This window comes from Desulfovibrio desulfuricans DSM 642, from assembly GCF_000420465.1.
Taxonomy (GTDB): domain Bacteria; phylum Desulfobacterota; class Desulfovibrionia; order Desulfovibrionales; family Desulfovibrionaceae; genus Desulfovibrio; species Desulfovibrio desulfuricans.
This window is the reverse complement of the sequence record NZ_ATUZ01000020.1, coordinates 1-112,489: the sequence shown is the minus strand read 5'-3', so window position 1 is coordinate 112,489 and position 112,489 is coordinate 1. Positions and strand designations below refer to the sequence as shown.

Annotated in this window: 77 protein-coding genes, 3 tRNA genes and 2 pseudogenes; 54 read left to right on the top strand and 28 right to left on the bottom strand. The window is 56.5% G+C overall.

Annotation, left to right across the window (positions count from 1 at the left end):
* Positions 1–21: 21 nt before the first annotated feature.
* The 5 genes and pseudogenes from G449_RS0115235 to G449_RS0115215 all read right to left on the bottom strand — a co-directional run.
* Positions 22–279 (bottom strand): annotated as a pseudogene (locus G449_RS0115235) (transposase); the annotation flags it as partial.
* Between the two features lie 24 nt (positions 280–303).
* The gene (locus G449_RS18675; protein ID WP_281166559.1) at positions 304–444 is read right to left on the bottom strand and encodes a hypothetical protein; all 141 of its coding nucleotides are present in this window, start codon (positions 442–444) and stop codon (positions 304–306) included.
* Between the two features lie 140 nt (positions 445–584).
* The gene (locus tag G449_RS0115225; RefSeq protein ID WP_022660179.1) at positions 585–4,160 is read right to left on the bottom strand and encodes a PEP/pyruvate-binding domain-containing protein; all 3,576 of its coding nucleotides are present in this window, start codon (positions 4,158–4,160) and stop codon (positions 585–587) included.
* A 97-nt stretch (positions 4,161–4,257) separates the two neighbouring features.
* Positions 4,258–7,959, bottom strand: coding sequence for a pyruvate carboxylase (locus G449_RS0115220; RefSeq protein ID WP_022660178.1), 3,702 nt, complete (start codon positions 7,957–7,959; stop codon positions 4,258–4,260).
* 132 nt (positions 7,960–8,091) lie between these two features.
* The gene (locus tag G449_RS0115215) at positions 8,092–8,910 is read right to left on the bottom strand and encodes a biotin--[acetyl-CoA-carboxylase] ligase (RefSeq protein ID WP_022660177.1); all 819 of its coding nucleotides are present in this window, start codon (positions 8,908–8,910) and stop codon (positions 8,092–8,094) included.
* Between G449_RS0115215 and G449_RS0115210 the strand changes: the two genes are divergently transcribed.
* A complete protein-coding gene (locus G449_RS0115210) occupies positions 8,909–10,024 on the top strand; it encodes a tRNA nucleotidyltransferase/poly(A) polymerase-related protein (RefSeq protein ID WP_022660176.1) in 1,116 nt (371 codons plus the stop codon). The genes G449_RS0115215 and G449_RS0115210 overlap by 2 nt on opposite strands.
* A 35-nt stretch (positions 10,025–10,059) precedes the next feature.
* On the opposite strand, the gene ybeY is transcribed toward G449_RS0115210, so the two are convergent.
* From ybeY to G449_RS0115195, 3 genes are read right to left on the bottom strand one after another with little or no spacing between them, the layout of a single operon-like run.
* A complete protein-coding gene (gene ybeY / locus G449_RS0115205; protein ID WP_051135477.1) occupies positions 10,060–10,521 on the bottom strand; it encodes an rRNA maturation RNase YbeY in 462 nt (153 codons plus the stop codon).
* Between the two features lie 5 nt (positions 10,522–10,526).
* Positions 10,527–12,908 carry an HD family phosphohydrolase gene (locus tag G449_RS17505; RefSeq protein ID WP_022660175.1) on the bottom strand — a complete coding sequence of 794 codons (2,382 nt, stop codon included), beginning with the start codon at positions 12,906–12,908 and terminating at the stop codon, positions 10,527–10,529.
* Between the two features lie 19 nt (positions 12,909–12,927).
* Complete coding sequence (locus G449_RS0115195; RefSeq protein WP_022660174.1) at positions 12,928–13,926, bottom strand: PhoH family protein; 999 nt, start codon at positions 13,924–13,926, stop codon at positions 12,928–12,930.
* A 182-nt stretch (positions 13,927–14,108) separates the two neighbouring features.
* Here G449_RS0115195 and G449_RS0115190 point away from each other — a divergent pair, with 182 nt between their 5' ends.
* The gene (locus tag G449_RS0115190; RefSeq protein WP_022660173.1) at positions 14,109–15,062 is read left to right on the top strand and encodes a hypothetical protein; all 954 of its coding nucleotides are present in this window, start codon (positions 14,109–14,111) and stop codon (positions 15,060–15,062) included.
* Positions 15,063–15,154: 92 nt separating this feature from the next.
* Here G449_RS0115190 and G449_RS0115185 read toward each other — a convergent pair whose 3' ends face one another.
* The 4 genes from G449_RS0115185 to G449_RS0115170 all read right to left on the bottom strand — a co-directional run bounded on the left by G449_RS0115185 (position 15,155) and on the right by G449_RS0115170 (position 20,273).
* Complete coding sequence (locus G449_RS0115185; protein WP_022660172.1) at positions 15,155–15,937, bottom strand: S26 family signal peptidase; 783 nt, start codon at positions 15,935–15,937, stop codon at positions 15,155–15,157.
* Between the two features lie 163 nt (positions 15,938–16,100).
* Positions 16,101–17,534: an Asp-tRNA(Asn)/Glu-tRNA(Gln) amidotransferase subunit GatB gene (gene gatB, locus G449_RS0115180; protein WP_022660171.1), complete on the bottom strand. Its 1,434-nt coding sequence runs from the start codon at positions 17,532–17,534 to the stop codon at positions 16,101–16,103.
* A gap of 124 nt (positions 17,535–17,658) precedes the next feature.
* Positions 17,659–19,401: an ARMT1-like domain-containing protein gene (locus G449_RS0115175; protein WP_027181068.1), complete on the bottom strand. Its 1,743-nt coding sequence runs from the start codon at positions 19,399–19,401 to the stop codon at positions 17,659–17,661.
* On the bottom strand, positions 19,398–20,273 hold the full coding sequence (locus tag G449_RS0115170) for an NAD(+)/NADH kinase (RefSeq protein WP_022660169.1): 876 nt from the start codon (positions 20,271–20,273) through the stop codon (positions 19,398–19,400). Before G449_RS0115170 ends, G449_RS0115175 begins: the two co-directional genes overlap by 4 nt.
* A 117-nt stretch (positions 20,274–20,390) precedes the next feature.
* On the opposite strand from G449_RS0115170, the gene G449_RS0115165 reads away from it, so the two are divergent.
* The 19 genes from G449_RS0115165 (at position 20,391) to G449_RS0115075 (ending at position 46,789) form a co-directional block, all read left to right on the top strand.
* Complete coding sequence (locus G449_RS0115165; RefSeq protein WP_022660168.1) at positions 20,391–21,020, top strand: SIS domain-containing protein; 630 nt, start codon at positions 20,391–20,393, stop codon at positions 21,018–21,020.
* 2 nt (positions 21,021–21,022) lie between these two features.
* Positions 21,023–21,256, top strand: coding sequence for an FmdB family zinc ribbon protein (locus tag G449_RS0115160; RefSeq protein ID WP_022660167.1), 234 nt, complete (start codon positions 21,023–21,025; stop codon positions 21,254–21,256).
* A gap of 9 nt (positions 21,257–21,265) precedes the next feature.
* Positions 21,266–22,195, top strand: a complete 930-nt coding sequence (hemC, locus tag G449_RS0115155) for a hydroxymethylbilane synthase (RefSeq protein WP_022660166.1) — start codon at positions 21,266–21,268, stop codon at positions 22,193–22,195.
* Positions 22,196–22,204: 9 nt separating this feature from the next.
* Positions 22,205–24,637: a Lon protease family protein gene (locus G449_RS0115150; RefSeq protein ID WP_022660165.1), complete on the top strand. Its 2,433-nt coding sequence runs from the start codon at positions 22,205–22,207 to the stop codon at positions 24,635–24,637.
* Between the two features lie 267 nt (positions 24,638–24,904).
* Positions 24,905–25,480: a TetR/AcrR family transcriptional regulator gene (locus G449_RS0115145; RefSeq protein WP_022660164.1), complete on the top strand. Its 576-nt coding sequence runs from the start codon at positions 24,905–24,907 to the stop codon at positions 25,478–25,480.
* Positions 25,481–25,710: 230 nt separating this feature from the next.
* On the top strand, positions 25,711–26,670 hold the full coding sequence (locus G449_RS0115140) for a hypothetical protein (RefSeq protein WP_245559887.1): 960 nt from the start codon (positions 25,711–25,713) through the stop codon (positions 26,668–26,670).
* An 80-nt stretch (positions 26,671–26,750) separates the two neighbouring features.
* A complete protein-coding gene (locus G449_RS17500) occupies positions 26,751–27,884 on the top strand; it encodes a S1C family serine protease (protein ID WP_022660162.1) in 1,134 nt (377 codons plus the stop codon).
* On the top strand, positions 27,881–29,242 hold the full coding sequence (locus G449_RS0115130) for an SrfA family protein (protein ID WP_022660161.1): 1,362 nt from the start codon (positions 27,881–27,883) through the stop codon (positions 29,240–29,242). Before G449_RS17500 ends, G449_RS0115130 begins: the two co-directional genes overlap by 4 nt.
* A 2-nt stretch (positions 29,243–29,244) precedes the next feature.
* A complete protein-coding gene (locus G449_RS0115125; protein ID WP_027181067.1) occupies positions 29,245–32,379 on the top strand; it encodes a virulence factor SrfB in 3,135 nt (1,044 codons plus the stop codon).
* Between the two features lie 24 nt (positions 32,380–32,403).
* Positions 32,404–35,013, top strand: a complete 2,610-nt coding sequence (locus tag G449_RS0115120) for a virulence factor SrfC family protein (protein ID WP_245170734.1) — start codon at positions 32,404–32,406, stop codon at positions 35,011–35,013.
* 3 nt (positions 35,014–35,016) lie between these two features.
* Positions 35,017–36,114 (top strand): SEL1-like repeat protein, encoded by a 1,098-nt coding sequence (locus tag G449_RS0115115; protein ID WP_022660158.1) that lies wholly within the window; start codon positions 35,017–35,019, stop codon positions 36,112–36,114.
* Between the two features lie 55 nt (positions 36,115–36,169).
* The gene (locus tag G449_RS0115110) at positions 36,170–38,149 is read left to right on the top strand and encodes a vWA domain-containing protein (RefSeq protein ID WP_022660157.1); all 1,980 of its coding nucleotides are present in this window, start codon (positions 36,170–36,172) and stop codon (positions 38,147–38,149) included.
* A 196-nt stretch (positions 38,150–38,345) separates the two neighbouring features.
* The gene (locus tag G449_RS0115105) at positions 38,346–39,161 is read left to right on the top strand and encodes an ABC transporter ATP-binding protein (RefSeq protein WP_027181065.1); all 816 of its coding nucleotides are present in this window, start codon (positions 38,346–38,348) and stop codon (positions 39,159–39,161) included.
* A 2-nt stretch (positions 39,162–39,163) separates the two neighbouring features.
* Positions 39,164–40,423 carry an FtsX-like permease family protein gene (locus G449_RS0115100; RefSeq protein ID WP_022660155.1) on the top strand — a complete coding sequence of 420 codons (1,260 nt, stop codon included), beginning with the start codon at positions 39,164–39,166 and terminating at the stop codon, positions 40,421–40,423.
* Positions 40,413–42,128 (top strand): SUMF1/EgtB/PvdO family nonheme iron enzyme, encoded by a 1,716-nt coding sequence (locus tag G449_RS0115095; RefSeq protein WP_022660154.1) that lies wholly within the window; start codon positions 40,413–40,415, stop codon positions 42,126–42,128. The genes G449_RS0115100 and G449_RS0115095 overlap by 11 nt, the downstream gene beginning before the upstream one ends.
* 17 nt (positions 42,129–42,145) lie before the next feature.
* Positions 42,146–43,051 carry an NAD(P)-dependent oxidoreductase gene (locus G449_RS0115090; protein WP_022660153.1) on the top strand — a complete coding sequence of 302 codons (906 nt, stop codon included), beginning with the start codon at positions 42,146–42,148 and terminating at the stop codon, positions 43,049–43,051.
* Between the two features lie 116 nt (positions 43,052–43,167).
* The gene (locus G449_RS0115085; RefSeq protein ID WP_022660152.1) at positions 43,168–45,195 is read left to right on the top strand and encodes an alpha-amylase family glycosyl hydrolase; all 2,028 of its coding nucleotides are present in this window, start codon (positions 43,168–43,170) and stop codon (positions 45,193–45,195) included.
* Positions 45,196–45,249: 54 nt separating this feature from the next.
* Positions 45,250–45,326: transfer RNA gene (locus tag G449_RS0115080), tRNA-Pro, on the top strand.
* A 206-nt stretch (positions 45,327–45,532) separates the two neighbouring features.
* Positions 45,533–46,789 carry a hypothetical protein gene (locus G449_RS0115075; protein ID WP_022660151.1) on the top strand — a complete coding sequence of 419 codons (1,257 nt, stop codon included), beginning with the start codon at positions 45,533–45,535 and terminating at the stop codon, positions 46,787–46,789.
* A 449-nt stretch (positions 46,790–47,238) separates the two neighbouring features.
* Here G449_RS0115075 and G449_RS0115070 read toward each other — a convergent pair whose 3' ends face one another.
* On the bottom strand, positions 47,239–47,919 hold the full coding sequence (locus G449_RS0115070) for an outer membrane protein (protein ID WP_022660150.1): 681 nt from the start codon (positions 47,917–47,919) through the stop codon (positions 47,239–47,241).
* 240 nt (positions 47,920–48,159) lie between these two features.
* A tRNA-Pro gene (locus tag G449_RS0115065) sits at positions 48,160–48,236 on the bottom strand.
* A 309-nt stretch (positions 48,237–48,545) separates the two neighbouring features.
* Between G449_RS0115065 and G449_RS18520 the strand changes: the two genes are divergently transcribed.
* A complete protein-coding gene (locus G449_RS18520; RefSeq protein WP_159060490.1) occupies positions 48,546–49,709 on the top strand; it encodes a DUF488 family protein in 1,164 nt (387 codons plus the stop codon).
* Positions 49,710–49,996: 287 nt separating this feature from the next.
* Here the strand turns inward: G449_RS18520 and G449_RS0115050 are convergent, their stop codons facing one another.
* Positions 49,997–51,598, bottom strand: coding sequence for a sensor domain-containing diguanylate cyclase (locus G449_RS0115050; protein WP_022660146.1), 1,602 nt, complete (start codon positions 51,596–51,598; stop codon positions 49,997–49,999).
* 754 nt (positions 51,599–52,352) lie between these two features.
* Here G449_RS0115050 and G449_RS0115045 point away from each other — a divergent pair.
* The 12 genes and pseudogenes from G449_RS0115045 (at position 52,353) to G449_RS17950 (ending at position 67,846) form a co-directional block, all read left to right on the top strand.
* Positions 52,353–52,964 carry a hypothetical protein gene (locus G449_RS0115045; RefSeq protein ID WP_159060489.1) on the top strand — a complete coding sequence of 204 codons (612 nt, stop codon included), beginning with the start codon at positions 52,353–52,355 and terminating at the stop codon, positions 52,962–52,964.
* A gap of 599 nt (positions 52,965–53,563) precedes the next feature.
* Positions 53,564–54,181: pseudogene (locus G449_RS18805) on the top strand (methyl-accepting chemotaxis protein); the annotation flags it as partial.
* Between the two features lie 364 nt (positions 54,182–54,545).
* On the top strand, positions 54,546–56,303 hold the full coding sequence (locus G449_RS0115035; RefSeq protein WP_022660143.1) for a methyl-accepting chemotaxis protein: 1,758 nt from the start codon (positions 54,546–54,548) through the stop codon (positions 56,301–56,303).
* A gap of 407 nt (positions 56,304–56,710) precedes the next feature.
* Positions 56,711–57,436 carry an MIP/aquaporin family protein gene (locus G449_RS0115030; protein WP_022660142.1) on the top strand — a complete coding sequence of 242 codons (726 nt, stop codon included), beginning with the start codon at positions 56,711–56,713 and terminating at the stop codon, positions 57,434–57,436.
* Between the two features lie 94 nt (positions 57,437–57,530).
* Positions 57,531–59,027 carry a glycerol kinase GlpK gene (gene glpK, locus G449_RS0115025; protein ID WP_027181062.1) on the top strand — a complete coding sequence of 499 codons (1,497 nt, stop codon included), beginning with the start codon at positions 57,531–57,533 and terminating at the stop codon, positions 59,025–59,027.
* Between the two features lie 330 nt (positions 59,028–59,357).
* Positions 59,358–60,032, top strand: a complete 675-nt coding sequence (locus G449_RS17490; RefSeq protein WP_022660140.1) for an HD-GYP domain-containing protein — start codon at positions 59,358–59,360, stop codon at positions 60,030–60,032.
* A gap of 400 nt (positions 60,033–60,432) precedes the next feature.
* Positions 60,433–62,052 (top strand): peptide chain release factor 3, encoded by a 1,620-nt coding sequence (locus tag G449_RS0115015; protein WP_022660139.1) that lies wholly within the window; start codon positions 60,433–60,435, stop codon positions 62,050–62,052.
* Between the two features lie 298 nt (positions 62,053–62,350).
* Positions 62,351–63,484, top strand: a complete 1,134-nt coding sequence (locus tag G449_RS0115010) for an SGNH/GDSL hydrolase family protein (protein ID WP_022660138.1) — start codon at positions 62,351–62,353, stop codon at positions 63,482–63,484.
* Positions 63,484–63,894 carry an SxtJ family membrane protein gene (locus G449_RS0115005; protein ID WP_022660137.1) on the top strand — a complete coding sequence of 137 codons (411 nt, stop codon included), beginning with the start codon at positions 63,484–63,486 and terminating at the stop codon, positions 63,892–63,894. The genes G449_RS0115010 and G449_RS0115005 overlap by 1 nt, the downstream gene beginning before the upstream one ends.
* Before the next feature lie 24 nt (positions 63,895–63,918).
* A complete protein-coding gene (locus G449_RS18560; protein ID WP_022660136.1) occupies positions 63,919–64,068 on the top strand; it encodes a DUF5989 family protein in 150 nt (49 codons plus the stop codon).
* 48 nt (positions 64,069–64,116) lie between these two features.
* A complete protein-coding gene (locus tag G449_RS0114995; protein WP_027181060.1) occupies positions 64,117–65,976 on the top strand; it encodes a carbamoyltransferase family protein in 1,860 nt (619 codons plus the stop codon).
* Positions 65,977–66,622: 646 nt separating this feature from the next.
* Positions 66,623–67,846 (top strand): diguanylate cyclase, encoded by a 1,224-nt coding sequence (locus G449_RS17950; protein ID WP_159060488.1) that lies wholly within the window; start codon positions 66,623–66,625, stop codon positions 67,844–67,846.
* Between the two features lie 37 nt (positions 67,847–67,883).
* On the opposite strand, the gene brnQ is transcribed toward G449_RS17950, so the two are convergent.
* Positions 67,884–69,185 carry a branched-chain amino acid transport system II carrier protein gene (brnQ, locus tag G449_RS0114985; protein WP_022660133.1) on the bottom strand — a complete coding sequence of 434 codons (1,302 nt, stop codon included), beginning with the start codon at positions 69,183–69,185 and terminating at the stop codon, positions 67,884–67,886.
* A gap of 282 nt (positions 69,186–69,467) precedes the next feature.
* Entirely contained in the window at positions 69,468–69,896 is a 429-nt protein-coding gene (locus G449_RS0114980) for a TOBE domain-containing protein (RefSeq protein ID WP_022660132.1), read from the bottom strand.
* Between the two features lie 452 nt (positions 69,897–70,348).
* Here G449_RS0114980 and G449_RS0114975 point away from each other — a divergent pair, with 452 nt between their 5' ends.
* Together G449_RS0114975 and gdhA are read left to right on the top strand one after the other, a co-directional pair.
* Entirely contained in the window at positions 70,349–71,734 is a 1,386-nt protein-coding gene (locus G449_RS0114975) for a dihydrolipoyl dehydrogenase family protein (protein WP_022660131.1), read from the top strand.
* 216 nt (positions 71,735–71,950) lie between these two features.
* A complete protein-coding gene (gene gdhA / locus G449_RS0114970; RefSeq protein ID WP_022660130.1) occupies positions 71,951–73,300 on the top strand; it encodes an NADP-specific glutamate dehydrogenase in 1,350 nt (449 codons plus the stop codon).
* Positions 73,301–73,462: 162 nt separating this feature from the next.
* Here gdhA and G449_RS0114965 read toward each other — a convergent pair whose 3' ends face one another.
* Positions 73,463–74,026 carry a GNAT family N-acetyltransferase gene (locus G449_RS0114965; RefSeq protein WP_051135475.1) on the bottom strand — a complete coding sequence of 188 codons (564 nt, stop codon included), beginning with the start codon at positions 74,024–74,026 and terminating at the stop codon, positions 73,463–73,465.
* Positions 74,027–74,060: 34 nt separating this feature from the next.
* Positions 74,061–74,570, bottom strand: a complete 510-nt coding sequence (locus tag G449_RS0114960; RefSeq protein WP_027181058.1) for a nitroreductase family protein — start codon at positions 74,568–74,570, stop codon at positions 74,061–74,063.
* A gap of 339 nt (positions 74,571–74,909) precedes the next feature.
* Here G449_RS0114960 and G449_RS0114955 point away from each other — a divergent pair, with 339 nt between their 5' ends.
* On the top strand, positions 74,910–75,464 hold the full coding sequence (locus G449_RS0114955) for a ferredoxin domain-containing protein (protein ID WP_022660127.1): 555 nt from the start codon (positions 74,910–74,912) through the stop codon (positions 75,462–75,464).
* 51 nt (positions 75,465–75,515) lie between these two features.
* On the opposite strand, the gene G449_RS17480 is transcribed toward G449_RS0114955, so the two are convergent.
* From G449_RS17480 to G449_RS0114935, 4 genes are all read right to left on the bottom strand, one after another.
* Positions 75,516–75,926 carry a winged helix-turn-helix transcriptional regulator gene (locus G449_RS17480; protein ID WP_081640599.1) on the bottom strand — a complete coding sequence of 137 codons (411 nt, stop codon included), beginning with the start codon at positions 75,924–75,926 and terminating at the stop codon, positions 75,516–75,518.
* 184 nt (positions 75,927–76,110) lie between these two features.
* Positions 76,111–78,408 (bottom strand): FAD-dependent oxidoreductase, encoded by a 2,298-nt coding sequence (locus tag G449_RS0114945; RefSeq protein ID WP_022660125.1) that lies wholly within the window; start codon positions 78,406–78,408, stop codon positions 76,111–76,113.
* A gap of 20 nt (positions 78,409–78,428) precedes the next feature.
* The gene (locus G449_RS0114940; RefSeq protein WP_022660124.1) at positions 78,429–80,060 is read right to left on the bottom strand and encodes a glutamate synthase-related protein; all 1,632 of its coding nucleotides are present in this window, start codon (positions 80,058–80,060) and stop codon (positions 78,429–78,431) included.
* The gene (locus G449_RS0114935) at positions 80,048–81,154 is read right to left on the bottom strand and encodes a class II glutamine amidotransferase domain-containing protein (RefSeq protein WP_022660123.1); all 1,107 of its coding nucleotides are present in this window, start codon (positions 81,152–81,154) and stop codon (positions 80,048–80,050) included. Before G449_RS0114935 ends, G449_RS0114940 begins: the two co-directional genes overlap by 13 nt.
* Positions 81,155–81,752: 598 nt before the next feature.
* Here G449_RS0114935 and G449_RS0114925 point away from each other — a divergent pair.
* The 3 genes from G449_RS0114925 to G449_RS0114915 all read left to right on the top strand — a co-directional run bounded on the left by G449_RS0114925 (position 81,753) and on the right by G449_RS0114915 (position 87,058).
* Complete coding sequence (locus G449_RS0114925; protein WP_245559885.1) at positions 81,753–83,507, top strand: methyl-accepting chemotaxis protein; 1,755 nt, start codon at positions 81,753–81,755, stop codon at positions 83,505–83,507.
* A gap of 269 nt (positions 83,508–83,776) precedes the next feature.
* The gene (locus G449_RS0114920) at positions 83,777–85,342 is read left to right on the top strand and encodes a carboxylesterase/lipase family protein (protein ID WP_022660120.1); all 1,566 of its coding nucleotides are present in this window, start codon (positions 83,777–83,779) and stop codon (positions 85,340–85,342) included.
* Positions 85,343–85,444: 102 nt separating this feature from the next.
* Positions 85,445–87,058, top strand: a complete 1,614-nt coding sequence (locus tag G449_RS0114915; RefSeq protein WP_022660119.1) for an aldehyde dehydrogenase family protein — start codon at positions 85,445–85,447, stop codon at positions 87,056–87,058.
* A gap of 95 nt (positions 87,059–87,153) precedes the next feature.
* On the opposite strand, the gene G449_RS0114910 is transcribed toward G449_RS0114915, so the two are convergent.
* Positions 87,154–87,972 carry a phosphodiesterase gene (locus tag G449_RS0114910; protein WP_022660118.1) on the bottom strand — a complete coding sequence of 273 codons (819 nt, stop codon included), beginning with the start codon at positions 87,970–87,972 and terminating at the stop codon, positions 87,154–87,156.
* Between the two features lie 254 nt (positions 87,973–88,226).
* On the opposite strand from G449_RS0114910, the gene G449_RS0114905 reads away from it, so the two are divergent.
* From G449_RS0114905 to G449_RS0114880, 6 genes are all read left to right on the top strand, one after another.
* Positions 88,227–89,279, top strand: a complete 1,053-nt coding sequence (locus G449_RS0114905; protein WP_022660117.1) for an ABC transporter ATP-binding protein — start codon at positions 88,227–88,229, stop codon at positions 89,277–89,279.
* A gap of 154 nt (positions 89,280–89,433) precedes the next feature.
* Positions 89,434–90,717 carry an ABC transporter substrate-binding protein gene (locus G449_RS0114900; RefSeq protein WP_022660116.1) on the top strand — a complete coding sequence of 428 codons (1,284 nt, stop codon included), beginning with the start codon at positions 89,434–89,436 and terminating at the stop codon, positions 90,715–90,717.
* Between the two features lie 77 nt (positions 90,718–90,794).
* Positions 90,795–91,679: a carbohydrate ABC transporter permease gene (locus tag G449_RS0114895; RefSeq protein WP_022660115.1), complete on the top strand. Its 885-nt coding sequence runs from the start codon at positions 90,795–90,797 to the stop codon at positions 91,677–91,679.
* A complete protein-coding gene (locus G449_RS0114890) occupies positions 91,676–92,512 on the top strand; it encodes a carbohydrate ABC transporter permease (RefSeq protein ID WP_022660114.1) in 837 nt (278 codons plus the stop codon). The genes G449_RS0114895 and G449_RS0114890 overlap by 4 nt, the downstream gene beginning before the upstream one ends.
* 341 nt (positions 92,513–92,853) lie before the next feature.
* Positions 92,854–93,162 carry a cytochrome c family protein gene (locus G449_RS0114885; RefSeq protein WP_022660113.1) on the top strand — a complete coding sequence of 103 codons (309 nt, stop codon included), beginning with the start codon at positions 92,854–92,856 and terminating at the stop codon, positions 93,160–93,162.
* 138 nt (positions 93,163–93,300) lie between these two features.
* Positions 93,301–93,376, top strand: a tRNA-Val gene (locus tag G449_RS0114880).
* Between the two features lie 180 nt (positions 93,377–93,556).
* Here the strand turns inward: G449_RS0114880 and G449_RS0114875 are convergent.
* The 4 genes from G449_RS0114875 to G449_RS0114860 form a co-directional block, all read right to left on the bottom strand.
* Positions 93,557–97,120, bottom strand: coding sequence for an alpha/beta fold hydrolase (locus G449_RS0114875; protein ID WP_022660112.1), 3,564 nt, complete (start codon positions 97,118–97,120; stop codon positions 93,557–93,559).
* Positions 97,121–97,446: 326 nt separating this feature from the next.
* Complete coding sequence (locus G449_RS0114870; protein WP_281166558.1) at positions 97,447–100,662, bottom strand: S8 family serine peptidase; 3,216 nt, start codon at positions 100,660–100,662, stop codon at positions 97,447–97,449.
* 388 nt (positions 100,663–101,050) lie between these two features.
* Positions 101,051–102,121, bottom strand: coding sequence for a 2,3-butanediol dehydrogenase (locus tag G449_RS0114865; protein WP_022660110.1), 1,071 nt, complete (start codon positions 102,119–102,121; stop codon positions 101,051–101,053).
* Positions 102,122–102,481: 360 nt separating this feature from the next.
* On the bottom strand, positions 102,482–104,563 hold the full coding sequence (locus tag G449_RS0114860) for a sigma-54-dependent Fis family transcriptional regulator (protein WP_022660109.1): 2,082 nt from the start codon (positions 104,561–104,563) through the stop codon (positions 102,482–102,484).
* Between the two features lie 394 nt (positions 104,564–104,957).
* Here G449_RS0114860 and G449_RS0114855 point away from each other — a divergent pair, with 394 nt between their 5' ends.
* The 8 genes from G449_RS0114855 to G449_RS17475 all read left to right on the top strand — a co-directional run bounded on the left by G449_RS0114855 (position 104,958) and on the right by G449_RS17475 (position 112,433).
* Positions 104,958–106,196 (top strand): dihydrolipoamide acetyltransferase family protein, encoded by a 1,239-nt coding sequence (locus tag G449_RS0114855; RefSeq protein ID WP_022660108.1) that lies wholly within the window; start codon positions 104,958–104,960, stop codon positions 106,194–106,196.
* Between the two features lie 16 nt (positions 106,197–106,212).
* Positions 106,213–106,575 carry a Lin0512 family protein gene (locus G449_RS0114850; RefSeq protein WP_022660107.1) on the top strand — a complete coding sequence of 121 codons (363 nt, stop codon included), beginning with the start codon at positions 106,213–106,215 and terminating at the stop codon, positions 106,573–106,575.
* A gap of 35 nt (positions 106,576–106,610) precedes the next feature.
* Positions 106,611–107,573, top strand: coding sequence for a thiamine pyrophosphate-dependent dehydrogenase E1 component subunit alpha (locus G449_RS0114845; protein WP_022660106.1), 963 nt, complete (start codon positions 106,611–106,613; stop codon positions 107,571–107,573).
* 55 nt (positions 107,574–107,628) lie between these two features.
* On the top strand, positions 107,629–108,600 hold the full coding sequence (locus tag G449_RS0114840; RefSeq protein WP_022660105.1) for an alpha-ketoacid dehydrogenase subunit beta: 972 nt from the start codon (positions 107,629–107,631) through the stop codon (positions 108,598–108,600).
* A 110-nt stretch (positions 108,601–108,710) separates the two neighbouring features.
* Positions 108,711–109,724, top strand: a complete 1,014-nt coding sequence (locus tag G449_RS0114835) for an ATP-NAD kinase family protein (RefSeq protein ID WP_022660104.1) — start codon at positions 108,711–108,713, stop codon at positions 109,722–109,724.
* Positions 109,725–109,771: 47 nt separating this feature from the next.
* Positions 109,772–110,086, top strand: coding sequence for a DUF6506 family protein (locus G449_RS0114830; RefSeq protein WP_022660103.1), 315 nt, complete (start codon positions 109,772–109,774; stop codon positions 110,084–110,086).
* 99 nt (positions 110,087–110,185) lie between these two features.
* Entirely contained in the window at positions 110,186–110,965 is a 780-nt protein-coding gene (locus tag G449_RS0114825) for an acetoin reductase (RefSeq protein WP_022660102.1), read from the top strand.
* Positions 110,966–111,035: 70 nt separating this feature from the next.
* Positions 111,036–112,433 (top strand): dihydrolipoamide acetyltransferase family protein, encoded by a 1,398-nt coding sequence (locus G449_RS17475; protein WP_022660101.1) that lies wholly within the window; start codon positions 111,036–111,038, stop codon positions 112,431–112,433.
* Positions 112,434–112,489: the final 56 nt, after the last annotated feature.

Here is a 112,489-nt window from a genome sequence, read left to right as displayed (position 1 = left end):
TGGCTGCGGGCTTCAAAAGTTTTTTGAGATCACGTCCTTTAGGACGACAATATCAAGTGCCTGCTCGCCTACAAGTCTTTTCAGCCGTGCGTTTTCTTCCTCTAACTGGCGTAATCGCTTTGCGTCAGAGATGTTCATTCCACCGAACTTGCTGCGCCACTTGTAAAAGGTCGCATCCGAGATGCCATGCTGACGGCATAGATCGACAACGCGAACTCCAGCCTCGGCTTGCCGCAAAATTCCAATAATCTGTTCTTCGGTGAATCTGCTACGTTTCATTCTTGTGCTCCTATGTCAGGAACACTAACTTTTCAATGGCATACTTTTCGGGGGGAGGGTCAAACCCTCAATACTCTTGCCGCGCCGCATGCTGCCAAGAAGCATATGCAGTTCCACATGTTCGCCCAGCAAATGTTTGCGGCACATGCCTTCAGGGGGCAACATCCACATACGCATATGATTCTCCTGCAAGCAGAAAAAGGTTTTTGAAGCCAGAGATTGCGTCACCCATTCCGCTGTATGCGAAAAGGCCCGAATCCTGAGATCCGGGCCTTGGTGTATCAGTCGGCAGTGACCGGCTTGCGCTAGTCGTTGACCGTGCGGGAGTATTCCAGAGCCTTGGCCTGCTCCTCGAAGTTCTGGAAGCCGGAGTGATGCAGGGCATCCTCAACCGTTTCGTTCCAGTTCCAGGTGGCGTAGATCACGGGCTTGTGGAAAGTGGAACGGAAGCTCTGCAATTCAGCGCGGTAAAATGCTTCCTTGGGGGTGTCGAGGTGCTCGCGGAACTGTTCGTGCCGACGCTGCAACTCGCCCTCGTACCATTCCTGAATATCCTGCGGTTCCTTGTACTTCTTGAGGATATGACCGTAACCGGTCTTTTCCATCAGATCGGCAAGGCGCTTGTGGTGTTGGGCGGCAAGCCACTTGCCGAGGTCGGCGGCAGAATGGTTTTCCCCTTCCACAGAGGCGATGTCGAACACGGTCTGGTAGTAGGTATCCGGCACCACAGAGGCGGAGGTTATGCCCGCAATGGCGACCAGACCGCGCAGGATGATGCTGTTGGACACGCCCTGACCGCAGAAGCCCACCTTCTTGGCGTACTTCTGTCCAGTGAATATGCTGACAAGGATAGCCCAGACAACAGCAGGATCTTCCTCGTCATAGATGTGGGACAGGCGCGAGTTGTCGCGGTCTGTCGCCAGCACCATCTGGGTCATGTCGTTGGAGCCGATGGAGAAGCCGTCAAACTCGGAGATGAACTGCTTGGCCAGAATGGCGTTGGAAGGCAGCTCGGACATGAGAATGATCTTCAGGCCGTCCTGACCGCTCTTGAGCTTGTGAACCTGCTCAAGGTAGCTGCGCATGGAGCGGGCTTCTTCCAGAGTGCGCACAAAGGGCAGCATCATGCGCAGGTTGGAGCCGCCGTATACGCCGCGGGCCAGCTTGAAGGCTTCAATTTCCCAATCATGGATATTACGGGAAACGCCGCGATAGCCAAGCATGGGGTTGTCTTCGGTATGTTCAAAGAGGCTGCCGCCCAGCAGATTGCGGTATTCGTTGCTCTTGAAGTCGGTTGTGCGGTACGTGATGGGCTTGCCGTAGAAGGCCATGGCAAAGAGGGCCAGGTTTTGGGCCAGGGTCTGAACGTAATGCTCCTTGCCGGTACGGAAGCCGCGGGACTTGATGATGCCGCGAATTTTGTCCGTCAGGTTGCGCAGGTCGTCCATTTCCTTTTTCAGGCCGGAGCGCAGGCTCACTTCTTCACGCAGATGGTTGATGTTGTCCATCAACTTGGTGACTGCGGGCAGATCCTTGATGCGGCGCACATGTTCTTCAACAGTGGCTTCGATTTCGGCAACACGCTTGGCGGATTCGGGGTCAGCCGGATTCAGCAGGGCCAGAGCGTCATCGTAACCCATGATGATGCGAACATGGTCGGCCAGATCATTGGAGGTCTTGAGCACTTCAATACGGCGTGAGGCCATTTCGAGGTGCTGGTCAACCTTGTGATCCAGTTCGCGCATTTTGCGGTGCTGCATCAGCACTTCTTCCGCATTCAGGCTCTTGCTCGCTTCGGCAAAGGCTTCAACTTCTGCGGCAAGGCCGGTCACTTCGCCCACGTATTCACGCAGGTTGAAGTTGAACACGATCAGACCGGCAGCCATCTGCTCGCGCAGCACCTTGGAAAGGCGGTTTTCAAGCTCTTTCAGCTTGCTGTGCACCACATTTTCCAGTTCGCCGTTGTCAAAGGCTTCCAGTGCCTGCGGATGGATGCTGATGTTGCCAAGCATGAATTCCGCGCGCAGCAGGCCCACTTCAAACTGGGGGAAGTTACGCAGACGGGAGAGGAACAGCGCCTGACCCACATCGGCCAGCACAAGGCCGACCTTGGTCTTGGTAAGGGGCAGCTTGGAGAGATCCATTTCGCCGCCTACAAGGTGCAGGGGCAAAAGGCCGCGATAGACCTTGCCGCGTGTGCCGTCAACAGTCACTTCCGCGCCGTCGAGCGCACGCAGGATGTCGAGGCGCTGAATGCCAATAATGGCGGCAATGCCAAGCTCGCGCGAAGTAATGGCCGCGTGGCTCGTGTCGCCGCCCACATCGGCCATAATGGCCGATGCCACACGCATGCCCGGCACCATGTCCGGGTCGGTGCGTTCGGCGGCAAGCACATCGCCCTTGGCGATCTTGTTCAGTTCAAGGGCGGAGCGCAAAAAGCGCACCGTACCCTGACCCGCACCGCGTGAAGCGCCATTGCCTTCCACCAGCACTTCGGCTTCGGCGGCGGCTTTGGCGTCCACCTCGCGGCGGCGCATGAAGATGGTATGGGGGTGCAGCTCAAGGTCATCGTTCCAGCGGGTTTCGGGCCGCGCCTGGACGAACCAGAGCTTGTCGTTGGCGTCAATGCAGAATTCCGTATCCATGATGATGCCGCCGTAAGCCTTGCTGACGGAGCGCACACCCTGGGCTACGCGTTCGGCCTGGCTGAGCGAAAGCGCCCAGCGCAGAGCCTCAAGCTCGGAAACTTCCACTTCACGGGTGCCGCCACGTTCGTCATAGACGATTTTCATGTCCTTGCAGCCCATCTGGCGGATCACAACTTCGCCGCCGTCATCGCGCTGGAAGACATAAAGCTTGTCAGGCGTCACCTTGCCGCCCACCACGGCCTCACCGAGGCCATAGCTGGCATCAATGCTGACCAGTTCGCGGCGGTCTGTGCCGCGGCAGCCCGTGGCGGTATCAGCCGAAAAGGCCGTACCGGAAATCACGGGGTTGATCATCTGCATCATGCAGACAGAAAGCGAGGTGTGCTCAATGGCCCACTCAAGCTTGGCGTTTTCAGCAATGCTCTCGTCGCCGGTTTCTTCGGCCTTGGCCAGCGCGTCAAGGATGGCCTCGCGGCGGTAGGTCATGGAGCGCAGATTGTAGGCAGAAGAACAGTCCCAATGGTAGGCTTCCACTACTTTGTCTTCACCCACCATGTTCAGGTAGGTATCCTGGAGACCGGCAAAGGCCTTCTTGCGCGAGTCTTCGCCCGCAGCGGAAGAACGCACGGCCACGGGGGTCATGTCGTCTTCATTTTCGCGGCAGATGTCGCGGTATGCGCCGCGCACGGCTTCCGCAACATCGTTCGGCACTTCAACAGACAAAATGGCCGCCTGCACCATGACCGAGCGCTTGCGCAACTGGTCGATGCCCTCGGGAGAGGTGGCGAAACCTTCGACTATATTATTGATAAAGGTGCGCAGCTTGGTATTGGTCTGCTCGCCTTCCGCCAGCGCGGCCTGATGAATCTGCTTGCCGAGCTGGCGCACGAACTTCTGCAAGAAGTCCGGATCCTGGTTGATTTCGGGGTCGTTCCAGTCAATGCGCCCGTATTCACGGTCCACCACGCTGCGTACCACACGCCCATTGACCTTTGTTTCATCAAGCAGATGATGAAAGGCAATGGATGAGATGGCGCGAAAATGGGGCGCCTGAATGCCCTGAATCTGACTGATCAGGGCAGTGTTGTAGTTCTTACCACCAACAAGCAACTCCGCTTCGGGACCAATCTGCACAATTTCGGCACCATCAAGCACCAGTTTTTTCTGAACTGCCTCGGGCGCTGCGCCCTTGGGTTTGTTCTGCGCAGGTTTGGCGGCGGGAATCTTAGCCATGTCTTCCTCCGGTTTGGGAAACAGAAGCTTTACAACCTTGGAAATTGTATATCGCCACTAAGGAACTGTCCACAAATTCCAGTAGTGAGCGTAGTAATTAACTTACGCGCACACCGCAATAGGGGCAGAATGCGATGTTATCCATAGGAATGGGCTGACCGCAGGCCTCGTTGCCGCATATGCGCGGCACAGGCCCCAGCTCCACAATAAGCTCACCTTCTCTGACCGAAACCATCTGCTTGTTTTCTTTGAAATCGGCGGTTTTAAGCACACGTTTCACCATGCCGTCAATGGGGGCCAGAACGGCCTTTTCCTGCTTCATGATGGAGACGTTAAAGAGCTCTTCGCCCGCCTTGACCACATCACCGGGATGCACATACATGACCCACAGATCGCCGTTGCTGGGCGCGCCCACATGATACTTGTTGGCAGTGTCGGCCATAATCGTGCTCTTTGCGCCGTTGCCCGAAGGCTGCCGAACCTGAACCTCGCAGCTCATGAATTCGGAGTCGAGCACATAACGGCAGATGGAGATGCCCGCATCGTTGGGGTTGGAGATGCTGAGCAGCAAAAGATGATGGGGCTTGCCGCTGCTGTCGTTGAAGTACAGATCCTGGCCGACTTTCAGACCCTCGAACCATATGTGCAAAGGCAGGTTGTTGGGATCGCCGAACTTGGACTTGAACTGGATGGTCTTGAGCGCGTCTGCCGGATGGTTAAGGTACAGCACAAACTCTTCATCGTTGGGCTTGCGCTTCAGAATTTCGGCGCAGGCCTTTTCTTCGGCTGCAAGGTTCACTTCTGCCAGCGATTCAAGGGGCGAAGCCTCTGTGCGGGCCGCCATGGCGCTCTTCCAGTCAGAGCCGAAAGCGCTCTGATAGACCCAGTCAGCCGGGAAGCCGAGCGGCAGTTTGCCGAATTTGCCCTGGAGCAGGTTGCGGAAGGCGTCGTTGCAGTCCTGATAGATGTTCAGGCGCGCGCGGCGCATTTCGTCCGTAAGCTCTTTCTCAGGGGTGCGGGTGATCTGACCCAGCACTTCCAGCAGGTAGCGCACTTCGTCTTCGCCACCCCGCTTCCATGCGCCTGTAACGGCCAGAAACGCCGTGTTCCAGGTGATCTGCGAGCCGGGGGTAACATCGTGATAGCGCACGATCTGGCGGGTGCCTTCAAGGAACTTGAGCATGTAAGGCAGCAGGTGAATGTACCCCTGCTTCATGGCGCCTTCCTGCGAGGAGGAAGTGGCGCCGCCGGGCATGCCGTGGCGCGTTACGTCATAGTCGATGCCCTGGAAGTACGGCGCGCAGTAGCGGTCGTAGTAGGGCATGATCTGCTTGCAGACAAAGTTGGCGTCGCGGATGGCGTTTTTATCAAGGTTGCACTTGAGGCCCAGTTCGTCTTCAATATAGGCCATGGTGGCAAGCACATCGCCCTGACCATAAGAACGCACCGAAGAGCCGAGACCCACGTCGATGATGTGCGCACCGGCCTTGGCCGCGGCACCGCAGGAGGGCACGAAAAGGCCGTCGGTATAGTGCCTGTGGTAGTGCAGCACAAGTTCGGGCCATGCTTTGCGCAGGGCTTTGACCAGCTCGTCCATGAAGCGCGGCGGGCAAACGCCGGCCATGTCCTTGAGGCCCAGAATGATGTGGCGCGAGGCTTCCTTGGGGCTTGCACCCATGATGTCGCCCACCATGCGGAGCATGGCTTCGGTAACGCCCAGGTAGTGCTTGACGTCAAAACCCTTGGCCCATGACATGGAAATGGCGGGCTGGAAGATAATGTCCTTGCGGTCCATGACCACTTCGGCAATGGGGCGCATGTTTTCCACATGGTTCAAAAAGTCGAAGCAACGTACGACCTGATAGTGGTCGCAAATCATTTCGCCCGTTTTGAGCATGAGGTTGCGCGGCTGCGGCGTATACCCAAGCACGTTGGTGGAACGCACCAGCAGCTGCTTGAGGGTTTTGGGCGCAAAGCGGTTCCATTCCTTGGCTTCGGTGAAGGGGTAGGTCATGTTAGCCAGCATGGCCACATGGAAGTGCGCCCCGCCGCCGTTTTCGAGCGAGAAAAAGCCCGCATTGTCAAGGTAGGGGCCCATGAGCCTGTCTTCGGCAAGGCGCAAGCGGTTGCCGGAGTTGGACTGCGTGAGGTCGCGGGTTGTGGTGTCGGTAAAGTGCACCAGCCCGGAATCACGGATATAGTCCAGCGTGGCCATGCGGTCGCCCTGCGGATAGGGCGAAGGCTGACGGCGCGCAGCCGTGCTTATGGGCGGCAGCACAGGCTCAAAGGGTCCAAGACAGGGCGTTGAGCTTGAACGGTATTCGCCAAGCTGCACGTAGGGGTTGAAGCCCTTGGCCGAAATCTCGGCCACCAGCTTGGCAAGACGCTCGCCTTCGGGCGCAAGGTCGGTGTAAACCATGAGCTCGGGATGCGTGGCGATGAAGTTGGTATTGATGCCGCCCTGCTTGAACAGGGGGTGCTTGATGACCTGACGGAAGAAAGGAATGGTGGTCTTGATGCCGCCGATCACATATTCGCTCAGGGCGCGTTCCGTGATGCCAAGCACCTTTTCCCAGTCAGTGGCGTAAGATATGAGCAGCGCGCCCGCAGAGTCGTAGTTGGCGGGGAACTCGTAGCCTGCGCTGATATTGGAATCAAGGCGCACGCCGGGGCCGCCGGGCGACACATAGCGCGAAATGAGGCCGGAATTGGGGGCGAAGTTGTCCTGCGGGTTTTCGCAGTTGATGCGCACCTGCATGGCCCAGTACGAAGGACGCTGGCTTTCTTCGCGGTAGCGCAGTTCCGCGCCAAAGGCCACGGCGATCTGCTCTTCCACAAGGTCAATGCCGTAGCGGCATTCGGTGATGCCGTGTTCAACCTGCAAACGGGTGTTAACTTCAATAAGGTACGGCGTACCGTCAGGCGTAACGAGGAATTCGACCGTGGCAAGGGAATGGTAGCCCACGGCGCGCACAAGGCGGCGGGAATAATCCTTGAGCCTGTCGCGCAGGTTCTTGGTCATGCCCGGCCAGGGCGAAGGCGTGATTTCAATGAGTTTCTGGTGGTTGCGCTGCACGGTGCAATCGCGTTCGTCAAAGGCGAACACGTTGCCGTACATGTCGGCAATGACCTGAATCTCAATGTGGCGCACATCGGCAAGGAACTTTTCCACAAACAGGCGCGGATTGCCAAACGAAGCCTGAGCCATGGTGGAAGCCTTGAAAAAGGCGTCTTCCAGATCAGCCTCGTTATGAATGGCAAAAATACCGCGACCGCCGCCGCCCCCTTCTGCCTTGAGCATGATGGGCAGCCCGATCTCGTTGATAAGCTGGCGGGCGGTAGGAATATCCACGGCTCCTTCAGAGCCGGGCACAACAGGAATGCCCAATTTGCGAGCCACTTCTCGAGCCTGAACCTTGTTGCCCAAGAGGTTCATGGCCTCGGCTGTCGCGCCGATAAAGGTGATGCCCGCCTCTTTGCAGCGCTGCGGAAAGCGCGTGTCCTCGGAAGCAAACCCCCAGCCGGGGTGAATGCCGACTACGCCACGTTGTTTGGCTTTGTCGATAATGCGGTCAATATCCAGATACGCGCGGGGGTCTGTCCCGAGCAGCATCAGTTCCTGCGCCGTTGAGGCCGCAGGGGCCGTTTTGTCCACATCAGTCGCAGTCATTGCCGCTACCGCGTCAAAACGTTCGCGGATGGAACGACAAATGCGACGGGCCGGAATACCGCGGTTAGCTACCAGTATTACCTTGCCCTTCAAAAAATCCTGAACTTCCGAGAATGTCTTGTTGGCCATGCCTTTCAGCCCTTTTCTACCGGCGCATTTCTGCCCACGCACCGGCGTTAGACGGCGAAAACACGCTTAGTGCTTCGCATTGGGCGGCGATGCCCCCAGGCCCAACCATGCCGGAATGACCATAATCCCGCGTCATTCCCGCGCAGGGCTCAGCCGGAGACTACCGCAAATGAATTCCTCAAGCCGTCCGTTGATGTTAAGACACAGGCCGCCTGACGTTCCTAGGCCCGCCAGCCAGCCGCGTACGATGCGGTCACCGTCACGCAGCTCCACGTTCTCGCCGCGCCAGAGCAAAAGAGACTCCGCACGGGCTCTCCACCCCTCGGGAAAAGAGTGGCAGTTAATATAAGCTGAAAACATGCGCTTTACAAGGGTTTGCCACAAGGCTTCGGCCATTGGAGGTGCAAAAGTGGCGGATTTATACTGGGCGGCAAGGCTGGTTGCCTCCAGAGCGGCGTCCGCTCGCATCTGTTCCGCCGGTGGCGACCAGTGCACATTTATGCCAATGCCAGCCAGCAGCACCCCGCCCCGCTCCTCCAGCAGTATGCCTGCCAGTTTTCTGGGTTCGTCTTCTGACGTACACAGCACAAGATCATTGGGCCATTTCAGGCGCACCTGCCAACCGTCCATTGCCAGCGCTTCGGCCAGCAGGGCACCTACTGCCGGGGCCGCCGCCGTGCCGTCAAAAGGGGGCGCAAGCGGCAGACGCAGGGCCGCATACACGTTGCCCGCAGGCGAATGCCACTGACGCCGCAACTGCCCGCGCCCCGCTGTCTGGCTGACAACCTGAACACAGTCCCACGGATCAAGCCAGCCCCGCGCCGCAAGGTTTGCAGCGGTATCAAGGCAAGAGCCGACCTTGCCAAAGCGCCAGATACGCGGAATAAAATTTTTGTCAGCGCCAGTGGGGGAGCTTCCCTCAAACGGTTGGCTGTGACATACTGGGGGCATGGAACTCTACCTCGTCGGCGGCGCAATGCGCGACCTTTTGCTTGGGCGTATGCCCACGGAGCTGGATTTTTCCTTTTCAGGAAGCATGGGCGACTTTTTGGCCGCTCATCCAGATGCGGTCTGCGTGGGTAAAAGCGTCAATGTCTGCCTGTGGCACGGGCGCGAATGCATGCCCCTCCGGGGTGGCACCCTGGAATCTGACCTTGCAGCGCGGGATCTCACTATCAATGCCCTTGCGCTCGACAGCGCGGGGCGGCTGTACATGCATCCCAAGGCGGTTGACGACCTGCGCGATAAAATGATGCGTCCGGCTTCATCCACTGCCTTTGCGGATGACCCCACCAGAATTTTTCGTCTGGCGCGCTTTGCCTCCCGCTGGCCCGACTGGCGCATAGCCCGCGAGGCTTTTGATCAGATGCGCGCCACGCCCAGGGCTTTGCTGGCGGCCATTCCGGCGGAGCGTGTGGCCAAGGAAATGCTCAAGGCGCTGGCCTTGCCGCGCCCGGCGCGATTTTTTCGCGTTCTGGCACAGGGGGATTGTTTATCGCCCTGGTTTGAAGAACACGAACGCGCACGCTATATTCCGGCAGGCCCCGTGAAGTGGCATGCCAACAGCGTGTTGGGCCACAGCCTGCGACTGATGGACGAACTCGCGGGCGATGCCATGGCCGTGTGGATGGCATTATGCCATGACCTCGGAAAAATTGGCACAGACCCTGCACTGCTGCCCCATCATTATGGGCACGAAGCTCGCGGCGTGCCACTTGCACTGAACCTTGCCAAAAGGCTGCGGCTGCCGGCAGTCTATGCCAGGGCTGGGGCGCTCGCTGCGGAAGAACACATGAAGGCGGGCATGTTTGCCACCCTGCGCACCGGCACGAGCCGTGACCTGCTGTGGCGGGTCAACCAGCTCGGGCTTTCGCGTCCTTTCTGGAAGCTGGCGGATGCCGACAGCAACTCACCTGTGAGCAGCATGGCCTACCCCGGCCTGAAGGCCATAAACGCCGTGCGTCTGCCCGAAGAATGGCACAACCGGGGCGCAGAGTCAGCCCGCAAGCTGCGTGAAATGCAATGCATGGCCCTGGCGGCGCTGAGCAGAAAGCGGGCCGCCTAGCCAATTTTGTACAATCAGGCCGCGACTTCGGCGCATCAAGCCACTGCTTCGGCGGCGACTACCATGAAATAGTCGCTCACCGCATCCATCTGCGCGCTGTGGTCAAGCCCGCACAGATGGGCCATTCCGTGGGCCAGCAGGCGTAGCGCGTGCTCGCCCGGCTCCTGCCCGTACAGCAGGCATTCCCTGCGCAGCGTATCCAGTGAAAACAGAAGAGTGCCGGGGCTATCGCAGCCACCGGGGAAGGAAAGCACATTGGTAGGGCCCTGACAGCCCATGCTGCGCCTGTTGGCTGCGCTCATGGCGGCATCATCGACCAGATGCAGTTCCACAGCCGGGGGCACAACAGGCACGCTGGCCTGCTCTGCGGCGGCAAGCATGGCCGAAAGAGCAGCGCGCTGCTGTCTGCGGTCAAGCGGCAGAATCCATGCTGTGGCCGGATAGCGGCAAAAAATGCGCACGGTTGCCTGTGGTTGCCTGTCCCTGACTGCGCCCATGATTCCTATGCCTGCCCCTTTTCTTCAGGGATGGCTGGTATGCCAGCCTGTCTGGCGCTCTCCGGCTGGTTCGTCAGGGCTTTGACTTCGGGCGATTGCGCCGCAGCGGGTTTGTCTCCGTTACAAGGCTTGTCGCCGCACGGTTTGCCATGCCCCGTGGGGGTAAGGGCCGTTGCGCCATGCGTTGCAGGGGCAGAGCCGTTTTTGCCGTTGGGCTTGTTTTCAGCCCGGGTGGCATCATTGATTCTGGCGTCAGGATAGGCAATGCGCTGATGGAAAATACCCGTCAGAATGCGCTGGAAGTTTTCGCTCAGGAAGTGCAGATCCTTAAAGGTCAGCTCCGATTCGTCCAGCTGCCCTTCCGAGAAGATGCCCTTGATGATGGTGTCAATGTGCGACTTGATGCGCGCGGGCGTAGGATCGTTGAGCGTGCGGCTGGATGCCTCAACGGAGTCGGCCAGCATGAGGATGGCGGCTTCCTTGGTTTGCGGGCGCGGCCCCACATAGCTGAAATCAGATTCACGCGGTTTTTCGCCCTGGTTCAGGGCCTTCTGGTAGAAAAAGCGTATGAGCCTTGTGCCGTGGTGCTGACTGATAATGTCGGCAATATCCTGCCCGAGCTTATACCGCTCGGCCAGTTCCGTGCCTTTTTTGACATGCGAAAGCAGGATGAGCGCACTCATGGACGGGGCCAGCTTGTCGTGCTTGTTGGGCCCGCCAAACTGGTTTTCGATGAAATATTCGGGATACGAGAGCTTGCCCACGTCATGATACAGTGCCGCCACCTTGCACAACAGGCTGTTGGCGCCGATGGCCTTGGCCCCGGCTTCAACCATGTTGGCGACCACAAGGGAGTGATGGTAGGTGCCGGGCACTGTTACCATAAGCTCCTGCATGAGGGGTTGCTCAAGGCTCATCAATTCCATGAGGCGGAAGCGGGTACTGTACCCAAAGCTGATTTCAAGCACAGGACTCACGGCAAAGAGCAGAATGAGCGAAAGCACGCTGTTGATAAACACGGCCAGCAACTGCGTGGGCATGACGCCGGGGGCGCTTTGGGCCAGCAGGGTTGCGCCAAGCCAGATGATGGATTGTCCGATGGTCAGCGGCACTATGCTCCACACCACGTCCTGTCGATTCTGGGCATTGGTCACAAGCCATGTGGCCAGCATGCCGCCGAGAAAATGGAGCAGGAACAGCGAAAACTGCGCCTGAAACATGAGCATGGTAAAGAACGAGATCAACAGGGCCATTGTGCAGTAGCGCCGGGCCGCAAAAACCATGGCGACCAGCCCCACTGCCCCTGCCACAGGGTAGCCAACGGCCAGCGTATTGATGAACGAATGGCTGTCGATGCGCATGCCAAGCACGTACACAGCCTTTGCCCCGGCGCTGAAAAGCAGCAGAAGCAAGGAAATGAGCAGCATGTCCTTGCAGCGCAGGGGAGTGCCGGGTTTGCCGCTGGGGGCAACAAAAAAGCCGATGGAAAGCACCAGCGAGCACAAAAAGGCGCCAGCTGCTATATCCCAGTGCATGGGGTCGGAAGCGGATTTATAAAGCGTTTGCAGCTTGATCTGCTGCTCGCGGCTGACCCTCTCGCCCTTGCGCAACACGATCTCGCCCTTCTGTATCTGATAATACACAGGCTCAACCATGGACATGACGGCAGAGCTGCGTTTTTGGGTAGATTCCCGGTTCAGCGTCAGCGTGGAAGGCATGGTTGCGGAAAGCAGAATATTGATGGCGCGCCGCGACTGCGGGTTCAGTGTGGAAACCTGCCGTATCTGGGCAGAAATTTCCGCCAGATACGATTGCACATCGGGCAGATTGACCACGTCCGGACGCAATATTTCTGTATTTGTATCCAGATTGCGCACTATAACGCCAGAGCGGTCAACCCTGGCCGAGCGTATGTCGCCCACAAGGCCTTCTGCCATATGGTCGCGAATCTGGGGCAGCAGCACCTTGAGCAGATATGTCTGCGCTTCGGGCTGGGCGAGTTCCGGCAGAATTTCGTCAGCAACGGTGGGTGTCAGTTCATCCACCAGCCTGTGCAGCGGGCCTTCGACCCCGACATGGTAATCAATGCCGTTGTTCAGGCTGCGCATGATCTCCACAATACGGTTCTGAAAGCCCATAAAGGGTTCAAGACTCAGATCATAGACAGGCGGTTGCAGAAGCTGCACCTGTTTGCGCCGGGCCTTGGTGGCCTGCACATCTTCAACAAGGATGTCGCGGTCGGCAATGACGTCAGAATCCGCTACTTGCCCGGCAACGTACACTCGAGGCACAGCCTCAAAGTTGCCCCCTGCAAGCAGGCTGATGAAAAGCAGGGTGAGCACAAGTACCGAAAGCCCCAGGCCACAATGGTGGCGGGCCCGCAACATGCGAAAGAGTGCGAGGATGCTAGCTGGACGTGTCGCTTTTTTCTGCATTATCATAGGCGTTTACGATTGCTCCCACCAAGGGATGCCGCACTACGTCGGCCTTGGTGAAGTGATGCACTGCGATGGTTGGAACTTTGGCAAGGATATTCAGCGCGTGGATAAGGCCCGAACGTGGGCGCTGGCCGCCGGGCTGCATGGGCAGATCGATCTGGGTGGTGTCGCCCGTTACAACCATGCGCGAGCCAAAGCCCATGCGGGTGAGGAACATCTTCATCTGTTCCTGCGTGGTATTCTGCGCTTCGTCAAGAATGATAAAGGCATCGTTAAGGGTGCGCCCGCGCATGAAGGCCAGGGGCGCAACTTCTATGGAACCCACCTCAAGCATGGACGCCACCTTGGGCTGGGGCATCATGTCGTGCAGGGCGTCATAGAGCGGGCGCAGATAAGGATTGACCTTGTCGGCAAGATCGCCGGGCAGAAAGCCAAGGCGTTCACCCGCCTCCACCGCAGGGCGCGTCAGCACAATGCGTTTAACCCGGTGCTGCTGAAACATGGACAGCGCCATGGCGACGGCAAGATAGGTTTTGCCAGTACCGGCAGGGCCAACCGCAAATACAAGCTCATTGCGCCGCAGCAGGTCAAGGTAGGTGCGCTGGGCAACATTGCGGGCAGTGACCGTTTTGCGCGGGGTGTTGACAAAAACAGCATCCTTGAAAATTTTTTCCAGATCCAGACCGGGATCCGTGCGCAGCATCTCGTAACTGCGGGCGATATCCTGCTGGCTCAGCGACAATCCGCCGCGCAGCAACTCGTACAACTGCACAAAAACATTGCACAGCACCTGCCGCGTGTTCATGTCTGGGCTTTCAATAAGAATGCTGGCGCCACGGCTGCCTATGGAGGCTCCGCTGGCTGCGGCCAACAGCTCAAGATGCGCATTGTGAGGGCCAAATAGCTGATTGGCTAAGGCGGGATCGTCGAATTCGACGGTCTCAAGCATGGAGGAATGTACTGCCATAGCCGCTCTCTAGCCTATTTCAGTTGGGCTGTCCATTACTGGATTCGGAACCTGTATATTTTAATGGGTGGGCCGACCCCGCCAGAACCACAATAAAAATATAGCTGGCCTGGTATATGCATAAGTGAGCAATACGGCACCCCCAAGCCCCCAATCCGGGCAAAAACTGCCGAGGAGTCATCATGAGCAACGTATCGGGTGTAAACAGCTATACAAGCGGGCTGTACCAGTGGCAGAACCAGAAGCTGAGTACCTCCACTTCCGGCAGCTCATCGTCTTCGGGTTCAAAAAGTTCTTCAAGCTCGTTGAGCCAGATGCTCAGCGGCAACAGCATAACCAGCCAGCTTTCCAGCATGGTGGAGCTTACAAAGTACGCCATGGACGCTATGGGTCTTGAAAGCGGCAGCCGCGTTACTTTCAGCCAGATTACCAAGTATCGCGAGCAGTTGAATAATGAATTCAACACTGCCGTCAAGGATGGCCTGTCAAAGCTTGGGGTTACCGATCCTTCAAGTGTCACTTTTACTTTGGCTGCGGACGGCTCCCTCACTGCTGCCAGCGCAAATGCCACAGATCAGGCAAATGTGCAGACCTGGCTTAAGAGCAATACAACTATTGGCAAGGATCTGCGCACGGCCCTTACCGCTGCTGGCGTCAGCCCCAGCACTTCTGTGGCCATGACTGTTGACAGCAGCGGCAAGCTGACCGCTGCCAGCAGCACGGACAGTGCCAACAAGGCTGCCATTCAGGCAGTGCTGGATAATTCCAAACTCGGTCAGACGCTGAACAGCGGCATGAGCAGCCTTGCTGTAAGCAGCGATGCAAAATTTACCCTGCAAACCAAGTCCGATGGCAGCCTTGTGGTTGAAAGCAGCGATGCCGCCACCAAGGCAGCCGTGCAGAAGTTTTTTGACAACAATCCCGCCCTGGTCAAAAAGTTCGGCCAGATTCAGGCCCTTTCCGGCCTTGATGACGCGCGCAAGTCATTGCAGGTTTCGCCCTCTGACCTGCGTAAGCGTATTGAGGTGGAATCCATGGCCGCTTGGTGGTCCGGCTCGGGCAACGCCACAAATTCTTTTGGCAGTTATTCCGACAGCAGTCTTTCCATGCTTTCGGGCCTGAACCTGAGCGTCTAGTTTTTCCGCATATGCGGTGCTGATGCCGTCAGCGCATAAAGGGGCCTCTCGGCCCCTTTATGCGCATTGGGAAGTTAGCAACTCAGATTTTGTCAGTCAGCAATGCCCGATACCCCTGCTATCCTTCCTGCCTGGGAGGGCGGCCAGTAAATATATTCCGCCCGACCGACAACACTGGTGAAGGGGGCAAAAAATGCCATCTGACTCGCAGGGTTGATGCTCGACAGATAGATATTTCCTTCGCCCACCAAACATTCTCGGTATCCCTGCCCTTCCCATCCCGGATTTTGCTGCCCTGCTGGAACAGGCACGCGCACGCGCTCGCCAGCAATGCCTGCAACGCGGCTTATTATGTGTGGCCCTCCCCCCTTCCTTTCTGCAATGTGCCTGGTGGAAATCACAATGATATCAACCTTTTCCGGCTTGGCCGACTGATAAGCCTGTTTGTCCACCAGCAAACGGGAATCCGGTGTGATCAGGGGAAGCAGAGTACGGTTGCCGTTCATGGAATATGCCTTGATGGCGGGTTCCAGCGCGGGCAGCGCCACCAATGCCAGCACGAGGACGCTGAAAACAAACCCTCTGGAGATCATGCGCCGCTGGCAGGCGTTTTGCGATCTGGCCTGTGAACGTTGCCGCAAAACCACGTCGATGGCTGAGCCAAGTCGAAGCAGGACTTCACAGGCAAGGGCTACAAAATAAGTCGCGTGCCTGCCATCCGCATCAAGACTGCTGCCCAGAGCAACCAGCGTCTGAGCAGAAGCAAGCCACAGAACAAAAAAGATCACGCCATGTGTGAAAAAGCCCGAGAGTATCTGCCCGCTACCCGGCAAAACCAAGGAAGCGAGGGGCGAAACAATAGCGGTAAACTTCATGAACAGCCTCGACTAAAAAAGAATTGCCTCACACTATTGAAAATGATTTTATATTTCAATTAAAAAGACTGCATGTCGTTGTAGCAGATTCAAAGCCGCACAAAAAAGGGGGACCCCGGCATGACCGAAATCCCCGCTTGGGCGTTTATTTACTGACGAGAGCTTACAGCTTTTTGGCAAGCAGTTCGTTCACCAGGGCAGGATTGGCCTTGCCCTTGGTGACGCGCATGATCTGCCCCACAAAGAAGCTGATCAGCTTGGTTTTGCCGCCGCGGTAAGCCTCCACCTCAGCGGGATTGGCCGCAATGACTGCATCCACGGCGGCTTCGAGCGCTGAGGTGTCGGAAATCTGCGCAAGGCCTTTTTCCTTCACGTAGGCTTCAGGCATGACGCCCTGCTCAAAGATGTCGCCAAAAATATCGTTGGCGATCTTGGCGCTGATGGTGCCGCCGTCAACCAGCCGTACCAGTTCGGCCAGTGCCTCGGGCTTCATGGCCCAGGCGGAGGGGTCAGCGGCGGAAAGCCCACGGGCGTTGCATTCGCGCAGCAGCGACCCAAGCACAAAGTTGGCAACCTTCTTGGGGTCGGCCTTGGCGGCGGCAGCTTCAAAAAAGTCGGCCAGTCCCTTGCTCTGCACCAGCACTTCCGCCTCGGCTTCGGGCAGACCCGCCATAGCCACAAAACGGGCCATGCGAACATGGGGCAGCTCCGGCATTTCAGCGCGCCAGCGGATCATTTCTTCTTCCGTAATATCCACGGGCAGAATGTCCGGATCGGGGAAGTAGCGGTAATCGTGCGCTTCTTCCTTGCTGCGCATGGAGGCAGTGGAGTTCTTGACGGCATCGTACAGGCGGGTTTCCTGCACGACCTTGTCGCCATCGTCCAGCACATCCTGCTGGCGGGAAATTTCATATTCAATGGCGCGCTGCACATTGCGGAAGGAGTTGAGGTTTTTCAGCTCGGTGCGGGTGCCGAAGGGTTCGGTTCCCACAGGGCGCAACGAGACGTTGGCGTCGCACCTGAAGCTGCCCTCTTCCATGTTGCCGTCGCACACGCCAAGATAGGTCACAATGTTGTGCAGGGCCTTGAGGTAGGCCACAGCCTCGGCGGCGGAACGCATGTCCGGCTCGGAAACTATTTCCACCAGGGGCGTGCCCGCGCGGTTGAGGTCCACATAGCTCAGGTTTTCGCCCTGGGCGTGAATATTCTTGCCAGCATCGTTTTCCATATGGATGCGTGTAATGCCCACGCGCTTGCGCCGCCCTTCCACGTCCACTTCAAGATGCCCGTGTTCGCAGATGGGCAGCTCAAACTGCGAAATCTGATACCCGGAGGGCAGATCAGGATAAAAATAGTTTTTTCGGGCAAAAATGGAACGGGTATTTATGGCGCAATTGGTGGCGAGGCCAACCAGAGCGGCAAAGTGAACAGCCTGACGGTTGGGCACGGGCAAAGCGCCGGGCATGCCGGAGCACACCTCGCAAACATTGGCGTTGGCAGGCTGCCCAAAAGTCGTGGGGCAGGAACAGAACAGTTTGGAGGCCGTGGCAAGTTGCACATGCACTTCAAGGCCAATCACGGCTTCATAGGCGGCCATAGATCAGATTACTCCCTCAGCGGGGTTCACCCCGTAGTTGCGCGGCAAAAGCGCCGCTTTGCGCATAAGCGCCCGCTAAACCTGGCATCCGGCAGCTTGCGCCGCCTTTTTTGACGCAAAAGCATCAATGGGGGATGCTGGCGTCGAAATATTTGCCCACACCGTACTCTCCCCTGCGGAAAAAACGCCGAGGGTCGGGGCCGATGATCTGCATTTCCCTGTTTTTGGCCTGCACGTCCAGCGCGATACGCATTTCCTTGGTGCAGCCGGTGGAAAAGGTGGAATCCTTGCCCGACCACTGCGGCGGCACCTTGCGACCAAGCAGGGCAAAGCTTTCCTCAATGTCTTCAACGGTCTGAAACCGCCACACATCAATAAAGCCGCTGCGCTGCACCTGCTCCCACATATACATGAGGTCGTCGCCGTCCATGCCTTCAATAAAATGCTCGGCAGGATTAATTATCAGGATATTATCCATTTTTTTACGCAGATTGTCTACAAATGCGCGCACGATCTCGATAGCGGTACCAGTCTCGCCGGGGATGCTGCCGATCACGCAGCTGTAGAACATGACCGTGCGGCCCTGCATGCGGGCCTCGCGCATGCCTGCGATGATGTTTGCCGACTGGGCGGCAATGTCGTTCTCGCTGAATTTATGGGCGCTCTCGGCATGCTGGCGCAGTTTGATGTGAAAGCCCTGATCATCCTGCCAGTAGCAGACCACATCCCGCGTATACTGGTGGCTGCTGCCCATGAGCACATCGGCCACGCGCCAGCCCTTGCCCAGAATAAGGTCGGCTTCCTTCCACGCGCGGGAGAATGTCACCGAGACCCTGTACAGATTGAGCCGCTCCCGCGTTCCATCGCCAATAACCATGAGGCGGTATTCGCGCAGGTGGCGCAACAGTTCGTTCTTGCTCATGCGCGGCTCGTGCTGCACTGTGCCGCCGCCGATCATCTGCCGGATGGAGGGGTCAATCTCCATGTCTTCCAATGTGGGCGAATAAAAGAAAAAGCCTGATTTGACCGCAAAAATGACCTTATGCCCCATGCGGATGAGGCTGTTGGCAACAGCCAGATCAAACACAACGCCGCCGTCTGCGTCGCACAAAAAGAGCACCGTGCCGGATCTGACCGCGCTGGCCTCAAAATAGTGCCGCAAGTGGGCGCAGGTTTCGCGCGCGGCCTCCATGGCCTGACGCACTGTTTCCGCGTCTGGCGGCGTCTCCACCCACGGGCGCGACATGGCCGAAAGGCACAGCAGACGCGAAAGTTCCACGTAGTTGAGCATGCGCCTGACAGAGGCTATGGAATTGGCCGCCACGGCATCCGCAGGCACGGCGGCAAGATTCTCGCGCACCGGGGCTTCATCCAGCATTTCAAGCTGACGTTTGGTGGAAACCCTGCGCAGCCGCCTCCAGGGGTCGTCCAGCTGGTTGCCCTGGGCAAGCACAAGATCGGTCATTCGCTTGACAAGCCGCGAAGGAATCAGGGTATGCTGGGCAACATACTGCTTGAAGCGGAACCGGCAGAACTGCAAAATGCGCCTGCGTTTCTGTCCCTCGGGCGTGAAGGAGCGCACGAGGCGCATGATGATGCGCCAGGAGCGGTTATACTGGCGGCGAAGTTCTTCGGGAGCGGTCTGCTGGCACAACAGTTTGAACGTGTCGTCAGAACAGGGCAAATACACCTGATCGCGCGCAAGGCTGACCATAAAGGCCATCTGTTCCTGGCTGGCCACAATGTCGGGGTTCATGCCGTAGGCGATGTTGTTGTCCATCAGCATGCTGTAAAGCCATGCGTCAAAGCGGACACTCTCCCCAAAATGAAACTCGCGAACAGAATCCACAGAAATCGCGTTGCTCATGCGTTTTCCCCGCACCTGATGCATTCAGTGCCTTGCAGGGCAAAGCCGCGCGAACGCAAACGCTCAAAGAAAGTTGTTCCTTTGCCAAGAAAATGCACAGCATCGGGCAAACCGTTCACGGTCACGGTGTCGCCCAGCTCCAGCTGTTGCCCTTCCTGCCCATCGACAGTAAGGTAGCAATCTGTGGAACCCTGCAAAATCTGGAACCGGCACTCGGTATCGCCGGGGAACACCATGGGCGAAATAGTATTGAGGAAAGGACAGATGGGCGTAACAGCCACGGCTTCCATAGAAGGATGCAGCAGCGAGCCGCCAGCGGAAACACTGTAGCCGGAGCTGCCCACGGGCGTGGCAATGATCATTCCATCGCCGCGTAATGAGCCAAGGCGCTCGCCAGCAATATAGACATCAAACAGAACAAGCCGCGACAAAGACCCCCGGCTCAGGACAACATCGTTGACCGCGCAGCCGCTGGCAATCTGCTGGCCCTTGCGGTTGAGCGTCCACTGCAAGGCCATACAGGAGCGCACGGGTTCCATGTCGGTGAGGGATTCTTCGAGTTTTTCGCGCCACTGCTCCGGCTGGGCATCGGTCAAAAAACCGATCCGGCCAAAATTGATGCCCAGCACAGGCACGTTGCGCCCCACAAGGCGGCGGGCCACGCCAAGCATTGTGCCGTCGCCGCCAAAAACAACCACAAAGTCAAGGGGAGTAGTTGCGTAGGCCGGTGTGTCCGTGCCAGCGCAGATCACACCTGCAACGTTGTGCCCTTTTTGGCGCAGCCACTGGGCGGCTTCTTGGGCAAGAGCCGCAGCTCTTTCGTGCCGGGCCTTGTAAACCAGAAGTATGTGTCGGCTTGTTGCGTTTTGCATACCTGCGCAAGTTACGTTATCAAGTCTGTTACCGCAAGCCTGAGGGCGCTTGTCAGTTGCAGGGCTTTGCCTTAAATAAGAAGGCTTCCATGTCACGTTTCGGCAATTGTGAGCGCCATGCACGATACAGCCCTTGATATTATTGAACAGCATGCCAGCGAAGGCGCGCGCCTGCGCGAAGATTTTTTTCGTTCGCAGGCAGATTTTCTTCGTCAGGCGGCCTTGCGCGCGGCCACGTGCCTTGCGGGCGGCGGCAAAATACTGCTCTGCGGCAATGGCGGCAGCGCTGCACTGGCTCAGCACATGGCAGCCGAATTTGTGAACAGGTTTATTATGGACAGGCCCGCCCTGCCCGCTCTGGCGCTGTCTGCCGATGCAACTTCGCTTACGGCCATTGGCAGCGACCTTGATTTCAGCCAGATATTTTCGCGTCAGATTGAAGCTCTGGGGCGGCCAGGCGACATGCTGGTGGCGATTTTTTCCACCGGCAGCAGCGCCAATATCATCGCCGCCCTTGAGGCGGCACGTCGCGGAGGGCAGTTTACGGTGTGCCTGTGCGGGCACGGCGGCGAAATGGCCCGATACAGCGACATGGTTCTTGAAACGCCGCAGGCTGAACCCTCGCTTGTTCAGGAACTGCACCTTGCAGCCGGGCACCTATTTTGCCGGCTGACGGATTATTATCTTTTTGAAAATGCTGTCGCACTGACCCCCTATTTGCAAGGGCGACACACAACCGAGGTTTGACCATGCCCATCTACGAGTATTCTTGCCAGAAATGCGGTCGGGATTTTGAAGAACTGGTGTTTGACGAAACCCCGCCCACTTGCCCGTATTGCGGCTCCAACGAAACCCAGAAGCTCATGTCCTGCTGCGCGCGTCGCAGAAACGGCGCAGAAGGCGGCGATTACGCTGCTTCAACCGGCGGTGGCGGCGGCTGCGCCGGTTGTTCTGGCGGCAACTGCGCGAGCTGCGGACATTAGGCGGCAGGCATGCGTAAATCCCTAGTTATCGCTACCCGTGGCAGTCAGTTGGCCCTCTGGCAGGCAGAACACGTCAAAAGCCGCTTGCTGTCGCTTGACCCGGAACTGGCCGTTGATCTTGTAATCATCAAGACCAAGGGCGACATCATTCAGGATGTTCCCCTGGCCCAGGTGGGCGGCAAGGGCCTTTTTGTAAAAGAAATTGAAGAAGCCCTGCTTGATAACCGGGCCGACCTTGCCGTGCACAGCATCAAGGACGTGCCCATGGAATTGCCCGACGGGCTCATACTGGGTTGCATTCCCAAACGTGAAGCGCCCACTGACTGCATGCTTTCGTGCAAGTATGCCGACCTTGCGGCCCTGCCCCAGGGCGCATGCGTTGGCACCAGCAGCCTGCGGCGTCAGGCCCAGTTGCTGGCCCTGCGCCCCGATCTGCGCATTGAAAGCCTGCGCGGCAATGTGGACACGCGCCTGCGCAAACTGCGTGAAGGCGTGTACGATGCCATTATTCTTGCATCCGCAGGCATGAACCGCCTGGGCTTGAGCGCACCCTACATGCACGCCCTTGATCCGCAGACATTTCTGCCCGCAGTGGGCCAGGGGGCCATTGGCATTGAATGCCGCGAAGACGATTACGATCTTTTTGCCCTGCTTGCAGAGATTGAAGACACCCCCACCCGCGTATGCGTAGAAGCCGAACGGGGCTTTCTTGCCGGGCTTGAGGGCGGGTGTCAGGTGCCCATTGCCGGGCATGCCCGCCTTGAGGATGACGAGACCTTCGTACTCGAAGGCCTGGTGGCCGAGATTGATGGCAGCCTGATTCTGCGCGAGGCGCAACGGGGTCAGACCTCCAAGGCCCGCCAGATTGGGCTTGAACTTGCTGAAAAACTTCTTGCCAGAGGCGGCCGCGCCATCCTGGAAAAACTTTACCAACAATAACGATTTCCTATGCCAACTATCGCTCCCCTGCCCGCGTCACGCCTGCACGCCACGTTAGATCCCGCCCGTATTCCCTGGGAAACGAGCAAGGACATTCCGCTGCCGCGCAACGGTCGCCAGAATCCATTCCAGCCCCGTGCCATGCAGGCGCTGGACCTTGCCCTGCAAATCAAAAATCAGGGCTACAACATCTACCTGTCTGGCGAGGCCGATCTTGGCCGCAGCCACATGCTGCTGAGCTACCTTGGCCCTCAGGCCAAAAAAGCCCAGACGCCTGACGATCTGGTATACGTGCATAATTTTGCCGATCCTGACCGGCCCTGCCTTTTTGCCCTGCCCACAGGCATGGGCAAGAAGTTAAAGCAGAACTTTAAGGAGCTGATCGAGCATATCCGCGATGAGCTGCCGCGCCGTTTTGAGGCCAGCACCTACGTAAAGCGCCGCGCCAAGATTGTGGACAACTTCCAGAACGCCCGCATGGGCCTGCTGCGCAAGATGAATTCCGTTGCCGTAGACAAGGGATTCAACCTTGATATGGACGAAAGCGGCGGTCTGACCCTGTATCCGCTGGTGGAAGGCAAGCGCCTGAGCGAGGAAGAGTTCGACAGGCTGGACACAACCCTGCGCCTCAGCCTCAAAAGCCGGGGCGACAACCTTGTGCAGGCCATGTCGGGCTACATGCGGCAACTGAACAAGGCTGAAGAAAGCTTTCAGGACGACGAACGCGGTCTGGAACGCGAAGCCATGACCCAGGTGCTGACCACCTTTTTCAACCCCATTGAGCAGCGCATGCTCAAGGCCTGCCCGGTCAAGGGGCTGGATGCCTACTTTACGGCCCTGCGCGAAGACATCCTTAAAAATACCGATGCCTTTCTGCAGAGGGACGGCGGCCCTATGGGCGACCCGCACGGCGCGCCGGTGGAGGCTGTGCTCTACCGCTACGAGGTCAACCTGCTGGTGGACAACAGCGGCCTTGATGGCGCCCCCATCATTGTGGAAGACCACCCCACAGCCGTGAACCTGCTCGGCTGCGTGGAGCGCGAATCTGAAATGGGCGCGCTGGTCACGGATTTCACCCTTATCCGCGCGGGCAGCATCCACAAGGCCAACGGTGGTTTTCTGGTGCTGCACATTGAGGATCTTCTGCAACATCCCAATGCATGGGAGGGCCTGTTGCGCGCCCTGCGCTCCAATATGGCCCGCATTGAAGATTCCGGCGAAGGCCCGGATACGCCCATCCGCACCAAGGGCATCAATCCCGAGCCTCTGCCCCTGAACCTCAAGGTGGTGCTGATCGGCGACGAAGAACTGTACGAGGGGCTGCTTGTCAATGACGACAGGTTCTCCAAGCTCTTCCGCATCAAGGCCCATATGGCCGACACCACAGAGCGCAATGCCGCCAATGTGCGCGCCTACCTCGGGCACATTGCCACCATCATCAAGGAAACAGAACTCCCCTGTTTTGACCGCACGGCTCTGGCGTGGCTCATCGACCTTGGGTCGCACATCTGCGAAGACCAACGCCGCCTTTCGTTGCGCTTTCCCGAACTGCGTGAGCTCATGATCGAGGCTTCGGCCCTGACACGCATGCGCAAGCAGGATGTGGTCACCGCGCCAGTGCTGGAAGAAGCTCACGCTGCGCGCATCTACCGGGCCAACCTGGTGGAAGAGATTTATATGGAAGAATACGACCGCAACATGATCAAGGTGCAGACCTCGGGTCAGGCCATTGGTCAGGTTAACGGTCTTTCCGTCACGTGGCACGGCGACTTTGAATTCGGTCTGCCGCACAGGATTTCATGTACTGTGGGCGTGGGGCACGAGGGCATCATCGACCTTGAACGCGAGGCCGAGCTGGGTGGCCCCATCCACACCAAGGCCATGATGATCCTGAAGAGCTACCTCACGGATCTTTTTGCGCGCAAAAAGCCCCTGGTGCTCTCCGGCTCGCTCTACTTTGAGCAGAGCTACGCAGGTATTGAGGGTGACAGCGCCTCTGGCGCGGAACTGGCCGCCTTGCTCTCGGCTCTTGCCGATGTGCCGGTGCGTCTTGATCTGGCCTTTACCGGGGCCGTGAGCCAGACGGGGCAGATCATGGCCGTTGGCGGCGTTACCTGCAAGATCGAGGGCTTTTATAATGTTTGCGCCAGCCAGGGCCTCACGGGCACGCAAGGGGTTATCATGCCCTTTGACAATGTGGATCACCTCATGCTCGCGCCCAATGTTATTGAAGCTGTAGAGAAAGGCCAGTTCTCCATTTATCCTGTGCGGCGCATAGAAGAAGCCCTCGCCCTCTTGACTGGTCTTTCAATCGGTCGCAGACTGAAACAGGGCGGCTTTACGAAAAACAGCCTGTACGACATGGTTGACCGCAGACTGGAGCGCCTGGGCGATTACGCGCAGAATGCCTTTCGCCGCACCAGAAAATCCAAAGAGGGGTAATGGGCGCTGCCCGTGGCAGCGACATAATACCCCCTGAGTTTTTTGCATTGAAATGTTTGCCTTAGGGCGGCGCAAGCTTGCCGCAAAGGCGCTTTGGGGTGCGGTTTTTTACAAAAAACCGCGTTGAGCAGGCAAACAGTTTACTGCCTTTCTGCTCACGAGAACAAGCAATAACCTCACGCATACCTTGACTTTACGGGTTTTATGTGTAATGGGGTCAACGCAAGGAAAAACCTTATGCCTCACTCTAACCCAGCAAAAGCCGTGATGAACAAAAACAAGAAAGAAGCGTTGCTTCAGGCCGCCAAAGAACTTTTTGGCGAATGCGGGTATGTGGAAACCACATTCAAAAAAATATCCGACAAAGCTGGTGTTGCCCTCGGGTTGCTGACCCACCACTATGGCAACAAGGAAAAGCTGTTTCTTGCCTCAGGGCTTGATGTTCTAGAACGCTTTCTCGTAAGGCTGCGTTCAGCCACTGCCGAAGCCACCTGTGGTTACGATGGCGTTATGCGTTTTTGCAAGGCATATCTTGATTTTTCAATCGACAAGGACTCCAACTGGCTGGTACTTGTGCGCTGCTCGCCCTACAGCGACATGAAAACCAAGACCGACCGCGATATTATGGATTCCATGTTTTCGCAGGTACACAACGAGCTTGAGCGCGTTATCGCCAAGGGCGTGGAAGACGGCAGCATTGTGAAGGTCGACAGCAAAAGCACCGCCCAGGTGATCATTTCACTTATGGTCGGTTCCAACCGTACACGGGTGTTGACCCCTTATGCGATGCCCACGCTGTACGAAGATGTTCTTGACTTCATTTCCCGCTCCATCAAGGCATAGAGCTTGTTTGCAACACACAGTCGGGCCGTCGGTCGTAAAGATCGGCGGCTTTTTTGCATCTTTTGTTGCCCGGCTGGTGTGCGCAGCAATGGGAAATATAAATGTTCTGCGCCCTGACCCGCATTTGTGTGACAATCTTGTGCATGCTTGATGCTCCAGCGGAGCAATAGGGCTTGCCGAGCCACAGCGCTTTGAAGTAAATTCAAAATGTTCAGGGTGCATTATCGCGAGTGAACAGTCCTATCCGCTCCATTATTCTGTGCGGATTGCCGGGAGCTCTGGGCAGACATGCCGTGGCGCTCGTAGACTCAACCCTTATTGAGGAGACGGTTTTTATGCAAAGGCTTGCCAGCATACCCTTGTGCCTTTTTCTTGCTGCAGGATTGTTGATCTCGGGCTGCACCAGCAAATATGGCGACCAGAAAACCAAGGTCAATTATTATCCGCAGTGCTATCAGCCTGTTAACCAGTTGCGGCAGGACGAAAACAGCACGGGTAAAAGCACTGCCGCTGGCGCTGTTGGCGGCGCTCTGCTTGGCGCGCTTATTGGCGGTCTTGCCACAGGCAAGGCCAGCGGCGCTGTGGCTGGCGCTGTTGCGGGCGGCGCTGCGGGCGCTGTGGCGGGCAACGTCTACGGCAAGTCCAAAGCTCAGGATCGCGATGCCGCATATCTGCACCAGTACAGCCAGCAGCTTGGCAGCGAGGCTGCCAGCATGAACCGCTCCACCGCAGCAGCCAAGGTTGCGGCCAAGTGCTATGACGAACAGTTCAAGCTTGCCGCCGGGCAGTTCAAGGCCGGGCAGATCACCCGCATGGAATTTCAGGACAGGTATAATGAAATCCGCAGCGGCCTTGAGGAAACCTCGTTTATCCTGAATGATACCGCCACCACCATGGCCAAGAAGGACGGCGAGTATCAGCAGGCCCTGGCCGAACCTTACACTTCGGCGCAGCCCACCACTGCTGCGACTTCGTCTTCCAGTTCTGGCGCTACCAAGTTCAAAAAGGGCGCAGCTACGCAGCCCAAGAGCACACCTGCGGCCAGCGCCTCGCGCACGCCGGAGCAGAACAACGTTGCCGCGCAGGCCGCGGAGTGGAAATCTTCGCGTGAAGATCTTGAAACCACGCGCCGCGATGTGAACGCGCGCATGTCCAGCTACGAAGAAACCGTCAATAACCTGCTGGGATAACTCTGCTGCCGCGCAGCCGCTACTCCAGTGGCGGTTGCGCGGCTTTTTTACTGCGCCGCATATACCGCGCGGAGCCATAGATGAACGAAAGCCAACACCCTGTACCGCCTGAAACACCGCCGAGCGCCGCTCCTGAAGGTGTCGCGCCTGCTGGCGCGGTTGTCCTGCCCTGGTATCGCCGCCCTCTTTTCTGGGGCGTGCTGCTGTTTCTGGGGCTTTTGCTGCTGGCCGCATGGCTGTTCTGGAAAGAATGGCAGCAGGCCGAGGCCTCCAAGACTGCTGTTGCCGCCCAGACAGAGCAGTGGCGCGAGCACAACGCGGCGCTTGAAACATTCATGCAGCAATTGCGCGCCCTGCTTGCCAAGGATCCTTGCGAAGTAAAGCAGGGGCTTGGGCTTGTCACCCCGCCTGCGGGCGTCATGTGGCCTCCTTTGGGTTCAGGCTCTGGCGCTGCGAATCCCAATTCTGCCCGTGCGGATGCAGCCACCCTCCCGCCCACGGCAGACGCCAAAACGCAGGTGCCGCCCACGCCCATGCAGCAGCAGACGCCCAAAAATGTTTCCGAGTTGATGGAACAGGGCACAGTGCTTGTGCTTGCCATGCGGGAAGAGGGGCTTTCCATGGGTTCCGGCTTTTTTGTGGCCCCGGGCTACGTGGTTACCAATGCCCATGTGGTTGGTAACGCCACGCAGGCGGTCGTTGTGAACAAAGCCCTGGGCAGACCTTATGAGGCAACTGTGCGCCAGGTAACCCACGATGACGGGCAGGACTTTGCTGTACTTGGCGTTAACGGCGCATCGGGTGTTGTGCCGCTCAAGTTCGCGCCGGGCGTGAGCCGTACCGAACGCGTGAGCGCCTGGGGCTTCCCCGGCGCCGTAACCACTGACGATCCCAAATTTGCGGCCCTGCTCAAGGGCGATCAAGCCGCCGCACCCGAAGTGGTGTACACCGAGGGCGTTGTGAGCGTCATTCTTGAGCGCAAGCCGCCGCTTATTGTGCACACGGCCACAGTTTCGCAGGGCAACAGCGGCGGGCCGCTGGTCAACGACAAGGGCGATGTGGTGGGCATCAACACCTTTATCAAACTGGACGATGCCTCCTACAGGCAGTCCAGCCTGGCCATTGTCAGCACGAGCCTGGCAGCATTTTTGCGTTCGGTGGGCGTTCCCGTCACCATGGCCCAGAGCAGTGAATCAGCCGGAGGCAAGCCATGAGTACCCGCATTGCGGTCAGTCTGCGCGGTCAGATGCGCGCGCTTGCCAGCCAGGGCATCTTTGCCACCGACTGCTATGAGCAGTTGAAATCCATCCTGCTGCAAAAGCTTGGGCCGGATCATGCCGCCCTGCTTGCCGAACCGCAGCACAATGCCGAAGGCAACAGCGTTGACTGGTATGCCGAAGGCAACGGCCCGGCGGTTCCGCTTGCGGAACTTTCGGAGCAGGATGCTCAGGCCCTGCGCGCCCGTGCGGGCACCTTGGCCTCTGATATTGCCGGGTTGTCCAGCGACCTCACAGCAGACGCGCAGGCGCGGCAGGCCCTTTCGGGCCAGTTGCTCCGGCTTGCCCTGCAACACCCGGCAGATGAAGACATCTGGTCTGTGGATGGCCGCCCTGTTCTCATTAACTGGGGTTTTGCCCCCGGCAGCGTGGGCGCGCAACCGCAGGACCTCACCCGGCTTGGCGGCGTGCTGCCACCTCCCCCGCCGCCCGCGCCTGTAGCCGCTGTTCCCGTGGCTGTGCCGCCGCGCAGCGGGTGCCTGCCGTGGCTGTTGCCACTCCTGCTCTTGCTGCTCCTGCTCTGGCTTTTGGGCGCGGCGCTGGGGCTTTTGCCTTCTCCTCTGCCTTCGGGCTGCATGCCCGTTGACCGCAGCGCTCTGGAGGCCGAAAAGCAGAAAGCCGCCGCCAACGAAGATCAGCTTGCCCTCCTGTGGCGTCAGTTGCAGGAGCGCGCGGCCCTGTGCAAGCCTGTTACGCCGCCGGTTACGCCAACGCCTCCCAAGGTTGAGGAAAAGAAGGAAGAACCCAAGCCCGACCCGGAAGTGGTGGAACCCTTCCTTGGCGAAACGCCTGTGGAGCCGCCCAAGGTGGCGGAAGCCCCCAAGCCCAAGCCAAAGCCTGAACCCAAACAGGAACCCAAGCCCCTGCCCAAGGAAGAACCCAAGCCGCAGGAACCGCCCAAACCCGCGCCCAAGAAGAATGACAACCTTGCCATTCCTGAAAACGCGGCCAAAAAGAACGACCTGAGCTTCCTTGAGGGCTGCTGGACAAGCGAAACCGGCCTGTATTCGCACCCCTCCAATGAACCGATCATTGCAGAATACTGCTTTGACAAGAGCGGCAAGGGCCGCCGCCTTGTGCGCGAGCGTAATGGTCAGGTGTGCAGCGGCTCGGCCTCGGCGCGCTTTCAGGGCAACCAGTTGCAGTTTGATTCCAGTCAGGCCCGTTGCCCGCGTGGCGGCACCTATGTTCCGCAAAAGGTTGAATGTACCGGACAGGAAAACACCACCCAGTGCAAGGGCAGAGAGCTTGGCGGGGCCAATCTCAAGTGGGATGCCCGTTTCAAAAGGAAATAATGATGGATGTCATACCCCGTTACCTTTCGCCGGTCAGCATTATTCCCGGCGGCTGCCCGCAATTTCTTGATTTCTCCATGCCCGAAGATGCCGTTAAAAGACTGCGGCGGTATTTTCGCGAAGAAAAAAAGAAAGAATCTGATGAGCAGACGCGCTATACCCACTATCTGCGCTGCCTGACAGAAACGGAAAACGGCTTTATCGACCAGTTGAGCGGCCTGCCCTGCGATGAGGACTACAGCATTGAGGCTCGCCGCGCGCTGGATGCCTGGGAAGGCCACTGGCTGCCCATTCCCTTTTTACGCACGCTCGACCAGCCCTGGCCGGACGGCGGCAAGCGTTTTGAATGCGGCCCCTCCAACTGGGCGAGGGCGCGGGTTATGCGGTCAGAAAGGCACCCTGGCCAGCTCCGCGTTGTGCTCATGTTTGACACTAATGTGGAAGACCGCCCCGCTCAGGGCGAGCACTACCATGCGCTTTCATCGCAGGATGTGACGGCCCACGGGCATTTCATGCTGGCCCACCTTGTGCGCGACAATTCGTGGTTTCTCAACGCGGCCTGGGTGGATGAATGGCTCAACGGCCTCTACGATGCGTGGAAGCAGTCGCAGCACCGTGGGCGCGGCGCATGGCACGATGGCTACCCCTACGTGCTGGAGCATCTGGCCTCCTACCTCACCTGGCTTGACGTGGTGCGCCTTGCGCTCAACGATCTGGCGGCACAGGTCATCAATCCTGACCGCGACACCCCTGTGGATGTGGATCTGGTGCTGGATATCGGCAATTCGCGCACCACGGGCATTCTGGTGGAAACCCTGCCCCAGCGCATCACCAACCTTAACGACAGTTACCTGCTTGAACTGCGCGATCTGAGCCAGCCGGAGCACATCTATTCCGACCCCTTTGAAACGCGTGTGGAGTTTGTGGATGCGGCCTTTGGCAACGATGCGCTTTCGCGCCGTTCGGGCCGCCAGACGCCAGCCTTTGCCTGGCCTTCTGCCGTGCGCATCGGGCCGGAAGCCGCCCGCCTTGCCACGCAGGCCGTGTGCGCCGAGGGCACGACAGGCATGTCCAGCCCCAAGCGCTACCTGTGGGACGAACGCCCCTGGCAACAGAGCTGGCGCTACAACACTGGCGGCAAGTCAGAACCCATGGTCAGCCGTGGGCTGTTTCCGCGCCAGTTGAACCCGCAGGGCACGCCGCTTTCGTGCTTTGACGACCCCATGTTCAAAAAAAGTCCCGCCCTGCAAAAGCAACAGCCTGAGCCGATTTTTGAATCGCTGTTTACGCGTTCGTCGCTCATGCTCTTCATGCTGGGCGAAATTCTGACCCAGGCCCTTGTGACCATCAATTCGCCTGCCACCCGCGCCCGCCGTGAACTGCCCAACCTGCCCCGCAGGCTCAGAAGGCTCATTTTTACGGTGCCTACGGCCATGCCCGTTGCGGAGAAGCGTATTTTCCGCCGCTGGGTCACGTGGGCCGTGCGTGTGGTGTGGGATGCACTGGGCTGGAGCCAGTGGTATACACCCCGCCTGCAAACCCGCAGCCTTACGGGCGATTACCGCCAAAGCCCGCAGGTGCGCTGCGACTGGGACGAAGCCAGTTGCTCGCAGCTTGTGCTGCTCTACAACGAGCTTGCGGTCAAGCAACACGGCGACGCGCACCATCTGTTCCGCCTCATGGGCAAGCCGCGCGAGGCCTGCGGCAACCATCCGTGCATCCGCATGGCTTCCATTGATATTGGCGGCGGCACAACCGACCTTTCCATCACCACCTTCGAGCTTTCCAGCGGCGAGGGCGACACCGCGCGTATCAAGCCGCATACGGAATTCAGGGACGGCTTCAACATTGCGGGCGATGAAGTGCTGCGCGAGGTTGTGGCCAACCATGTGATCCCGGCCATTGGTCAGGCGCTGGCCCGCGAGGGGCTTGCAGAGCCGAGGTCGCTTCTGGGGCAGCTTTTTGGGCGCGACTCCATCGGCATGTCGCAGGAAGACCGCAACACAAGGGTGCGGCTGGTGCGGCAGATTGCCGTGCCCGTTGCCCTGGGGCTGCTGGCAACCTGCGAAAATCCAGACCTGCGCGGCAGCGTCTTTAACTGCACGCTGGGCGACTTTTTTGAGCCTGACCCAGTGGGCAGTGTCGAAACGGCTGATGCTGCGGCAGACACTGCGGCGGACTCCGTACCCACAGCGGATTCGCCCCGGTTCAGCCCGGCAGCACTCGCGCCACGCCCTCAGCCTGCTACCCTGCGGGAAGTAAGGGCAATGGTGCGGCGTTCCGCATCCTTCATCCAGAGCTTTAACATTCTTGATGTGCCCATCAGCGTCAATCAGGCCGCAGTGGAAGAAACAATCCGCAGCACGCTTGGCTCAACGCTTTCCGCCCTGTGCGAAGTGGTGCACATGTACGATTGCGACGTGCTGCTGCTCACCGGGCGGCCCAGTTCGTGGAACGGCGTTATCGCCACAGTGCTTGCCAAGCTGCCCGTGCCGCCAGACAGGATCATTCCCATGCGGCGCTATCACGCAGGCTCTTGGTATCCCTTTGCCGACGCTCAGGGCCGCATTACCGACCCCAAAACCACGGTTGTGGTGGGGGCCATCCTCTGTGCGCTGGCCGACGGGCACCTTGAAGGCTTCTCCTTTGATTCCGGCGCGCTCAAACTTACGTCCACTGCGCGTTATATCGGCGAGATGGACATCAACAGCCAGCTCAAGCGGCCCAAGGTATGGTTTACCGTGGATGTGGACAGCAAGGACGGCACGGACAAAACCCGCGCCGTGGCCTTCAGCGGGCCGCTTTCCATCGGCTACAGGCAGCTGGATGCCGAGCGCTGGCCCACTACCCGCTACCATCTGCTGACCTTTGCCACAGAGGAAGCCCGCTCCCGCGCTTCGGGCCGTCTGCCCTACCGGGTTGAGGTTAGCCTGAGCGTTGCCGATGCTCTGGATGAAGAAGATATCCGCAGCGAGACGGACAAGGATCGCCGCAGCGAGGGCGAGTTCCGCATTGATTCCATCGTGGATTGCCAGGAGCGCAGCGTTGACCGCCGCGATCTTGAAATCCGCCTGCAAACCCTGAAACTGGACGAAGGCTACTGGCTGGATACGGGCATTGTCACCGACGCCGGATAATTGAGGATGGTTATGCAGCAGGATATGGATTTAGCGCGGCACTGCCGCGAACTGGCGGATACTTCGCGTTCCGCAGGGGCATGGCTTCAGGACAATGCCGAGCTTGTGGGCAACGAACGCGCTGCCCTGCAAAAGGATCTGCGCCATGCGGCCCGCTTTTTCGGCAAGTGCGAGCAGGCGGCCCGCCGCAAGATGTGCGTGGGCGTGTTTGGCCCCAGCCAGTCGGGCAAGTCCTACCTTATCTCGGCCCTTGCCAGTGATGCGGACAAGGTGCTTCTGGCTGATTTTTGCGGTCAGACCTTCAATTTTATCAAGGATATCAACCCAGAGGGCGGCAAGGAATCCACGGGGCTGGTCACGCGCTTTACCACCACGCCGCCCAATGGCGTTACCGAGGCCTACCCCATCCGCCTGCGTCTGCTTTCGGAAACTGACGTGGCCCGGGTGCTCGCCAATACATACTATGCGGACTGCGACCACAAGGACGCACCCAATGCCGAGGCCCTCGCCAAGGAGCTGGAGAGCCTTCAGGGCCGCGCCCAGTCTGCGCCCGTGCCCGGCGGCATGAGTTTGGACGATGTGGAAGAGCTGCGCGATTATGTGAATAAAAACTTCATTTCACGTCCCAGAGTGCAGATGCTCCAGAACGGCTACTGGGTGCGGGCCATGGAACTGGCCCCCCGTCTGGAACTGGAAGACCGTGCCCGCCTTGTGGGCCTGATCTGGGACAGCGTGCCGGAATTTCAGGCAGTGTATATACAGCTTGGCGCGGCTCTGCGCCAGCTTGGCAACGCTGCCGAGGCATGTTGCGCCATTGACGCGCTCATACCCCGCAGCAACAGTATTATTGACGTGGCGCGGTTGCAGGGCCTCAACGAGCCGCCCACAGACATGCTGACCCTTGTGGGCGCGGAGGGCCGCAAGGCTGACCTGCCGCGCGCGCTGGTGACGGCCCTCACGGCCGAAATCACCATCTACATGCGTGAAAAGCCGGATGATTTCTTTGACCACACCGACCTGCTGGACTTTCCCGGCTACCGCGCGCGCTACAAGTTCAGCGATCTGCGCGCCGCGCTGGACAGCCGCAAGGACATGCTCAAGGAACTCTTTTTGCGCGGCAAGGTGGCTTACCTCTTTGAGCGCTATCGCGAAGAAAAAGAACTCACCAGCATGCTACTCTGCATCGGACCCAGCACCCAGGAGGTGCAGGATCTGCCGCAGGCCGTGTATGAATGGATATGCTCCACACACGGCGAAACGCCGGAAATGCGCGCCAGCAAAGCGCCAGCGCTCTTTTTTGTGCTCACCAAGATGGACATGGAGTTTGAAAAAAAGGCCGGATCGCCCTCTGTGGAAACCCGCTGGACAACCCGGCTGGAATCCTCGCTGGTGAACTTTTTCGGTCAGGTGCACGACTGGCCGCAAAACTGGGACGGCACGCACCCCTTCAACAATGTCTTTTTGCTGCGCAATCCCAACTTTTTGTGCGAGGCCATTTTTGATTACGCCGACAGGCGCGAAACCGGCATCCGGCAGGAACAGCAGGCCTTTGTGGAAGAAGTGCGTCAGTCCTTCATGCAATCGCCACTGGTGCAGAAACATGTGGCTGATCCGGAACGGGCCTGGCAGGCGGCCATGACGCTCAACGACGGCGGCGTTGGCCTGCTCCGTCAGAGCCTGCGGCCCCTGTGCAACCCCGAACTCAAGCGGCAGCAGATCAGCGGCAGCCTTGTTGAAAAATGCGAGCGCCTGCGCACCGGGCTTGCGCCCTTCTACCGCACGGACGACAGGGAAGAACTGCGCAGGCAAAAGGAGCAACTCACGCGCCTGCTGGTTTCGCAGATGGCCAGGGTTGCGGAAAAGCAGCTGTTCGGCGAATTTTTGCGCCGCCTTCAGGTGCGCGATTTTGACCTGTACGAAATCTGCCTTAACGCCCGCCAAAGCCCGGATGAAGGCCAGACCGCAGCGCCTGCGCAGGTTGTGGGCGCGCGCGTTTCCGCCACCGACATTCTGGGCGATATCTTTGGCGACGACGCTCCCGTGGCCGCGCCAGCGGCAGACGCCGTTGATGCAGAAGTAAAGGACAGCGCCCAGGTCTTTGCCGGAATGGTCATGGATCACTGGACAGGGCGGCTGCACGACCTCTGCAACGATGTGGAAGTCAGGGGCCAGCTTGGCCTGCCAGCCAAGGAACTTGACCAGTTCTGCCACGAGCTTGTGCAGGCCGCAGCGCGCTGCAAGCTGCGCGAAAATCTGGAGGCTGAGCTGCGCCGCTCATCGGCATTCAGCAACATGGCCCGCGAGCGCCTCATGTGGAAGCAGGTGAGCCTTGCTGCGGACGCCATCAACGCCTTTGTGGACTGGTGGGGCTTTGACCCACGCTTCAAGGATCAGACGCGGCGCACCGTTGTTGTTGGCGGCAAAAGCGTGCCCCTGTTTAACCCACCGCAGGAAATCAAGGGCGAACCCCGCATCGGCGAGGAAGAATCGCCCTATGACCGCCTGTGGTATACCGACTGGCTGCGCGCCATGGCCTACAGCGTTATGGCCAATGTGGATTTTGACGGCCAGCAGAGCGTCAACCCCGAACAGAACAACCGCCTGCGCGAACTTTTGCAGGCGTTCAAAGGATAACCCATGCGCGCCAGCATTTCAGCCGATACCGGGCGCGGCCCCGGCAACGGAATCATCGAGATTTTTGACGCAGGCGATGTGAGCGAACCCGGCTTTACTTTGCTGCGGGCGTCTGACGGCAAATGCCTTGGCCCCCGTGGCTGGCAGGAGAGCGAAACCCTGCTCACCCCCGAGGCCTGGGACAATGACGGCGGCAGCCTGCGGCTGGCGGTCGGCCCTGCGGTGGTGGACGAAGTGGACAACCTCGATGCCTACCGCATCAGCCTGCGCGGCGTGGGCAGCTGCGCCCTTGCCGTAAAAACGCTCATATATTCCAACATTGCGGGCGGGTATGGCATGGGCGCTGGCGCTCCGCAAACTCCCCCGCCTGTTGCACCGCCAGTCTCGGCTCCAGAGCCGGAACCAGTGCTGGAATCGCCGGAGCCGCCACTTGCTTTTGAGGAGCCGCAAGCGCCCCAGCAGCAGGAAGCTCCGCTTGAAATGGCAAGCAAGGAAGAAGGCAAATCCGGCGGCAAGGCCGGGCTTGTGATCCTGCTGGTGCTTGCAGCCATTGCCGCAGGCGTAGCCGCGTGGTGGTTCTTGCTGCGCGAGCCGGAAAAGCCCCCCCTGCCCACGCCCCCGGCGCAGACACAGAATGCGGACAAGCCCCAAAGCCCGGATCAGGCGCAGCCCAAGCCCGCAGATGCCGGTCAACAAGGTGCGGATGCCGCCAAGCAGCCGTTTTCTCCGCTTGCTTCGGCGCGGGAGCAGTTGCGCGGGCAGGCATTGCCTGACGTGAGTCTTGCCATGGCAAAGCCATTGCGCAAGACCGATGCCAAGCCGGAAGAAAGCGATGCCGCATTTTTGCTGCTGGAAGATGCAGCGCAGAAAGGCGATGCCGAAGCCATGTTTCTTGTGGGTCAGTTTTACGACCCGGCCAGCACCCTGCCGCGCGGCAGCATTCCCGCCGACCTCACGCAGGCCAAGCGCTGGTATGATCAGGCCCTGCAAAAGGGCCAGCCTCAGGCCAAGGCGGCACTGGACACGCTGAAAGAACACGCCCGAGCCCTTGAGGCCAAGGGCGATGCCGAGGCGCGCTCCCTGCTGCAAAACTGGCAATAAACGCGGCACCCGAGCAGTTTGACCTGGAATTGCTGTATTCCGCGAGGAGTTCACTATGCATTGCATGCCCATGTTTCGCCGTTGCTGCCTTGTAGCCCTGCTGGTGCTGGGCCTTGGCGTCTGCCTTGCTGGCACTGTTTCCACCTCTTCTGCCGCGCCCCTGTTGCAGCAGGGTAAAAAAACGCTGTTCCAGCGGGTGGTCAGCCATCCCGGCGCGGCTCTGCTGGCCGAGCCAAAGGCCGATGGCGCCGTGGTGCGCAAAAGCGTGGTGCCCTTTACGGTTATGTACGTCTATGACCGCAAGGACGCGTACCTTCAGGTTGGCGCTTCCACCGCGCAGCCCGAGGGCTGGATGGAAGCCGCCAAGGCTACGGACTGGAACCAGTCGCTTACCCTGCTGTTCACGCCCCGCACCGGGCGCGATCCTGTGCTGTTTTTCAAGACGGAAACTGGCCTGAACGAACTTTGCGCCGCTCCAGACATGGAAAAAAGGCTCGATGCCCTTGAAGCACAGGCCGCAAGCCTGCGTCAGAGCAACCAGCCCGCGCCGGAAACCATGCCCATCCTTGCCAGCGAACCGACGGACGCGCAGGGTGCAGTGTCTGAAAAGCGCTTTTATCTCATGCCCATACTGGACATGAAAGACCCCTTTGACGGCGTCAAGTTTCTGCGGGTAGCTTCCATTGACCCCGGCAACGGCAAAAACAAGGACGGCAAGAACGGCCCGCCCAAGACCGGCATTGCCCTTGTCATCGACACCACCATTTCCATGAAGCCCTATATCGACCAGAGCCTGAATGTGGTTCGGCAGATATACGACAAGATTGAAAAAGACCACATGACCGACAACGTGGGCTTTGCCGTTGTGGCCTTTCGCAGCAGCACCAAGGCTACGCCCGGGCTGGAATACACCACAGAGGTTGTGAGCGATTTTGCCACGGCAAAAGACCGCAAAAGCCTTGAAGAAAAGCTTTCAAAAGTGCAGGAAGCCAAGGTTTCCAGCCACGATTTCAACGAGGATTCGCTGGCTGGCGTGTACAAGGCCGTGGAAGGCCTGAACTGGGGCGACTATTCCTCGCGCCTTATCCTGCTGATCACCGATGCTGGCCCGCTCAAAAGCGGCGACAAGTTCGCCTCTGTTGCCATGGGCCCAAGCGAAGTCAACGATTTTGCCCGGCAAAAGGGCATCTGGATTACCGCCCTGCACCTCAAAAGCCCCGGCGGCAACGCCAACCACGCCTATGCGGAGCAGAGCTACCGCGCGCTGAGCAAGCTTTCGGGCAACCGCTCCAACTATCTGGTGGTGTCTGCGCCCACGCCTGCCAAGGGTGCGGAGCAGTTTGCCGCCATCACCAAGACTCTGGCAACTGGCATGCTCGATATGGTCAAGAACACCGCCGAAGGCAAGATCATGACCAAGCCCAAGGACGAAAAGCCCCAGACTGCCTCGGCGGAGGATCAGGCCGCCAATCTGGCAGCGACCCTCGGCTATGCCATGCAGCTTGAATACCTTGGCAAGACGCGTGAAAACGCCGCGCCTTCCGTGGTTAACTCCTGGATTGCAGACATGGATCTGAGCCAGCTTGCCAAAAGCAGGCAGACTCCCAGTGTTGACGTGGCCGTGCTGCTGACCAAGAACCAGCTCAACGATCTGAGCGCCCAGCTCAAGGCCATTATCGACAATGCCGAGCGCACCAAAAAGACTGACGCGCGCGACTTTTTCCAGGGTGTGCTTTCTGCTTCCACCCGCATGGCCCGCGACCCCAACATGCCCACACAGGGCAAGAATCTGGCCGAGCTTGGCGTGCTTTCCGAATTTCTGGACGGCCTGCCCTACAAGAGCGATGTCATGCTGCTGCGCGAGGAAGACTGGTACCGCATGAGCGTGGGCGAACAGACGGCCTTTATCAACCGCCTCAAATCCCGGCTTGCCCGGTATGAGGAATATGACCGCGACCGCGCCAACTGGGAAAGCTTCGGTCAGCCCAACCCCGGCGACTGGGTATATCGTGTGCCCCTGAGCATGCTGCCCTAGGGCTTTTTGTCCCCTGCCCGCGTCTGGTGGCCTTTTTATTCAGGTCGAGTAGCAAGAAGCGTACACGTCCTTGATAAATAGGCCCCTTCCCTGGCAGGGAACAGAATTTTTCATGGTCTTGCCAAACGGGTACGCAACGGGTCAGGAAACGGGCAACAGCAAAAGCCTGCGGCCCGCCGCAATGCTGGGAGATTTAATGTCCGACATGGTTTTCAGCCTGCGCAATATTGGCAAAACCCGGCCCGGTGACGAGGGTTTTCGCCTGCGCATAGAGCAGCTTGACGTGCCGCGTGGCAGTCTGCTGGCTCTGGTTGGCCCCAGCGGTTGCGGCAAAAGCACCGCACTGGATATGCTGGCCTGCGCCCTCAGCCCGGATATGACGCCCGAGGGCTTTACCCTGCCGCACAATCCCGCCGGGGCACGGCAAGGCGACCTGCCCCATCCCGCCAGTGCCGCCGCCAGTTTTATGTTCAGCCCGCAGGCCGGTGCCTCCACGGATATTCTGGCCGCGTGGCGCAGCGGCGGCACCGATGCTCTGGCCCTGCTGCGTCTGCACTATCTTGGCTATGTGCTGCAAACAGGCGGCCTGCTGCCTTTTTTGAGCGCGCGCGAAAATATAGTGCTTCGCTGCAAGAGCCTTGGCACCCTTGCCACGCGGCAGGAGGCCATCACAACCGTGGTTGACAGGCTTGGCATCGGGCACTTGATGGGGCATTACCCGGCAACGCTTTCCGTAGGCGAACGCCAGCGGGTCTCCATAGCTTCGGCGCTGGCACACGGGCCATCGGTCGTGCTGGCGGACGAACCCACAGCCGCGCTTGATCCCGGCCATGCGGCCAACGTGCTGCGGCTTTTCGCGGAGCTGGCGCGTCAGTTAAGCATCACAGTGGTCATGGTCACGCACAACCTTGAGCAGGCGCGTCAGGCCGGATTTGTGCTCGCGCCGGTACGTGTGGAGCAGGACAAGGGCGGCAGCGCGTCCATCCTCCACTGGACAGGGAGGGCGGCCTGATCATGGCGGCGAATACCTGGACAACCATGCTGCGGCTGGCCTGCAAGGACTACTGGCACGAATTTCTGCTCTCGGCCTGCGCCGTGCTTGGGCTGGCAGCAGTGCTCACTCCCCTGCTGGTGCTCTACGGCGTAAAATTCGGCGTGGTGCAAACCCTCACCGAGCGGCTGCGCAACGACCCTCGCAATCTTGAAATTTCGCCCGTCATAAGCGGCAGATACACGCCAGAATATCTTGCCAAACTGGCAGCCCACCCGGATGTGGCCTTTGTGCTGCCGCGCACGCGTTCCATTGCCGCCACCATGGACCTGAGCGCGGGCAATGGCGATGCGCGTTCTGTGCTTGTGGCCTCGCTGGAGCCAACAGCCGAGGGCGATCCCCTGTTGCTGCGCTTTGGCGCTGCGGTGCCGACCATGCCGCAATCGCCCGACACTGAAGCCATTGGCGTAACCCTGTCGGCATCTGCGGCGGAAAAGCTGCATCTTAAACAGGGCGACACCCTTAATGGAAAGGTTGAACGGCGCTTTCAGGGCAAGGTGCAGACTGCCCGCGTGGCCCTGCGCGTGGCGGCAGTGCTGCCCCTTGCCGCCCAGCAAAAGGATGTGGCCTACGTGCCCCTGCCTCTCATGGAAGCTACGGAAGACTACCGTGATGGCCGCGCCGTGCCCGAACTGGGCGCGCAGAACGGCTGGACAGGCGAACCCCGCCCGCAGGGCGAGCGCGTCTACCCCGGATTCCGCCTGTACGCCCGAGGCCTTGACCATGTGATGCCACTGCGGGAGGCCTTTGCGGCCCAAAAACTTGATGTATACACCCATGCGGAAGAAATCGAGCAGGTTACGGCGCTGGCGCGGGCTCTCAACCTGATATTTGCCCTCATCTGCGCAGCAACAGGCATTGGTTTCCTGGCGTCCACCGCCAGCAACGTACTGGCTGGCATCAAACGCAAGGAGCGCATCCTGGGCCTGCTGCGGCTCCACGGCTTCACCACTGGCAAGCTGATGCTGTTCCCGCTGGCGCAATCGTTGCTCACAGCCCTTGCGGGCACGGCGCTGGCCTCCGGCGTGTACGGGGTGGCGGCCTTTGCCATCAACAGACTTTTCAGCGCCAGCGTTACCGGCATGGAGCAGGTATGCCTCCTGCTGCCAGAGCATTTTGCGCTGGCCTTTGCCGCAGTTTCGGGGCTTGCCCTGCTGGCCGCCCTTGCCCCTGCTTTGCGGGCTGCCCGCGTTGAACCCTCGGAGGTTATCCGTGAAATCTGATCTGCGCATCCGCAATCTCGCGCCCTTGCAGTGGGGTTTTGCCGCCGCTGTGTGCTGCGCCCTGCTCCTTGCCCCCTGCGCCTCGCAATCCGTGCTTGCGGCCCTGGCCCGCAAGGCCGATGTGAGTACGGCTGACGCCTATAATCCCAAACCGGCGGATAACGACATCATCCTGCCCATGCCCTGCGGCCTGAGCATGGTTTTCAAGCTGGTGGCAGTGCCCGCCAAGGGCTTGCTGTGGGATATGCCCATGCGCCCCGGTGTGGATGACAGCGCCCATCAGGATCGAGCCTTCTACGATCGGCGCTACAATACCGCGCTTTCCGGGGCTTTTACGCTTGAAGACCTGCCCGCCGCCTGGCGCAAACAGGCTCCGCAGGGGCAGAACTACTTTTACCTTGTGGCAAAGTACGAAGTCAGCAACCTGCAATGGCATGCCGTGATGGACAATGCCTGCCCGGATACAGCAAACCCTGGCGCGGAAGCGGCCCGCCCCGCTACAGATATGAGCTGGTACGATGCAGTGGACTTTACCCGCCGTTACACCACATGGCTTTTGCAGAACGCGCCCGATTCGCTGCCGCGTTTTGCTGGCGACCAGCGCAACGTGGGCTTTGTGCGCCTGCCCACTGAAACGGAATGGGAATACGCCGCGCGCGGCGGGCAGACTGCTGGCAGCCAGCTGCTGTTGCAGGAGGATTTTTTTGCCCTGCCCACCGGGGAGAGCAAGGCCGACTACGCCGTTTACAGGCCGGAACAGGGCGCACGGGCCGAGGGCATGGCAAACATAGGTTCGCGCAAGCCCAATCCGCTTGGCATTTACGACACCGCTGGCAATGCGGCGGAAATGGTGCTGGATGCCTTTCGCTTTTCAATGGCTGGACGTTTGCACGGCTCTGCTGGCGGTTTTGTGCGCAAGGGCGGTTCCTTCCTCTCTGGCGATGCGGAGATTCTGCCGGGCCGCAGGGAAGAAATGCCCTTCTTTCTCACAGACGGCCCCGCACACGCCCGCGATCTGGGCTTTCGGCCGGTAATATCGGGTATCAACACCCCCGGCGGCGGGCGTCCGCAGGAACTGACCGCCGAATGGAACAAGGCTGGCGAAAAGCTGGCCCCGCTGGCGCAGGACGGTCAGACAGCACGTAATCCTCTTGATGAACTCGACCGTCTGCTGGCTGCCGCGCCGGATGAGGCATCCCGCAAGAATCTTCAGGATCTGCGCAATACCATCAAGGAAAACAATATCATGCTGGAACGCCAGAAGCAGCTTGAAGCGCAATCGCTGCTGCGTACCGGCGTATATATGATCGAAACCATAAGAAATTACTCCAGCAGACGTAACAGTTTGAAAACGCAAATCGAAAGTATGGAGCGTGAAAAGGCTTCCGCCAAGGGTGCGGCCCTTGAAAAGCTCAAGCAGATATTGGATACTGCCAACCGGGGTCTTGTGATGCTTGATACGAGCATTGAAAAGTCCCTCACCTTCTACCGCAGCAAGGTAGAAGAAAGCGCGTTGCTTGCTCCCGAAGTTCTTGCCGCCGCAGATGCATCCCTTGCAAAAGATTTCAGCGGCAATGATCCTTTCAACGAGAACATGCATCGAAACCTTGAACTGTATCGGCTCCACGTGGACGCGGTGCGCAAAAACAAAACAGTTTCGCGCGAGGCCATGCAGAAAGCAATTCTTGAACGCCGTTTTCAGTAGACAAAAGGAGAGAATCAATGGCTGACAAAATGCGTATTGGCTGGATTGGCACGGGTGTTATGGGCCTTTCGATGGCTGGACACCTTCAGGCAGCCGGCTGGCCGCTGACCGTATATAACCGCACCAAGGCCAAAGCCGAACCCCTGCTCGCCAAGGGCGCCAAGTGGGCCGACACCCCCCGCGCCGTGGCCGAAGCCTCTGACGTGGTCTTTACCATTGTGGGCTATCCCCATGATGTGGAAGAAGTGACGCTGGGCGAAAACGGCGTGCTGCGCGGCCTGGCCGCTGGCGGCATTGTGTGCGACATGAGCACCTCCAGCCCCGTGCTGGCCGAGCGCATTGCTGCTGCCGCCAAAAAGCAGGGCTGCGAATCGCTGGACGCCCCTGTTACCGGCGGCGATGTGGGCGCGCGCGATGCCAAGCTCTCCATCTTTGTGGGCGGCGACAACGCGGCTTACGAGCGCGTACTGCCCTGCTTCAACAAGATGGGCACCAACATTCTGCACTGCGGCGGCGCTGGCTTTGGCCAGAAGGGCAAGCTTGCCAATCAGGCCGCCATCGCTGGCGTGATGATCAGCACCTGCGAATCCTTCCTCTTTGCGCAGGAAGCAGGCCTTGACGTTGCCAAGTGGATGGAGCTTGTGGTTGCCGGTTCCGGCGGCAGCTTTGCCATGAACACCCTTGGCCGCCGTATGCTCAAGGGCGACTTTGCCCCCGGCTTCTTCATCGACCACTTCATCAAGGATCTGGGCCTCTGCCTTGACGAATGCCGCCGCATGAAGCTTGTGCTGCCCGGCATCACCCTGGCTGACCAGCTTTACCGCATCCTGCAGGCCAAGGGCCAGGGCAGCAAGGGCACTCAGGCTCTGGTGGAATGCCTTGCCGAACTTTCGGCCAAGGATTGGCGCGCCTGCTGCAAATAACTGACGCTTCCGGGCCAGCAATGGCCCTTGTGCCCGTCCGGCTTCCGGGTCGGACGGGCAATGCATGACGAGCCTGCGCCCGCCGCTTTCGGGCAACCATAAACAGGAGATCCGCCATGCCTTCCGCTTCTCCCGGCAGTCCGTTGGATGACCCTGCCCTGGAGCAGTACCGCCCCTTCATTCAACGCCGCACCCAAGCCTGTATGGCAGAAATTGAGCGCATACGCACCCTCTACGGTTCGCTGAGCGTCTACGCTGGTCAGCACCTCACCCTTGGCGTTCACCGCCTCACAACGCCCGCAGGCAACATCTGGCGCTGGCGCGAATACATGCCCAATGCCGAAAGCCTGTGGCTCACCACCGACAAACTGAACTTTCAGCGCCACGCCAAATACCGCTTTGAGCGTTGTGCAGACGGCATTTTTGAACTGGAACTGCCCGAAGATGCCCTGCAACACGGCACCTACGTGGAATTGCGGCTGGTTCCCGCGCATGCGCAGGACGCGCAGCACCCCGGCAAGGCCCTCAAGCGCGTGCCAGCCTTTGCCAACTGGGTGGAACAGAACGCAGCAGTGCCGGAGCAATGGTGCGCCCGCCTGTGGCTGCCGGATGAACCCTACCGCTTCAGGCATCACCGCCCTGCCCGGCAGGCCTTTCCACGTATTTACGAGGCTCATGTGGGCATGGCGCAATCAGCGCAGGCGCACAAGGGCGACAGCGTGGGCAGCTATGCGGATTTTTGCCGCGACATCCTGCCCCACATCAAGGCTTGCGGCTACACGGCGGTACAGCTCATGGGCATACTGGAGCACCCGCTGTACAAATCCTTTGGCTATCAGGTGGGCAGCTATTTTGCGCCGTCCTCGCGCTACGGCACCCCGGACGGCTTTAAGGAGCTTGTGGACACCGCGCACGGCCTGGGGCTGGCGGTGATACTTGATGTGCCCCACGGCCACGCCAGCGCCAACACGGAGCAAGGGCTGGCGCAGTACGATGGCAGCAGGTACTTTTTTACCGAGCAGCAAAACCAGTGGGGAACGCCATCCTTTGACTTCAGTCAGGAGGCAACGCGGCGTTTTCTGCTCTCCAACTGCCGCTACTGGCTGGAAGAATTCCACGTGGACGGCTTCCGCTTTGATGCCGTGGGCAACATGCTCTATGCGGATTTTGGCGAGGATGACGACTTTTCTCATGTGGGGCGCTGCTTTTACGGCAAAAACGGCCTGCCCCGCGCCGATGTGAACGGGGAGCTGTATCTCAACCTTGCCAATGCCCTCACGCACGAGCTTGCCCCATCAGCCATGACCATTGCCGAAGAATTTTCCGGCATGCCGGGGCTGACCTGCCCGCCGGAGCAAGGCGGCCTTGGCTTTGATTACCGCTTTGCAATGGGTATTCCCGATTACTGGGCCAAGTGCATTGAAGAGCCGCGCGACATGGGCAGCCTGTGGTATGAAATGACCAACCATCGGCCCTACGACCGCACAATCAGCTATGTGGAATGCCACGACCAGCACATCAACGGCAGCGATGCCATGATCTGGCGGTTGCTGGGCGATGCCATGTACGGCCATATGGGCAACAAGGCCGAGAGCTGGAACATATCGCGCGGGCTGGCCTTTTATCGGCTCATGCGGCTTATAACGCTGGCAACGGCGGATGCGGGCTATCTGAACTTTATGGGTTGCGAATTCGGGCATCCCGAATGGCTGGATGCGGAAAAAAAAGCGCACCGTCAATGGCGACTGGCGGACGACCCGGGGCTGAAATATCACTCCCTGGCCACATGGGACAGGCAGATGCTCGCCCTTGTGCAAAGCCACCTTGAGGACTTTGCACAGCCGCCCATGTTCCGCTTTATACATGAAGAAAAACGCCTGCTGGCCTTTGAACGCGGGCAACTGCTCTTTGCCTTCAACTTTCATGAGCTTGAGGCGCAAAAGGGCCTGCGCTTTGCCGTAAGCCCCGGCAAGTATGCGGAGCTGCTTTCGTCTGACGAAATCCGTTTTGCCGGGCATGGTAATCTGGCAGTAAAAAGCCCGCCAACAGAGCATTTTACTGCTCCCCTGCCGGGTCGGTATGAGGGGGATATCACCCTGTATCTTCCGCCGCTTGTGGGATTAGTCTTAAAAAACGCAAAATAATGTTGCAAAAATGTTGACAGACCGGGCTGTTCCGCGTAGTTACTCTTTTCGCGTCGGGATGTAGCGCAGCCTGGGAGCGCACTTGAATGGGGTTCAAGGGGTCGAAGGTTCAAATCCTTTCATCCCGACCAGAGATTTAAAGGGAATTCATGGAAACATGAGTTCCCTTTTCTCGTTTGTGGGGGATGATAACTTTGCTCATTTTAGCTGAAGTTAATTACTAAATGAGCATCTTGACTAGCACTTGTGCAAAGTATAACTTTTATAAAATTGCATATTGTAGGAATGCCTCAGCCACAACTTCAAAATTTGACTAGGTTTATTTTCTGGAGCTGTTATGACCAGTGAAAAAGCCCCTGTTCTCCTTGATGAAAGTGATGTATTAAATTTTGATGAAGTGCTTACGGTATTTCTCGAAAGCATTGATTCAATATGTGTTACAACAACACTTATAATGCCTATATTATGCAAGTCTGCAAAAAAATATCAGAAGAAGCTTGAAGAATTTGAAAAAAAACACTGTGAAATTGATTCACCAATAGAAGGCACTGAGATAAAAGTTCCTATAGCGTACAATAAAACATGGAATATGCTTTGGAAACGTTTTACATCGTATGGAATTTCAAATGAAATAGTTCCTCAAAGTTTATTTATGGCTTTAATATCTAGCTATGATTCTTTTATTGGATCTATTTATAGAATAATTTTAAATATAAAACCTGAAATAGTAAATGCAAATAAAAGGAATATTGAATTTAAAGACCTTGTTAAATTTTCTAGCATTTCTGAAGCACGAGACTACATCATAGAAAAAGAGGTAGAATCTTTGCTACGGCAAAGCCATTATGACCAACTAAAAGAAATGGAAACAAAATTTTCTATCAAACTTACTGAAAACGATGAATGCTTGAAGCGTTTTATTGAAATTACAGAACGACGCAACCTATATGCGCATTGCAATGGAATTCCTTCTGATCAATATTTTGACGTATGCAATAGACACAAATGTGATATTTCTGGAGTTCAGAAAAAGTCAAGATTAGATATCTCTCCAGCATACTTTTTTGAATCATTTTCTTGCATATATGAGTTAGCTGTAAAGTTGACGCACGTATTATGGAGAAAATTTATGCCTGAAGATAGGGATAACGCTGATGCAAGTTTAATTGATATTAGCTATTCATTAATTGATGAAGGGCGTAACCGTCTTGCTGCAAGGATACTTGACTTTGCATGTAATTTGCCCAAGTATTCTTCAGAATTGAATAAATTAATGTTAATTGTTAATCGGGCACAAGCATACAAGTGGGGCAACAATAAGGAGGAGGCACAACGGATACTAGGCGAAGTCGACTGGTCAGCAAAATCAAATGATTTTAAACTTGCTAATTTTGTACTTCTAGAAGACTGGGAAAATGCAACGAAAATAATGCTGTTAATTGGGGCTGGATCTGACCAGACTAAATTTGGTTATGGCAATTGGCCACTTTACAAAGAATTTAGAAAGACAAAAGCTTTTTTGGAAACATATAAAGATATTTTTTCAGAAGAGTTTTCGGAAGAAATTGTAATTCACGACATTCGGCAGAAGTAATGACCTCCAACTACAAAAGTAAAATATTAATTTTAGCATAAAAAGAATTTATAAATAATATTTTTTTATAGTTAGTTGCTTGAAGACATTAGCTTTACCCCTTCCACCTACGTGTGCCCAATCTGCAAATTTCGCATTTTATAAAGAAAATTTTCCGATGAAGAAATGGAACTCATGTTTCCATAAATTACCTTTAGCTCTCTCGCCGGGATGAAAGGATTTGAACCTTCGCCCCCTTGACCTCCATTCAAGTGCGCCTCCTGCACCCCATCTATTGCAAGAGCAACGCCTTTGCGCAACAGCTCTTGCCTGACAAAGCAAAGAATCCATCACATTCAGGTGTTAGAGGCTCTGCCTAAAGGCGTATTCTACTCCCCCCTCCCCCACCCAAAAGGGCCGGAGAAATCCCCGGCCCACTGATCAAGCTGACAGTTTTTCGTTTCCTATGCCTAGAACGTAAAGCGCAGGCCAAGGCTGAATTCATTGGCATACGGAGTATTGCCGATGGAAACCTTGTTGTCGTCAACGCGCTTGCTGATGTCGGTATAGCCCAGCCCCACAAAGCGGTAGGCCAGATCTGCCGAGATGTTTTCCGTAAAGGCATAGGAACAGCCCGCGCCGAGATTCCATGCAAAAACGGTATCATACTGCGTCAGGCTGCCGGAATCCCCATCACCGTCAACGTCAGCAGTGTACTTGGTCTTGATGAATCCCATGCCAAGGCCACCGCCGAGGTAAGGAGTAAAGGCCGTGGAGTTGTGGAAGTCCCAATATGCGTTGGCAAACAGCGTTTGCACGCCCCACTCGCCCTTAAACGATGCCGTGCTGCCATTAATCTGCTGATCCCAGGTTTTGGTCATATTGCTTCGTATGGCATATTCCAGTTCTGTGCGCATGGGCACCTGAAACTGCGGGTAAAAGTCATACCCCACAAAAATGCCGCCCCCAACGGTGTTTTGCGAATACTGACCTACGCCAAGCCCCTTCACATCCCCGCTCAAAGAGAACGGGCCAGTGCTTTGAATGGAATCAATAAATTTCAAACCGCCATAAACGCCGGTGTTTTCCGCAGCCGCAGGAGCCGCGAGTGCCAGGGACAGAACCAATGCAAGCATGAGACGCTTAAACATGATGACCCTCCTTGGTTTTGCCAAAAAAAACAGGTTTGTTTTCTGCATATTCCTTTTTTTTCTTGACGACAACAGTCAGACAACTGTTTTTGGCACAAATTATGCGTGGTGAGGTAACAAAGACAGATTTTTTAAACTTACAGGCAGGGGAATCTGGTTTTTTGTCGATAGAAAGCGGAAAAACAGCCGTTAGAAACGAGAAAAGGGAATCCATGTTTCCATGAATTCCCTTTAAATCTCTGGTCGGGATGAAAGGATTTGAACCTTCGACCCCTTGAACCCCATTCAAGTGCGCTCCCAGGCTGCGCTACATCCCGACGTGAAAGGTGTATCTACGCGGAACCGCCGGGCCTGTCAACTTATATAATCATTACAGGATTTTTCCTTTAAGCGGGCGCTACACGGCGCAAATCCGCTGCGCACGCGATAATCTCCCTACCATATCTCCCAATGGGGGCCGCCGTGCTTAAACCTCTTTCCATCCATCTGATTGCGGGCGAAGAAATCTGCCGGGTAAGTCACTCGGCTATTTTGACTTGCATTGTCCCTCACGCTGCGCAATTTTAGTAAAGCCGTCCCGGCCTGCTGTTGCGCTACTGCAAACCATCCTTCGCCAGAATCCGACAGTGATACTGCTCTACGCCGCCAAAGCTACAGAAATGAATAATGCGGTGGCGTTGAAAGAATATATTGAAGATATTTTTGCATGGGATACGCAATATAATGAAGCTATAATAATATTAAAATTACTAATTTTTCCATATTATTACCGTAAAAGGATGGTTTACATTATGAATACAGAAGATCAAGAAAAACTATTAAAAAGTATAACTTCTGCATTACATGAAATATTCAACAATACTAATCTTCATGAACCACAACTGGTGGCAAACATGGTTTGGCATCTTCCACACTATCTGAACAGCACACTTCTTTCCCATGGCAATTTTATCAAAACTGGTGGCGTATTTATACACGCGCATCCATTTGTTAAGATCGATCATTTCCCGGATAAAACTCAAAACTATGTTGAACTAGGCGATCTTTTACTATTGCGAACAGCATATCGTAATGGGCAGCTATGTGATCGCCGTGCAATCCTTTTACAAGCCAAGAAGATTGACGGCATTCCGGCACTTCCAGACAACATAAATCAGCACCATCTTTATGCGAATTGGCCCATTTTTGAATACGTACGCTCATCCAGGCACTTGAACGGACAACTACGGCACTTGCGGGGGCCGGATTTATACAACGCAACAAAATATTTACTGATCGGCAATGAAGACGCAGAAAATTACCGCATTTGCTGTAACTATTATGGCTGTGAACCGGCAATAATTTGCAGTTGTCTTCAGCCAATTTTGACAGCACATCCATCTGCACCTCAGCTTTCACATTATTACTGTTTTGCCCGCGAGTTGCTTGATTTCATTCTTGGAAACTCTGGTAAACCGTACAGCACGGAAGTGCACCATGCTGAAACTGGTTGGAATATGGTCATTAAGGACCTAACAAGCTGTATTGGTCTGCATTACTCTAAATTTATGAGTAGAGCATCACGGGATGCTTCCAGAGCACGCAGTGCTGGCAGCAATACCTTTTTTGTGTCTGGCAAAGCCGAAAAGCAATCCATATTGTCAAAGATAGGGGTGATGCCAGAGGGGGACAGCTCTTTTGGCCGTGATGTTCCACCAGATGTGCCTGACAGAGAATACATTGGTGACTATGACGATGATGGTGGAATTTCTGCACTAGAGTTTACGGTTCATATGGAAGGAACGGAATAATGCCTGGTGTACCAATGAAACAGCGCAGGCTGAGTGGAACGGCCTGTAATGGCATTGGGAAGGCTTGCATGCCATGTTGAAGCCCTCAACAAACTTATTCAGAAAATCAGCGGCAAAAATTGCCAGCCATCTGGCGCGTACGGCACAAAGAAAAGAAAGGTAGCAGGCCTTGCGCACAATTCTGCACAAAGGCTCCCTGCCACCATCTATCGCTCAAGGCTAACGGATAACCGCTTTTGCGGGCTGTTTCTGATTTATGTGTAACATGGCCTGATGCGCTCGCCGCCTCAGGCTGCAACCACCACGGCATCACGCCCAGCTTCCTTGGCGGCATACAGGGCTTTATCTGCGCGGATCAGCATGACTCCCAGCGCCGCCTCTGCGGATTCGGGCGATTCCACCATGTCCGCCATATCTGCGCATACAGCCACCCCAATGCTTATTGTTACCGAAAGCTCGTTGCCGTCATGCAGCAAGGGGTGTGCTGCAACTGCATGCCGTATGCGGTGGGCAAGCTCTTCACCTTGCCGGGCATCCGTACAGGCAACAAGAACCACAAACTCCTCGCCTCCATAGCGCACAAGGAGGTCTGCACTGCGTACGCTGACATTGATTATCCGCGCGGTGTGCTGCAAAACCATATCGCCGACATTGTGCCCAAAGGTGTCGTTGATACTTTTAAAGTGGTCGATATCAAGCATCAGACAAGCGCACTGCTGGCCTGACGAATGCGTTTTTTTAAGAAATTCCGTACCCATAACCTGCAAAAAACGACGGTTATGCAGGCCTGTGAGCGCGTCTTTCAGGCTTACGGCCTCGGCCTTTTTGATCTGCCTGGCGACCCTGAAGCTCATTACGGTAAACGCATCAAACAGAATTCTGAGTTCGCTGGGCATATTTTTCTGGTCACACAATTGCCCTGTTGCCTCGTAATTGTTTTTACGCAGCTCGAGCGCATAGGCCGTAAGCTCCTCAAGCGGAGCTTCAATACTGCGGCAAAAGCGCAGCATCAGCGGCATCATAAACAATATTGCGCAGAGCGATCCAAGGCCGACAAAAATAGTAAGCCAGCGGTATCCTGCCAGAATCTCGTCTATTGACCGAAAGTACACCAGCCGCCAACCACCATGCCCAACAGCAACTGAAGCGCCGAGCATGCGCACGCCCTGATCGTTCACGAATATCTGACCAGTTTCGCCAAGCTGCATAAGCTGCAAGGGAATTTGCTTTGCAGCATCATCTGCATTGCTTGCAACTGCCCTGTGGGGTGCAAGTATGTTTCCTTGCGCATCGCACAGTATCAGCCCCTGCTTGTCCGGCACAAAAGATCCGTGCAGCCATGCGTCCAGCTCGCCCACGAGAATGGACAAAAATACGACTCCGTCAAATTCCCCAGCCGGATTAGTCACTGGCATTGAAAACATGCACACGGGCTTGCCGGAAACCCGCCCTTTTATTCCTGTAGTAATCGCACTCTGGCCCATCATTGCCTGTTTAAAATAATACCTGTCACCGCCGTACAAACCAGGTTTGCCCATAGAATCAATTTCAGAAATGCCCTGTGCATTGACAAATACAGCTGCTGAAATGCCTGTGTGACTTTCATCGTAATCGCTAAATTCTTTTGCAGCACTCTCCATATCTGATCTGTGTGCTTTAATAACCTTTGTCAAAAATAAAACATCCTGAAAGCACACATCTACATAGGCTTTAATTGTATTTTTATTTTGACCTAAAATTTCAGCAAGCTGTTTTTTTTCATTTTCAATAAGTCGTTCTTGCTGAAAGAAAATAAAAAAAAGCGCCGCAATGGTAATTGGAATACAGACAATGGCAATAGTATAGGCGCGAATACGCCCCCTGATCGTATCAAATCGAAAAATGCTCATAAGCCTATGTCTGTTCATGACCATCTCATTTACTTCCAGATTTTACTTTTTTGCCTGCCTGAAATCATTAGCAATATCTGTTCCAGTACTTTTTTGTTTCCTGTCAAAATATTGGTAACAAACCATATATCCTGTGCATACGATCAATAACAAGGAAATGGAGATAATTTTTCAGGATACAAACAGTGTGATAACTCATTATATTTATGCTGAAAAAGAACTATAAAAAATGTCTTGAAACATGATACATGGCAATTACTTGAGACCGTCCCAAGGGTCTTCACTTATCGATAAAATTTTTTCATGTTTATGCCGGATCATACATTTCAAAAAAATAGTGAGTTCAAAAAGATTATTGAGCGGCATCTGCTCCTCAAAACACTATAAAAATATGAACCCCAATTTTATGAGCAATTTTTAGCGCATCAAGACATATATACACTACCAGTACAGCAGTAATCAGTTCACAAATTCGATAGCTCAATTGTAATAATAGCACACAGCCCTGTCCAAAAAACAACATCAACATCACTACAACTAATCATGACACTATTTATAAAGCAAATATTATCGAATGTTATATTTTTAGGCATCTGTTATTTCGCACGAACACCAGCATGTGAAAAAAATATTTATATTTATGAAACATAAACATTATAACATAAATTCCGTAAATAAACTTGCAGCATCACTACTATTGATACCAACGCATGACGCGGCTTGATAAACAGAAAACAGTTTCTGCCGATGCGACTTGTTAGCAATATTGCGCTGTAAATCGCCCATATTTGTTATTACTATTGCCAACGGAGGAACTGTTTTGATCAGCCAGATACTGCATACGTTACGCGGAAAATTTATCCTCACTATATCTGTTGGGGCCATTGCCATGGCCGGGCTATTTTGTTTTTCGTTGCAGGCAATTAACAATATTGAGATCAAATACGCCCACACCCGCGATACCGCCATCGCAGGCAGAATTATTGCCCTGGAAGTAACAAAAAATATAAATTATTTTAGCCGTTTAACCAGAAATATCATGCTTGGCAGCAATATTGACAAAGACCTCAAGCAAATAGACACAGCCATTGCCGCCGTTAAAAAGCACTTTGCCACGCTCTCCTCCCTCAAGCTGCCCGCAGACTCCAAAGCTTTGACGGATAAAGCCCATGAGGCGGCCATTGCATTCATGAACAACGGGCAGAGCCTTGTTGCTCCCTTAAAGGATATCCCCGCAGACCAGCGCTACCTCACCTACAAGACCTATGAAAAGGAAGCCACTCCCTATGCCGTGGCATTTCGCGAACATTTTGAAAATTTGACGCAAATATTACCGCCCTTGCTGAAACAGCCATGGCCGAAATGAATGATGACATCGCATCGCGGCGCATCCTGATGTGGATTGAATTTATTTTTGCCATTTGCCTGGTGTATTGTGCAGGATATTTCCTGACCAACAGGGATCTGCGCGCCATGCGCCAGTGTGTGTCTTTTGCCTCTACCCTTGGTGCCCAGCAGTCAGATGAACGCCTCGCTGCCGGAAGTTTTGCCAGCCTGAGCACTCTGGCTCTGGCGCTGAACAGCACGGCAGACAATCTGGCAAACTACCGCAAGGCTTCTTCCACCGCACAGGCCGAAGCGGAGCATGACCGCGAAGAAGCCAGAAAAGCCCTCGCGGAAGCACAAAAAGCGCAATCTCTTGCAGAGAGCGCCAAAAGCGAAGGGATGCTCCACGCAGCCAGCCAACTGGAACATGTGGTTGAAATTGTCTCCAGCGCTTCGCAGGATCTTGCGGTCAAGATAGACCAATCCCGCAGCGGAGCTGACGATCAGTCAGGCCGCGTGCGCGAAACAGCCACGGCCATGGAGCAAATGAATGCCACCGTGCGCGAAGTTGCCCAAAACGCGCAGCAGGCCGCCGGCATTGCAGACCAGACCCGGCAACAGGCGCTGGAAGGCGCGCAGATTGTCAACGATGCGGTCAAGGGCATTGAGTCGGTGCACACGCAATCCCTTGCCATCCGGCAGGATATGGACGTGCTGGGCAAACAGGCCGAAAGCATCGGGCAAGTTATGAGTGTTATTGCCGACATTGCAGACCAGACCAACCTGCTTGCGCTTAACGCCGCCATAGAAGCTGCCCGGGCGGGCGATGCCGGGCGCGGCTTTGCCGTTGTTGCTGATGAGGTGCGCAAACTGGCGGAAAAAACCATGTCTGCCACTCAGGAGGTGGGTCGGGCCATTGGCGATATTCAGGCCGGGACACGAAAAAATATTGTGAATGTGGAACAGAGCGCCAGCGCCATTGAAGAGGCGACCAAACTTTCCATTCGCTCCGGCGATTCGCTTAAGCAGATTCTTGAGCTTGTTCATCTGGTGAATGATCAGGTTCAGGCCATTGCCACTGCAAGCGAGCAACAATCTGCCGCCAGTGAGGAGATCAACAAATCCGTTGAGCAGGTTGCAACCATTTCTGCCGAAACGGCTCAGACAATGGAAAATGCCGCGCATGCCGTTGATGGCCTTGCGCAGCAGGCGCAGGTGCTGCAAGGGCTTATCCGCGACATGAAAAATCAGGGCTGAAGCACCTGAGTGCAATCTTTCTTTGCGAAAGGCCGTCCATCACCGGGCGGCCTTTTTGCGTTGGTGCAGCAATTTTTGCGCACGCGCACCCCGCAGCTTCTGAAATCGACAAGTAATATTTTTACGCCGCAGTGTATGGACACAGTCCGCAAGGCGCATTAGGCTGTTTATAACCAAAATGCTTGGAATGCCCTCATCTGCATTCCAGGCCGCTTTGCAGGGCATCGCATACTCCGTGGTTCATGGCAGCTGCGAGAATTATTACCACCTTTAACATGCCAATTTCATTTGTTTATAATTGTGTAATAGTTTTGTCCGCACTTGCTGCGGGCCATTCAACCTCATGCTTTTGGGGAGGCGCACCATGCAGTTAAAAGTAGCAACCCGGCTTTGGCTGGGCTTTGGTTCCATTTTTTTTCTGATGCTGCTCAGCGCCTTGATTATGCGCCATAACCTGAGCCAGGCCGACCGCCTTGCCGACACAACAGCCAATGAAAGCATGCCGCTGGCCATGCTGGCTGCGGATATGAAGCTGCAAACCGTGCAGGTGCAGCAATTCCTGTCTGACGTTTCCGCAACGCACAGCCCTGATGGGTACAAGGAGGCGCAGGAATCCGCAGATACCTTTCATGAGCATGCAGAGAAATTCCAAAACAAGTTCGCTCTTGAGAACAACAAAAAATCACAGGAAAGGCTTGCCGCACTGGTCAAGTCATTTGACGCCATGTACGCGCTGGGCCGCAAGATGGCCGATGCTTACATCAACCAGGGCATAGAGGCCGGCAACGAACTCATGGAAGATTTCGACAATGCCACAGAAGCCCTCACAACGGCTCTGGAACCATTTATTGAAGAACAGACCGGCATGGCAAGCCACAACCTGAGCACGTTAAAGGACGAGCTTGCCACAAGCCTGATCCTGCAATGGGTTCTGACCGGAATTTCAATTATTACTGGCTCACTTGGGGCATTTTTTACAATCCGGTCATTCATGGCGCAGCTTGGAGCGGAACCTGCCGATGTTGCAGAAGTGGCGCGCAAAATTGCCCACGGCGACCTTGAAGTGGATATGAACCTGCACGGCAGCCGTAAAAACTGCGGCCTGTTTGCCGCCATGCGTGAAATGCGCGACAAACTCAGCGAAAGTTTCACCCAGGCCTCAACGCGGCAGGCTGAGGCAGAACTGCAAGCCGAAACCGCCCGCAAGGCAACTGCCGAAGCCCAGCAATCAAAGCTGATGGCTGAAAGGGCCAGGGCGGAAGGCATGTTGCAGGCAGCCCAGCAACTTGAAGAAGTGGTTGAAGTAATCTCTGGCGCTGCGGAGCAGCTTTCTACGCAGATAACCCAATCCAGCCGTGGAGCGGATGAACAGTCAAACCGCGTACACGAAACTGCCACCGCAATGGAAGAAATGAATGCGACAGTGCTTGAGGTTGCCAAAAATGCCCAACTCGCAGCAGGGGTTTCTGGCAACGCTCAAAAACAGACCATTGAAGGCGTACAGATTGTGAGCACTGCGGTTGAGAACATTAAGTCCATTCATGCAAAATCATTGGCAATCAAGCAGGATATGGGGGCCTTGGGCAAACAGGCCGAAGCCATTGGCCAGATCATGAACGTCATTGCGGATATTGCCGACCAGACAAACCTGCTTGCGCTCAACGCCGCCATTGAGGCTGCCCGTGCTGGCGATGCAGGCCGGGGCTTTGCCGTGGTGGCTGATGAAGTGCGCAAACTTGCAGAAAAGACCATGACAGCCACCCGTGAAGTTGGGGACGCCATCAGCGGCATTCAGCAGGGCACGAGAAAAAATATTGATAATGTGGAAGACGTGGGCGCAGCCATTGAAGAAGCAACCACGCTCTCTGCCCGTTCTGGCGATGCATTGCGGCAAATACTTGAGTATGTGGAGCATGTTAACGATCAAATTCAGGCAATTGCCGCTGCAAGTGAGCAGCAGTCGGCAACCAGCGAAGAAATCAACAGATCGGTCGAGCAAGTCGCAACCATTTCTGCCGAAACAGCGCAGGCGATGGATCACGCAAGCAAGGCAGTGGGTGCCCTCTCCCAGCAGACGGCTGCACTGCAAGGCCTTATACGCGACATGAAAACTCACGGCTGATGCGCCTTTCATTCCTATTGTATCTGGCCGCCTTCGGGCGGCCTTTTTAGTTTGCTGACAATTTTATGCTAAAAACAACCCGAATGAACTTACGCCTAAGAATAATAATTCTTACTGGTTGTAACGATTGCAATGTACTTGCAATCTTTTTTTTCATCCCATAATATATCAAATATAGGATTAGTATTCCTTACAAACATATAACCAATTGTGATGCTTCGGCTCAATCTGCATCAGACACGCACGTTTTGTAAAACGACACTCAAATATCAAAGAGCCTTCGGCATCCAAGCAGAAAGGAACATTGCGCCAAGCAGTCCCCCCATTTTTACCAGCAAGCTATTGGAACAGGAAATGGCAAGCCTCAGGACTTGCTACCATATCAACTACTTGTGAAGGATCTGCCCATGACCAACCTTCTTGGTGAATTTTTTGGAACGATGATGCTGATTACCTTTGGTGCTGGCGTTGTTGCCTGCGTTTTGCTTAAAGACTCCAAGGGCAACGGCGGCGGCTGGATTGTTATCACGGCGGGCTGGGCTTTTGGCGTCATGCTCGGGGTGTTTACATCGGTGGCGCTTGGCGCGCCCCAGGCTGACCTTAACCCGGCTGTAACCCTGGCCAAGACCATGCTTGGCGTTTACGGCGCGAGCCAGGCTTTCGTAACCATGCTGGCGCAAATCGCTGGCGGTTTCACCGGCGCTGCCATTGTCTGGCTTGCCTACCTGCCCCACTGGGCACCGACTGAAGATCCCGGCCTCAAGCTGGCTGTTTTCAGCACCGCCCCTGCCATCCGCAGCTACGGTCAGAACTTCCTGTGCGAAGTTATCGGCACGTTCATGCTACTTTTTGGCATCTTTGCCATTTTTCACACCAACAACGGCACCCTGCCTTCCGGTTACGGCCCCTACATGGTGGGCATCCTCGTGTGGGCCTTGGGTCTCAGCCTTGGCGGCCCCACCGGTTACGCCATCAACCCCGCCCGTGACCTTGGCCCCCGCATTGCGCATGCGGTGCTGCCCATTGCCGGCAAGGGTTCTTCTGATTGGGCCTATGCCTGGATTCCGGTGTGCGCTCCCATGGTCGGCGCTGTGCTTGCCTACGTTGTGGGCAAGGCCGTAGGCCTGATTTAGACTTTCTGAGCAACTCCGTGCTGCCTCAGCGCACAGGTTCCGGTACTCCTGCGCGTTGCGGCAACAAACAACAACCATGCTTTCGGAGGATTATATGGCTCATAAATACATTCTGTCGCTTGATCAGGGCACTACCAGCTCGCGCGCCATTCTTTTTGACCGCGATGCCAACATAGTACAGGTTGCCCAGCGGGAATTTACCCAGATATTCCCCCAGCCCGGCTGGGTTGAACATAACCCCAATGAAATCTTTGACACGCAGTCGCATGTTGCCAAGGAATGCCTGAAACACGCCAACGTGCAGAGCAACGAACTGGCCGCAGTGGGCATCACCAACCAGCGCGAAACCACTGTTGTGTGGGACAAGGCCACCGGCGCACCCGTATACAATGCCATTGTGTGGCAAGACCGCCGTACGGCTGGTTTTTGCGACCAGCTGCGCGCTGCGGGCAAGGCTGACGTTATTCGTCAGAAAACCGGCCTTGTGCTCGATGCCTATTTTTCCGGCACCAAGGTGCGCTGGATACTCGACAACGTGCCCGGCGCTCGCGCCAAGGCCGAAGCGGGCGAACTGCTTTTCGGCACCATTGATACATGGCTTATCTGGAACTTCAGCAAGCGCGGCGCGCATGTGACCGACCCTTCCAACGCCAGCCGCACCCTGCTCTTCAACATTCACACTGGCCAGTGGGATGATGAACTGCTTGAAATCATCGGCGTGCCGCGCGCCATGCTGCCCGAAGTGGCCCCCTCCTCCAGCGTCATGGCGCAGACCCATCCTGAATTTTTCGGTCAGGCTGTGCCCATTGCGGGCGTGGCTGGCGACCAGCAGGCCGCTACCTACGGCAATGCCTGCATGAACGAAGGCATGGCCAAAAACACCTATGGCACGGGCTGCTTCCTGCTGCTCAACACAGGCACCAAGGCCCGCGAAAGCAAGAACAACATGCTGACCACCGTGGCGTGGGAAACGCCCAAGGGCCGTTATTACGCACTTGAGGGCAGTGTTTTTGTGGGCGGCGCAGTGGTGCAGTGGCTGCGCGACGGCCTTGGCTTTATTCGTGACTCTTCTGAAATGGAAAGCCTTGCCATCACCGTGCCGGACAATGGCGGCGTGTACCTTGTGCCCGCTTTTGTGGGCATGGGCGCTCCCTACTGGGATCAGTACGCCCGAGGCACCATGGTTGGCATCACGCGCGGCACCAACCGTGGGCACATTGCCAGGGCGGCGATTGAATCCATTGCCCTGCAGACCCTCGACATCATGGAGGCCATGCAGAAAGACGCGGGCGTTCCCCTGACCACCCTGCGCGTGGACGGCGGCGCAAGCCGCAACAACATGCTCATGCAGTGCCAGGCCAACCTCACAGGCGTGGTTGTTGAGCGCCCCATGGTTACGGAAACAACCGCCCTTGGCGCGGCCTACCTTGCCGGTCTGGCTGTGGGCTTCTGGGAAAGCGAAGAGCAGCTCTGCGCCCAGTGGAAACTTGACCGCCGCTTTGAGCCCAACATGCCCGAAGACCGTCGGCAGGAACTGCTGCACCAGTGGCACCGCGCTGTGGAGCGGGCCAGAAGCTGGATTGAAGAATAAACTTGGCCCCGGCCAGAACCGGGCGCATAATGCATAAACAACAGGGCTGCTCCATTGGGGCGGCCCTGTTTTGCGTGATTATCAGGTGTTGTTACAAAAACTGCTTCGCAGATTATGAGTTGCTATATGTTGATAATATACTGTTATTGAATATTATTTTTTGATTATCATGTGTATTATCTACCTTGCAAATTTTTACGAAGGTGGCTAAATTGACATTGAAATTAAATTTCAAACCTGCTAATTCGTGACCTCATCTGAAAAGTGTTTTCAATCCTGCCCGCACGTCTGAACGTGAGCGGCGCGTTTCGCCGACCATAAGGATACGTAATGTTGTGCCATTCTCGCCTTAATCTTGCCGGAAGCGCCACCCGCCGCGAAAAACTCGTTCCTTGCAGCTCTGCTGTGACAGAAATCATCCACCAGCTTGCGGAATCACTCGGCAAGGCCATAGACGCCAAGGATACCTATACTCTCGCCCATTCAGAAGAAGTTGCCATCATCTCGCAGTCTTTGGCCCTTGCAATGGGTCTGGGGCACCAGGTTGCCGACATAATCCATGTGGCTGGTCACCTGCATGATCTTGGCAAAATTGGTGTTCCTGACGAGATACTGGCCAAAACATCCGCTCTTACTCCCAAGGAATGGCTGGCAATCCGCAGGCATCCAGACATGGGGGCCGACATTCTTGCTCCCATAGCCTGCCTTCGGGATTGCGGCATTGTGGATATGGTACGCGCCCACCACGAACGTTTTGACGGCAACGGTTACCCACAGGGGCTTAAAGGCGGGCATATTCCCCTGGGCGCACGCATCATCACCGTTGCGGATAGTCTTTCTGCCATGCTGCAATCACGCCCATACCGCCAGGCCAAGAGCTTTGACGAGGCCTGCCGTGAAATCATCAAAGGCACGGGCAGCCAGTTCGACCCGGATGTGGTCAAAGCCTTTATGAGCATCAGGGACAGACTGCGTGACCTTGTTGCCATGTTGCGTGTGGACTGAACATCCATCAAAAAGTGCCAGAAAATCCAGCACGCGGTGTTGTGCACAAGGTCCTTCACAGCTTGTAACCTGCCGAACCTGCGGCTCATACTGCTGCCGGGCATCTGCAATTCAAGCAGTCAACCCATGCAAACTGTTTGACTGCCTTAAAGTAAGTGGTTAAATTGTCGTATTGGCAAATGCACGGCCCACGCTGTGTTTCGTGAGGTTTTGTCCTCGCGGTGTGGATGCTGATGGTTGCAGCGCAGCGCAAACGCACGGCATTCGCCGTGCTGCTTTTTTGCCAAGCCCGCGCAACCAGCCAGCCATCGCTAATATTATGCGGCAGGCCTTTGCGCCGCTATGCAGCCGGATTCTAACCCACCGGCACACTCCTGACCTCTGAATTCCAGGCAGATTTATGCAAACAAACATATCATCGGCCATGAGTCGCGAAGCGCTCAGACGCCGCACTTTCGGCATTATTTCCCACCCTGACGCAGGCAAGACAACCCTCACGGAAAAGCTGCTGCTGTTCGGCGGAGCCATCCAGATGGCGGGCGCGGTCAAAGCCAAGAAGGCCCAGCGCCATGCCACTTCTGACTGGATGGAAGTTGAACGCGAGCGCGGCATTTCCGTTTCATCCTCGGTGATGAAGTTCACCTACGCCGATCATATCATCAATCTGCTTGATACGCCCGGTCACCAGGACTTTTCAGAAGATACCTACCGCGTGCTCACGGCTGTGGATTCCGCCCTCATGGTCATTGACTCGGTCAAGGGTGTTGAAACGCAGACCCGTAAGCTCATGGAAGTGTGCCGCATGCGCGACACGCCCATTTTGACCTTTATCAACAAGCTTGACCGCGAAGGCCGCGATGCCTTTGACCTCTTGAGCGATATTGAGCAGACACTGGGCATTCAGGCCGCGCCCATGACCTGGCCCATTGGCATGGGCAAAAGCTTTCAGGGCGTGTACGACATAGAGCGGCAGGCCATCCGCTTTTTTGCGGAGGACGGCAAAAAGACCTCCCGCCCCAAGGAAGCCCTGGTCATTAATGGATTGAACGATCCGCAACTTGTCGAACTGATTGGTGAAGACGCCGCCGAACAACTGCGCACGGAGATTGACCTGCTGGAAGGCGCGGGCTTTCCTTTTGACAAGGAACTGTACCTCAAGGGCAAGCAGACGCCGGTGTTTTTTGGCAGCGCGGTCAACAATTTCGGCGTTCAGGAGCTGCTCGACACTCTTGTGCGCCTTGCCCCTGGCCCCATCCCCCGCGTGGCGGAATGCGCCACGGGCGAACGCGTGGTCAATCCGCTTGAAGAAGATTTTTCCGGCGTTGTTTTCAAGATTCAGGCAAACATGGACCCCGCCCACCGCGACAGAATTGCCTTTATGCGCATATGTTCCGGCAGGTTCGAGCGCGGCATGAAGGTCAAGCACCACCGCATCGGCAAAGAGGTGCAGCTTTCGCGGGCAATCACCTTTATGGCGCAAGACCGTGAAGGCGTTGAAGACGCATGGCCCGGCGATATTATCGGTTTGCATAACCACGGCACCCTGAAAATAGGCGACACGCTCACAACCTCGGAGCCGCTCAAGTTTACGGGTATTCCCAACTTTTCGCCCGAGCATTTTCGCCGTGTGCAGCTGGCTGACCCCTTGCGCTCCAAGCAGCTTGCCAAGGGCCTGAAACAACTTGCGGAAGAAGGGGCCATTCAGGTTTTTCGCCCGATCACTGACAGCTCGCACATTCTTGGCGCAGTGGGCGTGTTGCAGTTTGACGTTATCATTGCCCGGCTCAAGGCCGAATACGGCGTTATTGCCCTGTACGAGCCCTGCCCCATTTCTGCCGCGCGCTGGATAACCTCCAATGACCGGGCGGCGCTGGAGTCATTTAAATCCGACCAGCAGTCAAACCTCGCCTACGATGGCGACGACTGCCTTGCCATCCTTTCCAGTAGCGAATGGCGGCTCTCAAGGGTTATTGAAGAATGGCCGCAGATAACCTTTCACACCACACGTGAAATCAGATAGCCGTACAAGAACTTCATCTGTTCGCATCTGCATAAAATTGAATAACCGCACAAAATCCTGCAAAAACGGATTTTTGTGCGGTTATTTTCAATTCTGATTACATAGTGAGGTGCCGCAGGCCGCGCCTTACGGGAATATAGAGTTTCTGCACCCACAAAACCATGCTTGAAAAGTTGGCAAAGCAGGCATATATGGTCTACTTGATTATGCTCGCTCTTTGGCCTTTTTGTTCAGGTGCCGCCTTCGGTGAGGAAGCCCACACGCCTGAATCCCGCAACTTTCTTTCAACCACCCCTTTATGCTAAAAAGATTCCTGATTTTTCTGTTTATGCTGGTAGCCATGCTTGAGGTGGCATCCTATTTCTACATCAAGTATATAAACACAAACATTCAGATGCCGTCTTACAGTCTGGTGAACGTTAACAGCAAGTTCTGGACGTTCAGCGACGAGCATTTTGGCGTATGGCACCACCCTTCATCCACATATTTGCACAAAAAGGCCTGCTTCACGGCCCAGTACGCTTCCAATGCCTTTGGCATGCGCGACAAGGAGCGCACCAAGGATGCAGACCAGCCGCGCGTGGTTATTCTGGGCGATTCTTTTATTGAAGGATGGGGCAACAGCCCGGAAGACAGGCTCTCCAACCTGCTTGAGGCTTCGACTGGCAAGGAAGTGCTCAATTTCGGCACGTCCGGCGGTTTTGGCACCATTCAAGAATGGCTGCAATACAAGCATATGGTTAAACAGTTCAGGCATGATGTTGTTCTGCTGGGCATTCTGCCCCGCAATGATTTTGAAGATAACAGCCTGGATTTCTACTACACGCAGGACACGGACGATTACCGCCCATATCTGGTTGGCGATTATCCTGATTACAAGCTTTTTTACCCGGTTAAAAAGCTGCCCCAGCCGACTAAGGTTCAGGCCTTGGCAAAGAGCTTCAAGCTCACACTGCTGGAATGGAGCTGCCTGTACCGGGTTGCTATTTATCTGAATGATTTCAAGATCGAAAACATGAAGCTTGTACCCCGCTGGACACCGGAAAATACCGGTGATCCTTCGGGCGGCTCCATGTACTATTCCGTGCCAGAGAACGAATGGAACATCATGCGCTATTCCATTGAACAGCTTGTGGCCGAAGCGGGGAACCGCAAGGTTATTCTGTTCACCATTCCTGCCTATCAGGATTTTGAGCACTATGACGGCAAGGAACCGCCCCTTGCCCGCAAGCTGCGCGAACTGGCCGGGCACACCGGCGCGACTTATGTGGACTTGATGCCTGCCATGCTTGCACGCGGCGTCAAATACCCCGACCTGTATTTCAGTTGCGACAAGCACTGGAATGCCTTTGGCAACGCTGTTGCCGCAGACATTCTTGAGCCATATGTGCGCGCCGCCCTGCAATCATCCCCCGCTGCAAGAGGAAACTGATGCAACACCGCAAACTACATTTCGGCTTTTTGCCTGCTGCCGTGAGCAACAAGGAATGCGCCGATACCGCTATGGCCATGACGTTGATATGTCTGTTGGCCGTCATGTTCACCCGGTCGCTCACCCTGTTGCCCCTTGCTCTGGGGCTGCTGCTGGCGGGCATGGTCTGGCCCCGCTTGTACTCGCCCCTGGCAAAGCTCTGGCTGGGCCTTTCCCTGCTGCTTGGCTCCGTCATGTCGCGTTTGCTGCTGAGCGTCATATTTTTTGTTGTTGTGACCCCGCTGGCGCTTGTCATGCGTCTTTTCGGGCATGACCCCATGCGCCGCAAAGGCTGGAAAAAGAGCACGGATTCCACCTTTGTTTCGCGCGACCATACCTTTGAAGCAAAAGATCTGGAACATCCTTTTTAGGATTTGTTCCTTCAGGAGATATCAATGGATTTTCTTAAAGACCTGCTGCAATTTTTTTTGCAGCGCAAAAAATTCTGGCTGCTTCCCCTTGTGCTCGTTCTGCTGCTGTTTGGCGTGCTTGTGGTGATGACCAGCGGCTCGGCCATAGCGCCCTTTATTTACTCTGTTTTTTAACAGCATCTGGTCAGGCGCACCCAGCGCCAACGACACATGGGAGCCTTCATGCCCAGAGCCATTCTTGGCATTTCTGCCTATTATCACGACTCCGCAGCCGTGCTGCTGGTGGACGGCAAAATTGTTGCAGCCGCTCACGAAGAGCGCTTTTCACGCATCAAGCACGATTCCGGATTTCCCAGCCACGCTGCGGCCTACGTGCTGCGTGAGGGCGGGCTGAATATTGCCGATCTTGAGGCTGTGGCTTTTTACGACAAGCCCTACCTCAAGTTCGAGCGCCTGCTTGAAACCTACAACGGCTTTGCCCCGGCTGGCCTGCGCAGCTTTCTTTCCGCCATTCCCGTCTGGATCAAGGAAAAGCTGTTCATGCGCTCCATGCTGCGCGAGGCCATAGCCAAGCTCGGCCCCGGCTCGCCCAAGATGCTTTTTCCAGAGCACCATCTTTCGCACGCTGCCAGCGCCTTTTATCCCTCGCCCTTTGACAGGGCCGCCATCCTGACCATTGATGGCGTTGGCGAATGGGCAACCACCACCATTGGCCTTGGCGAGAACGCCAGCATCCGCATCCTCAAAGAGCAGCAGTTCCCGCACTCGCTGGGCCTGCTCTACACGGCTTTTACCGCGTACTGCGGCTTCAAGGTCAATTCGGGCGAATACAAGCTCATGGGGCTTGCGCCTTACGGCGATGGCGACATGGCGCTTGTGGAAAGGCTCAAAAAAGCCATCTGCGACGGCCTTGTGGACATTCGTGAAGACGGCTCCCTGCTGTTGAACATGGAATACTTTGACTATGCCACCGGCCTGCGCATGTATAAGCGCGACAAGTGGGAAAAGCTGCTGGGTATTCCCCCGCGCGATGCGGAAAGCGAAATCGGCCAGGAATACATGGCTCTGGCGCTGGCTATCCAGCAGGTGACGGAAGACATCGTGCTCAAGCTGGCCCGCACAGCCCGCGAACTGACCGGCTGTGATAATCTGGTCATGGCAGGCGGCGTGGCCCTGAACTGCGTTGCCAACGGGCTGCTGATACGCAGCGGCATTTTCAAGAATGTATGGATTCAGCCTGCCTCCGGCGACTCTGGCGGCGCGCTGGGAGCGGCGCAGGCTGCCTGGCACATCTGGGGCGGCAACGAGCGTCCATCCCCCAACGGTATTGATGCCATGCAAGGCTCCTATCTTGGGCCGGAGTTTTCACGCAACGACATTCTGCGGGTTGCGCGCCGTTTTGACGCGCCCTATACCGAATACACCAACCTCGAAGAACTGTACTCCACGGTGGCCCAGCATCTGGCGGACGGCGCTGTGGTTGGCTGGTTTCAGGGCCGCATGGAATACGGCCCCCGTGCCTTGGGCGACAGGTCTATTCTGGGTGACCCCAGAAGACCTGAAATGCAAAAAAAGCTGAACCTCAAGATCAAGTTTCGCGAGGGGTTCCGCCCCTTTGCGCCTTCTGTGCTTGAAGAATACTGCGCCGAATGGTTTGATCTTGACGCCAAGTCGCCCTACATGCTGGTGTGCGCCCCTGTGGCGCAGAAGCACCGTACGCAACTGCCGGAAAACGTGCGCGAGCTGCCGCTCTACGACAGGCTGTATCTGCAACGCTCCACGGTCCCGGCCATCACGCATGTGGACTGGTCTGCCCGCATTCAGAGCGTTTCGCGCAGCACCAATCCCCGTTACTGGGGGCTGATAGACACGTTCCGGCGTGAGCAGGGCTGCCCCATGGTCGTCAACACCAGCTTTAACGTGCGTGGCGAACCCATTGTCTGCACTCCCATGGATGCCTATACCTGCTTTATGCGCACAGAAATGGACTTCCTTGTGCTTGGCGACATGATTTTTGACAAGCGTAACCAGCCTGAGTGGCAGGAAAATGTAGACTTCAAGTCCATTTTCACACTCGACTGACGTATAGCTGCATTATAAAAATACCATAAAGCAAGAGCGGAACTCCTGAACGGGGGGTCCGCTCTTGCTTTATACGTATAAACAACACGCTACCCCAATGGCCGTGACGCTGCTATCGCAAAACAAGAAACGCTATTGATAATTGTTTATTTAACGGGACAATCTTGTTGCTGTTCTTTGCAATATTATATAATTTGAATGATGATATATTTCTATTACTATAAGTAATCCCACCAGATATATTTCCCGTTTGTTATCGGGTAAATTTGGAGCTAAAGTGGAATTTCATATTCCAACAATGTTCGTGATGCTGGTCGCCGGTTGCATTGCACTTGCTGTGTCTGCGCTTGCGGCTTCTGAACGCCATGCGGGCGATGGGTTGCGCGAATGGGGTTTGGCCCTCTGCATCCATGCCACAAGTTATATTCTCTTTGCACTGCGCGAAACTATCCCTGGTTTTTTGTCTGTTGTATGCGCAAATGCATTTTTTTCTATTTCATATGCAATTTTTTACTATGCTGTTCATATTTTTCTTGGTGAACATCCGAAATACAGATTTCTGTTCTGGGGGCCACCCCTTATTATTACTGTTGGTGTGCTTATTTTCTATGACTCGGTCATATTTCGCGTGCTGTTGGTCAATGCCATGTTGGCACTTCAGGGATTCCTGGTGCAAAAGGCGCTGTTAAGCTACAAATTTGATTTTTCTGTGCGCGGGCGCAACCTGATGGTATTTGGCATTGGGCTGTCAATTATCGCGCTTGCGTGGAAATTCAGTGTAGCCATTGTTGCTCCCAATCAGATAATGAGCATTTTTCAGACCACTCCGGTTCAGGTAACACTGTACGTTGTCACCTTCATTTCCTTGATCATGGTGTCAACTGGCTTTGCGCTCATGGCAAAAGAGCGCTCGGATGCGGCCTTGCGCAAGGCCGCCCTGTTGGACAGACTGACCGGGTGCTGGAACCGTGTTCGCATTGAAGAGATATTGCAGCAGGAAATGGCGCGCATGCACCGCTATGGGCATCCGGTTACGTTGTTGATGCTGGACCTGGACAACTTCAAGCGCATCAATGACCAGTTTGGGCACCTTGCCGGCGATGAAGTGCTGCGGGGTTTTGGGAGGTTGCTGCGCACCGACATACGCGCAACTGATGTGCCGGGGCGCTGGGGCGGGGAAGAATTTGTTGTGGTTTTGCCCTCATCCACTTTTTTTGATGCCGTAACCCTCGCGGAGAATATACGCGACCACCTTGAAAAGTTTAACTTTTCTTTTAATTCAAGGGTTACCGTCAGCATTGGCGTTGCAGCCTGTCGGGCAACGGACACAGTGGAAGAATGGATGCAACGAGCAGATATGGCTCTGTACAGAGCCAAAATTGGCGGCCGCAATCAGGTCAGAGTGGAGGATCTGGACGGCAGTATCAGCAATTTTATTTGCAGCACTTCAAGCTCATTGCGCCTTCAGTGGAGCGAATCTTATGAATGCGGGCATGAGGAAATTGACCGGCAGCACCGCAACCTGTTTGCAACAGCCAACAACCTGCTGCAACTGGACGGCTCCGGCGCTGACAAAAAAGCAATTCCCGCCGCCGTTGAAGGTCTGCTGGCGGACACGGTGGAGCATTTTCAGTTTGAGGAGCGCATCCTGAGCCAGATTGGATGCCCGGATGCGCCCGCGCACATGCAAGCACATCAGCATTTGCTGGACAGAGCCAACATCCTGTTGGCCCAGTTCCAGCGCGATGGCGCAGACATCGCGGCACTTCTGCACTTCATGATTTACGAGCTGACAGCTCAGCACATCATGATTGACGACAGATGCTTTGGCAAAATTGACGCCGCAGCGCCTGAAATACCGGCTCCGTGAGGCGGCTGCACACCAGCCAGCGCCGACTGCCTGAAAATTAAGCCTTGCCCCTGCCCTGCCGCACAAAAAATCCCGCAATGCCAAAAATCATGGCGGGCAACATCCAGCCAAGCCCCACAGATTCAAAAGGCAGCATGGCCGTCAGCCCGATGGGCAGCCCAAAATCTTCAAGCACGCTCAGGCCGCTGCTCAGCAAAGCGCCAACGGTGGCAAAACGAAAGATGTTGTCGTTCTTGATGAACTTGTCAAACAGTGAAAGCACGATAACAGCGAGAGTGCCGGGGTACAGAAAAATCAGTACCGGGGCCGCAAGGGAAATGATACTATCCAGCCCCACGTTTGAGGCCACCATGCTGAACAAACCCGTGGTGATGACCACAGCCCTGTAGCTGAAGCGCCCCTTGCTGAACTGCGAAATAAAGGTGCCCGTGGTGCCTATCAGCCCCACAGCCGTTGCCATGCAGGAAACACTTATAACTACAGCCAGCAACCCATTGCTGGCACTGCCAAATAGCCCGCCCACAAGGCCGGATACCAGCGCGCCCTTTTCCGTATCAGCCGGATACAGCCCGGAGCCTGTAGCACCAAGGTAGCACAGCCCACCGTAGATTATGAACAGCAACAAGCCAGCCACAAGGCTCGACAAGCCAACGGAAAGCGCCTTTTGGCTGCCGGAGGTATAGCCCTTGGCCTTGAGCGTATTCACAATAATAAAACCGTAAACCAGCGAGGCCATGACATCCAGGGTTTGATATCCGGCGAGGATGCTGTTCCAGGCAACCCTGGCATCGTGCACACCGGGGTTGATTTCACCCAGCGGCCACACCACGGCGGCGCATACAATCAGGAAAAAGCCGCCGATCTTGATGGGCGAAAGGTAGCGGGCAATGGCGTCCACCATATTGGATTCGCGGTACGCCAGTAAGGTCGAAATGCCAAAAAAAGCCCCTGAATAGAGAACCTTTGCAAGGCTGAACCCCTTGGACGAATAGCCAAGCGGCGCAAAGGAAATGGCAAAGGCAGTGGCCCCGGTACGAGGAATGGCCAGCAACGGTCCAATACACATGATGATTGCCAGCATCATGAGCATGGCCGGGATTCCGCCAAGCCTGTGGAAAAGCCCTTCCTTTCTGTCAATGCAAGAAGAAGCCAGCATAGCGTAAATGGTCAGCAGGGCAAGGCCCACATCTGCCGCATAATAGCACAAAAAACCCATGAACCACTGCGATCCCGCGGTCAGACCGATGTAGGGGGGGAAAACCACGTTTCCCGCGCCAAAAAGCATGGCGAACAGGGCCGCCCCAACCACAAAGGAATCGCGCACGAGTTTTTTGTTCATAAAATTCCAGTAGTACGAGTATTTCAGGGGCCTGCCCTTTGCCGAGGCACGGCGCAAGCCACCCGCGCCGCCTCAAATATCAGAAGGCGAGGCCGCAGGCTATATGGTCAGGTCATATTTTTTTGGGTCAGGCGCGGCAGGAGTTCAAAAATAGTAACCTTTCAGCACGTTATTGCGTAGGTCAGAGCAAAAAAAGCGGCTCTGCCGTTTATTGCAAACAGCAGAGCCGCTACAGATCAAGGCCATTGCGAATGGCCCCAAACCCAAACTTGAGGAATCAATTTACTTGGCCACAGCAAGAATAACCTGCGAGGCCTTAACAATGGCGGTAACCTTTTTGCCGGGTTCCAGGCCAAGGTTCTTGATGCTGCCCATGGTCACAATGGAGGCGATGGAAGCGCCGCCGGGCAGTTCAACAATAACCTCGGCATTGACCGCGCCGGGGGTAACCTTGCTCACAGTACCGGCAAACTGGTTGCGGGTAGAGAGCAGGTAGTTTTCTGCATCATTCATAAGCAGCACAAAGCTGGCCTTGATGAGGGCCATTGCGCTGGCGCCGGGCTTGAGGCCAAGATTCTTGGTGCTCACTTTGGTAATGGAAGCAACAATATTGATACCGCCTTCAACGGACAATTCCACTTCATCATTGACTGCGCCGGAGTTAACGGCAACAACTTTGCCGGAAAAAACGTTTCTTGCACTGGTTTCCATATGATTCTCCTTCAGTTTGCGGAGTGACTGGAATAATCGGGGGGAGGACAACCTCCGCTTGTATGGAACAAAACTACAGGCTTTACAGTAAAAAAGCCAACCACTCGCAGCGTTACACAGATAAATATTAATATACTGTTATTTCATGTGATTAAATCATCCCGATTTTAATTAAATGCGTGAATATAAAAAATATTTTTTTGATGTTCCGGCAAAAGCGCAGAGGCACCCCGATCCACAGAATATGCAGTCTATCCCCGCCGCCAGACCGCACATGGTGACAATGTGTTCAAGACACCGTACCATATTCAGCCACAAGCCGTTCGTTACCGCACCCGAGTGCGGGGCCAGCGGCCTTTCCCTACAACAGCAGCCTTCAGTGGGGCCATGACAGCCACGCCGCGATTAACCGTGGTGAGCACATGCCCAACTGCCAATATCCGGAGAAGATCATGAATACGTTTGATGTTGTCATTATCGGCGGCGGGCCTGGCGGAGCCAAGGCCGCAGGCATACTTGCCCGTGGCGGAAAATCCGTTGCGCTGGTTGAAAGCACTCATATGGGCGGCGTGTGCCTTAACTGCGGCTGCATCCCCACCAAGCTGCTGCTGGGCGCAACCGCTCCAAAAGGATTGCTGCGCGGTCTTGAGCGCCAACGCGTTGCCAAAGGCAGCATTGAGGTGGATTACGATGCGCTGCAAAAACGCATCCAGCGTTTTGTCAAAGCCTCGTCCCAGACCCTGAGCAAGGGGCTGGAACAGCTTGGCGTAACACTTATTGAAGGCCGTGCAGCATGCGTCAGCCCCTCTGAGGTTATGGTGACAGGCGCTGACGGCACCGTGCTGAATCTGCGGGCAGAGCACATCATCCTTGCTGGCGGATCCCGCTCCGCTGCATTCCCCGGCATGACGCCAGACCATGACGCTGTTCTGGACAGCACGGACATACTGCGCGTGCCTGCTGTGCCGGAAAGCCTGATTGTTGTGGGCGCGGGGGCCATCGGCCTTGAAATGGCCGACTTTTTCAACGCAATGGGCTCCAAGGTCTCCATTGTAGAAGCCGCACCCCACCTTGCCCCAACGGAAGATGCCGAGTTTGGTCAGGAAATGGCAAAGCTCCTTGGCAAAACCGGCATAACCTGCATAACAGGCGTTATGGCGGCATCGCTCACAACGCGCGAGGGCGCGGCTGTGCTTGTGCTTGAGGACGGCAGGGAACTGACCGCCGCCAAGGCTCTTGTGGCTGTGGGCAGAACGCCCAACACTGATAATCTTGGGGCGGAAGAAGCCGGATGCACGCTTCAGGCGCGCGGGTTCATCACTGTTGACGAGCATCTTATGGCTGCCCCCAATGTTTACGCCATTGGCGACATCAACGGGCAAACCCTTCTGGCGCATGCTGCGGAGCATCAGGGCGCGTATGTGGCGCGGCGCATTATTGGAGCGCAAAGCGGCCCCTACGCTTCCGGGCCGGTGCCTTCCTGCGTTTACGGCAGCTTGGAAATCATGCGTGTGGGCCTTACCGCAAGGCAGGCCCTGGCCCAGTGCGGCCCGGTGGCTGTTTCCAAGGCGCAACTCATGGGCAACGCCATTGCCCAGGCCGGGGGCGATGCGTCAGGTTTTATCAAGATCGTGTGGCAGAACGACAGCATTGTGGGCATTGCGGCTTTGGGGCATGGGGTTTCGCACCTTGTCACAGCGGCGCAGTTGCTGCTCATAGGGCAATACCACGGCTCTGCGCTCAATGCCTTCATGTTTGCGCACCCGACACTGGACGAAGCGTTACACTCTGCGCTGGAGGCGCCACAAGAACCTTGTGGGGAACCTTTTGCTGGCTGATGCCAGAAATTTCCGCTTTCCCAGCCGCTCAGCCCCGGTCAGTCCCATAAGCCGACCGGGGCTTTTTGTTGCAAGCGTCATATTCCTCATATCGGATTAGGTATTTTTTTTAATTCTTGTCAAACTGCATCATCTTGTCTAAAAAAAACCTGCTTGAATCAATGTTATGCGGAAGTTTTTTCGTGCAATCCTTACCCCCCCTATCAGGAGAGCAACATGCCTTATGTTGAGCGAGTGTTAAATAACCTTAAAGAAACCTATCCCCATGAACCTGTTTTTTTGCAGGCAGTGCAAGAGGTGTTGCAAAGTCTGCAACCCATCCTGGACAAGCAAACTGAATACGCAAAAATGAAAATCCTTGAGCGGATTGTGGAGCCGGAACGCTGCGTCTCCTTCCGCGTGCAATGGATGGACGACACAGGACAGGTTCAGGTTAACCGGGGCTACCGGGTTCAGTACAACTCGGCTCTGGGCCCGTTCAAGGGCGGCCTGCGCTTTCACCCCAGCGTGAATCAGGGCGTGCTTAAATTTCTTGGCTTTGAGCAAATTTTCAAAAACTCGCTCTCGGGCCTTGCCATCGGCGGGGCCAAGGGCGGCTCTGATTTTAACCCCAAGGGCAAATCCAAGACGGAAATCATGCGGTTCTGTCAGGCATTCATGACGGAACTCTGGACGCATATTGGCGCAACCGTTGACGTGCCTGCTGGCGATATTGGCGTGGGCAGTCAGGAAATCAGCTTTCTTTTTGGGCAGTACAAGCGCCTGACCCGGCGCTACGAAGGCGTACTCACCGGCAAAAACCTGCTCTTTGGCGGCTCGCTGGCGCGGCCTGAAGCCACAGGCTACGGCGCTGTGTATTTTGCCCAGGCCATGCTTGATGCGCGCGGCCAGAGCCTTGAAGGCAAGGTCTGCACGGTTTCCGGCGCGGGCAACGTGGCGATCCACTGCTGCCAGAAGCTTATTCAGGTGGGCGCAAAACCCGTGACCGTTTCTGACTCGCGCGGCATGATCTATGACCCAGAGGGCATCAGGCTGGACGTGCTCAAGCAGGTGAAAGAAATTGAGCGCGGCCCCCTCACCCGCTATGCGGAGCTGGTTTCTTCCGCCAAGTACACGCCCGTTGCGGCCTATCCAGCCGGGCGCAACGCCGTGTGGAACGTGCCCTGCTTTGCGGCTTTTCCCTGCGCGACGCAGAACGAACTGAACCTTGCGGACGCGGAAACCCTGCTGGCCAACGGCTGCGGTTGCGTGGCGGAAGGTGCAAACATGCCCTCAACGCTTGACGCAGTGCATGCCTTTATCTCCTCCGGCATCGCCTATGGCCCTGCCAAGGCCGCCAACGCGGGCGGCGTGTCTGTCAGCCAGCTTGAAATGGCGCAGAATGCCAGCATGCAGCGCTGGACGTTTGAAGCGGTGGACAACCAGCTCAAACACATCATGTATGATATTCACCAGCGTGCCGCCGCCACTGCCGCAGAATTCGGCCACAAGGGCAACCTTGTGATGGGCGCGAACATTGCGGGCTTCCGCAAGGTGGCTGATGCCATGATCGCCTTGGGCGTGTAACACTACGGTTGGCAGTCATGCCCTGAGCATGCCTGCCAGGCGAGTATGACAAAAAGCCTGCTGCGTTGCGGAATGTGTCCTGATCAGGAATATTCCGTAACGCAACAGGCTTTTTTGTTTACGCTATAATGCGCGGCAATTCCTTGATGCAACGGTTTGCCGCTACAGTGCCTTGGTGGTGTCGCCAAGGCCAAGCGCCCGCTGCATCAGCACAACATCAACCCACTGGCCGAGCTTGTAGCCAGCAGACTGGAGCACACCCGTGTGCCTGAAGCCATGCGCAGCATGCAGGGCGATGGAACCAGCGTTGCCGCTGTTGCCGATAACAGCCACCATCTGCCGCCAGGGGCCGCGCTCGCACCGTTCAATGAGCGCTTGCAGCAGCACATGGCCCACACCCTGCCCCATGGCCTGCTGCGCAACATAGATGGAATCTTCCAGACAGAATCTGAAAGCAGAACGCGTTCCGTACAGCCCGGCGTAACAATAGCCCACAACAGTATTGCCCTGCCGGGCCACCAGATAGGGCAAACCAAGAGCAAGCACGGCCTGACGGCGGTGCTCCATTTCTTCCACACTGGGTGGCAGCTCTTCAAACGTTGCCAGCCCGTGTAGCACATGCCAGGCGTAAATGCCCTGCACTGCCGCCATATCATCCGGTTGCGCGTCATCCACAACAATGTGCGGCGCACAGCCCGCGCCGGAGCGCAAAGGTTGTGAATCCATGAGTCCAGGCCTCGATGTTGCGGAGTAAAGCTGTTTACCAGCCGTTCAGGTGAACCTTGCTTACGTTGAATCTGTCCGCCTCGGCAAAGGGCTGCGCAGGATGCCCCATGACCACAAGACCGAGCATGTTGATCTGGGCCGGGACATTGAGCAGTTCGCGGATGGGTTCAACGCGGTCTTCAAAGGGGTACATGCCGCACCACACCGTGCCAAGGTTCAGGCCACGCGCGGCAATCAGCATGTTTTCCAGAGCAGCCGTGCAATCCTGCTGCCAGTAGCCTGGAGCTTTGGCTTCATCCGGATTGGCGCAAACCACAATAACCACAGGCGCTTCAGCAGCCATTTTGGCATAGGGGTGCCGCTCGGCAATGGAGGCCAGCAGAGCTTTGTCGCGCACAACCACAAAGTGCCAGGGTTGCTTGTTGTGCGCGCTGGGCGCGCACATGGCGGCCTTGAGTACGAGCTGCAAGTCTTCATCGCTCACAGGCTCAGCCGTGAATTTACGTATGCTGCGGCGGGTAAACAGCGCTTCAAAAACGTCCATCAGCATCTCCTCCTTATATTTTAAAAACATATAAATATTAGTTAGTTACTAAACAATCCAGGCCAGTTGCTCTGCCAATTTATAGGTCAGCATGCCATAACCGATGATAAAACAAAAGAGTACTCTGGATCAGTTGTGCCCAACGCCACTACAACTACTGCAAACAAATTTGCAAAACATATTAACACGTCTGCAATTCATCATATTTTATTCATGATAATATTTCAGAAAAAGCAAACTAAGTATACATAAGTATACTACATAACAAAATTGTGCGTACTTGCATATCTGTAACACTTGCCTATATTGATGCAAATCGCTTTCATAAAGGAGATATTTATGATTATAGAAAGTAATGTCGCAGAAAAAGAAATCGTAATTCAGGTAGCGAAACAAATGGCTATTGCAGCCAGAACAGCCCCAAAAACAAGGGGAATTGACAGCATTGTGATAAAAATCATGACTGGTGATGCAGTTCAGCAACTAGCGGCGCAGATGGCTGAACTTGGAAACGACATGGATGAACAGTTTCGCGCAAGGAACATACGTGACGCACAAAGTGTAAAAAACTCGCATGCAGTTGTTCTTATTGGAACACGGTCAAAACCACGGGGGGTAACATCCTGCGGATTTTGCGGCTTTGCAGATTGCCGGGAATCGCAACAGAAAGGTGGGCATTGCGCTTTTGACGACATTGATCTGGGGATTGCGCTGGGAAGCGCTGTCTCCATTGCAGCAGATAACCGCGTTGATAACAGGATAATGTTTTCCATAGGCAAGACTGCCAAGATTCTGGGGCTACTTGGTAACGGAGTAACGAAAATACTTGGCATACCTTTGTCGGCAACAGGAAAAAACAAATACTTTGACCTTGGGGCATTCCACAAGTCTTAGCAATCCCTGCCCTACAAACCATGCTGTCCCCGGGGCCATATCTCAAACGGATCATTCCTCAACATCAATTCCACACGTGTTTGAGGCATGGCCTGGGGCAGCAACAAGCGCGGGCGGGCGATCATCCGCACAGTTCGGCTGCGGGGAAAAGCAACGGCGTGCCCAATCTGTCAATGAGCCCAGAACTGGTAACAGGCTCCTGCCGGCATCAGTCAATGAATACTCAACCTTGGGCATCCCCTGCGAATAAACCTTGCGGCTCACAAGGCCGTCCGATTCCAGCTCTCTGAGCTGTAGGGTGAGCATCCGCTGGGTTATCTTGGGGAGTTTTCTTTTCAGCTCGTTAAACCGCAGAGCGCTGACACCCAGATACCAGATAATGAGGCATTTCCACTTTCCGCCAATCACGGACAGTGTAAACTCCATAGAGCAATGATAGGAAACACCTTTGTACTCAACCATGGCACTGCCCCTATAATTTGCTGACCATTCAGGGACGGTACGCAGCATGTCCCCTTACGCTGGCAGATAATCAGGCTTTTTCATGAAAAACTAACCCGCTTCAACCTGATACAGGCTGAAACGGGTTAGATATATTTCACTAAGATGTCAGTTAGTTAGACAGTCAATCTTTCACATCTGGCGTCTAGCTCATGTCCCAGTTGGGATACATGGTCCAGATGCCGCAAGGGCAGATGCCGGAGCAGATGCCGCAACCGATGCAACGGGCAGGATCAGAAACGTATTCAAACCCGCCGCCAGCGGTTTCTTTGCGGTCAATGGCCTTTTCCGGGCAGGATTTGAGGCACATCTTGCAGTCGCGGCAGGTGCCGCAGCTCACGCAGCGGGAGAATTCATCCTGCGGCGTGGGCAGCTCACGGTCATGGCACTTGGCAAAATAGGCCGTGTGCAGACGCGTGGAAGGCACAAGCTTTTTCTTTTCCGGCGTGTAGGTTTCGCCGCGCACAAAGGCATCAGCGGCAAAGGCGGCATCGCGCCCCGTGCCAATGGCATGCACCAGCAGGCCGGGCTTGATAACGTCGCCCACTGCAAAAACGCCGTCCATGATGCTGAGGTCGGGCTTGGGCACGATCCATTCGCGGAACTTTTCCAACCCTTCCGGCAGATAGGAAAGGTCGGGCGATTCGCCAATGGTGATAATGACCATCTTGCCGGGAATGAGCGTCCCTTCCTGGGTGATGATGCCGTTATCGGTGACTTCCTTGGTCTGCACGGGCCACACAAGCTTGCCGCCCAGCCCTTCAACATGCTCAATTTCGTGAGCAAAGGCGGCGGGCTTCTGCACGTCGATGCAGGTAACCTGCTTGGCGCCCATGGCGTATGCGCCCACAGCGGCGTCCATGCCCGCGTTGCCGCAACCGATAACAATCACGCTGTCGGGCACAGAGGGCTTTTCGCCCTTGTTGATGGCTTTCAGAAAGTCGATGCCAGCCACGATCTTTTCGTGCCCGGGCCAGGGGAAGATGCGCGGCACATGCCCACCGGTGGCAACCACCAGGGCTGAATGCTTTTTGCGCAGTTCCTCGAACTTTTTGGCGTCAACAGGGCAATTGTTCACAAAGGTCACGCCCATGTCCTCAATACGCTTGAGTTCCTTGCGCAGCAGGTCATGGTTCAGGCGGGCACGGGGAATCACCTGCTCAAGCTTGCCGCCCATGACGGAGTCGGCTTCGTACACGGTGACGTCGTGCCCCAGACGGGCAAGCTGCCAGGCAGCCGTAAGGCCGCCAACACCGCCGCCGATCACGCCAATGTGCTTGCCGGTGCGGGTTGTGGGCTTGTCGACCGTGATATCCGCAGAACAGGAACCGAGCTTGCCGATCTGTACGGGGCTGTCCAGATCAGTGCGCGTGCAGCTCTGCATGCAGGGGTTGGGGCACACGCTGCCGCAGACAGAACCGGGGAACGGCGTGTAATCCAGCACCATGCGGTAGGCTTCTTCCACATTACCTTCACGCAGGAGGTTCAGTCTGCGCTGGGTGGGGATGGATGCCGGGCAGTTGAATTCGCAAGGGGCGGCATACTCGGCGTTCTGCCACATGGGCACACGCAGGCGGTAATCGCCGCGCGCCACCAGCCCGTTGACCATAAAGTCATCAGGGGCCACATCGCTGAAAATACCGCTGGGTATCCACTCCTTGCTGCGGAACTGCCCAAGGCTCACAACTTCCTTCTGACCGCGCTCCTCAAACGGCAGCGGCGTGATCTTCTGCCACTGGCTCCAGTCGCACAGTTCGCTGCGCAGGCTGGGCTGGTCAATGGCCATCAGAAAGTCGTCAAGACCAGCGTCAAGCCAGGCGATGTCTTCATCGTCCAGGGGGTTGAGGCGCACGTCCTTGGGCAGCTGTCCAACAGGCCCACGGAAGTAGACAGCACCGCCAACCATGCCGACGCAGGAGCGTTCGCCCATGACTGAGGCAATGTCCTGGCTGTCATGGCCGCACACAACGGCCTTGCCGCCGCCCATGAATTCAAAGGAGAAGCTGCCCACGCTCTTGAGCACCCAGAGTTCCGGAGCTTCATAAAGGGGGTCGTGCTTCATGAGGGAGCCAGAGCGGGTACCCGCGCGGCCACCAATGTAAACAGTACCGGCTGCCGCGCAGTGGGCCGCAGTGTCTCCCGCATCGCCGCGCACCACAATGCGCCCGCCCGCGTTCAACCAGCCTACGTCCGCCGAGGCGGAGCCTTCAACCAGAATTTCGGTGTTGGGCAGGCACATGGAGCCTACCCGCTGACCGGGGTTGCTGACCTTGAAGGTCAGCTTTTTACCTTCCTTGTTCCACAGGGGGCCGCCGATATCGTGCTGGCCCGAGGCCTCAATATAAAAGTCAGTCTCACCCTTCTCTACCGCCGCCTCGATGGCCAGCAGCAAATCCTGGGTGGACATGCGCTTGTGTTCGTCTACCGTGCTAACGCGCAGCATGTTCTGCTCCTCGCCAAAGTCTAACAGGCGTACTGGATATCCAGCTTGTCGGCCACAGCCTTGTCCGTGGTAACCAGGGCGTCGGAACGCCCAACCGGCAGCGAACTGTTGCCCACAGGGGCCAGCAGCTTGCGCAGTTCGGAGTCAAAGGCCAGCATGTAGTCCACAATGTTCTGCGCGCCCCTGTCCACATCCAGCCTTTTGACCAGACGGGGATCCTGGGTGCATATGCCCGTGGGACATTTGCCGGTATTACAGGCATTGCAGCGGCCATGTTCATTGCCGACGCAGCCCAGCAACTGAATGAGGATCTTGCCGATGATAACGCCGTTGGCGCCAAGGCAGATCATCTTGAAGGCATCCGCAGCCGCATTGCCGGTCAGGCCTATGCCGCCGCCAGCCCACAGGGGAATCTGCCCCTGAAGACCCTGGGCAACGGCAGCCATGTAGCAGTCGCGCAGCTTGGAAACAATGGGATGCCCGGTATGCTCCAGCGAAACCTCGTTGGCAGCGCCGGTGCCGCCCTGAATGCCGTCCATGAAGAACCCGCCGCAGATCTTGTAGGGATCGCGCAGCAGGTTGTTGTAAACGGAAACAGACGTGGCAGATGCCGCGCACTTGATGGCCACCGGCACGCGGAAGCCAAAGGCCGCATTGAGCGAAAGGTGCATTTTCTGCACGGATTCTTCAATGGAATACAGGCCCTGATGATTCGGCGGCGAATGCAGGGTCGCCTTGGGTACGCCGCGGATGGCCTGAATGTGCGGAGCCACCTTGGCTGCGGGCAGCAGGCCGCCGTCGCCGGGTTTTGCACCCTGACCAATCTTGATGAGTACGCCCGCCGGGTCGGTCTTCATGCGGGGCATGGCCTTGATAATGCGGTTCCAGCCAAAGTGACCGGAGGCGATCTGCAAGATCATATACTTGAGCTGATCGGATTCCAGCAGCTTGATGGGCATGCCGCCCTCGCCCGAGCACATGCGCACGGGCATGCCGCACTGTTCATTAAGATAGGCTGCGGCAAGGGCAATGGCTTCCCACGCGCGGGTGGAGAGCGCGCCGATGCTCATGTCGCTGAAGATGGCGGGGTAAATCCAGTGCACCGGGGGGGTGCGCTCGGTCAGCACAAGGCTGTCGCCGTCAACGCGCAGGGGCAGTTCCTTGGCAAGCATGACGCGGCCAAGGGGCGAGCGGATATCAAAAGTGTGACGCTCGGAATCCAGCGCGGGGTCGGTCATCTGGCTGATGCGGCCCACAAAGATGGAATCGAGCGTGCGCGGCGGGTTCAGGTTGGTGCGCCCGCCCCGTTTGACGGGGCCGTGGTGGCGCGCCAGCACAGGAAACCGAGTATCCTGGTTGCGCACGGGTTTGATGGCCGCGTTGGGGCAGATTTTTTCGCACATGCCGCAACCCACGCAGGAGTTGGGAATGCTGGCCTTTTGCATGATGACCGGGCGCGCGGAATGCTCCTGTGTCGGGTCGGGAAAGGCCTTGCGCGAAAGCGTGATGCTGCGGCGCATCATGCCCACTTCAATGGCGTTGAAAGTACACGCCGCCACGCACGAGCCGCACATGGTGCACAAATCGGGGCGGTATTCTATCTTCCAGCGCAGGTCGTTAACACTTACGTCCTGAGTTCTTACTGATTCCATCGCTGCACCGCCAGATCGTTGTCAATAACCACCATTTCCCGTTCATTGGGATAGATGTCGTTGGAGATGTCGCGGTCGGGCATGATGGCGTTCAGACCGCAGACCTCGGAGGCGATAGCCACCATGTCCGAGTTTACGCCCACAACAACGGGCCGCAGCTTTTTGGAGTCGCAGCAGGTAATCATCTTGCCGTCAGGCAGAAGGCCGATGATGGTGTTGGGGCCGTTGATCTCCAGATGCGCGAGGGATTCGCGAATAAGATTCAGCACCTTGCGGTCAGCGCGCTGTTCCGCCTCCACAAAAGGCAGGGGCGTGATCACGTGCTTGTAATACTTGATGGGCCAACGCAGCTCATGCAAGACATAGTGCAAAGTGTACAGAAAGTTCTGCGAGTCGGATTCAAAACCCACATAGCCCCTGTGCAGCGACTTCTGGAACTCTTTGTTCTTGGTGAAAAACGTGTTCTCGCCGTTGGCGCACACAGTGTAACCCTGCAAAAAGAAGGGATGCGCAGCGTAACGCACGATGGCGTAGTTGGTATTCTGGCGGCACTGGGTCACGATGTTGCGCGCGGTCAGGCGGCCATCGTCTTTCCATAGTCGAAAATATACAGCTATGTCGGCAGGATCACCGATTTCTTTAAGGGTCAGCACATCGGGCCAGAACGAATAGACAAAGCCATTCTTTTTCTCGGCCAACAAGCCCCGCAGCTCAAGGCGTGTGTCCAGCAGCAGGTTTTCGCGATCTTCCTGACTCCGGGAACGGTATTCCTCTGGGTAGTCATAGTTGCGGAAGACGTAACGGGGCATGGCCTCAATCTTGAGGCCGGGGCGTTTGTCCACTTCAGGCACCCACTGGGCAACCTGCACAAAACCCTTTTCTTCCATGTAGTCGTTGACCAGCTGCACGCCCTCGGGGGTGCAGGCCAATGAAAGCAGGGGTTTGTCTTTGTAGTGGCTGAACACGCCCTCCAGATCTTGCATAACCATAGCAAAACCGGAGTTGTCATGCCCTTCCTGCTGCGGCAGCATTAGATTGAGCGCCATTGAGGGGGGTACAGGCGTCTTGCTCTTGATGGAACCAATTCTGCACATAGCTGTTAACCTCGGGAAAATGCGTCACTTGAAGACCAGCCCGCAAAACTGGGCTACAGGGACGCGAATGAACCCTCTCGTAGGGTGCAATGTTGACTGACCTTTTGGTATAGTCTGAAGACATGACCAAAACGCACCACGAGTTGAAGCATGGGACTGTCAAAGACAGCCTCTGCGCTCCAACCGGCGGATCCACACTGGCGGTTGCGTTCGGCCTCTGGCGCAGGGGGGAAATTGAGTTTGCTACAAACCTTTTCGATGGGCAAGAATAAATTGATGCCCTGCATCAAAAAAAAGTCGCAGTGTTTAAGTTTTGATACCATGTATAAAAACTGGTATTTGTATGTGAAAAATCTCGTAAAGTTCTGCAAATATCTCACGATGTGCATTTTTTTTTGCAAATTTGACATATTGCCATAACATAATATTGGCATTGTCCGATATTTTTCTTAGAATCAGCCTTAGCTGGGCAGAGTTTATGCCCTTTTAAAAGGCAGCTGATAATGCATTTCATAAAATATGGTTATTCCCCCCTGCGAGGTATAAGATGAATGTGAGAATGTGGCTTGTTACCCTTTGCTGTGGGTTTGTCGTAGGCATGGCGACCCTTTTTTTCACCAACACCCACATGTCCACACTGGTTTTTACGGAAGTAACCATTCCCCAGCTTTCGGCTGCATTGCAGTCAAAATATGAATACGGCCTGAAAAGTGTTGTGGACGTTGCAGCGCAAGATCTTGCCGACAGGCTCAAGGGAGTTTCTGACCCCAAGGAGCAGTACGCGCTGATTGAAAAATACACAGATTATCAGCGCTTCTTTCCCAACGACGAGGGGTACCTGTTTACCTATAAAACAGATGGCACCCGTATAAACGTGCCCACCAACAAGGCGCAGAACGGCAAAAATGTTATTGATCTCAAAGACAGCGATGGGGTCTATTTTATACGCGAGTTGATTGAAGCCGCCAAAAAGGGCGGAGCGTTCGTGGCTTACCGCTTTGACAAGCCGGGGGCTGGCATACAGCCCAAACTGGCCTACACACGCATGATACCAGGCACTGATGTTATCATCGGCACTGGCGTGTATATCGACAGCGTAGAGGCGGAACGCACCCGTGTTGCCAACCTGGTTGCCGAAAGAAATGACCATTACGATAACCTTGAGCTGCTTATTGGCGGGGGCATCCTTGCTATCATTCTTGGCTTTGCATGGCTGATTACCCGCATTATCTGCCTGCCCTTGCGGCAAATCACCAGTGAAGCGGAAAAGGTCGCCCAAGGTCAGGAGGCCGCCCTGCCCAAGCTCAAGGCATCCTGTCCGCTCGAAATCCGGCGGCTCAATAGTTCGCTGGGCATGATGATAGAAAACCTGCATGGCCGCATTCAAGAAGCAGCAGACAAAACCCGTCAGGCCGCCGAAGCTCTGAACCACGCCAAGGTGGCGCAGACCGCTGCAGAAGAAGCCAAGCTGCGCGCGGAATCTGCCCGCAGGGAAGGCATGCTCGCAGCCGCCCATCAGCTTGAATCCATTGCCGAGGCGCTCTCCTCCGCTTCATCTGATCTCTCGCACCAGATCAAACGATCTGATGAAGGCGCGGAAGAATCTTCCAAGATGCTTTCTGGCGCAGCCACTGCCATGAATGAAATGAACGCCACCGTTCAGGACGTTGCCAGAAACGCCGGGCTGGCATCTGGCGCATCGCTCGAAACCCGCGACAAGGCTCTTGCTGGCGCAAAAATCGTGCAAAACGCCGTGGAAAGCATCACCGAGGTGCAGACCCACTCGCTTTCTCTCAAGGAAGACATGAACCGCCTGAACGAGCACGCGCAGGCCATTAACCAGATTATGGGCGTTATTTCCGACATTGCGGACCAGACCAATCTGCTGGCGCTGAACGCCGCCATCGAGGCCGCCCGTGCTGGCGATGCGGGCCGGGGTTTTGCCGTTGTGGCGGACGAAGTGCGCAAGCTGGCGGAAAAAACCATGATTTCCACAAGCGATGTGGCCAAGGCCATTCAGGCCATTCAGGACAGCACCGCCAAGAGCATGAAGGGCGTTGAAAACGCTGTGGGTTCCATAGGCGTGGCTACGGATCTGGCCGGGCAATCCGGCGCGGCCCTGCAAGGCATTGTGGAGGTTGTAACCGCCACGGCTGATCAGGTGAACGCCATTGCCGCAGCCAGTGAGGAACAGTCGGCAGCAAGCGAAGAAATCAACCGCAGCATTGTTGAGGTCAATGAGGTTTCGCGCCTGACGGCAGAGGCCATGAATCAGGCTTCCACAGCCGTGGCCGACCTCACGGAGCAGGCCAAAAAGCTCGCCGCCCTTATTCAGGAGATGAAGCAGGGCTAGGCTGCTCTCCCACGTCATCCAGGTTCCCGGTTTGCGCTTGCACGGCGCAGACCGGGAACTTTTGTTTTGCGGGCGGAACGGCACGAGACGGCATGCAAATTAGCTCAAACGCCCAATGACAAACGCTTCTTGCGTTTTTGTCCGCAACACGCCACATTTGCAAAACGTCTGGCAACAGGCGGCCTGTTGCAGTGCGCCTGTGCGAGGTAACCCCCTGTACAGGCCCGCGACCCTGTGAAGCGTCCCATCGTCCCTTTTCAGGAACATTCATGAAAAACCGCATCCTCATCCTGGTGGTGTTGCTCTTGTGTGCCTGTGCCCGTCCAGTATCCCGGCATGAAACGTCCGCCGACACCCTTGCAGCCACACAGTACGGAGAGGTGCAAGGCTTTGCGGCGGCTGGCGTCAAAACATGGCTTGGCATTCCTTATGCCGCGCCGCCAGTAGGCGAACTGCGCTTTCGGCGCAACCAGCCGCCAACACCCTGGCAGGGCGTTAAAAAATGCGTGGCCTTTGGCAACAAGCCCATCCAGTACATGAACATGTTCGGGCTTGAGCGTTCGCGGGTTCCTGCCAGCGAAGACTGCCTGTACCTTAACGTATGGGCGCCGCTGACAGCCGCCAAAGACGCCAAGCTGCCAGTATTCGTATGGATATACGGCGGCGCGTACCACATGGGCGAAGGCAGCGACCCCATGTACGATGGCGCGTCCTTTGCCAGAGACGGCGTGGTATTTGTCAATTTCAACTACCGCGTCGGCCCCTTGGGCTTTTATGATTTTTCCATGTACGACAAGAGGTTTGAATCCAACTGCGGCGTTTCAGACCAGATTGCCGCCCTGCGCTGGGTGCGCGACAACATCGCCGCATTTGGCGGCGACCCGAACAACGTGACCATAGCGGGCGAATCCGCAGGCGGCACGGGCGTGTACAACATGCTGGCATCGCCCGCCGCAAAGGGGCTGTTCCAGAAGGCCATCGCGGAGAGCGGCGTCACAGGAAATACCGAATCCCGCCGCATGGTCGAGATGAACAACGCCATCTTTTTTGAAAAGCTGGGCATCAATCCGCGCACAGACATAGCCAAACTGCTGGACATGCCCGCACAGGACATGCTTGCGGCGGCCACGTACACGCTCAAGGAAGGCCCGCGCCGCCATCCCGGCATCTTCATGCCCGGCCCGGTCAAGGACGACCTGCTGCCCATGCACCCGTGGGAGGCCATGGCACAGGGCAATGCCCGCGACGTTAAGGTCATTCTTGGCACCAACCGTAATGAAGGCACGCTGTTTGCTCTGCTGGGCCTGCTGCCCAAGGACTGGCAACAGGTGGAAAAGATGCTGCACGATAACGGCGCGGCTGCCAGCATCCCTGCGGTATCGGAGCTGTACGCCAATGAAAAAGGCATGAAAAAACTGACGACCCTCGCGGGCGACCGGGCATTTGTGGTGGACATGCTCAAAAGCGCGGATGCCCAGAGCGCCTTTAACAGCACCTACGTGTACCGCTTTGACTACGCCCCCTTTCTGCCGGAGCTGTTCATGCTGGGCGCGGCACACTCAACGGAGATTTCCACCGCGCTTGCCACCAATGATCATCCCTTCTGGCTGCTCACGCCCGCATCACGCCGCAAGGAGCTTACGCAATCCATGCACGGGGCCTGGCTGAACTTTGCAAAAACGGGCAATCCCAACGGACCCGGCGTTGCGCCCCTGTGGCCTCAATACGAGGCAGGGCGGCGGCTCACCTACATTTTTGACCAGGCTAACACCGTAGAATCGAATCCCCACGGCGCAGTTTATGAAGTGTGGAAAGATATTCAGCTGTACCAGTAAGTTGCGGGTCGGCTTCATTGACATGAGGGGCTTGGCTTCTTACCCTCCACACGACAACAACTTTTTCACTGCTTTCATCTGCTGAAAGTTCAGGAGGCACACATGACCGAAGCCAATATCCAGCCCGGCGCTGATTTTTCGCCGGATGTGGACAATATACCCGATGATTGCGTTCTTGAACCGCTCCATGAGCGCCGCTACCTTGTTGGCGGGCGTTTGCTTGAGTGGAATGGCCCCGTGCACACCGTGCATTCGCCCCTGTATGTGAACGGCGAGCAGCGCGTCATCGGCTCCTGCCCGGAACTGACCGAGGCGGAATCTCTGGCGGCAGTGAAAGCCGTAACCAAGGCGTGGGACAATGGACGCGGCGCGTGGCCCACCATGCGCGTGGAAGACCGCATTGCCCGTGTGGAAGAATTTGCCCGCCGCATGCTGGCTGTGCGCGATCAGGTGGTGCGTCTGATGGTGTGGGAAATCTGCAAGCCGCTCAACGATTGCCGGGCGGAATTTGACCGCACCATCGACTACATCCGCGCCACTGTGGACGCCCTTAAAGACCTCGACCGCGCCTCCTCCCGCTTTGTGATCGAGAGCGGCATTTACGCCCAGATCCGCCGCGCGCCGCTTGGGCCGGTGCTGTGCATGGGGCCGTTCAACTATCCGCTCAACGAAACCTTCACCACGCTTATTCCGGCCCTGATCATGGGCAACCCGGTCATCGTCAAAACGCCGCGCATTGGCAAGCTGCTCTATGCGCCCCTGCTTGAAGCCTTTGCTGACTGCTTCCCCGCCGGGGTGGTTAACATCCTCTTTGGCGACAGGCGTGTGGCCATTCCCGCGCTGGAATCTGGCCGCATCAGCGTGCTGGCTTTTATCGGCTCAAGCCGCGCGGCTGATGCCCTGCGCCGTCACCATCCCTCGCCCCACCGACTGCGCTGCGTGCTGGGGCTGGACGCCAAAAACGCTGCCATCGTGCTGCCCTGCGCTGATATGGATTTGACCGTATCCGAGGCCGTAACCGGAGCGTTGAGCTTTAACGGCCAGCGCTGCACGGCCCTGAAGATATTTTATGTACACGCTTCGCGCATTGAGGAATTTCTGGCAAAATTCAGCGAGGCCATTGCCGCCCTGCCCATGGGCCTGCCCTGGAAGCCGGGGGTCAAAATCACCCCGCTGCCCGTGCCCGGCAAGATAGACGACCTGCGTGAACTGGTGGACGAAGCTGTTGCCAAGGGCGCGCGCATTGCCAACCCGCACGGCGGCATCTTTGATCGCACCCTGTATTACCCCACGCTGGTTGCGGGCGTTACCGCAGACATGCGCCTGCACACGGAAGAACAGTTTGCCCCTGTGGTGCCTGTGGTTTCGTACAACGACGTGTCGGAAGCCGCAGAGGCGGTAATAGCCTCGCCCTTCGGCCAGCAGGCCAGCATATTCGGCACTGACCCCGACGCCGTGGCCGCGCTCATTGACCCCATGGTCAATCAGGTGTGCCGCGTCAACATCAACAGCCAGTGCCAGCGCGGGCCAGATACCTTCCCCTTCACAGGCCGCAAGGACTCTGCGGAAGGCACACTCTCTGTCAGTGATGCGCTGCGCGCCTTCTCCATCCGCACACTGGTGGCAGCCAAGGGCTCCGCCCCCAACAAGGAACTGATTTCTGACATCGTGCGCAACAGAAAATCCAACTTCCTGTCTACGGATTTTCTATTCTAGACGCTAATTTTTTTGAAAAAACAAGAGTTGAAGTAAAACATGAAAGGCCGCGAAAGCGGCCTTTTTCATTGTACAAAACCTGAATTTATTTTCACCTACCCCAGCTTCGGCGGGTGGGAGAAGCTGAACGGCCCGCACTCGGCAAACTCGCCCGGCACACGGCAGTAGTGGGTGTTCACCCGGCCATCAACAAAGTGGTGGAGCAAAAATGCCGGGGCCTCATCTGTAAAGGCATCTCCACCGGTGGCACAGAAATCCGGCACTATGTGCATGCACACCGGGGGAGCCGTCACGGCCGCCACCCCGTGCCACATGGTGAACATATGTCTGTGCAGATGCCCGCAGCAGAGGCGCACATTGGGGAATTTCTCCAGCAGGCTGCCAAGGCCCTCGGCATTTTCATATGGCTCGTCCATCACGCCAAGGGCTGTGATAAAGGGTGGATGATGGGTAAAGACCAGCGTGGGCCTGCCGGGCTGGGCTGCCAGTGTCTTTTCCAGCCACGTCGCGACGGGAGCGTCAAAATGGCCGGAATGCGAGCCTGGATGGGTGCCATCAAAAAACACGAGCCGCAAGGGAAAATCTTCAACAGTATAGCACAGGTAGGGGGCAACCGCCGCATCCGCAGGGCAATACTGCCCAAGCACGGCTACAAGGTTTTCGCGTTTATCATGGTTGCCGGGTAACACATACACGGGCATAGGCAGCGCCGACAGAGCCTCTGCCGCAGTGGCATAGCCGCCGGACTGACCGTTCACCGAAATATCCCCGCTCAGCACAAGGCAATCGGGCAGTTGCGGCATGGCCGCAATGTGGGCCACGGTTTTTTCCAGCAGCAGCGCACCGTCAGACACGTTGAATGCCAGGCTGCGCCCGGCTCCCACATGCGGATCAGATATGTGTGCTACAAACATGCCAGCACCTCCCCTCGACATTTTCCACTATTTTTAATCACGGCAGCATGTTGCGGTCAAGTAAACCTTTGTCACAAAACTGTAACACTGCTGCCTGTAATGTAACGAACACGAAAGCTATCGTTCTTGCCACAAGGCGCAATTAGTGGTAATTAAAATCAAATTTTCTCCATGAAGGCAGCACGGCCTTGTGTTACGCCTCTGGAGTCTGACCGCCCCGCCCACAAGCGCGCCATCCACGAAAGGAGCTGAACTTGTCCGCAATACGTCTTGAAAACGTATGTAAAAAGTGGGGTGCAACCCACGCTGTGCAAAATGTATCCTTTGAAATCAACGAAGGTTCGCTGCTTGTGCTGCTCGGGCCTTCCGGCTGCGGCAAATCCACCACGCTACGGCTCATTGCCGGGCTTGAGAGCGTTTCCGGCGGACGCATCTACATTGGCGACCGCGACGTTACCGACCTGCCCCCGGCGGATCGCCATCTGGCCATGGTGTTCCAGTCCTACGCGCTTTTTCCTCACCTCACAGTACGGGAAAATATCCTCTTTGGCCTCAAGGTGCGCAAAGTGCCGGAGGCTGACCAGATGAGGCGGCTGGACAACGCCGTTGACGTGCTTGGCCTTTCCGGCCTGCTGGAAAGAAAGCCCTCCGCCCTTTCAGGTGGGCAGCAGCAGCGCGTGGCTCTTGGCCGTGCGCTTGTGGCCGAAGCGGCAGTGTGCCTCATGGACGAGCCGCTCTCCAACCTTGATGCCAAGCTCCGGCTCGAAATGCGGCGCGAAATCCGCGACCTGCAACAGCGCCTGGGTATGACAATGGTCTACGTTACCCACGACCAGACAGAAGCCATGAGCATGGCCGACACCATCATTCTGATGCAGCACGGGCATATCGTGCAGAACGACGCCCCTGTCGCCATGTATTCCCAGCCCGCCACCACCTTTGCGGCCAGCTTTATCGGCACGCCGCCCATGAACCTTCTGAATGTTGCCATGTGCAAGGGGCAGGCGGTCATCAAGGGCAATGAATGCTGCCCGGTGCCGGGCGCTGTTGCCGCCGAATGCACGCTGGGCATCCGCCCCGAGAATATTCAGGTAACGCCTGACGGCCCGTGGGAGGCCGAAGTGCTGAGCATGGAATATCTTGGTGCGGATTCCGTGCTGGCTTGCAGCCTGGGCCAGCAGCAGGTGGCTGTGCAAATGGCGGGCAACCCCGGCTTCAAACCCGGCCACAAGCTGCGCCTGAACTTTGCCGCCGATGCCCTGCACTTTTTTGAGGCGGAATCTGGCAAGCGCATGGGCGCGGCATAGCCGATTGCACCTTCACGCGTCATGGCGTGCCGATTTGGCTGTCTTTTGTCGCGCTACTGTCATAATCATTTAATTTTGATACACATTTGCCCCTTATCGGTAACATTCAGGCGATAGTACGGATACAGCCCCCAAACCCTTTGAGGAGAAATCCATGAAACGTATTCGCTCGTTGTTTTTGGCAATCTTCTGTATCTGCCTGTGCGCTGGCAGCGCGCTGGCGGCTCAGACCAACCTTACATTTTACTTTCCCGTGTCCGTGGGCGGGCCCATCACCAAAATCGTGGAGGGCATGACCCAGGAATTCATGAAAGAAAACCCCGACATCAAGATTACGCCTGTGTATTCGGGCAATTATCGCGATACGATCACCAAGGCCCTTACCGCCCAGCGCGGGGGCGAGCCGCCGCATGTGGCTGTGCTGCTCTCTACCGATATGTTCACTCTCATTGATGAAAACGCCATCGTTTCCTACGATGAAATTGTCGGCAAGGACAACATGGCCTTTACCAAGGATTACTTTCCCGGCTTCATGCGCAACAGTCAGACCGAAGGCAAAACCTGGGGTATTCCCTTCCAGCGCTCTACCATCGTGATGTACTGGAACAAGGAAATGTTCAAGGAAGCAGGCCTCGACCCTGAAAAAGGCCCCGCCACCTGGCAGGAACTGGTAGAAATGGGCAAAAAACTCACCAAGAAGGACGAATCCGGCAAGGTCAGCCAGTGGGGCGTTGCCATTCCCAGCACCGGCTATGCCTACTGGATGCTTCAGGCCCTTGCCATCACCAACGGCGTTGAGCTGATGAACGATGCGGGCAACAAGGTCTTCTTTGACAATCCTAAAAATATCGAAGCCCTCCAGTTCCTCACCGATCTGGCCTACAAGTACGAAGTGTCGCCCAAGGGCACCATTGACTGGTCCACCACGCCCCGCGATTTCTTTGAGCGCAAAACCGCCATCATGTGGACCACCACCGGCAACCTCACCAACGTGCGCACCAACGCCAAGTTCCCCTTCGGCGTGGGCATGCTGCCCGCCAATGCCCGCCTTGGCTCGCCCACCGGCGGCGGCAACTTCTACATTTTCAAAAATTCAACGCCTGAAGAACGCAAGGCTGCTGTCAGGTTTGTCCAGTGGATGACCACTGCCGAGCGCGCCGCCCAGTGGGGCATTGATACCGGCTATGTGGCTGTGCGCCCCGATGCCTGGAAGACCGAACGCATGGAAACCTACGTGAAGGGCTTTCCCTATGCCGCCGTGGCCCGCGATCAGCTGGCCCACGCCGTGCCCGAGCTTTCCACCCACGAGAACCAGCGCGTGACCAAGGCTCTGGACGATGCCATTCAGGCCGCTGTTAACGGCTCCAAAAAGCCTGACGCCGCCCTCAAGGATGCCCAGCGCGAAGCTGACCGCATTCTGCGCCGCTACCAGAAGTAAACAAGCATTGTGCTGCCAGGGGGGGGCTGCCCCTCTGGCAGCTTTTTCGATTCAATCAGACGCAAGAGAGCCGCCCTATGTTCAAACCGGAAACCATGCGGCAAATCAACGCATGGCTGCTTTTGCTCCCCGGCTTTGCCCTGGTGGTGACGTTTACGCACTATCCTGCGGTGAGCACGTTTATCCACAGCTTTTTTATGGATGGCCGGGGGGGAGCGCCTGCCCAGTTCGTAGGGCTTGAGCAGTACCGCTATCTGCTGGACGACGAGGTCTTTCTCAAATCGCTACGCAACAACATCATCTTTGCCTGCTGCACCATCCCCTGCTCCATGTCGCTGGCCATGCTCATGGCCTTTCTGGTCAATGCGCGGCTGAAGGGGCAGGCATTTTTGCGGCTGTGCTACTTTGTGCCCACGGTGCTGCCCATGATCGCCGTGGCCAACATCTGGCTGTTTTTTTACACGCCTGATTACGGCCTGCTTGAGCAGTTGCGCTTTTTTCTGGGCGCGACCACGGGCATTAACTGGCTTGGCAGCGAGCAGACCGCCCTGTTCTGCGTAATCAGCGTTGCAGTATGGAAGGACGCGGGATTTTTTATGATTTTTTACCTCGCGGCCTTGCAGCAAATCCCGCCCAGCCTTGGGGAGGCGGCCATGCTTGAAGGGGCTTCGCGCGCCTATTATTACCGCCGCGTGGTCATTCCCCTGCTCATGCCTACTACGCTTTTTGTGCTCATCAATGCTACCATCAACGCTTTCCGCATGGTGGATCACCTCTTTGTGCTCACGCAGGGCGGCCCCAACAACGCCACCTCGCTGCTGCTCTACTATATTTATGAAACCAGCTTCAAATTCTGGGATACGGGCTACGGCGCAACGCTGACCATGGTGCTGCTGGGCTTTCTTGGTTTTGCCGCCTTTGTGCAGTTTGGCATCATTGAAAAAAGGGTGCATTACAGATGAACGAACAGCGCAATATGTACGACAGCCGTGGATTTTCGCGCGTGCTGGACACCACCGCCGCATGGATGCTTGCCATTCTGTGGGCCTTGCCGCTTTTTTACGCCATCTGGACTGCCTTTCACCCGGCGGAGTTTTCTACCAGGTTCAGCCTGACTGCGCCGCTGACGCTTGAAAATTTCGCCAATGCCTGGAAGGCCGCGCCCTTTGCCCGTTATTTCGTCAACACCATCATGCTGGTCACGCTGACCACAGGCATGCAGCTTGTGCTCTGCACTCTGGCGGCCTACGCCTTTGCCCGCTACGACTTCAAGGGCAAGGGCATTGCCTTTGCGCTTATTCTCATGCAGCTCATGATCATGCCCGATGTGCTGGTGGTGGAAAACTACTCCACCATGTCCAAGATCGGCGTGCTTGATTCCACCCTTGCCATCAGCCTGCCCTACATGGCCTCGGCCTTTGGCATTTTTCTGCTGCGCCAGACCTTCAAGAGCGTTCCGAAAGAACTGGAGGAAGCCGCCGCTGTGGAAGGGGCCAACACCCTGCAAGTGCTCTGGCATGTGTACGTGCCGTTGGCCAAGCCCACCTACGCGGCCTACGCGCTGGTCTCCATCAGTACGCACTGGAACAACTTTCTCTGGCCGCTCATTGTGAGCAACTCCGTCAATTCGCGCCCGCTGACCGTTGGCTTGCAGATATTCTCGGCTACGGAACAGGGCGTGGACTGGACAATCATCACCGCTGCCACGCTTATGACCTCCGGCCCGCTGCTGGTGGCCTTTCTGCTGTTCCAGCGGCAGTTTGTGCAGTCGTTCATGCGGGCGGGCATCAAGTAGGCCGCACACGCCAACACGCGCAAAACACAACACCCAAGCCCCAACGGTTGCCGACTCGCAGCCGCTGGGGCTTTACGTTTGTGGGCATTACCTACTCATCACCTGTGCGCCTCTTAATGGCACCAGGCGGAATGCCTGCCTTACAATTAGCAATGACAGGCGTTCCAACGCGGCAATGCGGGCCTTTCGTGACAAAGTGGTTGGGAAACAGCCGCAATCCTGCCGCATAATACCCCTTGTGGAGTGCTGGTCTTGGGGCATATGCTGAAAAAGACCAAAAGTCTGGCTGCTCTGTGCGGTCAGGCTGGCTTTTCAAACAGAGTAACCCACAGGAGGGTTCCATGACCTTTTCTGCTAACTCATTGAAAATTCTTTTGGCGGCCGGGCTGCTATTGGCTGGCACAGCGGTTGCCGCGCAAGATAATGCCGGTTCTGGCGAGGAACTGTACCAGAAGCTCTGCTCGCCATGTCATTCTGCCAGCCCTGCCCCCATGAAGGGCAAGGCTGTTGATGTGCTGGTGGCAGGCATGGAAAGGGTCAAAAACCTGAGCAATGCCACAGGCGCCGCGGCCCGAATGCAACAGACGGTGCAGGGCCTGACCCCCGCGCAGATGAAGGATATTGCGACCTATCTTAACCAGATGAAATAACTGTAATCGCAGCAAAATATCAGGCTGGTATTCTGACAGCCCCGGCACATCGACCGGGGCTGCTCTAGTGTAACGGCAAAATTGCGCTTGCAATGTGCTGAATAACAGGGCATATAGCTGCCTGTGCTATGCTGTTTCGGGCAGTTAGCTCAGTTGGTTGAGCACCGCCCTTACAAGGCGGGGGCCACAGGTTCAAGTCCTGTACTGCCCACCAAATATGAAAGGGGTTATCCATAATCTGGATGACCCCTTTTTTTGTATGTAGAAAACTCCCTTCCAGTCATATCTATAGAATAGCACCGCTATGCGTGTGCCAACCTGCGCTATGCTGATGTTGACCTCACCCCATCGACATTCCGCACCCGTCTTCTTCCTCCTGCGCATCTTCAGCCTGCTATCCAAAAAAGTCGCAAATATGCTCTGCCACGCCATCAGCAAGGCCGGGTAAGAGCATGCTTTGGTGCGTGCCCGCCGCCCAGCGGAGGGTGATATTTTTTTCAGGCAAAAAGCGGCTCCAGCCCTGATACTGATCGCTAAAATCAATGTAAGGATTACTGGCAAAATCCAGTGCGCGGATATACAGAATGCGCAGGTCAGATGGCGTTGGGTTGTCATAACGTGCTGCGGCAATGGCGTTGAGCCTGTAGGTTTGCAACAGATTTTCCATCTGCACGGGGCTGAAACTGGGCGGCAACAGCCCTGATTTTTCACCGCATTCCACCAGGTACGTCATTCTTTCAGCCCTGTTCATGGCCCGCAGCTTTTCCACATCAAAGGTCAGAGCTTCATGGAGCTGGTTTTTTAACAGTTCCACATCGTCCTTGGCTGCAAGCTGCCTGGCCCTGGTATTGTCCAGCGCAGTGTCCAAAATCAGAACCGGGCCAGGGTCGCCCCCGCGCGCGGCAAACAGGCAGGCCGCCTCATAGGCCAGAAGGCCGCCGAAACTCCAGCCGCCAAAAACGATGTTCTCCGTGGCTACCTTGCAAATTTCATCCAGATAAATCGCGGCCAAATCCTGAACACTGTGCAGCTCCGTATTCAGAACAGTTTTTTCAGCCTGAAAGCCAGCAGGCTCCACAGCATAGAGGGTATAGCGCCCATCCAGCAGCCGGGCCAGATCGCTGTAGCAAAATACGCTGCCGCCCACTGGATGAAACAGGAAAAGATTTTTTCCATCTTCACTATGGCAAAGCTTGATGATGGGGCTAGTGCGGGTGCCTGTTTTGCCCTCAACAAGCTCTGCCAGCCGTGCAATGCTGGAATGGGCCATCAGCTCGTTGACGGCAATATGGACGCGCAACTCTTTTTCAATCATGGCAACAAGGCGCACGGCCATGATGCTGTGCCCGCCAATGCTGAAAAAGCTGGCCTCCGCATCACATACATCCATGCCCAGCAGCCGCTTCCAGATGGCGGCAAGCGCCTGCTCCACAGTCCCTTGCGGGCAACGCCCTGCAACAGTCTTTACCCTGCCCAGCGGAGACGGCAGCGCCCTTTTATCCACCTTGCGGTTAGGCGACAGGGGCAGCTCCACCATTGGCACAATATAGTCCGGCACGCAAAAGGGCGGCAACTGCTGCTCAAGATAGCTGCGCAAATCCGCTGGCTTCACATCACCCACCACATAGGCGGCGAGGCTTTTGTCGTTGCCAGCCTGATAAAAATCCGCGACCACGGCCACCTGCCGCACACCGGGAAAGCTCCCCACGGCCTTTTCCACCTCGCCGATCTCTACCCGGTTGCCCCTGATCTTGACCTGCTGATCCTCCCGCCCCCGGTAGTACACAAGGCCATTCTGAATAAAGCCATTGTCGCCAGTGCGATAGCAGCGCCGCCCGGCGTATTCGGTAAAAGCATCGGCGCTCTCGCCATTCAGATAACCGCGCGAAACGCCCGCGCCCGCGATCCACAATTCACCAGTTACCGATTCCGGCATGGGGCGCTGATGTTTATCCAGCACAAAAATACACACGCCTTCAAGCGGCCTGCCAATGGGAAAGGCCGTAAAATCCGCATGATTGGCGCGGTCAATGCGAAAGGCGCTGCTGTCTACCGTGCATTCTGTGGGGCCGTACACATTGAACAGCACAACATCTTCATTGCCGGGTATGGCATAAAATTTCTGAATGACATCTGGCCGCAGCACCTCGCCAGCCAGCAGCACTCGTTTGAGCGGCAGAGGCTGATGGCGCTCCTGCAAATAATCCACCAGCACATTAAAAAAGGCCGGGGTCATGTCGCACAGGTCAATGCCCCTTTTGCGGGCGCAGGCGCAGAATGCCGCAGGATTTTTGCGCTCCTCGTCCGCCATGACATACAAGGGCTTGCTGCAAAACAGAGAAACCGCCAGTTGCTGGATGGACGCATCAAACGAGAGCGGCGCAACCAGCCCCACAGTGCCGCACCCTTCTGAAAATTCCCGCAGGGCATGGATTATGTGCAGGAGGTGGCTGTGCTCCACCACAATGCCCTTGGGCTGTCCTGTGGAGCCGCTGGTGTAGACAATATAGGCGGCAGCGTCCGGCCTGACCGCTGCAAGCGGGGCAACTGGGCAGGCTTCCATATCCCTCAGGCCAAAGCTCTCGCACATGGCTTTTGTGCCGTGGATTCTGGTATCGTGGGCGCTACTGCAAATCTGCACGTCATAGCGAAAGGCATCCGCCTGACCATTGGCAGAGGGCGCGGGGGCTGCAACAGGTGAAAATTTCACCTCAACAGGATGCGGGCATTCTGCCGCCCAGGCACTAAAGAAACGCTGTGGCACAAACAGCTCTGCCGAGCCCTCAAAACACAGCAAGGCCGACTGATCGCCCGTGGCAATAGCATGTTCCCTGATGGCTGCCCGCAGGTCGTCCTTGCGGTCCATATCGCGCACAGCGCCCACAAAAATGCTGCCGCCCGCCGTGAGGCGTTCTACGGCGTGGTCAAGCACCCTGCGCAAATAATTGTAACCGGGAAAGCAATCCACAACGCCGTTGAGCACCACAAGGTCAAAACGTTCGTCTTCAAAAAAGCAGATGTCTATGGCTTCCATGCGGTGGATGGTCATAGAAGCGTCACAGGGCAAGGCCTGCACCCTGTCCAGTTCATTTCTGGCAATGTCGACCGCCGCGTATCGGCTGGCGGCAGAGGCCAGAGCCTGCGCCACCACGCCGGAGCCGCTGCCGATATCAAGCACGCTTTTGCCGCTGGCCTTTGTATTTCCTGGGGTGCTGCCGGGGGCACGATTGGAGGCAAGACCCGTTTTTTGCAGCAGGCTGTCTGCCATCCTGCAAAGTTGCGCCTGATCAAGGGGGCGTGCGTCCACATCGTCCAGCCAGCCGTGGTCGCTGCCCTGCTCTGCAAGGTGCTCCCAGTATTCCGTGCTGCTCAGGCCGCCACTTTCCAGAGCATCCGCAAAATTTGGCGCGTCCAGACAAAGCACATGAGCAATGCTGGGGTTGCGATAGCGATGGTATTCCGCCTCGGGCAGTGAAGCTCTGTCCGTCACCAGCAGCCGCACGGGTCTGAGCATGGATTCCTGCCTGGCGCGCGGCAGTTCGCGTTCCAGGGGCACATACACGGCGCCAGCCCGCATGATGCCAATGGCGGCGGCAAGATACATTGCTCCGCGCTTGCACAGCACCCCCACTGCCGCTTCCGGCCCGTAGTTTTGCGCCTGCACAAAGGCGGCTATGCGCGCGGAAAAATCCTTCAGTTCCCTGAAGTTCAGGCTTTTTCCGCCACCAGAAATGGCGGGGCTATCCGGGTTTTCTTCCGTAACGGAGCAGAACAGGGCTTCAAATCTGGCCCACCTGCCAGACAAGCCAGACGAACTGGATGAACACGGCATGGCATTGCCAGCAGCGAAGAGGCGCGAAGGCAACGTGACTGGCTGGCCTACGTCAGCAGTTCTCGCCGGATTCTGAGCTGAGGTCTTGCTTCTGGGCATTCCAAAGGTGATATCGGCAATCTTCATTGTGCGTTTTCTTCAATACCTTCCAGAAAGCTTATCTGATATGTCAGCTAGCCCTGTACCATCGTAAAAGCCACTTTCTTTTTTCGGGGGAGAATTGTGGTTAAAACGCAGCATTATTGTGCTCTCATTTTTATGCACGAAACAAAGCAGTGCCGCCCCAGTTGATCCGGGGTGACAACCGACTTTATTCCTTTTTTTCTCTAAGACAGGAACAGTATTTTTTCAATGGATTAGTTCGTGGAGCGGATAATCAAAAGTACATATAACGTAGATCGGTAGAGGAGAACGACAAGTCCAATGGCATGGATGAATCATGCAAGCAGCCGCTAAAATTCCAGACCAAAACTGAAACCGCCGAAGCAGGAAGAACTCTGAGAACGAAATAACTCCGCCCCAAGCTCAACCTGTGCAAAAAATCCGCTGGCATGGCTCGCCCGCACACTGCTATGAACCAGCATGGCGTCCCGGCCCGACATGTCTGACCGGCTTTCAAAACCTGGACTGTATCCCTTGAATCTGGCGCTGCTGCTGAACGTTCCGTCAAGCCAGTCATGCCGCCAGCCTGCCAGAGTATCCCATGCGAGCGTTGTTCCATTATCCAGGGTGCGGGCAAGATTTGCATGCGCGCCCAAGACTGACGAGAGATTGTTGTAAGTGGCGGCATCAACCCTGAGTGCCGAGGCCCCGGAGCCGTCCTCGGTAAATCCAGGTCTGGAACTCAGGCTATATTCCAGCCATGTCAGAGGGCCAGCTTCCACGCCGCCCCAGGCGGTTGCCCAGTTCCAGTCCTTGCCGCCGCCCGCGAGCGTATCTGCGGTTAGGCCCGTCCAGTTGCTGCTGTGATTGCGCGCGAAACCATTAAAGTTGACGGTCCGCTGCATTTGCACATCCTCAAAGCCCACGCGGGCCATGCCCATTACATAGGCACCACCCCACCAGCGTGGCTTGAAGAGCGCGTGGCCGCCAACAGATGCGGCCAACGTTTCCGCCTTTGCCTCGCCCGCACTATGAATATCTGTGCGGCGGCCTGCGAGCGCCACATCAAATCCTGCAGTCAGTCCGCTCTCCCACAGGCGGTCAACACCAAGGGCCAGCCCTGCACCTGACGCCGTGAAGCCCGCTGAGCCGCCATTGGCGTTCATGTTGCTGTAGCTGCCAAAGGGCAGCGCCCATGCCTGCCAGCCAGCAGCATCATCACCGCTGGACACGCCAGTACCGCTCACGCCTTGTTGGCCGCTGGCCCCCAAGAAGCGCCGCACCATAAGCAGATTGAGCTGCCGCTGTGCTTCAAGCCCGGCCCGAGCCACGGCATCATAACTGTTGGGGCTCAACTGCTCCATTGCCGGAGCAATGCCGCTGCCGGAGGCATCGCTCCAGTCCAGGGCCTGAAACAGGTTTTGCATATCGCCTGTTGCCTGCCCAGCTATCTGGTAAAGAGCGCGTCCAACACTGCTTGTGGTGGTACTGTCGGCATAGCGGCTGTACGCGCTTGATGCACGTTGCTGGCCCACCAAGGCCGACCCGAGGCCATTGCTTGACGCGACGCTGAAATTCAATGTTGGTGAAGAAGAACTAACCCCAACGCTGTTAAATACGCCCGTGGAGCTTGTTGCCTGCACACTGCTCATATTTATTGAATAGTTATCTGCATAAAATCCAGGAGAAGGAGAAAACCGCAAGGCTCCGTCAATATTTGCAGAATTTGCACTGAGCACAGAATATTGATTATTGGAATTGAAACCGATTTGCAGCGTACCCTGGCTTGTCTGGGTGTAGTCATTTACTGTGAGCGTCAGGCCGCGATAGCCCGGAGCAACAGTGCCGCAATTGACGACTTTCTTCTGTATTACTCCATCACCCAGCAATACACCGCCCTGGCGCACGAGCACATCGCTGTTTTGCAGCACGCCGCCAGTACCGTCTGCCCTTTTGCTCACGGCCAGGCCCCCGCCATCAACCACGGTCGCCCCTGAATAGCTATTGACGCCGCTGAGAACCAATAGGCCAGCACCCGTTTTGCGCAAGCCCACATTCTTGCCACGCAGGGCCGTGGCGTCCGCCCCGGCCAGAAAACTGGCATGATGGTAGGCATCATTCCACTGGCGTTGGGTGATGTCATTGCTGAATTCTGCGAAGTAGCCCTTGGTGTTAAACGTTTCAAGCGCATAATTGCCAGGGCCCAGTTCAGACAATGTCACCACATCCGAAGCTGACATGCGGTTGGCATCCAGCCGGGCGATGCCGCGCACGGCCTTGCCCGCGTCCAGCAGCCCCTGACCAAACACGTCTTCCTTTGTCAGGTCGTTCACTGCTTTCTTGCCCTGATCAACCAGCGCTTTCAAAGCATCTGCCGTTGCGCCTTGATAAACTTGTTCAATCCACTGTTTGATTGTCACATCATTCGGAGCAGGAACACTGTGATCTATAACAGCAATAATAACCTTATTGGGATTACCATCTTTATCAACAGTATATTGAACAAGGTGCGTTGGCGCTACAAAAGTATTATCCGCTGTGGTCAATACAGCATCAGCCAGCTGTTTGCCGGTCATCCAGGGAAAAGCCTGCGCCACCAGCCCCACGGTGCCGCTCACATAGGGCGCTGCCATGCTGGTGCCGCTGTCCAGCATATAGCCGTTGGTGGTGGCATTGAGCGAATTGATATCGCTGCCGGGAGCCGCAACGGTCCAAAGATAGGCTTTGCTTCCCAGATTACTGAAATAACTGACCCCAGACGGGCCAATGGTGCGTGTTCCGCCCGGCGCTGTAGTGATCCCGGCTATATTAAGGGAAACCACGCTGATCCAGCCTGTCAGATCCGGCGCATAACGCGGCATCATGCCCTCAACACTGGGGGCTATCATGGTGTTGTTGCCAGCGGCAAACACAACGACCTTGCCATAATCGTCACTGAGCTTGCGGAGTGCTTTGATATCACCATCCTGGCCAGATATAACATCTGCGGGAATGTCTTTGGCAGGGTCAAGCGAGGGGTAAAAATCCGTGCCCCAACTGTTGTTGATGACGCGAATATCCGGATACGCAGCAAAGAGGCTCAACAAATCAGGCGGAACAAGATTCTCGTTGCTCCCCGACGCTGTCCCAAGTGTGACCGCCGAAACGAGGTTGGCGTCAAAAGCCACACCGTGCATGCCAACACCATTGCGCATGGCTGCCATAATGCCCGCCACATGGCTGCCATGCGTATCATATGCCCAGTTTGGCACGTATGTCTGACCCGTGGTCTTATCGAGCGGCAAGGCCATCATTATGACTTTGCCAGCCAGTTCCGGGTGGTCGCCGCGTACGGAAGTGTCAATCATGCCCAGCGTGATGCCTGCCCCGGTATATCCCAGGGCGTATGCATCGGCAGCGTGAATAAAATTCAACCCTGTGCTGTTCCAGTATTCATTGGTTTTAAAACTGTCAGCGCTCGCTGCATTGATATGAACCGGTATACTTAATGTAAACAGGAACAGAAGGAAAACCTGAAATAAAGCAGGACAAAAACGTGCCCAATAACCGCACGAATAAAAAACCATGAATGCTCCGACAGGGTTAAGTGGAACTTTCTGTCCTTTTTGTTGTTGCGGGAATTCGCACATTACTTCAGGTTCATAACGTTAACTGATTGGTCTTCTGACGGGGCGGCGGAATATACTTTCCCCGTTGATAACGCTTACTATCAAAAATATCTTTTTATTTAAATAGATTATTTTTTAAAAATTTTTCCTCCCCCCAGTTTGAAACAAGAAACTTTTTACGGCTGATCACTCTTGCTCTAAAAGCTGCTCTGTTCCATTCTTGCACTGTCTGCAAATTAACCGAGGGGTTCCGGACCATTCCGCAACCCCTCTTTTAGTCCTGCCCCGCGCACAAAGAACTGTGGCAAAACAGCAGGATCATCCCTCAAGCACGCTGCCAAGCGCGTCAGGGACGCACAAGAATCTTGATGTTCTCATCCTTGTTGTTGATCAGCTCAAGAAAGCCCTTTTCCATAATGTCCTTCAGCTCTATCTTGCCGGTAATCAGGTTTTCCGCCTTGATGACGCCCTTGGACATAAGCGCGGCAAGGCCCTTGAAATCCTCAATGGTGTAGGCCAGCGTGCCCATGACCTTTTTGTCCGTGCCGCTGAGGCTGAAAAAGTTGAAGGAACTGGGTTCTTCAAAAATACCCACAATAATGGCCGTTCCGGTGTTGCGCAGCACATCGATGGCCAGCGGGCCGGTGTGCTTGTTGCCAATGCATTCAAAGGAAACATCAGCCCCGGAGCCGCCGGTCAGTTCCTTCACCTTTGCAACCGGGTCGCATTCCTTGGGGGTCACCACAATGTCCGCACCGCATTCCATTGCCTTGGCAATGCGCGCACGGGACATTTCAAGCACGATGATCTTGCCCGCCCCAGCGGCTTTGGCAGCCATAATGGTGCCAAGGCCGATGGTTCCCGCGCCAAGCACCACCACATTGAGGCCCAGGATGCTGCCCGCCATACGCACGGCCTTAAAGCCCGTGGCCAGGGGTTCCATGACTGCTCCGGCCTCGGGCGAAACACCATCGGGCATGATAAAGCACAATTCCGCAGGCACATTCACATAAGGGGCGAATGCGCCGTCATTGTGCAGGCCCGTAAAGGCAAGCTTTTCGCAAACATTGTAGCGCCCTTCGCGGCAAGGCTGACACTTGCCGCAGTGCTGGCAGGCATCTGGCGCAACCATGTCGCCAACCTTGACATTGGTAACGCCGCTGCCCACCACCACAACCTTGCCGCTGAACTCGTGCCCGAGAATGACGCTCCCCTGCTTGCCCGTAAGCGGATGCGGGGCCTCTGTGGGAATGAATATGGGGCCAGCCAGGTATTCGTGCAGATCCGAGCCACAGATGCCGCACCAATCAACCTTGACCTGAACCCAACCGGGAGCCGGAGCGGAGGGAACGGGTACAGTCTCAACGCGGATGTCTTTTTTGCCGTGCCAAACTGCCGCCTGCATGGTTTCCGCCATAACTGCCTCGCTTGTTAGATGTTGAATCCGAATACACCCATCATTGCACAGGTCATGCCGTAAAATCCGCGCCAGCAGCGGATGAGCGGACATGTCCGGCAGACCTTGGCCCTGCTCAATCGAGAAAAATTGCACATGCAGACAGGTATACCGGAGCCGCAGGCAGTGTTCTGAAGTGGAACAAGGCAAAGTTATCGTGAGCGGAAGTGGAACAGAGAAAAAACAGGCCGCGAGGAGGTAAAACGCAGGCCAGAGCGAACACAGATGCCATAAAAAAGGCCTGCTCCAGACCGTATGCCCCATAAATGGGGCTCAGGTTAAGAGCAGGCCGGATTGTGGCAGTCTGGCAATATCATGAAGTTAACCCTCGGGAACAATCTTGCGCAGTTTGGCGTACAGGGTGTTGCGGCCGATGCCCAGCGCCTTGGCGGCCTGAAGCATGTTGCCGTTATAATGCTTCAATGCGCAGCGGATGACCTTGGCCTCCTGATTGTCCAGGTTAAAATCGGTCATTCCGGGCAGGGCCGCCACGGCTTGCCCATCCGCTTGCCCGCTGGCTGCATCGGCTCCACCAGCGCAGGACTGCAAATGCGCTGGCAGATGTGCGGGCAAAATACAGCCGCCCTGTGCCATGTTGACGGCAAATTCCACGCTGTGCACAAGCTGACGCACATTGCCGGGCCAGTCGTAATCTTCCATCACGCGCAAAGCCTCGGCAGAAAACCCGCCAAAAGGATGCCCGTAGGTACGGCACAGGCGTTTGCAATGATATTCCGCAATAACAGCGATATCTTCCCTGCGTTCGCGCAAAGGGGGAATTTCCAGCGCGAGCACATGGATGCGGTAAAACAGATCTTCACGAAACGCGCCCGAAGCCATCAGTTCATCAAGATTGCGGTTGGTGGCCGTGACCAGCCGGAAATCGACCATCCTGGACTGCTTGCCGCCCACCCTTGTGACGCAGCGGTCTTCCAGAGGCCGCAGCAGGTTGACCTGCATTTCCAGCGGCATTTCAGAAATTTCATCCAGAAACAGGGTTCCCTTGTCGGCCAGTTCAAACTTGCCGGGACGCCCCTTTTCCACAGCTCCGGTAAAAGCCCCCCGCTCGTAGCCAAAAAGTTCGCTCTGGATAAGCTCGCGCGGCAAAGCCCCACAGTTTACGGCCACAAACGGCCCATCGGAACATCGGCTGGCCTTGTGGATGGCCTGTGCAAACAGTTCCTTGCCCGTTTCGCCCAGCAACAAAACCGCCGCAGGGCTTTTGGCCATATGCCGCGCCTGCTCCACCGTGCGGGACATTTTTTCGCTGCGGTAAACAATATCGCCAAAGGGGCGCGTGCCTTCGCGGCGCGGAACATGCGGCACAGGGGCAATCGGCGCGGGGCGGGCCTCCACTCCGGCCTGAAGGGTCACAAGGGTGTAGCGCGCTTCTGACCTGCCCGTCATGAAGGGCATGGCACAGGCTGTAAGTGAGGAATTGGTCAGACAGCGCAGGGGAACCCCCTCGGGCTGGCCGCCCTTTTCCGCCTGCTGACGCGCGTACAGGGTGTAGTCAAAAAATGCCTCGGCGCGCCCGCCGCGCACATCGCCGCTAAAGCCGAGCAGGCGCTCCGCCTGTGCATTGGCATAGGTGATGATGCCGCTCTCATCCACCATCAGCACACCAATGGGCATGGAACTGAAGAGCGTGCTGAGCAGCGTGCGTGATTTGTTCTCCATACTGCTCAGCGAGGCGTTGAGCAGAAGGCGCTCAATTTCGCGGGCCGCGCCAACAGCCAGCCACAATGCCTGACGGTGATCGGCGCTGGTTGGCCCGGAAATGTCAAAACAGCCCCACAGTTGCCCAAAGGGCGTGAAAATGGGCGCGGCAGAACAGCCCCATGCCTGATGGCTGCTGCAAAAATGCTCCTCGCCCATAACCTGCGCGGGCATGCCGTCAGAAAGGGCCAGACTTATGGCGTTGGTGCCCACGCTTCTTTCAGACCACACAGCGCCAGGGCCAAAGTAAAGCTGGTCTGCCTGAAGCAATACATCCTTGTTGCCGCAGGTGCGCAGCAACCGGCCATTGGCCTCGGAGACCGTCATGAGCAGGCCTTTTTCCTTGATCTGCTCATACACCTGACGTTCCACGCCAGCCGCCAGCTCCGCGTATATCTCGGCCTGTGCGTTGATCTGGCTCATGGGCGTAAATTCCGCGCATTTGGGCAGCATCGGATCCACCCCCAGATCGCGGCAGCGCATCCACGAAGCCGCAATGGGCCGGGGCAGGCTGTCGTCAACAATCCTGCCGGTTCTTATAAAGGATTCCCACGTTTCCCGCCGGTTCGCTCTTGGTGCGCCGCTATAGCTGTTGAACAAAAACCCCGAGCGGTTGACGCCTTCCGCCATCAGAGGTTCCTGCCGCATTTCAAAGACATCGCCATTTCTTTGCAGAACATACATGACTTATCTCCCGGACGCGCACGCCCTTTCAACAAGCATGCCGGTTCGCTGGCCTTTCCACACCCAAAAGGCCATTTGCCCCACTTCTGAATAATGCGACCCCGCAGCTTTGTTTTAAGCAATAGCATCGTCCGTGAAAAAATGGAATAGCTCTTTGCGCATGGCTACATTCATATTATGTCCAAAAAAACAACTCCATGAATTTTTTATATATTGTAGTGTATCATAACTGGTCTTACAGAACAGCGTTCTGTTCGATTTTGGAACACTATCAAATACACAGATAAAGTATTTTATAAATTATTCATTGATTATTACCTGTTATAAAGTGGTATCAGAGTTGCAATCAAGTAGGCATAAACGCGTGCGCCACATCGGCGCAAGGAGGTAGCGGATGGCCTACGAAGTGCAGATGCCCAAATGGGGCCTCACCATGAAAACAGGCAAGATTGCGCGCTGGCTTGTGGCCGAAGGCGGTGCGGTGGCAGTGGGGCAACCCCTGCTGGAAGTGGAAACAGACAAGATCACCAACGTGGTCGAGTCTCCGGCAGGCGGCGTTCTTTTGCAGATTGTCAGCCCGCAGGGCGAGGTTGTTCCGGTCATGCAGGTTATCGGCATCATCGGCGAATCGGGCGAAGCTGTGGCCGCACCTGCCTCGCAAAGCGCTGATGCGGTGGCCAGCCCTGCCGCTCCTGCACCTTCCGGGGCCAAAATCCAGGGATCGGCAACACAGGCCAGCACGGCGCAAGGAGAGGTTCGCGCCATGCCTGCGGCCCGCAAGGTCGCCAAAGAGCTGGGCGTTGATCTGGCAACGGTAACGGGCACAGGACGCGATGGCATTGTTACGGAAAAGGATGTTCGCGCCGCCCACGAAGCCGCCGCAAAAGCCCCTGCTCCGGCCAGCGTAGCCCCGGCGCAACCATGCTCCGCCCCTGATGCTGATGCGGACGAAGTCATCCCCATGGACGGCCTGCGCAAGCTTATAGCGGACAACATGCAGGCCAGCCTGCAAAACGCGGCGCAACTGACCGTTTTTGTGGAAGCCGACGTTACCGAAATGGTTGCCCTGCGCGATACCATGCTGGCCCGCAACAAAAAAGACCCGGAATACCGCCTCTCGTTCAACGACATCATCGCTTTTGCCGTGTGCCGCGCACTCAGGCAGCACCCCGTCATGAACACCACCCTGCAGGCAGACGGCGTCCACATGCACAAACATGTGAATCTTGGCATCGCCGTTTCGCTCGATACGGGCCTCATTGTTCCCAACGTCAAGAATGCGGACACCTACAGCCTTGAAGAACTCAAGGCCAAGGTGCGCGACGCTGCCAGCCGCGCCCGCAAGGGCGGTCTTTCCATGGACGAAATTTCCGGCGGCACCTTTACCATTTCCAATGTGAGCATACTTGGCGTGGACGGCTTCACCCCCATTCTCAACCCGCCGGAGACAGGCATCCTCGGCGTTGGTCGCGTGGTGGAAAAGCCGGGCGTTTTTGAATGTCAGGTCTGCGTGCGCAAGATGATGACTCTTTCCCTCACCTTCAACCACATGGTCACCGATGGCGGCCCGGCCATGAGCTTCCTGCGCACCCTTGCGGACATGCTCGAACAGCCCGTGCGCATGCTGGGCTGACCAGCGGAGGAATCCAATGCTGCAACGTTACGTTGTTGAACTGGGCACCGGGGCAGATCTGCACGGCGCAAACATGACCAAGGCCGCATACCGCGCGGTTAAGGACGCCATTTCGCGCAGTTGTTTGTGCGGCCTGGTGGAGATACTCGGGCGCGGATCTTTTCAGGGTGTGCATGTGCATGCGCGCATTGCCGTGCCCGAGCCTGATCTGGTGGACAAGGAGGCAGTGCTTGCCGCCATTCCCATCGGGGAAAAGAGCATTGAGGTCGTTACGGGCGGCTTGCGCACTCCGGGCCTCGAAGTTGCCTGCTTCAGCCCCGGTTGCAGCGACATCGTGTTGGCCTGCGCGGCCCTGACCGTGTCGGTAGATATTGACTGAGTCGGCACCACAATCAGCAATCTGAGGAGAGTACCATGAAACATCCCGACAAAAAGGTTCTGCTGGAAATGTTCAGCACCATGACCAAGATCCGCCTTTTTGAAAGCGAGCTGCAAAAGTTTTTTGCAGCTGGCAAAATACCCGGATTCGTTCACCTCTACCTTGGTGAAGAAGCCGTTGCCACTGGCGCGTGCGCCGCGCTGAAGCAGACGGACATGATCACCAGCACCCACCGTGGCCACGGGCATTGTATTGCCAAGGGCGGCGACCTCAAGCTCATGATGGCCGAAATCTATGGCCGCTCCACCGGTTACTGCAAGGGCAAGGGTGGCTCCATGCACATTGCCGATTTCAACATCGGCATTCTTGGCGCCAACGGCATAGTGGGCGGCGGTGGGCCTCTGGCCGTGGGCGCGGCCTTCAGCTGCCAGTACAAAGACACCAAGGGCGTGTGCGCCTGCTTTTTCGGCGATGGCGCGTCCAACCAGGGCACCACGCAGGAATCGCTGAACATGGCCAGCGCCTGGAAGCTCCCCGTCATCTTTATCAATGAAAACAACGGCTACGGCATCTCCTGCCCGCAGAGCAAATCCATGGCCATCACCGACATTGCCGACCGTGCCGCCGGATACGACATGCCCGGCGTCGTCATTGACGGCAACGATGTGCTTGCCGTGTACGAAGCCGTAACAATGGCCGTAGAACGCGCGCGCAAGGGGCAGGGTCCCTCGCTCATCGAATGCAAGACCTACCGCTGGCGCGGCCACTTTGAGGGCGATGCCTGCGTATACCGCAGCGAAAAGGAACTGGAAGAATGGAAGGCCAAGGATCCCATTCCGCGTTTTGCCAAAAAGCTGGTGGAAACCGGCACCGTCACTCAGGCGGAACTGGACGCCATCACAGTATCTGTGACCGCCGAAATTGAAGCCGCCGTCAAGTTTGCGGAAGACAGCCCCTTCCCCAAGCCGGAAGACCTGCTGGAAGACGTGTACGCATAAAGCGTTTGCCTGAAACTGCGGAAACCACCTTCAGATTTTCAGAATGGAGAAAAATATGGCGATCAAAACCTACCTGCAAGCGCTTAACGATGCCATGCGTCAGGAGATGGAGCGGGACGAAAACGTGTTCATCATCGGTGAAGACGTGGGCAAGTTTGGCGGCTGCTTTGGCGTGACCCAGGGCCTTTTTGACAAATTCGGCGAACGCCGCGTGCGCGACACCCCCATCACGGAAAGCGCCATTGTGGGCGCTGCCGCTGGTGCCGCAGCAGCTGGTCTGCGACCTGTGGCAGAGCTGATGTTTGTGGACTTTATCGGCGTTGCCTTTGACCAGCTCTTCAATCAGGCCGCCAAAATGCACTACATGTTCGGCGGCAAGGCCAAGGTGCCCATGGTGCTGCGCATGCCGCAGGGCGCTGGCGTGGGCGCTGCGGCCCAGCACTCCCAGAGCCTTGAAGCATGGTTCATGCACATTCCCGGCATCAAGGTGTGCATTCCCTCCACCCCGGCAGACGCAAAAGGCCTGCTCATCAGCGCCATCCGCGACGACAACCCAGTGGTCTTTCTTGAACACAAGATTCTGTACGGCGTGGAAGGCGAAGTTGGCGACGAGGCGACGCCCATTGAGCTTGGCAAGGGCGATGTAAAGCGCGAAGGCTCGGACGTAACCATTGTAGCCACCTCGCTCATGGTTCACTCCGCCCTTCAGGCCGCAGAAACCCTGGCCGCTCAGGGCATCAGCGCCGAAGTGGTAGACCCCCGCTGTCTGGTGCCGCTCGACAAGGACATCATCCTCAATTCCGTCAAGAAAACCCACGCCCTTGTGGTTGCGCACGAAGCCGTCAAAACCGCCGGAGCCGGTGCGGAAATCGCCGCCATGGTAGCCGAGGAAGCCCTGGACTATCTGGACGCGCCCATCGTGCGCGTGGGCGCTCCTTACTGCCCTGTCCCCTTCAGCCCGCCGCTGGAAAAGGCCTACATTCCCGGCGCGGATCAGATCGTCGCTGCGGTCAAGTCGCTGCGATAATTAAGCCGCGTTCAAGGGGCAGGCACAGGCACAAGGCCTGCCCCATCGCGGCGCAAAGGTGCAAAAACTCTTGCAGGCCCTGCCTGCAACCTACATCCACCGGAGCCACCGTGAAAGCAGCCATTATCGCCAATCCGGCATCAGGCAAGGACATACGCCGCATCGTCGCGCACGGCAGTGTTTTTGACAATCAGGAGAAGGTGCGCATGGTGCGCCGTATTCTGGTTGGTCTGGCCGCCGCCGGGGTACGTGATGTTCTGTATATGCCCGAGGGCTACGGCATCGTGCCGCGCGCCCTGAGCGATCTGGAAGCTCTGGAAACGCCTGTGAACGTGGCTCCGGTGGATATTTACCTGCACAACACGCAGGAGGACACCATTAACGCCGCCGCCCTCATGCAGCAGGAGGGGGTTGCGGTCATCATCGTCATGGGGGGCGACGGCACAAGCCGTGCCGCCTGCAAGGGCGCGCGCAAAACGCCCATTCTGCCGCTCTCCACAGGCACCAACAATGTTTTTCCTGTCATGGCCGAAGCCACGGTGGCTGGCCTTGCTGCGGGCGTGCTTGCCTGCGGCGGCGTAACCATTGACGAAGGCTGCCGCGAGGCCAGCCTGCTTGAAGTGCATGTGGACGGTCAGTTCCGAGATATCGCTCTGGTGGATGTGGCGGTGTACGACGACCTTTTTCTCGGCTCCCGCGCTATCTGGGACATCACCAGAGTCAGCCAGATTGTTGTTTCCCGCTGTCGGCCAGACAGCATCGGCCTCTCCACTGTGGCCGGGCAGCTCATGAGCATCTCACCCGAAGAACCGCGCGGTCTGGCCCTTGATCTTGACCCCGATTTTGCCTGCCGCGTACGCGCCGCCATCGGCCCCGGCCTGTTTGCCGACGTGGGCGTCTCCCGCGTGCGCCAGCTGCTACCCGGCGATGATGTGCCTGTGGCCCTCACGCCCTGCGTGCTGGCGCTGGACGGCGAACGCGAGGTGGAGGTTCGGCGCGGGCAGCGCGCCAGCATACGATTGTCAGAAGACACCATGCGCGTGGTGGATGTGGCCCGCGTCATGGAATACGCCCGGCAGCGAGGGCTGTTCTTGCGTGGCGCGCAGGTCTGTTACGCCAATTAGGCCCAGACCGGCAACAAGCCTGAATCCCCAACACCAGGAGCATGTTTATGAAACTCAAGGCTGCATTCATTTTTCTGAGCCCCCGTGGCGAAGGCAACGGCGTCAAGGCCGAGCACCGCAGCTGGACGCGCACCCCCGGCGTGGAACTGCTGACTATTGGCGTGACATCCTACAGGGAGGCCGTTGACGCGGCGCAGAAGGCCGTGGCCGAAGACGGTTGCGTTGCCATCGAGCTGTGCGGCGGCTTTGGCTACGAAGGCGCGGCGATGGTCGCACGGGCGGTCAAGGTGCCTGTGGGCGTTGTGCGCTTCGACATCCATCCCGGCCTTGGCAATGCCAGCGGCGACGGGATTTTTGCCTGATGCAACAAGCAGTTTGCGGCCCACAGGGTGCTGCCATCCACGACATGCCCGGTTTGCGCCGATTTGCGCCGGGCATGCGGCAACACGGAGGATACTATCATGACTATTAACGGCAAAGTTGTTCTGGTTACCGGCTCCGCTCAGGGGATAGGACGCGGCATAGCCCTGCGTCTGGCAAAGGACGGCGCGGATATCTGCCTTGTGGACATGAACGCGGACAAACTGGCCGCCACTGCCGATGAAGTGCGCGCCCTTGGCCGCAAAGCCACCACCTTTATTGCCGATGTAAGCGACCGCGCACAGGTTTTTGCTGCCGTGGACCATGCGGAAAAAGAACTGGGCGGGTTTGACGTCATGATCAACAACGCGGGCATCGCTCAGGTCAAGGCCCTGCTGGACGTCACCCCCGAGGAGCTTGAACGCATCTTCAGAATCAACGTCAACGGCGTGCTCTGGGGCATTCAGGCAGCAGCCACAAAATTCATGGCCCGCAAGCAGAAGGGCAAGATCATCAGCGCTTCTTCCATTGCCGGGCACGATGGCTTTGCCCTTATCGGCGCGTACAGCGCCACCAAGTTCGCCGTGCGCGGCCTTACCCAGGCAGCAGCGCGGGAACTTGCCTCCAGCGGCATCACCGTAAACGCCTACTGCCCCGGCGTGGTCGGCACCGACATGTGGGTTGCCATTGACGAAGGCTTTTCAAAGATCACAGGCGCCCCCAAGGGCGAAACCTACAAAAAATACTGCGAAGGCATAGCCCTTGGCCGCCCCGAAACACCGGAAGACGTGGCCGCCTTTGTTTCCTATCTGGCAGGGCCGGATTCCGACTACATGACCGGACAGGCCGTGCTTATTGACGGCGGCATGGTTTACCGCTGACGGCATCGGCCCGGCTGACGGCAAAAAGGCAGCCTTCCGCCCCAACACACAACATCGCAGGAGAACAGCAGTGAGCATAGAACTTGCCATGCCGAAACTTGGTCTGACCATGAAGACCGGCAAGGTTTCCAAATGGTTTGTGGCCGAAGGCGCCGCAGTCAAGCAGGGCGATGATCTGTTTGAAGTGGAAACCGACAAGATCACCAACAAGGTGGAAAGCCCCGCCGATGGCGTGCTCTTCCAGATTATGGTGCAGCCCAAACAGGAAGTGGCCGTGGGTGCCGTGCTTGGCATTCTGGCCGAACCTGGTGAAACAATCGCCCGGGTTGAAGGCGCGTCTGACTCCCCCGCTTCCGCCACAGCGGAAGCGGGCGCGCCCAAGCCAGCAAAAACCAACGCGTCAGCCGCCGTGCAACCCTCTAGCACTGGCGGGATAGCGTCTCCTGCCGCTCGGCGGCTGGCGCGTGAACTTGGCATTGACCTTGCCTGCGTCGCAGGCTCCGGCCCTGGAGGCCGCATTGTTGAACGCGATGTACAGGCCCGTCAGGAAATTATCGGCAAAATCAGGATCACGCCCCTTGCCGCTGCCGTTGCTGCCAAGGCAGGGCTGGATATCTCCACCCTCACCGGAACGGGCGAAGGCGGCAAGATCGTGCGCGAAGATGTTGACCGCGCCATGCACCCCGAAAAGTTCGCTGCGACGCAGAACGCGGGGCAAGGTGCGTCTCAGTCAACCTGCGCCAGCGCCGTTTGCGGCAGCGAGTTAGGCTCCGTGCCCATGGAAGGCATGCGCAAGATCATTGCCGACAACATGCTGGGCAGCCTGCAAAACTCCGCCCAGCTCACCCTTGTGAGCGAAGCGGATGTAACCGCCTGCGTGCACATCATCAACGACTTCAAGGCCCGCAACAAAAAGAACAAAGACTTCCGCCTTTCCATGAACGACATGCTCATTCTGGCCGTTTCAAAGGCCTTGAAAAAGCACCCGCGCATGAACGCCACCTTTGACGGGCAAACCATCACCCGTCACGGCGAGGTGCATATGGGCGTGGCCGTGGCCCTGCCCGAGGGCCTGATGGTACCCGTGCTGCACCATGCGGACAGGCTGCCCCTGCTTGAAATAGCCAGGGAAGCCCGCCTGCTTGCTGGCCGCGCCCGCAAGGGCGAGCTGACGCCCGACGACATGAGCGGCGGCACCTTTACCATCACCAACATGGCGCATTCCGTGGTGGATTTCTTCACGCCCATTCTCAAGCCCGGCGAAACGGGAATCCTGGGCGTGGGCCGCGTGGTGGAAAAGCCCGTTATCCGCGAGGGGGCCGTAGTTGCCCGCTCCATGATGGGTTTGAGCCTTACCTTTGACCACCGCGTTGAAGACGGCGCGCCCGCCGCAGAATTTTTGAAGACACTTGTGGAATATCTGGCGGAACTGACCAGCCCCGTTTTTTTGTACCAGGTTAAATGTTAGTGGTAGATTCTTTGTGGTTCTGTTTCTGTCGCCTGTATAGCTGATAATTCTGGCGG

Coding starts and splice junctions, on each gene's coding strand:
- G449_RS0114945 (WP_022660125.1), bottom strand. CDS start 78,408: ATGCTGCGCGTTAGCACGGTAGACGAACACAAGCGCATGTCCACCCAG.
- G449_RS0114965 (WP_051135475.1), bottom strand. CDS start 74,026: ATGGATTCACAACCTTTGCGCTCCGGCGCGGGCTGTGCGCCGCACATT.
- G449_RS18560 (WP_022660136.1), top strand. CDS start 63,919: ATGGATTTTCTTAAAGACCTGCTGCAATTTTTTTTGCAGCGCAAAAAA.
- G449_RS0114825 (WP_022660102.1), top strand. CDS start 110,186: ATGACTATTAACGGCAAAGTTGTTCTGGTTACCGGCTCCGCTCAGGGG.
- G449_RS0115125 (WP_027181067.1), top strand. CDS start 29,245: ATGGATGTCATACCCCGTTACCTTTCGCCGGTCAGCATTATTCCCGGC.
- G449_RS0115220 (WP_022660178.1), bottom strand. CDS start 7,959: ATGGCCAACAAGACATTCTCGGAAGTTCAGGATTTTTTGAAGGGCAAG.
- G449_RS0115130 (WP_022660161.1), top strand. CDS start 27,881: ATGAGTACCCGCATTGCGGTCAGTCTGCGCGGTCAGATGCGCGCGCTT.
- G449_RS0115110 (WP_022660157.1), top strand. CDS start 36,170: ATGCATTGCATGCCCATGTTTCGCCGTTGCTGCCTTGTAGCCCTGCTG.
- G449_RS0114865 (WP_022660110.1), bottom strand. CDS start 102,121: ATGGCGGAAACCATGCAGGCGGCAGTTTGGCACGGCAAAAAAGACATC.
- G449_RS0115070 (WP_022660150.1), bottom strand. CDS start 47,919: ATGTTTAAGCGTCTCATGCTTGCATTGGTTCTGTCCCTGGCACTCGCG.
- G449_RS0115030 (WP_022660142.1), top strand. CDS start 56,711: ATGACCAACCTTCTTGGTGAATTTTTTGGAACGATGATGCTGATTACC.
- G449_RS17480 (WP_081640599.1), bottom strand. CDS start 75,926: ATGGTTGAGTACAAAGGTGTTTCCTATCATTGCTCTATGGAGTTTACA.
- G449_RS0114855 (WP_022660108.1), top strand. CDS start 104,958: ATGGCCTACGAAGTGCAGATGCCCAAATGGGGCCTCACCATGAAAACA.
- G449_RS0115010 (WP_022660138.1), top strand. CDS start 62,351: ATGCTAAAAAGATTCCTGATTTTTCTGTTTATGCTGGTAGCCATGCTT.
- G449_RS0115225 (WP_022660179.1), bottom strand. CDS start 4,160: ATGGCTAAGATTCCCGCCGCCAAACCTGCGCAGAACAAACCCAAGGGC.
- G449_RS0115005 (WP_022660137.1), top strand. CDS start 63,484: ATGCAACACCGCAAACTACATTTCGGCTTTTTGCCTGCTGCCGTGAGC.
- G449_RS0114910 (WP_022660118.1), bottom strand. CDS start 87,972: ATGTTTGTAGCACACATATCTGATCCGCATGTGGGAGCCGGGCGCAGC.
- hemC (WP_022660166.1), top strand. CDS start 21,266: ATGCGTAAATCCCTAGTTATCGCTACCCGTGGCAGTCAGTTGGCCCTC.
- G449_RS0115160 (WP_022660167.1), top strand. CDS start 21,023: ATGCCCATCTACGAGTATTCTTGCCAGAAATGCGGTCGGGATTTTGAA.
- G449_RS0115215 (WP_022660177.1), bottom strand. CDS start 8,910: ATGCCCCCAGTATGTCACAGCCAACCGTTTGAGGGAAGCTCCCCCACT.
- G449_RS0114980 (WP_022660132.1), bottom strand. CDS start 69,896: ATGGAAACCAGTGCAAGAAACGTTTTTTCCGGCAAAGTTGTTGCCGTT.
- G449_RS0114960 (WP_027181058.1), bottom strand. CDS start 74,570: ATGGACGTTTTTGAAGCGCTGTTTACCCGCCGCAGCATACGTAAATTC.
- G449_RS0115075 (WP_022660151.1), top strand. CDS start 45,533: ATGACCAGTGAAAAAGCCCCTGTTCTCCTTGATGAAAGTGATGTATTA.
- G449_RS0114845 (WP_022660106.1), top strand. CDS start 106,611: ATGAAACATCCCGACAAAAAGGTTCTGCTGGAAATGTTCAGCACCATG.
- G449_RS0114830 (WP_022660103.1), top strand. CDS start 109,772: ATGAAACTCAAGGCTGCATTCATTTTTCTGAGCCCCCGTGGCGAAGGC.
- G449_RS0114860 (WP_022660109.1), bottom strand. CDS start 104,563: ATGTATGTTCTGCAAAGAAATGGCGATGTCTTTGAAATGCGGCAGGAA.
- G449_RS0114925 (WP_245559885.1), top strand. CDS start 81,753: ATGGCGACCCTTTTTTTCACCAACACCCACATGTCCACACTGGTTTTT.
- G449_RS0114890 (WP_022660114.1), top strand. CDS start 91,676: ATGAACGAACAGCGCAATATGTACGACAGCCGTGGATTTTCGCGCGTG.
- G449_RS0115035 (WP_022660143.1), top strand. CDS start 54,546: ATGCAGTTAAAAGTAGCAACCCGGCTTTGGCTGGGCTTTGGTTCCATT.
- G449_RS0115175 (WP_027181068.1), bottom strand. CDS start 19,401: ATGAGCAACGCGATTTCTGTGGATTCTGTTCGCGAGTTTCATTTTGGG.
- G449_RS0115145 (WP_022660164.1), top strand. CDS start 24,905: ATGAACAAAAACAAGAAAGAAGCGTTGCTTCAGGCCGCCAAAGAACTT.
- G449_RS0114940 (WP_022660124.1), bottom strand. CDS start 80,060: ATGGAATCAGTAAGAACTCAGGACGTAAGTGTTAACGACCTGCGCTGG.
- gatB (WP_022660171.1), bottom strand. CDS start 17,534: ATGGCCGCCTATGAAGCCGTGATTGGCCTTGAAGTGCATGTGCAACTT.
- G449_RS0114875 (WP_022660112.1), bottom strand. CDS start 97,120: ATGAAGATTGCCGATATCACCTTTGGAATGCCCAGAAGCAAGACCTCA.
- G449_RS0114870 (WP_281166558.1), bottom strand. CDS start 100,662: ATGGTTTTTTATTCGTGCGGTTATTGGGCACGTTTTTGTCCTGCTTTA.
- G449_RS0114900 (WP_022660116.1), top strand. CDS start 89,434: ATGAAACGTATTCGCTCGTTGTTTTTGGCAATCTTCTGTATCTGCCTG.
- G449_RS0115050 (WP_022660146.1), bottom strand. CDS start 51,598: ATGAGCATTTTTCGATTTGATACGATCAGGGGGCGTATTCGCGCCTAT.
- G449_RS17950 (WP_159060488.1), top strand. CDS start 66,623: ATGTTGGCACTTCAGGGATTCCTGGTGCAAAAGGCGCTGTTAAGCTAC.
- G449_RS0115195 (WP_022660174.1), bottom strand. CDS start 13,926: ATGGCAGTACATTCCTCCATGCTTGAGACCGTCGAATTCGACGATCCC.
- G449_RS0115150 (WP_022660165.1), top strand. CDS start 22,205: ATGCCAACTATCGCTCCCCTGCCCGCGTCACGCCTGCACGCCACGTTA.
- G449_RS0115190 (WP_022660173.1), top strand. CDS start 14,109: ATGAGCAACGTATCGGGTGTAAACAGCTATACAAGCGGGCTGTACCAG.
- G449_RS0114955 (WP_022660127.1), top strand. CDS start 74,910: ATGATTATAGAAAGTAATGTCGCAGAAAAAGAAATCGTAATTCAGGTA.
- G449_RS0115090 (WP_022660153.1), top strand. CDS start 42,146: ATGGCTGACAAAATGCGTATTGGCTGGATTGGCACGGGTGTTATGGGC.
- G449_RS0114850 (WP_022660107.1), top strand. CDS start 106,213: ATGCTGCAACGTTACGTTGTTGAACTGGGCACCGGGGCAGATCTGCAC.
- G449_RS0114915 (WP_022660119.1), top strand. CDS start 85,445: ATGACCGAAGCCAATATCCAGCCCGGCGCTGATTTTTCGCCGGATGTG.
- G449_RS17500 (WP_022660162.1), top strand. CDS start 26,751: ATGAACGAAAGCCAACACCCTGTACCGCCTGAAACACCGCCGAGCGCC.
- gdhA (WP_022660130.1), top strand. CDS start 71,951: ATGCCTTATGTTGAGCGAGTGTTAAATAACCTTAAAGAAACCTATCCC.
- G449_RS0114840 (WP_022660105.1), top strand. CDS start 107,629: ATGGCGATCAAAACCTACCTGCAAGCGCTTAACGATGCCATGCGTCAG.
- G449_RS0115210 (WP_022660176.1), top strand. CDS start 8,909: ATGGAACTCTACCTCGTCGGCGGCGCAATGCGCGACCTTTTGCTTGGG.
- G449_RS0115165 (WP_022660168.1), top strand. CDS start 20,391: ATGCACGATACAGCCCTTGATATTATTGAACAGCATGCCAGCGAAGGC.
- ybeY (WP_051135477.1), bottom strand. CDS start 10,521: ATGGGCGCAGTCAGGGACAGGCAACCACAGGCAACCGTGCGCATTTTT.
- G449_RS17490 (WP_022660140.1), top strand. CDS start 59,358: ATGTTGTGCCATTCTCGCCTTAATCTTGCCGGAAGCGCCACCCGCCGC.
- G449_RS0115085 (WP_022660152.1), top strand. CDS start 43,168: ATGCCTTCCGCTTCTCCCGGCAGTCCGTTGGATGACCCTGCCCTGGAG.
- G449_RS0114995 (WP_027181060.1), top strand. CDS start 64,117: ATGCCCAGAGCCATTCTTGGCATTTCTGCCTATTATCACGACTCCGCA.
- G449_RS0114935 (WP_022660123.1), bottom strand. CDS start 81,154: ATGTGCAGAATTGGTTCCATCAAGAGCAAGACGCCTGTACCCCCCTCA.
- G449_RS0114975 (WP_022660131.1), top strand. CDS start 70,349: ATGAATACGTTTGATGTTGTCATTATCGGCGGCGGGCCTGGCGGAGCC.
- G449_RS0115105 (WP_027181065.1), top strand. CDS start 38,346: ATGTCCGACATGGTTTTCAGCCTGCGCAATATTGGCAAAACCCGGCCC.
- G449_RS0114920 (WP_022660120.1), top strand. CDS start 83,777: ATGAAAAACCGCATCCTCATCCTGGTGGTGTTGCTCTTGTGTGCCTGT.
- G449_RS0115115 (WP_022660158.1), top strand. CDS start 35,017: ATGCGCGCCAGCATTTCAGCCGATACCGGGCGCGGCCCCGGCAACGGA.
- G449_RS0114895 (WP_022660115.1), top strand. CDS start 90,795: ATGTTCAAACCGGAAACCATGCGGCAAATCAACGCATGGCTGCTTTTG.
- G449_RS0115170 (WP_022660169.1), bottom strand. CDS start 20,273: ATGCAAAACGCAACAAGCCGACACATACTTCTGGTTTACAAGGCCCGG.
- G449_RS0115185 (WP_022660172.1), bottom strand. CDS start 15,937: ATGAAGTTTACCGCTATTGTTTCGCCCCTCGCTTCCTTGGTTTTGCCG.
- glpK (WP_027181062.1), top strand. CDS start 57,531: ATGGCTCATAAATACATTCTGTCGCTTGATCAGGGCACTACCAGCTCG.
- G449_RS0114885 (WP_022660113.1), top strand. CDS start 92,854: ATGACCTTTTCTGCTAACTCATTGAAAATTCTTTTGGCGGCCGGGCTG.
- G449_RS0115120 (WP_245170734.1), top strand. CDS start 32,404: ATGGATTTAGCGCGGCACTGCCGCGAACTGGCGGATACTTCGCGTTCC.
- G449_RS18675 (WP_281166559.1), bottom strand. CDS start 444: ATGTTGCCCCCTGAAGGCATGTGCCGCAAACATTTGCTGGGCGAACAT.
- G449_RS0115015 (WP_022660139.1), top strand. CDS start 60,433: ATGCAAACAAACATATCATCGGCCATGAGTCGCGAAGCGCTCAGACGC.
- G449_RS17505 (WP_022660175.1), bottom strand. CDS start 12,908: ATGTTGCGGGCCCGCCACCATTGTGGCCTGGGGCTTTCGGTACTTGTG.
- brnQ (WP_022660133.1), bottom strand. CDS start 69,185: ATGAACAAAAAACTCGTGCGCGATTCCTTTGTGGTTGGGGCGGCCCTG.
- G449_RS0115100 (WP_022660155.1), top strand. CDS start 39,164: ATGGCGGCGAATACCTGGACAACCATGCTGCGGCTGGCCTGCAAGGAC.